General features: G+C 26.7%; 117 protein-coding genes, 1 tRNA gene and 1 other RNA gene. 64 read left to right on the top strand and 55 right to left on the bottom strand.

What is annotated here, in order from left to right; translation table 11 throughout:
- The 4 genes from dnaA to AMYT_RS15055 all read left to right on the top strand — a co-directional run bounded on the left by dnaA (position 1) and on the right by AMYT_RS15055 (position 5,484).
- Entirely contained in the window at positions 1–1,317 is a 1,317-nt protein-coding gene (gene dnaA / locus AMYT_RS00005; RefSeq protein WP_114840530.1) for a chromosomal replication initiator protein DnaA, read from the top strand.
- Positions 1,318–1,475: 158 nt separating this feature from the next.
- Positions 1,476–2,546: a DNA polymerase III subunit beta gene (dnaN, locus tag AMYT_RS00010; RefSeq protein ID WP_114840531.1), complete on the top strand. Its 1,071-nt coding sequence runs from the start codon at positions 1,476–1,478 to the stop codon at positions 2,544–2,546.
- A 32-nt stretch (positions 2,547–2,578) separates the two neighbouring features.
- On the top strand, positions 2,579–4,894 hold the full coding sequence (gene gyrB / locus AMYT_RS00015) for a DNA topoisomerase (ATP-hydrolyzing) subunit B (protein WP_114840532.1): 2,316 nt from the start codon (positions 2,579–2,581) through the stop codon (positions 4,892–4,894).
- Positions 4,895–4,965: 71 nt separating this feature from the next.
- On the top strand, positions 4,966–5,484 hold the full coding sequence (locus AMYT_RS15055) for a hypothetical protein (RefSeq protein ID WP_228197870.1): 519 nt from the start codon (positions 4,966–4,968) through the stop codon (positions 5,482–5,484).
- Between the two features lie 16 nt (positions 5,485–5,500).
- Here the strand turns inward: AMYT_RS15055 and AMYT_RS00025 are convergent, their stop codons facing one another.
- From AMYT_RS00025 to AMYT_RS00040, 4 genes are all read right to left on the bottom strand, one after another.
- Entirely contained in the window at positions 5,501–6,190 is a 690-nt protein-coding gene (locus tag AMYT_RS00025) for a nuclear transport factor 2 family protein (RefSeq protein WP_114840533.1), read from the bottom strand.
- Between the two features lie 91 nt (positions 6,191–6,281).
- The gene (locus AMYT_RS00030) at positions 6,282–7,130 is read right to left on the bottom strand and encodes a helix-turn-helix domain-containing protein (protein ID WP_114840534.1); all 849 of its coding nucleotides are present in this window, start codon (positions 7,128–7,130) and stop codon (positions 6,282–6,284) included.
- A gap of 7 nt (positions 7,131–7,137) precedes the next feature.
- Positions 7,138–7,767, bottom strand: a complete 630-nt coding sequence (locus AMYT_RS00035) for a LysE family translocator (protein ID WP_114840535.1) — start codon at positions 7,765–7,767, stop codon at positions 7,138–7,140.
- Between the two features lie 42 nt (positions 7,768–7,809).
- Entirely contained in the window at positions 7,810–8,616 is an 807-nt protein-coding gene (locus tag AMYT_RS00040; protein WP_114840536.1) for an AraC family transcriptional regulator, read from the bottom strand.
- A gap of 49 nt (positions 8,617–8,665) precedes the next feature.
- On the opposite strand from AMYT_RS00040, the gene AMYT_RS00045 reads away from it, so the two are divergent.
- From AMYT_RS00045 to AMYT_RS00055, 3 genes are all read left to right on the top strand, one after another.
- The gene (locus tag AMYT_RS00045; RefSeq protein ID WP_114840537.1) at positions 8,666–9,046 is read left to right on the top strand and encodes a VOC family protein; all 381 of its coding nucleotides are present in this window, start codon (positions 8,666–8,668) and stop codon (positions 9,044–9,046) included.
- Positions 9,047–9,148: 102 nt separating this feature from the next.
- Positions 9,149–9,463, top strand: a complete 315-nt coding sequence (locus AMYT_RS00050) for a hypothetical protein (RefSeq protein WP_114840538.1) — start codon at positions 9,149–9,151, stop codon at positions 9,461–9,463.
- Positions 9,464–9,537: 74 nt separating this feature from the next.
- Positions 9,538–9,837 (top strand): hypothetical protein, encoded by a 300-nt coding sequence (locus AMYT_RS00055; RefSeq protein ID WP_114840539.1) that lies wholly within the window; start codon positions 9,538–9,540, stop codon positions 9,835–9,837.
- Positions 9,838–9,849: 12 nt separating this feature from the next.
- Here AMYT_RS00055 and AMYT_RS00060 read toward each other — a convergent pair whose 3' ends face one another.
- A complete protein-coding gene (locus AMYT_RS00060) occupies positions 9,850–10,884 on the bottom strand; it encodes an NAD(P)-binding domain-containing protein (RefSeq protein ID WP_114840540.1) in 1,035 nt (344 codons plus the stop codon).
- A gap of 136 nt (positions 10,885–11,020) precedes the next feature.
- Between AMYT_RS00060 and queF the strand changes: the two genes are divergently transcribed.
- The 6 genes from queF to AMYT_RS00090 all read left to right on the top strand — a co-directional run bounded on the left by queF (position 11,021) and on the right by AMYT_RS00090 (position 14,678).
- The gene (gene queF / locus AMYT_RS00065) at positions 11,021–11,398 is read left to right on the top strand and encodes a preQ(1) synthase (RefSeq protein WP_162919515.1); all 378 of its coding nucleotides are present in this window, start codon (positions 11,021–11,023) and stop codon (positions 11,396–11,398) included.
- Positions 11,399–11,407: 9 nt separating this feature from the next.
- A complete protein-coding gene (locus AMYT_RS00070) occupies positions 11,408–12,007 on the top strand; it encodes a helix-turn-helix domain-containing protein (protein ID WP_114840542.1) in 600 nt (199 codons plus the stop codon).
- An 85-nt stretch (positions 12,008–12,092) separates the two neighbouring features.
- Positions 12,093–12,545 (top strand): MarR family winged helix-turn-helix transcriptional regulator, encoded by a 453-nt coding sequence (locus AMYT_RS00075; protein WP_114840543.1) that lies wholly within the window; start codon positions 12,093–12,095, stop codon positions 12,543–12,545.
- Between the two features lie 56 nt (positions 12,546–12,601).
- Positions 12,602–13,171, top strand: coding sequence for a YceI family protein (locus AMYT_RS00080; RefSeq protein WP_114840544.1), 570 nt, complete (start codon positions 12,602–12,604; stop codon positions 13,169–13,171).
- 37 nt (positions 13,172–13,208) lie between these two features.
- Entirely contained in the window at positions 13,209–13,970 is a 762-nt protein-coding gene (locus tag AMYT_RS00085; RefSeq protein WP_114840545.1) for a DODA-type extradiol aromatic ring-opening family dioxygenase, read from the top strand.
- Between the two features lie 3 nt (positions 13,971–13,973).
- Complete coding sequence (locus AMYT_RS00090) at positions 13,974–14,678, top strand: pirin family protein (RefSeq protein WP_114840546.1); 705 nt, start codon at positions 13,974–13,976, stop codon at positions 14,676–14,678.
- A 28-nt stretch (positions 14,679–14,706) separates the two neighbouring features.
- On the opposite strand, the gene ffs is transcribed toward AMYT_RS00090, so the two are convergent.
- An RNA gene (ffs, locus tag AMYT_RS00095) (signal recognition particle sRNA small type) lies at positions 14,707–14,803 on the bottom strand.
- Positions 14,804–14,949: 146 nt separating this feature from the next.
- Between ffs and AMYT_RS00100 the strand changes: the two genes are divergently transcribed.
- Both AMYT_RS00100 and AMYT_RS00105 read left to right on the top strand, forming a co-directional pair.
- Positions 14,950–15,867 carry a DMT family transporter gene (locus AMYT_RS00100; RefSeq protein ID WP_228197871.1) on the top strand — a complete coding sequence of 306 codons (918 nt, stop codon included), beginning with the start codon at positions 14,950–14,952 and terminating at the stop codon, positions 15,865–15,867.
- Entirely contained in the window at positions 15,867–16,286 is a 420-nt protein-coding gene (locus AMYT_RS00105; protein ID WP_114840547.1) for a YqaA family protein, read from the top strand. The genes AMYT_RS00100 and AMYT_RS00105 overlap by 1 nt, the downstream gene beginning before the upstream one ends.
- Here the strand turns inward: AMYT_RS00105 and AMYT_RS00110 are convergent.
- Together AMYT_RS00110 and AMYT_RS00115 are read right to left on the bottom strand one after the other, a co-directional pair.
- Positions 16,283–18,190 (bottom strand): sensor histidine kinase, encoded by a 1,908-nt coding sequence (locus AMYT_RS00110; protein ID WP_114840548.1) that lies wholly within the window; start codon positions 18,188–18,190, stop codon positions 16,283–16,285. The two genes, AMYT_RS00105 and AMYT_RS00110, sit on opposite strands and share 4 nt — an antisense overlap.
- Before the next feature lie 32 nt (positions 18,191–18,222).
- A complete protein-coding gene (locus AMYT_RS00115; protein ID WP_114840549.1) occupies positions 18,223–19,119 on the bottom strand; it encodes an RluA family pseudouridine synthase in 897 nt (298 codons plus the stop codon).
- A gap of 126 nt (positions 19,120–19,245) precedes the next feature.
- On the opposite strand from AMYT_RS00115, the gene purB reads away from it, so the two are divergent.
- The 5 genes from purB to AMYT_RS00140 all read left to right on the top strand — a co-directional run bounded on the left by purB (position 19,246) and on the right by AMYT_RS00140 (position 25,689).
- On the top strand, positions 19,246–20,577 hold the full coding sequence (gene purB, locus AMYT_RS00120; RefSeq protein WP_114840550.1) for an adenylosuccinate lyase: 1,332 nt from the start codon (positions 19,246–19,248) through the stop codon (positions 20,575–20,577).
- Positions 20,578–20,605: 28 nt separating this feature from the next.
- On the top strand, positions 20,606–22,990 hold the full coding sequence (locus AMYT_RS00125) for a ribonucleoside-diphosphate reductase subunit alpha (protein ID WP_114840551.1): 2,385 nt from the start codon (positions 20,606–20,608) through the stop codon (positions 22,988–22,990).
- Between the two features lie 75 nt (positions 22,991–23,065).
- Positions 23,066–24,100 carry a ribonucleotide-diphosphate reductase subunit beta gene (locus AMYT_RS00130; protein ID WP_114840552.1) on the top strand — a complete coding sequence of 345 codons (1,035 nt, stop codon included), beginning with the start codon at positions 23,066–23,068 and terminating at the stop codon, positions 24,098–24,100.
- A 250-nt stretch (positions 24,101–24,350) separates the two neighbouring features.
- The gene (locus AMYT_RS00135) at positions 24,351–25,340 is read left to right on the top strand and encodes a HEAT repeat domain-containing protein (protein ID WP_114840553.1); all 990 of its coding nucleotides are present in this window, start codon (positions 24,351–24,353) and stop codon (positions 25,338–25,340) included.
- Positions 25,341–25,437: 97 nt separating this feature from the next.
- Positions 25,438–25,689: a hypothetical protein gene (locus tag AMYT_RS00140; RefSeq protein WP_114840554.1), complete on the top strand. Its 252-nt coding sequence runs from the start codon at positions 25,438–25,440 to the stop codon at positions 25,687–25,689.
- Positions 25,690–25,706: 17 nt separating this feature from the next.
- Here the strand turns inward: AMYT_RS00140 and AMYT_RS00145 are convergent, their stop codons facing one another.
- Complete coding sequence (locus AMYT_RS00145) at positions 25,707–26,921, bottom strand: NAD(P)-dependent oxidoreductase (protein ID WP_114840555.1); 1,215 nt, start codon at positions 26,919–26,921, stop codon at positions 25,707–25,709.
- Positions 26,922–27,130: 209 nt separating this feature from the next.
- On the opposite strand from AMYT_RS00145, the gene AMYT_RS00150 reads away from it, so the two are divergent.
- Complete coding sequence (locus AMYT_RS00150) at positions 27,131–27,865, top strand: OmpA family protein (RefSeq protein ID WP_114840556.1); 735 nt, start codon at positions 27,131–27,133, stop codon at positions 27,863–27,865.
- 2 nt (positions 27,866–27,867) lie between these two features.
- A complete protein-coding gene (locus tag AMYT_RS00155; RefSeq protein WP_114840557.1) occupies positions 27,868–28,260 on the top strand; it encodes a hypothetical protein in 393 nt (130 codons plus the stop codon).
- Positions 28,261–28,421: 161 nt separating this feature from the next.
- Here AMYT_RS00155 and AMYT_RS00160 read toward each other — a convergent pair whose 3' ends face one another.
- From AMYT_RS00160 to AMYT_RS00170, 3 genes are read right to left on the bottom strand one after another with little or no spacing between them, the layout of a single operon-like run.
- Complete coding sequence (locus tag AMYT_RS00160; RefSeq protein WP_114840558.1) at positions 28,422–28,871, bottom strand: low molecular weight protein-tyrosine-phosphatase; 450 nt, start codon at positions 28,869–28,871, stop codon at positions 28,422–28,424.
- Complete coding sequence (locus AMYT_RS00165) at positions 28,864–29,589, bottom strand: carbon-nitrogen hydrolase family protein (RefSeq protein WP_114840559.1); 726 nt, start codon at positions 29,587–29,589, stop codon at positions 28,864–28,866. Before AMYT_RS00165 ends, AMYT_RS00160 begins: the two co-directional genes overlap by 8 nt.
- Positions 29,564–30,964 (bottom strand): phosphomannomutase/phosphoglucomutase, encoded by a 1,401-nt coding sequence (locus AMYT_RS00170; protein ID WP_114840560.1) that lies wholly within the window; start codon positions 30,962–30,964, stop codon positions 29,564–29,566. Before AMYT_RS00170 ends, AMYT_RS00165 begins: the two co-directional genes overlap by 26 nt.
- Positions 30,965–31,061: 97 nt before the next feature.
- On the opposite strand from AMYT_RS00170, the gene AMYT_RS00175 reads away from it, so the two are divergent.
- Genes AMYT_RS00175 through AMYT_RS00195 form a run of 5 tightly spaced genes read left to right on the top strand, consistent with a single transcriptional unit; the run spans position 31,062 to position 36,525 of the window.
- Complete coding sequence (locus AMYT_RS00175) at positions 31,062–31,691, top strand: LysE family translocator (protein ID WP_114840561.1); 630 nt, start codon at positions 31,062–31,064, stop codon at positions 31,689–31,691.
- Between the two features lie 48 nt (positions 31,692–31,739).
- Complete coding sequence (locus AMYT_RS00180; RefSeq protein WP_228197913.1) at positions 31,740–32,666, top strand: cytochrome-c peroxidase; 927 nt, start codon at positions 31,740–31,742, stop codon at positions 32,664–32,666.
- Complete coding sequence (locus AMYT_RS00185; protein ID WP_114840563.1) at positions 32,663–34,555, top strand: PAS domain-containing sensor histidine kinase; 1,893 nt, start codon at positions 32,663–32,665, stop codon at positions 34,553–34,555. Before AMYT_RS00180 ends, AMYT_RS00185 begins: the two co-directional genes overlap by 4 nt.
- Entirely contained in the window at positions 34,542–35,216 is a 675-nt protein-coding gene (locus AMYT_RS00190) for a response regulator (protein WP_114840564.1), read from the top strand. The genes AMYT_RS00185 and AMYT_RS00190 overlap by 14 nt, the downstream gene beginning before the upstream one ends.
- Positions 35,209–36,525 (top strand): sensor histidine kinase, encoded by a 1,317-nt coding sequence (locus AMYT_RS00195; protein WP_114840565.1) that lies wholly within the window; start codon positions 35,209–35,211, stop codon positions 36,523–36,525. The genes AMYT_RS00190 and AMYT_RS00195 overlap by 8 nt, the downstream gene beginning before the upstream one ends.
- A gap of 5 nt (positions 36,526–36,530) precedes the next feature.
- Here AMYT_RS00195 and AMYT_RS00200 read toward each other — a convergent pair whose 3' ends face one another.
- The 5 genes from AMYT_RS00200 to trxA all read right to left on the bottom strand — a co-directional run bounded on the left by AMYT_RS00200 (position 36,531) and on the right by trxA (position 41,917).
- Entirely contained in the window at positions 36,531–37,382 is an 852-nt protein-coding gene (locus tag AMYT_RS00200) for a bifunctional helix-turn-helix domain-containing protein/methylated-DNA--[protein]-cysteine S-methyltransferase (protein WP_114840566.1), read from the bottom strand.
- A gap of 74 nt (positions 37,383–37,456) precedes the next feature.
- Entirely contained in the window at positions 37,457–38,719 is a 1,263-nt protein-coding gene (locus AMYT_RS00205) for a serine hydroxymethyltransferase (RefSeq protein WP_114840567.1), read from the bottom strand.
- Between the two features lie 90 nt (positions 38,720–38,809).
- Positions 38,810–40,156, bottom strand: coding sequence for a cytochrome c oxidase accessory protein CcoG (ccoG, locus tag AMYT_RS00210; protein ID WP_114840568.1), 1,347 nt, complete (start codon positions 40,154–40,156; stop codon positions 38,810–38,812).
- Positions 40,157–40,255: 99 nt separating this feature from the next.
- The gene (locus tag AMYT_RS00215) at positions 40,256–41,488 is read right to left on the bottom strand and encodes a glutamate-5-semialdehyde dehydrogenase (protein WP_114840569.1); all 1,233 of its coding nucleotides are present in this window, start codon (positions 41,486–41,488) and stop codon (positions 40,256–40,258) included.
- Positions 41,489–41,596: 108 nt separating this feature from the next.
- The gene (trxA, locus tag AMYT_RS00220; protein WP_114840570.1) at positions 41,597–41,917 is read right to left on the bottom strand and encodes a thioredoxin; all 321 of its coding nucleotides are present in this window, start codon (positions 41,915–41,917) and stop codon (positions 41,597–41,599) included.
- Between the two features lie 144 nt (positions 41,918–42,061).
- Here trxA and AMYT_RS00225 point away from each other — a divergent pair, with 144 nt between their 5' ends.
- On the top strand, positions 42,062–42,424 hold the full coding sequence (locus tag AMYT_RS00225; protein WP_114840571.1) for a winged helix-turn-helix transcriptional regulator: 363 nt from the start codon (positions 42,062–42,064) through the stop codon (positions 42,422–42,424).
- A 24-nt stretch (positions 42,425–42,448) separates the two neighbouring features.
- Here the strand turns inward: AMYT_RS00225 and AMYT_RS00230 are convergent, their stop codons facing one another.
- Positions 42,449–43,423 carry a YhdH/YhfP family quinone oxidoreductase gene (locus tag AMYT_RS00230; RefSeq protein ID WP_114840572.1) on the bottom strand — a complete coding sequence of 325 codons (975 nt, stop codon included), beginning with the start codon at positions 43,421–43,423 and terminating at the stop codon, positions 42,449–42,451.
- Between the two features lie 111 nt (positions 43,424–43,534).
- On the opposite strand from AMYT_RS00230, the gene AMYT_RS00235 reads away from it, so the two are divergent.
- Positions 43,535–43,873 carry a winged helix-turn-helix transcriptional regulator gene (locus AMYT_RS00235; RefSeq protein ID WP_114840573.1) on the top strand — a complete coding sequence of 113 codons (339 nt, stop codon included), beginning with the start codon at positions 43,535–43,537 and terminating at the stop codon, positions 43,871–43,873.
- Positions 43,874–43,893: 20 nt separating this feature from the next.
- Here AMYT_RS00235 and gltX read toward each other — a convergent pair whose 3' ends face one another.
- The 5 genes from gltX to hisF all read right to left on the bottom strand — a co-directional run bounded on the left by gltX (position 43,894) and on the right by hisF (position 48,808).
- Positions 43,894–45,285 carry a glutamate--tRNA ligase gene (gene gltX / locus AMYT_RS00240; protein WP_114840574.1) on the bottom strand — a complete coding sequence of 464 codons (1,392 nt, stop codon included), beginning with the start codon at positions 45,283–45,285 and terminating at the stop codon, positions 43,894–43,896.
- Positions 45,286–45,372: 87 nt separating this feature from the next.
- Positions 45,373–46,440, bottom strand: a complete 1,068-nt coding sequence (gene rlmN, locus AMYT_RS00245) for a 23S rRNA (adenine(2503)-C(2))-methyltransferase RlmN (RefSeq protein ID WP_114840575.1) — start codon at positions 46,438–46,440, stop codon at positions 45,373–45,375.
- Positions 46,441–46,821: 381 nt separating this feature from the next.
- Complete coding sequence (locus AMYT_RS00250; RefSeq protein WP_114840576.1) at positions 46,822–47,358, bottom strand: phosphorylase family protein; 537 nt, start codon at positions 47,356–47,358, stop codon at positions 46,822–46,824.
- Positions 47,355–48,044, bottom strand: a complete 690-nt coding sequence (locus AMYT_RS00255; RefSeq protein ID WP_114840577.1) for an SIMPL domain-containing protein — start codon at positions 48,042–48,044, stop codon at positions 47,355–47,357. The genes AMYT_RS00250 and AMYT_RS00255 overlap by 4 nt, the downstream gene beginning before the upstream one ends.
- A 2-nt stretch (positions 48,045–48,046) precedes the next feature.
- Positions 48,047–48,808, bottom strand: a complete 762-nt coding sequence (gene hisF / locus AMYT_RS00260) for an imidazole glycerol phosphate synthase subunit HisF (RefSeq protein ID WP_114840578.1) — start codon at positions 48,806–48,808, stop codon at positions 48,047–48,049.
- 70 nt (positions 48,809–48,878) lie between these two features.
- Between hisF and rsmA the strand changes: the two genes are divergently transcribed.
- The 11 genes from rsmA to AMYT_RS00315 all read left to right on the top strand — a co-directional run bounded on the left by rsmA (position 48,879) and on the right by AMYT_RS00315 (position 60,329).
- Entirely contained in the window at positions 48,879–49,697 is an 819-nt protein-coding gene (gene rsmA, locus AMYT_RS00265; protein ID WP_114843117.1) for a 16S rRNA (adenine(1518)-N(6)/adenine(1519)-N(6))-dimethyltransferase RsmA, read from the top strand.
- Positions 49,660–51,633 carry a ribonuclease J gene (locus AMYT_RS00270; protein WP_114840579.1) on the top strand — a complete coding sequence of 658 codons (1,974 nt, stop codon included), beginning with the start codon at positions 49,660–49,662 and terminating at the stop codon, positions 51,631–51,633. The genes rsmA and AMYT_RS00270 overlap by 38 nt, the downstream gene beginning before the upstream one ends.
- A gap of 9 nt (positions 51,634–51,642) precedes the next feature.
- Complete coding sequence (locus AMYT_RS00275; protein ID WP_114840580.1) at positions 51,643–52,605, top strand: KpsF/GutQ family sugar-phosphate isomerase; 963 nt, start codon at positions 51,643–51,645, stop codon at positions 52,603–52,605.
- 9 nt (positions 52,606–52,614) lie between these two features.
- Positions 52,615–53,406: a pseudouridine synthase gene (locus AMYT_RS00280; protein WP_114840581.1), complete on the top strand. Its 792-nt coding sequence runs from the start codon at positions 52,615–52,617 to the stop codon at positions 53,404–53,406.
- A complete protein-coding gene (locus AMYT_RS00285; RefSeq protein ID WP_114840582.1) occupies positions 53,403–54,590 on the top strand; it encodes a replication-associated recombination protein A in 1,188 nt (395 codons plus the stop codon). Before AMYT_RS00280 ends, AMYT_RS00285 begins: the two co-directional genes overlap by 4 nt.
- Positions 54,590–55,105 carry a protoporphyrinogen oxidase HemJ gene (hemJ, locus tag AMYT_RS00290; protein WP_114840583.1) on the top strand — a complete coding sequence of 172 codons (516 nt, stop codon included), beginning with the start codon at positions 54,590–54,592 and terminating at the stop codon, positions 55,103–55,105. Before AMYT_RS00285 ends, hemJ begins: the two co-directional genes overlap by 1 nt.
- Positions 55,102–56,511, top strand: a complete 1,410-nt coding sequence (locus tag AMYT_RS00295) for a PhoH family protein (protein ID WP_114840584.1) — start codon at positions 55,102–55,104, stop codon at positions 56,509–56,511. The genes hemJ and AMYT_RS00295 overlap by 4 nt, the downstream gene beginning before the upstream one ends.
- A gap of 72 nt (positions 56,512–56,583) precedes the next feature.
- A complete protein-coding gene (locus AMYT_RS00300) occupies positions 56,584–57,510 on the top strand; it encodes a D-2-hydroxyacid dehydrogenase (protein ID WP_114840585.1) in 927 nt (308 codons plus the stop codon).
- A gap of 29 nt (positions 57,511–57,539) precedes the next feature.
- Complete coding sequence (locus AMYT_RS00305; protein ID WP_191287674.1) at positions 57,540–57,989, top strand: hypothetical protein; 450 nt, start codon at positions 57,540–57,542, stop codon at positions 57,987–57,989.
- Between the two features lies 1 nt (position 57,990).
- Positions 57,991–59,592: an FAD-dependent oxidoreductase gene (locus tag AMYT_RS00310; RefSeq protein ID WP_114840586.1), complete on the top strand. Its 1,602-nt coding sequence runs from the start codon at positions 57,991–57,993 to the stop codon at positions 59,590–59,592.
- Positions 59,589–60,329 (top strand): succinate dehydrogenase/fumarate reductase iron-sulfur subunit, encoded by a 741-nt coding sequence (locus tag AMYT_RS00315; protein ID WP_114840587.1) that lies wholly within the window; start codon positions 59,589–59,591, stop codon positions 60,327–60,329. The genes AMYT_RS00310 and AMYT_RS00315 overlap by 4 nt, the downstream gene beginning before the upstream one ends.
- 23 nt (positions 60,330–60,352) lie before the next feature.
- Here AMYT_RS00315 and AMYT_RS00320 read toward each other — a convergent pair whose 3' ends face one another.
- From AMYT_RS00320 to AMYT_RS00340, 5 genes are all read right to left on the bottom strand, one after another.
- Positions 60,353–61,420, bottom strand: a complete 1,068-nt coding sequence (locus AMYT_RS00320) for a TRAP transporter substrate-binding protein (RefSeq protein WP_114840588.1) — start codon at positions 61,418–61,420, stop codon at positions 60,353–60,355.
- A gap of 19 nt (positions 61,421–61,439) precedes the next feature.
- Positions 61,440–62,063 (bottom strand): 5,6-dimethylbenzimidazole synthase, encoded by a 624-nt coding sequence (bluB, locus tag AMYT_RS00325; RefSeq protein ID WP_114840589.1) that lies wholly within the window; start codon positions 62,061–62,063, stop codon positions 61,440–61,442.
- On the bottom strand, positions 62,063–62,365 hold the full coding sequence (locus AMYT_RS00330) for a hypothetical protein (RefSeq protein ID WP_114840590.1): 303 nt from the start codon (positions 62,363–62,365) through the stop codon (positions 62,063–62,065). The genes bluB and AMYT_RS00330 overlap by 1 nt, the downstream gene beginning before the upstream one ends.
- Positions 62,366–62,440: 75 nt before the next feature.
- Complete coding sequence (gene asnB / locus AMYT_RS00335) at positions 62,441–64,219, bottom strand: asparagine synthase (glutamine-hydrolyzing) (RefSeq protein ID WP_114840591.1); 1,779 nt, start codon at positions 64,217–64,219, stop codon at positions 62,441–62,443.
- A complete protein-coding gene (locus tag AMYT_RS00340) occupies positions 64,219–65,157 on the bottom strand; it encodes an AEC family transporter (protein WP_322934326.1) in 939 nt (312 codons plus the stop codon). Before AMYT_RS00340 ends, asnB begins: the two co-directional genes overlap by 1 nt.
- 53 nt (positions 65,158–65,210) lie before the next feature.
- Between AMYT_RS00340 and AMYT_RS00345 the strand changes: the two genes are divergently transcribed.
- A complete protein-coding gene (locus AMYT_RS00345) occupies positions 65,211–65,618 on the top strand; it encodes a response regulator (protein WP_114840593.1) in 408 nt (135 codons plus the stop codon).
- Position 65,619: 1 nt separating this feature from the next.
- On the opposite strand, the gene AMYT_RS00350 is transcribed toward AMYT_RS00345, so the two are convergent.
- Complete coding sequence (locus tag AMYT_RS00350) at positions 65,620–67,200, bottom strand: inorganic phosphate transporter (protein ID WP_228197872.1); 1,581 nt, start codon at positions 67,198–67,200, stop codon at positions 65,620–65,622.
- Between the two features lie 253 nt (positions 67,201–67,453).
- Between AMYT_RS00350 and AMYT_RS00355 the strand changes: the two genes are divergently transcribed.
- The gene (locus AMYT_RS00355) at positions 67,454–67,678 is read left to right on the top strand and encodes a hypothetical protein (RefSeq protein ID WP_114840594.1); all 225 of its coding nucleotides are present in this window, start codon (positions 67,454–67,456) and stop codon (positions 67,676–67,678) included.
- A 17-nt stretch (positions 67,679–67,695) separates the two neighbouring features.
- On the opposite strand, the gene AMYT_RS00360 is transcribed toward AMYT_RS00355, so the two are convergent.
- The 3 genes from AMYT_RS00360 to accB form a co-directional block, all read right to left on the bottom strand.
- Complete coding sequence (locus AMYT_RS00360) at positions 67,696–69,177, bottom strand: DEAD/DEAH box helicase (RefSeq protein ID WP_114840595.1); 1,482 nt, start codon at positions 69,175–69,177, stop codon at positions 67,696–67,698.
- A 219-nt stretch (positions 69,178–69,396) separates the two neighbouring features.
- Positions 69,397–70,737, bottom strand: coding sequence for an acetyl-CoA carboxylase biotin carboxylase subunit (locus AMYT_RS00365; protein ID WP_114840596.1), 1,341 nt, complete (start codon positions 70,735–70,737; stop codon positions 69,397–69,399).
- Between the two features lie 12 nt (positions 70,738–70,749).
- The gene (accB, locus tag AMYT_RS00370; RefSeq protein ID WP_114840597.1) at positions 70,750–71,226 is read right to left on the bottom strand and encodes an acetyl-CoA carboxylase biotin carboxyl carrier protein; all 477 of its coding nucleotides are present in this window, start codon (positions 71,224–71,226) and stop codon (positions 70,750–70,752) included.
- A gap of 78 nt (positions 71,227–71,304) precedes the next feature.
- On the opposite strand from accB, the gene AMYT_RS00375 reads away from it, so the two are divergent.
- The 15 genes from AMYT_RS00375 to AMYT_RS00445 all read left to right on the top strand — a co-directional run bounded on the left by AMYT_RS00375 (position 71,305) and on the right by AMYT_RS00445 (position 88,347).
- Complete coding sequence (locus AMYT_RS00375; RefSeq protein ID WP_114840598.1) at positions 71,305–71,754, top strand: deoxycytidylate deaminase; 450 nt, start codon at positions 71,305–71,307, stop codon at positions 71,752–71,754.
- Positions 71,741–72,304 carry a class I SAM-dependent methyltransferase gene (locus AMYT_RS00380; protein ID WP_114840599.1) on the top strand — a complete coding sequence of 188 codons (564 nt, stop codon included), beginning with the start codon at positions 71,741–71,743 and terminating at the stop codon, positions 72,302–72,304. Before AMYT_RS00375 ends, AMYT_RS00380 begins: the two co-directional genes overlap by 14 nt.
- A gap of 82 nt (positions 72,305–72,386) precedes the next feature.
- Entirely contained in the window at positions 72,387–73,133 is a 747-nt protein-coding gene (locus tag AMYT_RS00385; protein WP_114840600.1) for a (Fe-S)-binding protein, read from the top strand.
- Positions 73,126–74,502 (top strand): lactate utilization protein B, encoded by a 1,377-nt coding sequence (locus AMYT_RS00390; RefSeq protein ID WP_114840601.1) that lies wholly within the window; start codon positions 73,126–73,128, stop codon positions 74,500–74,502. The genes AMYT_RS00385 and AMYT_RS00390 overlap by 8 nt, the downstream gene beginning before the upstream one ends.
- Positions 74,492–75,076 carry a LutC/YkgG family protein gene (locus AMYT_RS00395; RefSeq protein ID WP_114840602.1) on the top strand — a complete coding sequence of 195 codons (585 nt, stop codon included), beginning with the start codon at positions 74,492–74,494 and terminating at the stop codon, positions 75,074–75,076. The genes AMYT_RS00390 and AMYT_RS00395 overlap by 11 nt, the downstream gene beginning before the upstream one ends.
- 28 nt (positions 75,077–75,104) lie before the next feature.
- Positions 75,105–77,297: an ABC transporter substrate binding protein gene (locus tag AMYT_RS00400; protein WP_114840603.1), complete on the top strand. Its 2,193-nt coding sequence runs from the start codon at positions 75,105–75,107 to the stop codon at positions 77,295–77,297.
- A 1-nt stretch (position 77,298) separates the two neighbouring features.
- Positions 77,299–77,943, top strand: a complete 645-nt coding sequence (locus AMYT_RS00405) for a response regulator transcription factor (protein ID WP_114840604.1) — start codon at positions 77,299–77,301, stop codon at positions 77,941–77,943.
- 88 nt (positions 77,944–78,031) lie between these two features.
- Positions 78,032–79,099 carry a TRAP transporter substrate-binding protein gene (locus tag AMYT_RS00410; protein WP_114843119.1) on the top strand — a complete coding sequence of 356 codons (1,068 nt, stop codon included), beginning with the start codon at positions 78,032–78,034 and terminating at the stop codon, positions 79,097–79,099.
- Between the two features lie 155 nt (positions 79,100–79,254).
- Positions 79,255–79,800 carry a TRAP transporter small permease subunit gene (locus tag AMYT_RS00415; RefSeq protein WP_114840605.1) on the top strand — a complete coding sequence of 182 codons (546 nt, stop codon included), beginning with the start codon at positions 79,255–79,257 and terminating at the stop codon, positions 79,798–79,800.
- Positions 79,800–81,164 (top strand): TRAP transporter large permease, encoded by a 1,365-nt coding sequence (locus AMYT_RS00420; RefSeq protein WP_114840606.1) that lies wholly within the window; start codon positions 79,800–79,802, stop codon positions 81,162–81,164. The genes AMYT_RS00415 and AMYT_RS00420 overlap by 1 nt, the downstream gene beginning before the upstream one ends.
- 208 nt (positions 81,165–81,372) lie before the next feature.
- The gene (locus AMYT_RS00425; protein WP_114840607.1) at positions 81,373–84,210 is read left to right on the top strand and encodes an FAD-binding and (Fe-S)-binding domain-containing protein; all 2,838 of its coding nucleotides are present in this window, start codon (positions 81,373–81,375) and stop codon (positions 84,208–84,210) included.
- A gap of 109 nt (positions 84,211–84,319) precedes the next feature.
- Positions 84,320–85,141, top strand: a complete 822-nt coding sequence (locus tag AMYT_RS00430) for a peptidylprolyl isomerase (RefSeq protein WP_114840608.1) — start codon at positions 84,320–84,322, stop codon at positions 85,139–85,141.
- Positions 85,142–85,151: 10 nt separating this feature from the next.
- A complete protein-coding gene (gene gatB, locus AMYT_RS00435; RefSeq protein ID WP_114840609.1) occupies positions 85,152–86,576 on the top strand; it encodes an Asp-tRNA(Asn)/Glu-tRNA(Gln) amidotransferase subunit GatB in 1,425 nt (474 codons plus the stop codon).
- A 171-nt stretch (positions 86,577–86,747) separates the two neighbouring features.
- On the top strand, positions 86,748–87,638 hold the full coding sequence (locus AMYT_RS00440) for an NAD(P)H-dependent glycerol-3-phosphate dehydrogenase (RefSeq protein WP_114840610.1): 891 nt from the start codon (positions 86,748–86,750) through the stop codon (positions 87,636–87,638).
- A gap of 1 nt (position 87,639) precedes the next feature.
- Positions 87,640–88,347 (top strand): ABC transporter permease, encoded by a 708-nt coding sequence (locus AMYT_RS00445; protein WP_114840611.1) that lies wholly within the window; start codon positions 87,640–87,642, stop codon positions 88,345–88,347.
- A gap of 18 nt (positions 88,348–88,365) precedes the next feature.
- On the opposite strand, the gene AMYT_RS00450 is transcribed toward AMYT_RS00445, so the two are convergent.
- The 7 genes from AMYT_RS00450 to AMYT_RS00480 all read right to left on the bottom strand — a co-directional run bounded on the left by AMYT_RS00450 (position 88,366) and on the right by AMYT_RS00480 (position 96,277).
- Positions 88,366–88,593 carry a hypothetical protein gene (locus AMYT_RS00450; protein ID WP_114840612.1) on the bottom strand — a complete coding sequence of 76 codons (228 nt, stop codon included), beginning with the start codon at positions 88,591–88,593 and terminating at the stop codon, positions 88,366–88,368.
- A 73-nt stretch (positions 88,594–88,666) separates the two neighbouring features.
- Entirely contained in the window at positions 88,667–89,362 is a 696-nt protein-coding gene (locus AMYT_RS00455) for a hypothetical protein (protein WP_114840613.1), read from the bottom strand.
- Positions 89,363–89,440: 78 nt separating this feature from the next.
- A complete protein-coding gene (locus AMYT_RS00460) occupies positions 89,441–92,557 on the bottom strand; it encodes an efflux RND transporter permease subunit (RefSeq protein ID WP_114840614.1) in 3,117 nt (1,038 codons plus the stop codon).
- 9 nt (positions 92,558–92,566) lie between these two features.
- A complete protein-coding gene (locus tag AMYT_RS00465; protein ID WP_114840615.1) occupies positions 92,567–93,568 on the bottom strand; it encodes an efflux RND transporter periplasmic adaptor subunit in 1,002 nt (333 codons plus the stop codon).
- Positions 93,565–94,755, bottom strand: a complete 1,191-nt coding sequence (locus AMYT_RS00470; RefSeq protein ID WP_114840616.1) for a TolC family protein — start codon at positions 94,753–94,755, stop codon at positions 93,565–93,567. Before AMYT_RS00470 ends, AMYT_RS00465 begins: the two co-directional genes overlap by 4 nt.
- The gene (locus AMYT_RS00475; RefSeq protein ID WP_114840617.1) at positions 94,755–95,135 is read right to left on the bottom strand and encodes a FixH family protein; all 381 of its coding nucleotides are present in this window, start codon (positions 95,133–95,135) and stop codon (positions 94,755–94,757) included. Before AMYT_RS00475 ends, AMYT_RS00470 begins: the two co-directional genes overlap by 1 nt.
- A gap of 68 nt (positions 95,136–95,203) precedes the next feature.
- Positions 95,204–96,277 (bottom strand): sensor histidine kinase, encoded by a 1,074-nt coding sequence (locus AMYT_RS00480; protein WP_114840618.1) that lies wholly within the window; start codon positions 96,275–96,277, stop codon positions 95,204–95,206.
- 223 nt (positions 96,278–96,500) lie between these two features.
- On the opposite strand from AMYT_RS00480, the gene AMYT_RS00485 reads away from it, so the two are divergent.
- Positions 96,501–97,160: a response regulator transcription factor gene (locus tag AMYT_RS00485; RefSeq protein ID WP_114840619.1), complete on the top strand. Its 660-nt coding sequence runs from the start codon at positions 96,501–96,503 to the stop codon at positions 97,158–97,160.
- Here AMYT_RS00485 and AMYT_RS00490 read toward each other — a convergent pair.
- The 3 genes from AMYT_RS00490 to AMYT_RS00500 form a co-directional block, all read right to left on the bottom strand.
- The gene (locus AMYT_RS00490; protein WP_114840620.1) at positions 97,150–98,310 is read right to left on the bottom strand and encodes a sensor histidine kinase; all 1,161 of its coding nucleotides are present in this window, start codon (positions 98,308–98,310) and stop codon (positions 97,150–97,152) included. The two genes, AMYT_RS00485 and AMYT_RS00490, sit on opposite strands and share 11 nt — an antisense overlap.
- Positions 98,285–98,944 (bottom strand): response regulator transcription factor, encoded by a 660-nt coding sequence (locus AMYT_RS00495; protein WP_114840621.1) that lies wholly within the window; start codon positions 98,942–98,944, stop codon positions 98,285–98,287. Before AMYT_RS00495 ends, AMYT_RS00490 begins: the two co-directional genes overlap by 26 nt.
- Positions 98,945–99,013: 69 nt before the next feature.
- A complete protein-coding gene (locus tag AMYT_RS00500; RefSeq protein ID WP_114840622.1) occupies positions 99,014–99,334 on the bottom strand; it encodes a DUF4377 domain-containing protein in 321 nt (106 codons plus the stop codon).
- Between the two features lie 137 nt (positions 99,335–99,471).
- Here AMYT_RS00500 and AMYT_RS00505 point away from each other — a divergent pair, with 137 nt between their 5' ends.
- Positions 99,472–100,053, top strand: coding sequence for a YceI family protein (locus AMYT_RS00505; RefSeq protein ID WP_114840623.1), 582 nt, complete (start codon positions 99,472–99,474; stop codon positions 100,051–100,053).
- Between the two features lie 44 nt (positions 100,054–100,097).
- Positions 100,098–100,409, top strand: coding sequence for an HvfA family oxazolone/thioamide-modified RiPP metallophore (locus AMYT_RS00510; protein WP_114840624.1), 312 nt, complete (start codon positions 100,098–100,100; stop codon positions 100,407–100,409).
- Between the two features lie 32 nt (positions 100,410–100,441).
- Here the strand turns inward: AMYT_RS00510 and AMYT_RS00515 are convergent, their stop codons facing one another.
- The 9 genes from AMYT_RS00515 to AMYT_RS00555 form a co-directional block, all read right to left on the bottom strand.
- Positions 100,442–101,797: an MATE family efflux transporter gene (locus AMYT_RS00515; protein WP_228197873.1), complete on the bottom strand. Its 1,356-nt coding sequence runs from the start codon at positions 101,795–101,797 to the stop codon at positions 100,442–100,444.
- Positions 101,798–101,873: 76 nt separating this feature from the next.
- Positions 101,874–103,136, bottom strand: coding sequence for a homoserine dehydrogenase (locus AMYT_RS00520; protein WP_114840625.1), 1,263 nt, complete (start codon positions 103,134–103,136; stop codon positions 101,874–101,876).
- Between the two features lie 8 nt (positions 103,137–103,144).
- Positions 103,145–104,353 (bottom strand): LL-diaminopimelate aminotransferase, encoded by a 1,209-nt coding sequence (locus AMYT_RS00525; protein ID WP_114840626.1) that lies wholly within the window; start codon positions 104,351–104,353, stop codon positions 103,145–103,147.
- A 4-nt stretch (positions 104,354–104,357) separates the two neighbouring features.
- Positions 104,358–105,176: a hypothetical protein gene (locus AMYT_RS00530; protein WP_114840627.1), complete on the bottom strand. Its 819-nt coding sequence runs from the start codon at positions 105,174–105,176 to the stop codon at positions 104,358–104,360.
- A 3-nt stretch (positions 105,177–105,179) separates the two neighbouring features.
- Positions 105,180–105,869, bottom strand: a complete 690-nt coding sequence (gene rlmB / locus AMYT_RS00535; protein ID WP_114840628.1) for a 23S rRNA (guanosine(2251)-2'-O)-methyltransferase RlmB — start codon at positions 105,867–105,869, stop codon at positions 105,180–105,182.
- A gap of 75 nt (positions 105,870–105,944) precedes the next feature.
- Positions 105,945–106,751 carry a 16S rRNA (cytidine(1402)-2'-O)-methyltransferase gene (gene rsmI / locus AMYT_RS00540; protein WP_114840629.1) on the bottom strand — a complete coding sequence of 269 codons (807 nt, stop codon included), beginning with the start codon at positions 106,749–106,751 and terminating at the stop codon, positions 105,945–105,947.
- Positions 106,752–106,760: 9 nt separating this feature from the next.
- Positions 106,761–106,964, bottom strand: coding sequence for a 50S ribosomal protein L31 (rpmE, locus tag AMYT_RS00545; RefSeq protein WP_114840630.1), 204 nt, complete (start codon positions 106,962–106,964; stop codon positions 106,761–106,763).
- An 82-nt stretch (positions 106,965–107,046) separates the two neighbouring features.
- On the bottom strand, positions 107,047–107,925 hold the full coding sequence (miaA, locus tag AMYT_RS00550; protein WP_114840631.1) for a tRNA (adenosine(37)-N6)-dimethylallyltransferase MiaA: 879 nt from the start codon (positions 107,923–107,925) through the stop codon (positions 107,047–107,049).
- Positions 107,925–108,119, bottom strand: coding sequence for a hypothetical protein (locus AMYT_RS00555; RefSeq protein ID WP_114840632.1), 195 nt, complete (start codon positions 108,117–108,119; stop codon positions 107,925–107,927). Before AMYT_RS00555 ends, miaA begins: the two co-directional genes overlap by 1 nt.
- A gap of 100 nt (positions 108,120–108,219) precedes the next feature.
- On the opposite strand from AMYT_RS00555, the gene mqnP reads away from it, so the two are divergent.
- From mqnP to AMYT_RS00570, 3 genes are all read left to right on the top strand, one after another.
- Complete coding sequence (gene mqnP / locus AMYT_RS00560; RefSeq protein WP_114840633.1) at positions 108,220–109,074, top strand: menaquinone biosynthesis prenyltransferase MqnP; 855 nt, start codon at positions 108,220–108,222, stop codon at positions 109,072–109,074.
- 9 nt (positions 109,075–109,083) lie between these two features.
- Complete coding sequence (locus AMYT_RS00565) at positions 109,084–109,893, top strand: GGDEF domain-containing protein (protein ID WP_114840634.1); 810 nt, start codon at positions 109,084–109,086, stop codon at positions 109,891–109,893.
- A 35-nt stretch (positions 109,894–109,928) separates the two neighbouring features.
- Positions 109,929–110,005 (top strand) — tRNA-Arg (locus AMYT_RS00570).
- A 66-nt stretch (positions 110,006–110,071) separates the two neighbouring features.
- Here AMYT_RS00570 and AMYT_RS00575 read toward each other — a convergent pair.
- From AMYT_RS00575 to AMYT_RS00590, 4 genes are all read right to left on the bottom strand, one after another.
- Positions 110,072–111,202, bottom strand: a complete 1,131-nt coding sequence (locus AMYT_RS00575) for a site-specific integrase (protein ID WP_114840635.1) — start codon at positions 111,200–111,202, stop codon at positions 110,072–110,074.
- 83 nt (positions 111,203–111,285) lie between these two features.
- Positions 111,286–111,618: a MerR family transcriptional regulator gene (locus AMYT_RS00580; RefSeq protein ID WP_114840636.1), complete on the bottom strand. Its 333-nt coding sequence runs from the start codon at positions 111,616–111,618 to the stop codon at positions 111,286–111,288.
- 49 nt (positions 111,619–111,667) lie between these two features.
- Positions 111,668–112,270 (bottom strand): hypothetical protein, encoded by a 603-nt coding sequence (locus AMYT_RS00585; protein ID WP_114840637.1) that lies wholly within the window; start codon positions 112,268–112,270, stop codon positions 111,668–111,670.
- A gap of 102 nt (positions 112,271–112,372) precedes the next feature.
- Positions 112,373–113,668 (bottom strand): DNA adenine methylase, encoded by a 1,296-nt coding sequence (locus AMYT_RS00590; protein ID WP_114840638.1) that lies wholly within the window; start codon positions 113,666–113,668, stop codon positions 112,373–112,375.
- 273 nt (positions 113,669–113,941) lie between these two features.
- Here AMYT_RS00590 and AMYT_RS00595 point away from each other — a divergent pair, with 273 nt between their 5' ends.
- On the top strand, positions 113,942–115,168 hold the full coding sequence (locus AMYT_RS00595) for a hypothetical protein (RefSeq protein WP_114840639.1): 1,227 nt from the start codon (positions 113,942–113,944) through the stop codon (positions 115,166–115,168).
- Positions 115,169–115,343 lie beyond the last annotated feature (175 nt).

The raw sequence follows: 115,343 nt of genomic DNA on the forward strand, positions 1-115,343 counted from the left end.
ATGACAAATAAAGAGTTTTTAGCAATTATCAAAGAAGAATCAACAGCATTAGATTATAACAGATACTTAAAACAACTAGTATATAAAAAAATTTCATCTGATGAAAATATAGCTATATTTGAAGTAAATAATAAATATATTGCTTCTTGGATAAAAAGTAAATATAAAAACCTTATTCAGCACTGTTTTGAAACTATTGATGGAACAAAACCAGAAATAGAGATAAAAGTTGCTGGTGAAAAAAAGAGTAAAAAAGAGATAATTACTGAAAAACTAAAAGGGGATAATGCTGAAAGTACTATTTTAAACCCTTCTTATACATTTGATTCATTTGTTGTTGGAACATCAAATCAAATGGCATATAATGCTTCACTTGCTGTATCAAAAAAGCCTGGTATTCAATATAACCCATTATTTATCTATGGAGGAACAGGATTAGGTAAAACTCACCTTTTACAAGCAATAGGTAATGATGCAATTCAGCAAGGTAAAACAGTTATTTATGTAACTATTGAACAGTTTATGAATGATTTTACTTTCTCTATTAAAAATAAAAATATGGAACATTTTAGAAATAAATATAGAAAATGTGATGTTTTATTAATAGATGATATTCAGTTTTTAAGTGGAAAAGAACAAACTCAAGAGGAGTTTTTTCATACATTTAATGAACTTCATAATGCAAAAAAACAAATAGTTATGACTTCAGATAGATTACCTTCTCAAATAGCTGGACTTGTGGATAGGTTAAAATCAAGATTTGAATGGGGTTTAACAGCCGATATTCAAATACCTGGACTTGAAACTAAAATTGCAATTATTGAAAAAAAATCTGAACTTAATGGAATTAATTTAAGTAGGGAAATTATTAACTTTATTGCTACTAATTTAGATAGTTCAATTAGGGAAATAGAAGGGGTTCTTATTAGAATTAATGCAAGTGCTTCTTTACTTAATCAAGAGATTAATTTAGAACTTGTACAAAGTTTATTAAAAGAGCAAATTAAAGAAAATAAAGAGAATATAAAACTTCCTGATATTATTAATATAGTAGCAAGAGAGTTAAATATTAAACCAAGTGATATTAAATCTAAAAAAAGAACTGCAACAGTTGCCAATGCAAGAAGAGTTGTAATATATCTTGCAAGGGAATTAACACATAACTCAATGCCAGATATTGCAAAGTTTTTAGGTATGAAAGATCACAGCTCTATTTCACATAATATTAAAAAAGCAAATGAGCTAATAGAAAAAGACGAAAACTTTAAATTAATCATTGAAAATCTTAAAAATAAGATAATAAATAAGGAGTGGTAAAAATAAGTTTTAGAGCCTTGTGTGAAAAGGTGTGAATATAAACATTTTTTTGTTCACTTTCATTTCGTCCGATGAAATGGAAGTTTCTAATGTATTTTCATCTTTTCACACATTCTACTGCTACCACTAAATTAAAGAAATAATAAGAGGAGTATAAAGTGAGATTTATCATCACAAAACAAATTATTGAAAATATTGTTTCATCAATGCAACCTTTCTTAGAAAAGAAAGATGCTAGTTCAATTACTTCACATATATATTTAGAAGTTAATAATGATAAATTAATATTAAAAGCTACAGATTATGAAATTGGATTAGAGTCTCAAATCGATGAACTAAATGAAAGTGTAAATGGAAAAGCAACAGTTAATGGTGCAAATTTATTAGGTATATTAAAAAGATTAAAAGCATCAGAAATTATTATTGAATCAAATGAGAATAATTTAGTAATAAAACAAAATAAATCTACATTTAAATTACCAATGTATGATCCTAATGAATTTCCATCATTAGCAAAACCAGATAATTTAAATAAATTAGATATTAGTATGTTAAATTTAATTAATTCAATTAGAAAGATAACACCTGCTATTGATAACAATAATCCTAAATTTGAATTAAATGGTGCTTTAGTTGATATAAAAAGTAATAGAATAAATTTTGTTGCTACAGATACTAGAAGATTAGCAGTATCTCATCTTCAAAATATCTCTAATAGTGAAAATCAATTTATAATTCCTAAAAAAGCAATTATTGAAATTCAAAAACTTTTCTTAGATGATGCAAATATTTCATATGATGATACAAACTTAATTATTTCAAATGATAAAATGAAGTTCTTTACAAAACTAATCAATGGAAAATTTCCTGATTATGATAGAATTATTCCAAAGAGTTTAAAACATAACTTCTCTTTACCAAAAGATATGTTAATTGAATCAATTAAATTAGTTACATCACTATTTTCAAATATTAAAATTACATTTAGTAGTAATTGTATTATCTTTGAAAGTTTAGATGAAGATAGTGAATCAAAAACACAAATTGATATTAATTTAAATATTGAAAACAACTTCTATTTAGCAGTAAATGCAAAATATTTATTAGACTTTTTAAGTTTAACAAAAAATGAAAATGTAGCTATTGGATTTAATGAATCTAATTTACCATTTTATTTAGAAGATGAAAAATTCTTTACAATTGTAATGCCAATAGTTTTAGAAAAATAAACATAGAATAGATTATAAAAGGAAATAGATATATGAGTCAAGAATACGGTGCTAGTAATATTAAAGTTTTAAAAGGTCTTGAAGCTGTTAGAAAAAGACCAGGTATGTATATCGGTGATACAAATCTTAATGGTCTTCATCATATGGTTTATGAAGTTGTTGATAACTCTATTGATGAAGCAATGGCTGGTTATTGTAGAAATATTAAAGTAACTATTACTAAAGATAATTGGATTAAAGTATCAGATGATGGTAGAGGTATTCCAACAGCTATTCACCCAACTGAAAAAATTAGTGCTGCAACAGTTGTTTTAACTGTTCTTCATGCAGGTGGAAAATTTGATAAAGATACATATAAAGTTTCAGGAGGTCTTCACGGAGTTGGGGTTTCTGTTGTAAATGCTTTATCAAAAGATTTAAGAATGACAATTTATAGAGAAGGACAAATTCATTATCAAGAGTTTTCTTGTGGTATTCCTAAATCTCCTCTTGAAGTTATTGGTGAAACTAAAAAAACTGGAACTACTATTGAATTTTTGGCTGATGATTCTATTTTTGAGGTATCTGAATATATTTTTGAAACTTTAGCTAAAAGATTTAAAGAAGTAGCATATTTAAATCCTATTATATCTATTACTTTAGAAGATGAAAGAACAAAAGTTAAAGAAGTATATCACTTTGAAGGTGGTATTGCTCAATTTGTTAATGATTTAAATAAAGATACTGCACTTTGTGAACCAATTGCATTTTCTGATAGAGTAGAAGATGTAGAGGTTGATATAGCACTTTTATATAACTCTTCATATACAGAAAAAACTATTTCTTTTGTAAATAATATTAGAACAATTGATGGTGGAACACATGAAGCTGGATTTAAAGCTGGACTTACAAGAAGTATTGTTAAATACTTAAATGCAAATGCAAATGCAAGAGAAAAAGATACTAAAATTACAGGTGATGATGTAAGAGAAGGTCTTATTGCTGTTGTATCTGTAAAAGTTCCTGAACCACAATTTGAAGGACAAACTAAAGGAAAACTTGGTTCTTCTTATGTTAAGCCAATTACACAAAAATTAGCTGGTGAACAATTAGATAAATATTTTGAAGAAAATCCAACAGCAGCAAAAGCTATTATGGAAAAAGCATTAATGGCTGCACGTGGAAGAGAAGCAGCTAAAAAAGCTAGAGATTTAACTAGAAAAAAAGATGCAATGACAGTTGGAACTTTACCTGGTAAATTAGCTGAATGTCAAAGTAAAGATCCTGCAATTAGAGAATTATATCTGGTGGAGGGAGATTCAGCTGGTGGTTCAGCAAAGCAAGGTAGAGATAGAGTTTACCAAGCAATTTTACCATTAAAAGGTAAGATTTTAAATGTTGAAAAATCTAGACTTGATAAAATTTTAAAATCTGATGAAATTAGAAATATTATTACTGCTCTTGGTTGTGGTATTGGTGAAGATTTTGATGAAGAAAAAATTAGATACCATAAAATCATTATTATGACGGATGCGGATGTAGATGGAAGCCATATTCAAACACTTCTTTTAACATTTTTCTTTAGATTTTTAAGACCAGTTGTTGAAAAAGGTTATTTATATATTGCACAACCACCTTTATATAGATATAAAAAAGGTAAAAATGAGACATATTTAAAAGATGATACAGCTTTATCTAATTTCTTAATTGAAAATGGTTTAGAATCATTTACATTTGAAGGTCTAGGTTATAATGACTTAGTTGATTTATTTAAAACAGTTTCAAGATATAGAGGTATGTTATTACAATTGGAAAAAAGATACTCTTTAGTTGAAGTATTAAAACACTTAATTGAAAATTCTGATTTAGTTAAATTAGATTTTAGTACTTTATATGAAGAAGTTAAAAACTTTTTAGAAACTAGAGGTTATAACATTTTATCTAAAACATTAACTAGTGAAAGAATTCAATTATTTGTTCAAACAAATGAAGGTTTAGAAGAATTAGTTATTGATGATGAGTTATTTGCATCACCATATTTTAGTGAAGCAACATATATTTACTCAAAACTTATTGAAAGAGATATTTCTATGTTTGAAGGTAGAGATTTAATTGATGTTTTAGTAGATATTGAAGATTTAGCTAAAAAAGGTGCTTATATTCAAAGATATAAAGGTCTTGGAGAGATGAACCCAGAGCAATTATGGGAAACTACAATGACTCCTGAAGATAGAAGACTTCTAAGAGTTAAGATTGAAGATGCTGAAATTGCAAGTGATACATTTACTTTATTTATGGGTGATGAAGTAGAACCAAGAAGAAACTACATAGAAGAACACGCAAAAGACGTAGAACACTTAGATGTGTAAAAAAGAGAAAATTCTCTTTTTTACAATTTTAATACTTTCAAAAACTGTTTTCATTAAAATTTGAGGATTATATGAGAAAAAAAAGATTATTATCTTATGAAGCTAAGATAATTATAGGATTTATTTTATTTTTATTACTTATATTTTTACCTATTCCATTATTGGATACAGTTGTTTTATTTAAAAATAAAATTGTAGATTTTTATAATAAATATATACAAAATTATCCTTTATGGGCTCAAATTTTTGTTTTATGCTTTCCAATTATAATTTTTATTACTATTAAATTAATTAGAAAAAATAGATGTAAATATACAGAAGATACTTTTTATGATGTTAAATGGAAATGGAGTTGGCATAAAGATAAAATAGTTAATTTACAATGCTTTTGTCCTACTTGCAATGAAGAACTTTATTATGATGATACTACTTCAAACTTTGTTTTAACTGTAAGTAAAGTGGATTTTATTTGCGAAAAATGCCATAAAGTAGTAGCTTCAATAGCAAATGAAAATAAAAATGTGCATTCTGCAATGATGATAAATAAAGAAATACAAAGAATTATAAATAGAAAAATAAAAGAAATTTAAGATGGCAAAAGCCATCTTAGAATTTTCCATTTTCATTTTGCCATTGGTTAAGTGGTAAAATTTCCTCTTTTATACTCCAAGAGTTATATATTTTTGAGTTTTTAATATTAAATAACTCATAAATAGAAAATCTTTTATTATTTATATAAGTTTCATTAACTGCTAAAATAAAATTACCCTGCCCTAAAATCATATGATTTTTTAAATAATCTGCACTTAAAATTTTAGTTTTAATAAAAGCTTGTACTAATTGTTTATTTTTTAAAGTTTTTTGTTTATCTATTACTTTTACTTCACCTTTTAATTCTTCTATATCTTCTACTAATTCAGTATTATCCCAATGTTCTACTATTAAATTATTTTCAAATCTAAAAATATCAATAACCTTATAGTTTTTATCTTCTTGAGTTACAAAAGAGTGAGCTACAACATAGTTTTTATCTTCAAAGGCTCTTATTACCTTATTTTGTATTTTTTGGCCTTTTAAGTAGTCTAAATAACCTTTTAAACCCTCAATACCATCTTGTGCATATAAATTATGCTGAATATACTTTTTAGTATTAATATATTTTAATACTGATCTATCTGGTTTTGTATTAAAAGCTTTTTGTAAAAGCTCAACTACTTTTTGCTGGTTTGAAAGCTCTTTTGCATAAATATTAATAGCAGAAAGAATAATAAAACTAATTAATATATATTTTTTCATTTATACTCCTATATAAAAAATTTTGAAAATTATAAATTTTTAAATGAAAAATATAAAGGTATAAATAGGATAAAAAATGGTAAATATGAAACTAAATAGTAAAATTTTGTTTAAATTTACTAGGAGAAATATTTGTATGTTTTTTAAAATATTTTATAAAGTTCGTTGTTTCATAAAAGCCTAAATTAAATGCTATTTCTTTTATAGGTTTATTTGTGCAGGCAAGTTGTCTTTTTGCTTCTAATATTAAATAACTATCAATTAGTTGTTTTGCAGTAAGCTTTACAAACTCTTTTGTTATTGTATTTAGGTGTTTTGAGCTAATTTTTAAGTACTTTGCATAAAAACTTACATTTTTATTTTCAAAGTAGTTTTTATAAATTAGTTCTTTAAACTCTTCAAAAATAAGTTTATGTTTTTGATTTATAGTCTTATCTTGCAAAGAGTTTTCATATTTTAAAATAAGATAATTTAGTAAAATGGCTAAGATTTTCTCTTTATATAGACTTTTTTCTTTTTTGTACTCACTATATAATTGTTTAAAAATAGTTTCAAATTCACTATTTAAATCTTCAAGAATAATAGGTTTTAAACAGATATTAAAAATAGACTTTTCTTTAGTTATAAAGTTTCTTTTTAAAAACTCTTCAGTAAAAAGAATAATAAAGCCTTTATGTTTTATGTTTTTACTAAAAGCATGAACTTGCTCTTTAGATATAAATATTAGCTGATTATTTTTAATTTTATACTCTACAAAATCAACAAAATGTTTATCTTGTGTTTTATTAAAGTATAAAATATTATAAAAATTTATTTTATGAGGCTTAGTCATAAAATGGGTATTTAAATCTATATTTTTAAAAAACTCTTCAAAGCTTAAAATTTCAAAACCAAGTTTTTCTAAATCTTTTAAAAAATCTATTTTAGGTAAATTTTGCATAAATAGATTATAAACTATTAAAAATTATAATACAAGCTAACATGGCTAAAATTATCCCTGATATTTTCTCAATTTTATTTGAGTATTTTTGAATAAATTCTCTATTTTGTTTTGCATTTATTAAAATTACTATAAAAATATCCCAAATTAATACAGCTAAAAACATCCAAATGGCATAAAGTATTTGATAATTAAAAGGTATATTATCATTTAATGAAATTGAAAACATAGTAAAATAAAAAATTGAATTTTTAGGATTTAAAATAGCACTTAAAAACCCTTTTATAAAACTTTTTAATAAATTTTTTTTTAAAGTTATTTTGTTTTTATTAAAAAGTTCTCTTTTTTTTGAAGTTATTAAATGATATGAAATATAAAGTAAATAAATAGCCCCTAAAATTTTAATAGAGATAAAAATTAGTGGATTATTTAAAATAAGCATTATTCCAAATAGTGCTAAAATTATATAAATAGCATTTGCAAATGCTATTCCACTAGCTGTTAGAATTCCTGAAGTTTTTCCTTCTTTTGAAGTTGTTGAAACAAGTATAAAAAAATCAGCTCCAGGACTTAATAGTGCAATAAAATGTGCAAGAGCAAGGGGTATAAAGCCTTGCATAAAAATTTCAAGATTCATATAAACTCCTTTTAATGAAGTTTATATGATTTTTTTTAAAAATTATTGTACAAAATTGTTCTTATACTCTTTTGGTGTAGTTGCTACTAATTTTACAAAGTTTCTATGAAAATGACTTTGATCATAAAAACCACATTCTAAAGCTGTTTCAACTATAGAAAAATCTTTTTTTAAAAGATTTTTTGCATATTCTATTTTAAGATTAATAAAATATGAATATACAGAAGTATTTAGCTGCTTTTTAAAAAGTTTAATTATATAAAATGTAGAAAGATTAAACTCTTTTGATAAATCTTCCAAGGAGATATTTTCTTTTATATTCTTTTTTAAATATTTAATAATATTTTCAACTTTATAATTTATTTCTTTTTCTTTTTCTTGTAAATCTGAATATTTTTTATAAAGTATTGTAATAAACTCTATTAGAAGAGATTCTTTTTTAATATAAAATTCATTTGATAAAAGTACTTTACAAAGTTTAATAAATTCATTGAATATTTCTTTATCCTCTAATATCTCTTTTTTAAAAGGTAAAAAGCTATTTAGTGTAGGATTTAGCTCTTTTTGTACCTTATATAACCAATTTGTGTCTATATAAAGCATATAATAATTGCTTTTTTCATTATCTATGCTATTACAACTATGAATTGTATTTGGATTTACTATTGCCAAATTTCCTTTTGAGATTATATAAGTATTGTTTTTATTTGAATATTGCCTTTTTCCATTGGTTATAGCCCCAATAGATAGAGTTTCATGTATATGTTCTTTATAACATAAGGAAGAATTTGAGTATCTAAGTTCTATAAAAGATAGCTCTTTATTTTTTAAAAATTTAGTTTTGTTCATATTTTTTCATTTTTTCTGTATTATATAAAAAAATCTTTTAGGAGTTATTATGAAAATTCATAGATTAGACCATTTGGTATTAACAGTTAAGAATATTGATAAAACAGTTGATTTTTATACTGAAATATTAGGTATGGAAAAAGAGATTTTTGCAGAAAATAGAGTTGCATTAAAATTTGGAAACCAAAAAATAAACCTACATGAAAAAGGAAAAGAGTTTGAACCAAAAGCTAAAAATGTACAAACAGGAAGTGCAGATTTATGTTTTATTGTTCATGGAAATTTATATGAAATTAAAAAAGAATTAGAAAACAAAGGTGTCATTTTAGAAAGTGATATTGTTCATAGAACTGGAGCTATTGGAAAAATAGTGTCAATTTACTTAAGAGATCCTGATTTTAATCTAATTGAGTTATCAAATTATAAATAATTTTGTAAAAAATTAAAAAATACATAAAAAAAATATTTTAAAATTTAAAATTTATGTTATAATTTTAAGATATTTTTAATTTTTAATTCAAAAGGATTATATATGAGCCTTTCATTAAATGAAATACTTGATATAGCAAAAAATAGTAAAGATTTATCTTCTTTAAAACCATTATTAAACACTAAATCTATGATTGTAAGAAGAGCTTTAGCTAGAAATGAACATATTGATGAAAGTATGGCAAATATTTTAGCTTTTGATCCAGTTTTAAATGTAAGTTATATGGCTACTAAAAATCCAAATTGTACAAAAATAAGAGATTTTTCACAATACAAACTTTCTAATTGTGTCCTTTGCGAAAAAGATGAAAGAGAATTAGATTGTACAAATTGTGAAAATAAAAAAATTTTTAGATAATTTTTAGAAATAATACTTTTGTATTACTTTGTTTTATTATAATTCCAAAAAAAATAAGGAAAAATAATAAAGACATGAGTATTACGTTTGATGTGGTAGAAAAATTAAATAAAGCTTTTAATAGTACTTGTATAAATGAATTAAAAATGTTAGCAAATAGTGAATCTATGATTGTAAGAAGAGCTGTTGCAAAAAATGTAAATATAGATACTGCTTTAGCTAATGAGTTATCTTTTGATCCAGTTTTAAATGTAAGCTATATGGCTTTAAATAATCCTAAAAGTACAGTAAAAAGAGAAATTCCTCCATCAAACTTAACTAAATGTGTAGTTTGTCAAAAGGATGAAAGATATATGGATTGTACTTTGTGTTAAGAAAAATTTTTCTTAACACTTTTCTTTAGGGTTATTTTTAAAATACTCTTCTACTTTATTAGTATAAGAGTATATTTTTCCTCTTCTTCTTAAAAATGAGTTTACTATATGATAGCCATGATTAAGTGCTGCAACTATTGAGCCTCCTGTATTAAAAGCTATATCACCTGCCACATACATACAAGGTAAGTTTGTTCTATAATGCTCATCATAAATTGGATTTCCTTCACTATTTACTTCAATACCACATTTTTTTAAAAAATCAACGGGTGAAGTTCCTCCTATGGCATAAATAATTCTATCATAGATAGTAAAATAGCCATCATTAAAATTAACTTTTATTCTTCCTTCAAAGTTTTCTAAACTTTCAATATCAGTATTTAATCTAAGTCTTAATAACTCTTGCCCATTAAACTCTCTTAAAATTTTTTCATTTTCAGGGTTTAGCCTTGTAAATTTATCTTTTCTATATACTAAAGTTACTTCATTATTAACTGCAAGGTCATAGGCGTATTCCGCAGCAGAGTTTCCTCCTCCAACTACTAAGATTTTTTCATTTTTAGTACATTTATCTAAATTAAAATTTATATAGTCTTTTAAAGAAGCTGGAATTTTATATAAAGGTTTATTTGGTTTGCCCATCTTTCCTATTGCTATTACAACAGATTTTGATTTAAAACTTTGAGTTGAAGTTGTTATTAAATAAATATCCTCACCCTCTTCTTGAGTTCTAATAATAGATTCAACTTCACTATTAAAAGCTGTATCAATTCTCTCTTCATCAAGTAAAGTATTAAAATAATCTAAAGTACTCTCTTTTGTACCTCCTACAAATTCCACATTTCCTTCAAGTTCAATAATTTGACCTTTCCAGTCCCTATCTACTCTTTTATTATCTTTATAATATTTTCTAATTGTATTTGAGTGATTATCACTTTTTTCAATTAATAAAATATTTTTTACCCCATGAATAACAGCTTCAATTGCTGTACCTATTCCTCCAGGTCCTCCACCTATAATGGCAATATCATAAATATTTGACTTCATTAAACTACTTCTTTATTTTAAGATTTAATTTTAAAATTATAGCTAAAATTAAGATAATCTTCAACCTACTATATTTGTAAGTATTTTTTTGATAAAATGGGCAAAATTTAATATTTAAAAGGTTATTTAAATGGAAATGAAATATGGTGAAAAAGAGATTGTTGAATTTGATATTAACAGTAAAGAACACTATTGGCCAAACAACAATGAAAAAAATTATATTATAGATATTGAATTACCAGAATTTATGGCAAAATGTCCAAGAAGTGGTTACCCTGATTTTGCAACAATTAAATTACAATATACACCAAATAAAAAACTTATTGAATTAAAAGCATTAAAATTATATATCAATACTTTTATGTTTAGAGAAGTTTCTCATGAAAATTCAGCAAATGAAATTTTTGATACTTTATATAAAAATTTAGAACCAAGATGGATGAAAGTTGTTGCTGATTTTAAACCAAGAGGAAATGTTCATACTGTTATAGAAATTGACAGCGCAAAAATGTAAGGATAATTCTTGGAGAGATTAGTAACTACATCTCAAGCAGCTCAAATTCTTGGGCTCTCTCTTCAAGGTGTTCACTATCGAATTAAAAATAATCAATTAAAATCAATTAAAAAATCAGGTAAAACCTATGTTTATATTAGTGAACATGTACAAGATAAATCAAATATTGATGAAAAACCTGTTGAAATTATTGAAATAAGAGAGATTATAAAAGTAAAAGATGAACAAATTTCACTTTTAAAAAAAAATATAAAATGGATGAAACATCAATATACTTCAGAAATAAAAAGATTGGAAAAAAATCAAAAAAGAATTATTGAAGTATTTAATAGAGAAATACAACTTTTACAAAGTGCTTTTAATGAAATGCGTTCAATATATAAACCTCAAATTCAAATAAGTTCTCAAGAGGAAACTGAACCTAAAAAACAGCCAAAATATTTAAGTTTATTAGAGTTTACTAAACTTATGAAAACTTATGGAAAATCTGATACTTATATAAAATCTATAATAATAAATGGAATTAAAAATCAAGATAGTAGATTTTATTATAATAAACAAACTAAAAAAATATTAATTAAAGATAGTGATTTTAAAGACTTTTTATAAAATATACTTTAATTTTTATAAAAAAAGTTTTTTTACTTGACAAATACTACTAATTAGTAGTATAATTTCAAAAGTGGAGGATGTTATGCAAAAAACAAGTTTAAAAAGTTATGGAACAAGAACAGATAAAGCTATGAAAACTGTTGTAAGACTTGATAGAGTAAGTTATAAAATCTATAACATAATGGTAAACTATTTAGCAGAACATAATCTAACTTTTAATCAATTTAAAGTTTTAGAAGTGCTTTATCATAGAGGTGATTTAAATGTAAGTGCAATTACAAAACTTACAATGAGTACACCAGGAAATATAACTGTAGTAATTAAAAATCTAAAAAGAGATGGTTGGATTACTTCAATTAAAGATCCAAATGATAATAGAGCTTCCATATTAACAATAACACAAAAAGGTGAAGAGATAATACAAAAGGTATTCCCTCAACACTCTATTAATCTAAAAAATTGTATGGAAGTTTTAAGTGATGAAGAACTAGAGACTTTATATGAATTATTGGATAAAGTTTATAAAACAAATTAAAAAAATTTGTTTAAATAATACTAATTAGTAATAAATAATAAAAAAAAGGATAAGAAATGACAAAATTTTTAAAATTAGGTTTAGCTTCTATTTTAGCTTCAGGTGCACTTTTTGCAGGAACATATAATATTGATACAAGTCATTCACATGTTGGATTTAAAGTAAAACATATGATGATTTCAAATGTAAAAGGTCAATTTGATAAATTTACAGGGGTTTTTGAATATGATGAAAAAACAAATACTTTGAAGAGTTTAAATGGGGATATTGAAGTTTCTTCAATAAATACAGCAAATGAAAAAAGAGATGGACATTTAAAATCAGCAGAGTTATTTAATGTTGAAAAATTTCCAAAAATAACTTTTAAATTAGAAAAAATTGATGGTGATAAAGCATTTGGTAAACTTACTATGCATGGTGTAACAAAGGATGTTGAACTTGATTTTGAAGATAATGGAATGGTGAAAGATCCTTGGGGGAATACAAGAGTTGGTATTGCTTTAAATGGTAAAATAAATAGAAAAGATTATGGAATTACTTGGAATAAAGTTTTAGAAGCTGGTGGAGTTGCAGTTGGTGAAACTGTTAAATTAGAAATAGAGCTAGAAGGTATTTTAGCTAAATAATTATTGGGAGTATAACTCCCAATATAAAGGAGTTTTTATGTTTCCTTCCCTATTTATTTCTCACGGTGCTCCAAATACTATTTTAAAAGATTCAAAAACAAAAATAAATTTACAAAATTTAGCAAAAAGTTTAGATAAACCAAAATATATTTTAATAATTTCTGCCCATTGGACTACAAAAAATTTGGAGATAATTAGTTCAAATGCAAATAAAATAATGTATGATTTTTATGGATTTGAAGAAGAGTTATATAACTATAAATATAAACTTTCAAGTAATAAAGAAATAACAAATGAAGTTTTAGAAAAATTAACAGATTTAAATATATATAAAAGTAGTAAAGATAGTTATGATCATGGTGTTTGGACTATATTGGCAATGATGTATAAAAAGCTTGATGTTCCTGTTATAAATCTTAGTTTACCTTTAAATTTTACTATACAAGAGCTTTTTAATTTAGGAAAGAAGTTAAGAGTTTTAAAAGATGAAGCTTTATTAATATTTAGTGGTTCAATTACTCATAATTTATTAGATATTTACCCTAAATATCATGTAAATGTTAAGCCATATGCTTATAATTTTGATAAAAAAATAGAAGAATTATTAAAAAATGGTCAAATACAAACTCTTTTAGAGTTTAAAAATATAGAAAATTTTAATATAAATCATCCAACAATTGAGCATTTTTTACCTTTGATTATAGCATTAGGTACAACAAATGATTATAAGGCACAAGCTTTTAATGAAGAGTTTATTTACTCAAATATTTCAATGAAAAGCTATATTTTTAAAGGATAAAATATGTTAAAAAAAATACCAAAAGATAGTATGTATTTATCAAATCATGGTTGGCTAAAAAGTAGATTTCATTTTTCTTTTGCTGAATATAGAAATATAAATAATGTTAATTTTGGAGTTTTAAGAGTTTTAAATGATGATATTATTGAGCCTGTAAGTGGCTTTGATTTTCATCCTCATAATAATATGGAAATTATAACTTATGTTATTGATGGAGAATTAACTCATAAAGATTCTATGGGAAATAGTGAAGTACTAAAAAGAGGTGAAGTTCAATATTTAAGCGCTGGAGATGGTATTTATCACAGTGAACATAATATGCATAAATCAAAAAATTTAAGGCTTTTACAAATTTGGATTATACCTCCACAGAACTCTTTACCTAGACTTTATGGTTCTTGTAAATATAAACAAGAAGAAAGAAAAGATAAATTTTTAAAAATAGTATCCTCTGAAAATGGCAATAGTAAAATTAAAATATATCAAGATATTAATATTTTTGTAAATGAAATGTCAAAGGGTACTAACTCTTTATTTAAACTTGACAATAATAGACAAATATATTTTGTTCAAATTGAAGGAAGTTCAAGTATTAATGAAATTCTTTTAGAAGAAGGAGATGCTTTAGAAATTTTAGATATTGAAAAAATTGATATAAAAGCTATTAGCAACTCGCATTTTTTATTTATAGAAATGGCTAAAAATTAAGCAAAAAAAAAGAGTGCTTTTAAAGCACTCTTCTCCAGATACCCAAGCACACCACTAAGTAAGGTGCCTTGCTATGTTCCCATCCTGGGGCGTTGTCTTAAATAACGATTGCAAGGGTCTAAAGAAGAGCATTCAAAGTACCACTATACTTTCAATGCTTCTCTTTTGAAAGCGTATTATATCTTAAAAATCTTAAAACATATTTTAAAAAAGAGGGAATTTAACAATTTTTGGATATAAATGCACTTTACTTTTACAAGAAGAGAATAATTTGGAAAAAAAATTTAGCTTATTAGGAATATTTTCATTGATTTTTGCAATGTTTATATGGGCAAGTACATTTATAGGATTAAAATCAGCTATGGAACACTATGGACCTTATACTGTAATATTTGGTAGAATGGTATTTGCTGCATTATGTTTTATATTTTTTATAAAACAGTTTTTAAAGTATGATTTTACAAAAAAAGATATTGGATATATTTTACTATTAGCTTTATTTGAGCCTTGTTTATATTTTATTTTTGAAGCAAAAGCTTTACAATTAACTACTGCTTCACAAGCGGGTATGATTACTTCTTTAATGCCTCTTCTCACTTCAATTGCAGCAATTTTTATTTTAAAAGAGTTAGTTTCAAAACAGTTTATTTTTGGGTCTTTTTTAGCAGTTTTTGGTGCAGTTTGGTTAAGTTTAGAAGCTACTTCTTCTCTTTCTGCTCCAAATCCTATGTTAGGAAATTTTTTAGAATTTCTTGCTATGTGTTGTGCGGCTGGATATACAATTGTAGCAAAACATTTAACATATAAATTTTCAGCTATATTTCTAACAGCAATTCAAGCTTTTGTGGGTGTGATTTTCTTTATTCCTTTTGCAGCTTATGAGTTAAGTGTTACACCTTTTGTTTTTAGTTTAGAAGGTCTTTTATGGACAATGTACCTTGGAGTTTTCGCAACATTGGGTGGATATGCTTTATATAACTTTGCTTTAACAAAAATTGATGCTTCAAAAGCTTCAATTTTTATAAACTTAATACCTGTATTTACTTTAATCTTGGCATATTTTATCTTAAATGAAAGATTAACTTATGTGGAGATATTTGCTTCATTTATTATACTTTTTGGAGTGTTTATTTCTCAAGTAAAAATAGTTATACCAAAAACAATATATAAAATTTTTAAAGCTATTTGATGGTTTTTTTAACTCTTTTTTTTGTAGCATTTATTTCAGCCACACTTTTTCCTATGGGAAGTGAGGCTTTATTAGTTTATAATATAAATCAAGGATTTAATCTTTTTTTATTACTTTTTTTTGCCACAATAGGAAATACTTTAGGCTCATTAGTTAATTATTTTTTGGGTTTAAAAGGTGAAGAGTATTTGGAAAATAAAAAGATTTTAAATAAAGAAAAAATAGAAAAATATAAAAGATTTTTTGATAAATATGGAAGTTTATCTTTATTCTTATCTTGGATGCCTATAATTGGTGATCCTCTTACTTTTATTGCAGGAGTTTTAAAATATAATATTAAAAAGTTTATATTTATAGTTTTAATAGCCAAATTTTTAAGATATTTATTTTTAGCTCTTACAACACTTGCCTTAATTTAAAAAGGTAAAGAAATTGTAAATTGTGCCCCTTTAAAGTGTTGTTTTTCATACATAAACTCTATATTTTCAACTTCAATATTTCCACTCATATGTTTTACAATAATTTCTTGACTCATATAAAGCCCTATTCCTGTTCCTTGAGTTTGATGTTTTGTAGTAAAATATGGTTCAAATATTTTATCTAGGAACTTTATAGGTACTCCACCAGCATTATCTTTTATTTTAATTTTTACTTGGTTATTTTCTTTTTTTATGCAAATAAAAATAAGTTTTGGTTCAAAATCATTTTTTATTAGTTCATCTCTTGCATTATTTAAAATATTGATTAATACTTGAATAAGTTCATTTTCTAAACCATAAATCTCAATATTTTCAATATCTTTTATTATATCAATATTTCTAGATTTAAACTGTGCACTAACTAAAGATAAACTTTTTTCTATAATGTTATAGGCTTTAAATCTCTCTTTATCTTTATTTGGTTTAAAAAAGTTTTTAAAATCATCTATAGTTTTTGAAAGATGTTGCGTAGTTTTTGTAATATTATTAATATTATTTTCAAACTCTTTATCATCTAATAATCCAAACTCTTTTTGCATTTTCATTCCACTTGCAATTGTGGAAATTAAAGATAAAGGTTGTCTCCATTGATGTGCAATATTTCCAATCATTTCTCCCATAGATGCCATTTTTGATTGTTGAGCTAATAGGGAATCTTTTTTTCTATTTTTATTTATCTCTTTATATATTTTTTCTTTGTATTTTGTAAATCTTTTTTCTATTTTTTTAGAAATATAAAAAGAGATAATTAATAAAACAATAGTTATTAAAAGACTAATAATTATAATATTTATAGCATAGGTTTTATTATCTATATAAAGTTGTTGTTTTCTTTTATTTATTAGCGGTTCTAACTCTTTTATATAAAATCCACTTCCAATAATCCATTCCCACTCTTTAAAGCTTTTTACATAAGAGGTTTTATAATTTATTAATGAAGTATTGTAAATTAGACTATCACTATATGTTATAAAACCTCCTTTTTTATTTTTCGCAATTTTTATAACTTCATTTAAAAGGTTTACTTTTTCAGTAGTTTTACTATTATCAACTTTTAGATGTGAATTAGTTGGTTTATGGATAATTATCTCACCTTTATGGGTAAAAATAAAAATATATCTTTTATTTTTTTCATTTATTTTATCAATATACTCTAAAATATTTTTCTTTAAATCTTTTTCAAAATCTTCTAAATATTCCCCTGTACTAATAGAGATATTTAAAGGTTCAAAATATTTATAAAAAGAGATTTTTTTATAAATCCTTTCTCCCTCATTTGTGGGTTTACTCCAATAATAAGTATCAAAAGTTTCTGTTTTATTTTTTATTACATCTACAATAGTTTTTACAAAATAGTATCCATTTGTATCTTTTAAATTTAAGTAGTTTTTATTTTCAAGTTTTATATCAAGTGGGTATAAAAGGTTGTTTCCCTTTATATCATGAATAAAATAGTACCCTCTTCCCTCATTGAACCTAATCTCTCTTAGGGCATCTTTTATCATCTTTAAAATTTCATTTTTAGTTTTAAATTTATTTTCTTTATATATATTTGTAGCAATATTATGTGCCTCATTAACTCGGCTTTTTAATTGTTTTTTTAGTCTTTCTTCACTTTTATTTTTTTCATAAACTATATATTCATATATTTTTGTAACTTCAGTTTTTATTTGCTCTTTTTGGTTATTAATAAACTCTTTTTCTATTTTTTTTATATCTTCTTCACATAAAGTTTGATTATTTAAAATAAGCAAATAGGTTGTAAGTGTAGATAGAAAAAGTATAAATACAATAGGAGCAAATTTTATAATTTGTAAAATCTTTTTTTCATTATTTTTTAACATAGCGGAAATTATAATATTTTAATTATTAATTTTTACATGTAAAATGCCCTTTTTATTTCATTATTTTTTGAATATAATTTATAAATAATATTTTTGTAGTTAAATTCCAAATATTGAGCATGCAACCAAAGTCTATAACTTCCTGTAATTTCTTCTCTTTTTTCATCTGCTAAAGTTTTATTTAAATAGCTCTCAGCTATTTCATCTTCTATTCCATATATTGGATCTCCTAAAATTTTATGTCCAATAGCATATAAATGAACTCTTATTTGATGTTGTCTTCCTGTAAGAGGTATTGCTTCAATTAGTGTTAGGTCTTTTTTTTCATTATATGAAATAGGATTTACAATTGTGCAAGATTCTTTACCTTTTTCTCCTGCTTGCATTCTAACTCCAATAGCTTTTCCTTCTTTTTGAAGTTTTAAATCAATAGTTAAACTTTTTTCAATTTTGCCTTGAACTATTGCTAAATAAGACTTTTTATATTTTTTTTCTAAAAACATCTCTTTTAGTTCAATTTCACTTTTTTTAGTTTTTCCTACTATTACAAGTCCTGAAGTCTCTGCATCTATTCTATGGGCTAGATTTGCATCTTCTCCAAAATGATAACGAATCTCATCAAGTAAAGAGTATGGTGTTTTTTTTGAAATTGGATGAACCATTAAATTTGTAGGTTTATCAAAAAGGGCAAAATCTTCAAATTCAATTAAGGGATTAAGTCCTCTTGTATGACCTTCAAACTGGGCAATATATATACAGTTTGTTTTAATTATATCACTGCTTTTAAAAGGGGCAAAATCTTCATCAAATACTCTTCCCTTTCCTATATACTTTTGCGATAATTTAGGGCCTAACTTTAAATCATGCAATAAGAATTGTTGTATTTTTTTGCCAATAATAGCATCATATTTTTTTAAAATAAAAGGCACAAACTTTTCCTAGAAATTAAGTTTAAATTAACCAAATTTTAATAAAAATTTTTGGCTAACTTAGTTAATATATCATACTAAAAAAAGCAATAAATTTCGATAAAAATGAAAACAAGGGACTAATAGATGGTTGAAAGATATTCAAGAGAAGAGATGAGTTCTAATTGGACAATGCAAGCAAAATATCAAGCTTGGTTAGATGTGGAAAAAGCAGTAGTTAAAGCTTGGAATAAGTTAGGTCTAATTCCTGATGAGGATGCAAAGAAAATCGTAGAAAATGCTGGATTTTCTGTTGAAAGAATCGATGAAATTGAAGCAGTAACTAGACATGACTTAATTGCTTTTACTACAAGTGTAGCTGAGACTTTAGGTGATGAGTCAAGATGGTTTCATTATGGTATGACTTCTTCAGATACGGTTGATACAGCAGTTGCTTTACAAATGAGAGACTCTTTAAAAATCATTATTGAAGATGTAAAAATGATGATGGAATCAATTAAAAAAAGAGCACAAGAGCACAAACTTACTTTAATGGTAGGAAGAAGCCACGGAATTCATGGAGAACCTATTACTTTTGGTCTTGTACTTGCAGTATGGTATGATGAAATGGCTAGACATTTAGAAAACTTAGAACAAACTATGAAAGTAATTTGTGTTGGACAAATCTCTGGAGCAATGGGTAACTTTGCTCATGCACCTTTAGAACTTGAAGAACTTGCTTGTGCTGAATTAGGTCTTGCACCTGCACCTGCTTCAAATCAAGTTATTCAAAGAGATAGATATGCAAGACTTGCTTCGGCTTTAGGATTACTTGCTAGTTCTATTGAAAAATTTGCTGTTCAAGTTAGACATTGGCAAAGAACAGAAGTTTATGAATGTGAAGAGTTTTTTGCTAAAGGTCAAAAAGGATCTTCAGCTATGCCACATAAAAGAAATCCAATTTTAACAGAAAATATTACAGGTCTTGCTAGAATTATTAGAGCTTACACTATCCCTGCTATGGAAAATGTTGCTTTATGGCATGAAAGAGATATTTCACACTCATCAACAGAAAGATTTTGGTTACCTGATGCATTTATTACTTGTGATTTTATGTTACATAGAATGAATAATGTAATTGCTAATTTAACAGTTATGCCTGAAAATATGATGAAAAATTTAAATTTAACTGGTGGATTAGTATTTTCTCAAAGAGTACTATTAGAACTACCAAAAGCTGGTGTTAGTAGAGAAGATGCATATAAAATTGTACAAAGAAATGCTATGAAAGTTTGGGAAGGATTACAAGAGGGGAAACCAACTACAAATGAAAAAGGTGAATCTTTATATTTACAATACCTTTTATCTGATGAAGAATTAAGAAATTCTTTAAGCGAAGAGCAAATAAGAGAATGTTTTAATTTTGACTATTATACTAAAAATGTAGATGCAATTTTTAATAGAGTATTTAACAAATAATAAATTTTAGACAAATAAAGGCAACAAAATGGCAATTATGATTCAAAAAAGAAATGGGAGAAAAGAGGTTTTAGATATTACTAAAATCCAAAAAATGACTATTGATGCAACTAAAGATTTAGATGGTGTAAGTCAGAGTGAATTGGAACTTGATGCGCAAATTAAATTTGTTGATGGAATGAGTTCTTCAGATATTCAAGATGCACTTATTAAAACTGCCGTTGAAAAAATTGATATTGATGTTCCTAACTGGACTTTTGTTGCTGCAAGACTCTTTTTATTTGATTTATATCATAGAGTAGGAAAAGCTACTCATGGTATAAAAGGTGAGCCATATTGTCATTTAAAAGATTATATAAAGTTTGGAATTGATGCAGGAAGATTACTTCCTGCTTTAGGTGCTGGATATGATTTAGATGATTTAAATAAATATATTGACCCAAGTAGGGATTATTTATTTAATTATCTAGGAATTAAAACTTTATATGATAGATATTTAATTAAAAATAGAAAAGCTGAGCCAATAGAACTTCCACAACATATGTTTATGGCTATTGCTATGTTCTTAGCTCAAGATGAAAAAGATAAACAAGAAAAAGCAAAAGAGTTTTATGATGTTATTTCAAAATTTGAAGTAATGTTAGCTACACCAACACTATCAAATGCAAGAACAAATAGACATCAACTTTCATCTTGTTATATCGGTTCGAGTCCTGATAATATTGAGGGAATTTTTGATGGATATAAAGAGATGGCACTATTATCTAAATATGGTGGTGGTATTGGTTGGGATTGGAACCAAATTAGAGCATTAGGTGGAGTTATTGATGACCATAAAAATGCTGCTGGAGGAACAATTCCATTTTTAAAAATTACAAATGACTTAGCAATTGCTGTTGATCAATTAGGTACTAGAAAAGGTGCAATTGCAGTATATGTTGAGCCTTGGCATATGGATATAGTTGATTTTATTGACTTAAAGAAAAATTCTGGTGAAGAAAGAAGAAGAGCACATGATTTATTCCCTGCTTTATGGATTTCAGATCTATTTATGGAAAGAATTTTAGAAGATTCTCATTGGACTTTATTTGATCCATATGAAGTAAAAGATTTATCAGAACTTCATGGAGAAGAGTTCAAAAAAAGATATATGGAATATGAGCAAGATGATAGTATTACAAAAGATACAATGAAAGCTAAAGATTTATGGAAAAAAGTTTTAACTTCATATTTTGAATCAGGAAGCCCTTTTTTGTGTTTTAAAGATAATGCAAATAAAGCAAATCCAAACGCACATGTGGGACATATTAGAAGTTCAAACTTATGTACAGAAATTTTCCAAAATACAAACCCTAATTATTATAAAATTAGATTAGAGTTTGAAGATGGTACTGTTGAAACATATGAAGAAAGTGATATTATCAAAGTTGATGCAGGACAAGAAAAAAGAGCTAATAAAGTTACGGCTTTAGATTCTATAAATGGTAAAAGAGTATTTATTGTAGAAAAAGAGAAAATTGATGGAGATACTGCTGTTTGTAATTTAGCTTCAATTAATTTATCTAAAATATATACTAATGAAGATATTCAAAGAGTTGTTCCAACTGCTATTAGAATGTTAGATAATGTAATTGATTTAAATTTTTATCCATTAAGAAAAGTAAAGGCAACTAACTTAAAATCAAGAAGTATTGGTCTTGGTGTTATGGGTGAAGCTCAAATGTTAGCTGAACAACAAATTATGTTTGGAAGTGAGCAACACTTTAAGAAAATTGATGCAATTATGGAAGCTATTTCATATAATGCAATTAAAAGTAGTAGCCAATTAGCAGTGGAAAAAGGAGTTTATCCTACTTTTGATGGTTCAAACTGGTCAAAAGGAATTATGCCTCATGACCATGCTCCACAGGCTGTAAATGCCCTAATAAATAAAGATTTATTTGATAGTGGATATGATTGGGAAGCATTAAGAGAGCAAGTTAAAAAAGATGGTATGAGAAATGGATACTTAATGGCGATTGCTCCAACTTCATCAATTTCTATTTTAGTGGGAACTACTCAAGCAATTGAGCCTGTATATAAAAGAAAATGGTATGAAGAGAACTTAAGCGGTCTTATCCCTGTAGTTGTTCCAAGATTAAGTCCTGAAACATGGCAGTATTATATTCCTGCTTATGATGTAGAGCAAACAGATATTATTAAAGCTGCTGCAATTAGACAAAAATGGATAGATCAAGGGCAAAGTACAAATATTTTTATGAGCTTAAATAAAGCAAGTGGAAAATATTTACATGAGATTTATACTTTAGCTTGGAAGTTAGGTTTAAAATCTACATATTACCTAAGAAGTCAATCTCCAGAAGCAAATAATGATGTTGAAGATAGAAGTATGGAGTGTGCAGGTTGTCAATAAGATGACCTTTCACTTCTACAAACTTTTAAAAAAACACAATAAAATAGATTTAAATTTAGTATAGAGGAAATCCTAATGGATAGAAAAACGATATATAATCCACAATCAAGAGAAAACTTAAATGATAGAAGAATCTTTGGAGGTAATCCAGATGGTATGATTAACTTTACAAGGTTAAAATATCAATGGGCTTTAAACCTTTGGGATATGATGGAAGCAAATACTTGGTTCCCTAAAGAAGTGCAAATGACTGGTGATGCTAAAGATTATAAATATTTAAGTCCAGCAGAGAAAAGAATGTATGATTTAGTTCTTTCTCAATTAATTTTTATGGATTCATTACAAACAAACAATCTTATGGATAATATCAATCCTTATATTACTGCACCAGAAGTAAATGCTTGTCTTTCAAGACAAAGTTATGAAGAAGCAAATCACTCTAAATCTTATGCAGTAATGGTAGAGTCTATTTCTGATAATACAGATGAAATTTATGATATGTGGAAAAATGATGCAAAATTAAGAGAAAAAAACAACTATATTGCAGAGGTTTATGATAACTTAACAGGTGGAGCTCATGCAGATGAAATTACTGATGAGAAAATAGTTCTTGCAATGTTTGCAAACCAAATTTTAGAGGGATTATATTTTTATGCTGGATTTGCAGCTATGTATGCTCTTGGAAAATCAGGTAAGATGTTAGGAAGTTCTCAAATGATTAGATTTATTCAAAGAGATGAAGTAACGCACCTTTTACTTTTTCAAAATATGATTAATTCTACTAGAAAAGAAAGACCAGATTTATTTACAGCTGAACTTGAAGAGACTGTAAGAGAGATGTTTAGAAAAGCTGTGGATTTAGAAGCTTCTTGGGGTGCATATATTACTCAAGGTCAAATTTTAGGATTTACAGATGCTATTATTAGACAATATATTGAGTATCTAGCAGATAAAAGACTTGAAGCAGTGGGATACAAACCTATGTACAATGTAAAACACCCTATTCCTTGGGTTGATGGTTATGCTTCATTTAATGACCAAAGAACTAACTTCTTTGAAGGAAATGTTGTTAACTACTCAAAAGGTTCTATTGACTTTGATGACTTCTAAAAAGAGTTTTTATATAACTCTTTTTTAGAAATTTCTGCAAAATGCAGAAGTTTCTTTAGTCATATACTTCTTATATATTCTTAAATTTATACTTTTCCCCTAGAGAAATTAAAAGCAATTATAACAACTTGGCTACTATTTAATATCTTTTTTTATAAAAATAATAAAAAATATGATTTATTTTAAAAATGTGACCAATATTTTGACAATATTATAGTAGAATGTAAATAAAAATTTATAGGAAAGTAAAATGAAGAAAGCAAAGGTTCTTTTTCAAATAGTCTCTATTTCTTTTATAGTGCTATTTTTTCAAGCTTGTTCAATTAAGATTAAGATGCCAGTTAGTGAAACAACACCCTCAACAAATAGTTTTAATGATACTGTTGATAGTTCAAAAGCAATTAAGTTAAAGTTTAAATCTACTTTAACAGATGATTATAAAGTCTCTGTTGGAACACAAACGGATATCTTTAAAGTTAAACATAAAGATAAAGATATAGATGCACAAACTTTTATTAAAGAGGGGTTACAAAAAGAGTTTAGTTCTAGAAAACTACCAATAGAATTTTCTCTTGATAGTTCAGATGAACTAACTTTAGAGCATTTTAATATTCTTTCTAGAAGAACAAGTGCCTATTCTCCAATGGTAACTTTATCAACATTAAAAATAAAAGTTAATTATAAGGGTGAAACAAAGACTTTTGCTTCTTTTATAAAAAGAGGTAAAGTTCCCCTTTGGAGTATGAGTGAATTATATGAGCCTTGTTATAATGAACCTACTTCTTTATTAATAAGAGAAGTTGTTGCAAAAATAAATAAAGAGTATTTTAATTATAAACTTTCAGATACTAAAGTATATGAAATAATTAGTAAAATAGAAAAAGATTTAGCAGAAAATAAAAAATTAATCTATTTAGATGTTTATGAATTAGCTTTCTCAAATAATCAAATAGCTTTAAATTTTTTAGAAAAATTAACTGCAAATATTGATGAATATGTAAGATTAAGTGCAATTAGTGGATTAGGTATTCTTGGATCAGAAGAACAGTTAGATTTACTAATAAATTTATATCAAAACTCTAAATTATGGCAAGATAGAGCAATGGCCCTTAAATCAATAGGAGATATTGGAACAACAAAAGCTTTAGAATTTTTAAGAACTGAAAAAAATCTTTTTTCTTTACATGATTCTTTAGAAGCAAATTGGAATAAAATCATCTTTAATTTATATTTACAATAAAGAGCAGTTCTCTTTATTGTATCTTATTAATTTACTAAAATAACCACTTTAAAAGCTTTTAAAACATAAAATACCATATATTTTATAAGGGATATAAATGTTAGAAGAAAGAACACTAGATTTTATAAAAAAGCAAATATTAGATTTAAATGATTTTTCTTATAAGCTAGAAGATGATGGAGAATATATCTATATTATTTTTAGTGAAGCTTTAGGTAAAGATATAGAAAAAGAGTTTACTTTTAAACTAATAGATGAAACACTTTTTATGCATACAACTTCATATGGTTGGAAGCCTGTGGAGAAAGGTGCTGCCAATAAATATTTTTGGATAGAATTATTAAAATAGAGAGAAAAATCTCTCTATTAACAGGCTTCTTGTTCTTTTAAAGTAGCAATATACTCTTCAATTGCAATAGCAACTTTTTTTGATAAAGCAACTGCTTCAACAACAGTTCTAGCACCTGTTACCACATCCCCTGATGCAAAAACACCCTCTCTTGTAGTCTCTCCTCTATCATTTGTAATAACTAAGCCATCTTGCCCAACATTAATACCTGTTGTATTAGATACTATCAAATCTCTTGGTTTTTGACTAATTGAAATTAAAATAGAATCGGCTTCTTCAAACCCTTCAATATTTTCTATTTCATTTGTAGTAAGATATTTTACTGCATTTGATGTGAACTCTAAAGGAGATTTATATAAATTAAATTTAACACCATCAATTTTTGCATATTCAATTTCTACTTTTTCAGCAGGCATATCTTCAAAGCCTTTTCTATACATAATTGATACTTCACTACTTCCATTTCTAATCGCAGTTCTAGCCACATCCATAGCCACATTTCCAGCACCAATAACTATAACTTTTTTTCCAAGATTGTAAGCTTTTGGACTTTTTAAATAATCAATTGCAAAGTGTACATTTCCTAAACTCTCCCCTTTTAGACCTAACTTTTTAGGTGTCCAAACCCCTGTTCCTATAAAAATAGCTTTATATCCATCTCTAAATAAATCATCAATCGTAATATTCTTCCCAACTAAAGTATTAGGTCTAATTTGTACCCCAACTGCTTTTAATTTTTCAAGTAACTCATCTAAAATAGATTTATCTAGCCTAAAATCAGGTATTCCATATCTTAAAACACCACCTATTTTATCATTTCCTTCATACATTGTAATTTGATAGCCTTTTAGTGCTAAAATCATAGCTAAACTAATACCCGCTGGTCCACTTCCTATAATTGCTATACTACTACCATTTGAAGGAACTTTTTCAAATTGTTTATAGTTCATATAATATGTGGAAATATAGTTTTCAATTGCTCCTACATTTACAGGAGTATATTTTTTATTTAAAATACAATGCCCCTCACAATGCTTTTCATGTGGACATACTAAGGAACAAATAATAGATAAAGGATTATTTTCAAATACTTTTTTCCCTGCTTCTTTTATTTCTCCTGCTAAAAATAGTCTTATCATTTCAGCAATTGGAGTATTTACAGGACAACCTTTTTGACATTTTGGCTTTTTACAATCTAAACAAGTTTGTGCAGAATTAATAATATGTTGCATAAAATCCCTTTTTTATTAAGTAACTTTAATATTTTATTAAAAATTTTATTTAAATAATATGATAAGCGTATGATAATATTAAGAGAATTTGCTTTAAAATATTTAGTTTTGATATATAGATAATAAAGTAATTTATTAATTTTAACCTTGTTTTATCTGTTCTTATAAAATTTAAGATATAATAACTAAAATTTTAAAAGAGTTTGTTAATGGAATTGGGAAAAAAAGTTTTTTTATTATCTCTATTATTGTTATTACTAATTGTATCTTGTGTGTATAAACATACAAAAGAATTAGTTGATATAACACCGATATTTATCGAAGAAAAGGTGATTGTAGATGAACCAAGTACTAATGAGCCAATTGTTGAAGAAGAAATAGAAGAAGAGCAAACAAATGAAGTTGTATCTTTACAAATAGAGCCAAATGATGAGATGGCAAAAGAAGTAAATGCTAGTGTAACTGAAAAAATAACTAAAATTGAAGAAGAAATAAAAGAACCAAAAGAGATAATTTTAAAAAGAATCGATGAAGGTTATAGAAGATCAAATGGTGAACTATTTTATATTGATTTATCTTCAAAAGCTAAAGAAATTCAAGATAGCTTGTATTTACTTATGAAAAATGAGCCTTTTGAATTTACAAAAAATGGAATAGATTATATCACTAAAAATGATGAGATGCTATCAAAAATTGTTAAGATAATGAATGAAAATAAGAACTTAAAGTTCGAAATTGCTGGTCATGTAAGTATTAAACCCGATGAAGAGAAGTACAATACTTATATTTCAGTAATGAGAGCTGCTAATATTAAGAAAAAACTTATTTCTTTAGGTATTTCTAAAAATAGAATGAAAGCAAGAGGGTATGGGGATAAAATACCATTATCTCAAGATGATATAAAACTATTTAATAGAATTGAATTTAATATTATAGGAGAATAGTTGTGATAGAAATAGCTTCAAAAATTGTATTATGTTTAGTAATAGCTGCAATTTTAGGGTTTATTATTGGATTTCTAATCGGGAAAGCTACTAGGAAGCAGCAGTATGCTTCTGTTCCAGAAAAATCTTCTAAAAATGTAGGAAATATTTATAATAAACCATTGATTTTTAGCTGTCCAAGACCAGCTGGTAAAGATGATTTAAAACAAATTGAAGGAATTGACTCAGTTATTGAAGCACAGCTAAATCACTTAGGGATTTTTCATTTTGATCAAATAGCAAATTGGTCTATTAAAAATTGTGAATGGATAGAAAATTATTTAGATATTAAAGAACGAATTTCTCAAGAAAATTGGGTTGAACAAGCAAAAGCTTTTACAAAACCAATTATTTAAATTGAAACCAATTTGAAATCAACTTCAGTTAATATTTTCTAACTAAACCATTTTAGGAGTTAGAAAATGTTAACGGAATACTCTTTTTTATATTTAGCAACTGCAAGTTTTCATTTATTTGGATTATCAACAATATTTTTTCTACAAAAATATAAAATTATTTAACATTTTTGTTTTATTAATTCTATAACACAAGTCTCTATCATACTATAGACTTTGTCAAAGCCCTCAAATCCGTCAAAAAAGTATGGGTCAGGGACATCTTCATTGTTATAACCAAAAAAACCAAGTTTTAAAGGATTGTTGCACCCTAATTTTTTTAGATTTGAAATATTGCTTTCATCAAGTCCTATAACTAAATCAAACTTTTTAAAGTCCTCTTTTTTTACTTGCCTTGCCACTTGTTTTGAAATATCAATATTATGTTGTTTACATACTTTTATAGAGTTTTCACAAGGGTTTTCTCCCACATGCCAGCTTCCTGTTCCTGCACTTTGTATTAAAATATCTAAGTTATTTTCTTTTATATACTTTTGAGCAACTCCTTGAGCTATGGGAGAACGGCAAATATTCCCTAAACATACAAAAATTATTGATTTTGCTTTATTCATTTTCTATTCCAACCTTTAGATATTTCCTCATTTTTTTAATTTGTTGTTTTTCAAAATTTAAAGAGATAAATTCTTTTCTATCATCTTTTATAACCTCTCCAAAGGGAGTAATTATTGCACTACTTTTACAACACTCTTTATAAGCACTATTTGAAGCTATCACATAACATTGGTTTGCAATTGCCAAAGCACGAGTTAAAGTCTCAAAATGCTCTTTTCTATTTTTCCCCCACATTGCAGGAATAAGTATAATATCTGCACCTTTTAATCTTTCCCAATATTGAGTAAATCTAAGTTCAAAGCAGATTAATGTAGCTATTTTTAAACCCTTTACACTAAAAATCTTAATTTTTTCATCACTATTTGGGGCTTTAAAATAGTTTGTTTCTTCCCCCAACTCAAAAAGCCTATATTTATCTTGAGTATGAACTATTTTATTATTTGAAAATAGAAAAAATCTATTAAAAAAGTTATTATTTTCTTCTATTATTAGTGTTAATGCAATAGTTTTATCTTTACTAAGTTCTAATAACTCTTTTTTTGCTTTTAAAGATATTTTTGAAGCTTTTTTCATATCTTTGTAAGAATAGCCACTAAGTGCCAATTCACTGGCAAGAATTAGACTATTTTTAGGGGCTTTATTAATAAGTTTTTTCAACTTTAGAAGATTTTGTTCAAAATCTTCTAAAATATTAGTTTGAAGTGTTATTAAGTTCATCTTTTGCTAATTGAATTAATTTATTTACTTCTTCTTCGTATTCTAAGGCGATTTTTTCATCTGTTGATTCAAATCTTGTTACTAATACAGGAGTTGTATTTGAAGCTCTAACTAATCCCCATCCATGTCTAAAGTTTATTCTAACTCCATCCACATCAATAATATCAAGAATTTTTGGGAAACTAGCAGGAGGATTTTTTAATAGTTCTTTAATTTTATCAATAAGTAAAAATTTTTCTTCTTCTGTTGTTTTTACTTTTATCTCTTCTGTTGAGTATGTTTTTGGTAAAGCTTCAATTTCTTTATCAATATTCATTCCATTTTTAATTAATTCTAAGATTCTAAAAGTTGCATAAATAGCATCATCAAAACCATAAAATTTATCATTAAAGAAAATATGCCCAGATACTTCTGCTGCCATATGAGCATTTACCTCTTTTAGTTTTACTTTTAAGTTACTATGCCCTGTTTTATACATAATAGCTTTTCCACCATTTTGATTTATTAAATCATACATTACTTGTGTACATTTAACTTCACCAACAATAACTGGTTCTTTCATTGTCTTTGCAAATAAAAGAGCTAGAATATCACCTTTTACATTATGTTTTTTAGTTAAAAAAGCAATTCTATCTGCATCTCCATCATAAGCAAAACCATATTTTGCTTTACCTTTTAAAAGTTCTTTTAAATCTTTTAAGTTTTTTTCTTCACTTGGGTCTGGATGATGATTTGGGAAAGTTCCATCTGGATTACAATATAATCCCTCATATTTTAGTTCTAATTTATCTAAAATTTCACATAAAACTGTGTTTGCAACGCCATTTCCACAGTCAATAGCAAATGGTGTTTTCATGCCTTTTAATTCTTGAAATTCATTTACCATATATTCAATATATCTAGCTTTTGCATTTATTAATTCATACTCTTTATTATCTTCAATAACCAGCTCTTGGTTTTTAATAATTTCATCTCCTAAAGTATAAATATCATCTGCAAAAAATGGTGCATTATTTATTGAGATTTTAAAACCATTATATTCACTTGGATTATGACTTCCTGTAATCATTACTGAAGCATTTGGTCTAATTGAATGAAATTCTTGATAAGAAGCAAAGTAGTTTACTCCTGTTGCTACCATACCCATACCAAAAACTTTTACACCTGCTTTATTAAAACCACTTGTTAAATATTCAAAAAGTCTTGGAGAGTGTGTTCTTGCATCATATCCAATTACAACATAAGGAGTTTTTATTGTTCTTTTTTTTACTTCTAAACCTAGAAAATAACCTATTAATTTAACGCTTTTTTCATTTAATTCTTCATCAATGATACCTCTAATATCATATTCTCTAAAAATGGATTTTTTTATCATAAAGACCTCAAGATAAATTTTTGCATAATTATATCGTTTGAAGCTTTAATAGTAATAACTTTAATTTTGGTATAATTTCAATTTTAAGGAGAAAAATATGATTGAATTAAGTAATTTATATATGTTCATTGTAGCCTCACTTTTATTATGTATTGCTCCAGGTCCTGATAATATTTATGTTTTAACACAAGGTATGACCAAATCAAAAAAAGCTGCAATTATTACAACTTTAGGACTTTGCACTGGATTGATTATTCACACAGGTGCGGCTGCTTTTGGTATTTCTATGATTTTTAAAACTTCACAACTAGCTTTTAATATTGTAAAATATATTGGAGCAGCATATCTTTTATATATTGCATATCAAGCTTTTAAATATAGAAATGAACCCCTTGATTTAACAGTAAAAGCTTCAAAAAAAGATTTAAAAGCCTTATATATTAAAGGATTTTTTATGAATGTTTTAAATCCTAAGGTATCTATTTTCTTTTTAGCTTTTCTTCCTCAATTTGTAAGTGTTGAAAATGGTAATATCCCAATGCAAATGATACTACTTGGAGTTATTTTTATGATATTAACAATAATTGTTTTTTCAATAATTGGAATTGCAGGTAATTTACTAAGTAGTAAACTATTACAAAAACCAAATATAATAAAATATATGAATATTATGACTTCTTTTGTTCTTGTAAGTCTTGGTCTAAAATTGGCTTTTTCTGAAAGATAGTGACAATATAGTGAGATTATTTTTTTATCATATTTATGATAAAATGATATTATGAAAGTAATCATTTTTTTATTATTATATTTTTTTAATTTAGTTGCAAAAGAATTGATTTTACCTATAAATGAACAGATAAACTATAATATAGAAAAAGCTTTATTGGGTAAAAAACTCTTCTTTGATAAAAGACTAAGTAAAGATAATACAATCTCTTGTTCTTCTTGTCATGATATAGAAAAAGGCGGAGATGATAATAGGGATTTTTCTGTTGGAGTTGAAAATAAAAAAGGTAAGGTAAACTCTCCTACAGTTCTTAACTCTAGGTATAACTTTACTCAATTTTGGAATGGGCGAGCAAGAGATTTAAAAGAACAAGTTAGTGGTCCAATTCATAATCCTGTTGAGATGGGTTCAGATTTAGAGGAAATTGTAGAAAAATTAAAAAAAGATGAGTATTATGTTAAACAATTTAAAAATATTTATAAAGAGGGCTTAACTAAACAAAATATTGTAGATTCAATTGCTGAATTTGAAAGCTCACTAATTACTCCTAACTCTAAATTTGATAGATATTTAAAAGGTGACAAAACAGCTTTAAACAAAGATGAAAAAGAAGGGTATGAACTTTTTAAACAAAATGGTTGCATCTCTTGCCATAATGGAATAAATATTGGTGGAAACTTATTTCAAAAAATGGGTATTTTAAAAGAATATGCTTCAAAATCAGAAAATCTAGGTAGATATGAAGTTACTAAAGATGAAGAAGATAAAAATTATTTTAAAGTTCCTACACTTAGAAATATAAATCAAACAGCACCCTATTTTCACGATGCCTCTGCTAAGACTTTAAAAGAGGCTGTTGAAATTATGATAGAGTATCAATTAGGAATGAAACCTTTAGAAAATGAAGTTGATAAAATTGTTAAATTTTTAAAAACATTGGATGGTCAAAAACCTAAAATAATGGAAATGAAATGAAAAAACCTTTATTTATTGTTTTAACTTTTATTTTTTTGATTGTTTCTTTGGTTTATACAACAGATCAATCTAATAAAAAGATTGATGAATTTTTTAAATTTCAAAAAAATATCTCTTATTTAATTTCAACTAATAAAAACTTTGATATTTTTATGTCTAGTAGTATTTCATATAATAATTTTGATGTTATTCAAAAAGATATTTTTAAAATCAAAGATATTTTAAAAAATATTCAATATGAAAACTATTTTGAAAAATTAAAGCTTGATGATTTAAAAGTAGAGTTTTCTTTAATAGAAAAGCTTTTAAAAGAAAAAATGAACTCTATTGAGAAACTTAAATCTACAAGTGCTGTTTTAAATAACTCATACCGATATATTCAAAAGCTATACGAAGAGTTGGATAATAAACGATTTATTAAAATTTATACAAGAATTATTGGTTTAGAATTTAATAGTGAAATAAATATTGATAAATTAAAACAAAGTTTAGCTGAACTTTCAAATTTAACACCTAAAGAAAAAATATTTGTAAGGCATGCTGAAAATATTTTAAACTATTATGAAAAGTTTCACCAACAAAAACAAAAAATAAGAAATTTAAGTTTAAATAATAAATTAGAAAGCTTTGAAATAAAATATAATAACTATTCAGATGTATTTATTAAAGATATAAAAAGTGTTTTATGGATAATTATAATTTTATTATCTATAAGTATAGTTTTATTTTTATTTTATTATTCAAAAATAGCCTATCAAACTATACAATTAAATAGATTTAAACAAGCCGTAGAAAATAGTGATAATATTATTATGACAACAGATTTTGAACAAAAAATCAAATATGTAAATGAAAATTTTATTAAACATACTGGATATACATATAGTGATGTTATTGGTAAAAGAGCTTCTATTTTAAAATCTGGATTAAATAGTAAACATTTTTATGAAAAACTAAATAAGACAATTTATAGTGGACAAAGATGGTATGGAGAGTTTATAAATAGAAGAAAAGATGGTGAATTAAGTTATGAAAAAACAACTATCTCTCCTATTTTTAATGAAAAAGGGAAAATAATAGAGTTTTTAGCTATTAAGCTAGATGTGACTAAAGAGAAAAAAATAGAAAAAGATTTAAAAGAAAAAGAGCATATGTTAGCACAACAATCAAAGATGGTTGCAATGCATGAAATGCTTGATAGTATTGCTCACCAATGGAGACAACCCCTTTCTACTATTTCAACAGCTGCTAGTGGAATGAAGCTAAATAAAGAGTATGATTCTTTAGATGATGATACTTTTAATGATTTAATAGATGTTATAGTAGATAATACTTTATATTTATCAAGAACTATTGATAGTTTTAAAACTTTTTTTAAAACAAACCATGAAAATACGTTATTTAATATAAAAAATACTATTAATAAAATAATAGATTTAATTGGTTATAAATTTAATGAAAATAAAATAGAGTTTATACCAAATATACAAGAAGTAAATATGGAAGGCTTAGAACATGAGCTTATCCAGTCTTTAGTAAATGTTATAAATAATGCACAAGATGCTTTAGTTAAAAATGTAAAAGAAGGAAAAAGATTAATCTTTTTGGATGTTAGTAGTAAAGATAAAAATAGTATTGTAATAAAAATAAAAGATAATGGTTTAGGAATAGATGAAAAAATTATAGAAAATATTTTTGAGCCATATTTTACTACAAAGCATAAAAGTCAAGGTACAGGAATAGGACTTTATATGACTTATGAAATTATCTCTAAACACTTTTATGGAACAATTGATGTAAAAAACTGTGAATATACTTATGAACAAAACAAGTATAAAGGTGCAGAATTTACAATTATAATCCCAAGTAAAAAAAATGATAGAAAATAATAAATTAAAACTTTTGTATGTTGAAGATGATGAAATTACAAGGGAAAATGCAGTAGAGTTCTTAGAAGATTATTTTGAGTTCATCTATGAGGCAAAAGATGGTTTAGAAGCATTAGCTTTATATAAACAATACTCTCCTGATATTATAATCACTGATATTCAAATGCCAAAAATAAATGGTCTAGAATTTGTAAAACAACTTAGACAAAATGATAAAAAAACACAAATAATAATTACAACAGCATATAGTACAAAAGAGTATTTATTAAAAGCTGTGGAATTACAGCTAATAAAGTATCTAATAAAGCCTATAAAGCAAGAAGAATTAGTTGAAGCAATAACTTTATGTATAGACTCTTTTAAACATAATAGCTCAAATATAGTTGATATTTGTGAAAATATTAGCTTTGATATTTTTAATAAAACTTTACAAAAAAATAATGAAATTGTAAAACTTAGAGCAAAAGAGATACTTCTTTTAGAACTTCTTATTAAAAATCAAAATAGATATGTAACTTATCAAGAAATAGAAAACTATGTTTGGGCAGAAGATATAATGAGCAAAGATGCCTTAAAGACTTTAGTAAAAAGATTAAAGTCTCATTTTTGCTGTAATTGTATCTCTAATCTTTCTGGTGTTGGTTATAAATTAGATGTATGATATAAATATAGTATTAGCTTATGGAGTAACTTTTGGAATACTTTTAATGAGTATTTTATATACGGCAATTAGATATATTTATATTAAAGAGTTATTTTATTTGGCATATTGTTTAATGCAGATTTTTTCTTTAGGGTATATAATAACATATAGCCAACTTTTTTTTATACCTGTAATTTTTGAAGATATTTTTTTAGTTTTTGCAACTATTTTTGCAATAGTTTTTGCTTTTGTTTTTTTTAAAGTTGAGTTTATTCCTACTTTTAAAAATACTAAACAACTACTATATTTTACTGCTTTTTTTATTTTTGCTCTGGCAACAGTATTTTATCACTATGTACTTTTTGAGTATTTGCCTTATAGTGTTATTTATTTCTTACTATTTATTTCTGTAATTTTTAATATAAATAAAGGATTAAAAGCCACTTTAATCTATGTTCTTGGTTGGTCTTTTGTTTGTTTATTTTTATATATAATGCAGATTAAAAGTTTATATATACAAAGTGGATATATTGATTTAGTTTTAATAGCTTTTGCAATTGAAGCAGTTTTATTTACTCTTAGTTTGGCAAATAAATATAAAGAATTAAAGCTTCAAAATCTTAATTATGAAAATATGCTTTTACATCAAAATAGGCTTGCAAAATCAGGTTCTATGATTGTAAATATTGCCCATCAATGGAGACAGCCTTTAAATAGCCTATCTTATATCTTAATTAATTTAAAATCTAAGTATGAAAGTGATAATTTAACAAAAGAGTATTTTTATAAAAAATTTAATCAAGCAAATGAGCAATTACAATTTATGTCAAAAACAATTGATGATTTTAAAGACTTTTATACTCCTTCTAAAAAGAAAGAGGAATTTTATATTAAAGATTCAATACAAAAAGCCTTTACTATTTTAAATGCAGATATAAAACAAAAAAGAGTAAATGTCTCTTTTGATTTTCATGCAAATGAGTTTTTAAAAGTTTATGGGATTTCAAATGAATTATCTCAAGTTATTTTAACTTTAATAAAAAATAGTATAGACGCTGTAAAAAATGAAAATGAACCTTTTATAAGAGTTGATGTTAGTAGTGATAGTACTTGGATAAAAATTGAGATTGAAGATAATGGGTGTGGAGTTAAAGCTAAAGATATTCCAAATCTTTTTAAAGCTTACTATACAACTAAAAAAGAGGGTTTTGGAATAGGTTTATATTTAGTAAAAACTATTATTGAAGATAGTTTTATGGGAAAAGTTGAAGTGAAAGCTTTAAAAAAAGGTATAAAGTTTATTATATTTTTGGAAAAAAGTTTTTAAAACTTCTATTTTTCCTCTTTTTTCTTTAAAGCTTCGTAAGCAACTAAGATTTTTTTTCTTTCAACTCCCCATCTATATCCAGTCATTGCCCCTGATTTTCCCAATACCCTATGACAAGGGATTAAGTATCCAATAGGATTTGAACCAATAGCATTTGCAACAGCCCTTACAGCTTTTGGATTATTTAGATATTTTGCCACATCTTGATAGGTTGTAATTGAGCCATCTGGGATATTTATCAAAGCTTTCCATACATTAATTTGAAAGTTTGTACCTTTTACATAAAGATTAAATTTTTTATCTTTTTTTATAAAAATACTATTTAACACTTCAGCGGCTTTTTCATCATCTTTTATAAGATTTGCATTTGCCCAAATCTCTTTAAATCTTTTTTGTACAGCTTGTTTACTTTTATCATAAAAGCCTAAAAAACAAATACCTCTTTTTGTTGTGGCTATTAATGCATTCCCAAAAGGAGTATATCCATATCCATAAGTTATCTCTACATTTTGTCCTAGTTCTTTATACTCTTTAGGAGTTACTCCAATAATATTTACAAATAAATCATGTAAACGACTTGGGCTTGAAAGTCCTAAATCAAGAGAGCTTTCTAATATAGAAGTGGATTCTTTTAAATGTTCTTTTGCATAGTTTAAAGTAATTGATTGTAAAAATTGTATAGGAGTTACTCCCACATACTCTTTAAATACCCTAATAAAGTGATATTTACTCATACCAATATGTTGAGCAATTGTATCAATACTTGGTTGGTCTTTGAAGTTTTCATCAATATATTGTATAGCTTCTACAATTTTGTTATAGTTTTCATTTTGTAAATATAGTTTATTTTCACCCATTGTATATCTTAAAAAAAAGGTTTAAGCAGCAAAGTATACCACTTAAACCTTTAATATATTTACAAGTAAATTAATTAGTAAGTTCCTTGAGTATAAATAACAAACTTAGAAGCAAGCTCTTCAAGTTCTTTATTTACTTTTTCTTGAAGTTGCGTATTTTCAATGTCATCTAATACATCACATATTTTATTTGCTATATATTCAAACTCTTCTTCTTTCATCCCTCTTGCTGTTAATGCTGGGCTTCCTATTCTTATACCACTTGTTACAAATGGACTTCTTGTCTCTCCTGGTACTGTATTTTTATTTACTGTTATCCCTGCTTTCCCTAATGCTGCATCTGCATCTTTCCCTGAAAATGGTTTATTTAAAAATGATACTAATACTAAGTGATTATCTGTTCCATTACTTACTAAATCATATCCTCTTTTTACTAGTACTTCTGCTAATACTTTTGCATTTGCTTTTACTTGTTTTGCATACTCTTTCCATTGTGGTTTTAAAACTTCTCCAAATGCTACTGCTTTTGCTGCTATTACATGTACTAATGGTCCACCTTGTAATCCTGGGAAAATTGCACTATTGATTTTTTTTGCTATTTCCTCATCATTTGTCATTATCATCCCACCTCTTGGACCTCTTAATGTCTTATGAGTTGTTGTTGTTACTATATCTGCGTATGGGAATGGGCTTTGGTGCTCTCCTGCTGCTACTAGTCCTGCTACATGTGCTATATCTGCAAATAAAATTGCTCCTACTTCATCTGCTATTTCTTTAAATCTTTTAAAATCTATCTCTCTTGCGTATGCACTTGCTCCACATACTATAATTTTTGGTTGAACTATTTTTGCTATATCTAATACTTTATCATAGTTAATTCTTCCATCAAGTTCTACTCCATAATAGAATGCTTGATAGTTCTTACCTGAAAAAGATGGTTTTGAACCATGTGTTAAGTGTCCTCCATGTGATAAATCCATTCCTAGGATTTTATCTCCTGCACTTAATAATGCTGCATATACTGCACCATTTGCTTGGCTTCCTGAATGTGGTTGTACATTTGCATATTTACATCCAAAGATTTCGCATGCTCTATTGATTGCTAATTGTTCTACTTCATCAGCAAATTCACATCCTCCATAATATCTTTTATATGGATAACCCTCTGCATATTTATTTGTAAAAATAGAACCCATTGCTTGCATTACTGCTGGGCTTGTAAAGTTTTCACTTGCTATCATCTCTAAATGATTTGTTTGTCTTTTTAATTCATTCTCTATGATGGAAAATACTTTTTCATCTGCTTGTGCTAAGTTCTCATTTGATAAAAAACTCATATTATTCTCCTTTAACTTATTTTATTAAACTTCTAAATCTTCGAAAGTATAACTAAATTAAAAATTATACACAATCCAGATATTGCTAATTTATTTAAAACTATCATTTCTTGGATATATAAATGATATAACCTGTTCTTTATAAACTTCATTTGGTTTTTCTTTTGCAAACATTATAATTTTAAGTTTAATTGGTGTTGATTTTGTATCAGATAAAAACAGCCTTTTTTTTGTTTCTATAATTAATACTTTTTTAACTCTTTTATCAATTTCAAGTTTAAAAGGTTTAAATCTTTTTATCTCAAAGTTTTCATTATCTTCAAGTTTTATATCAAAAGTATAAGCCTCTTTAGACCTATTTTGTATAGTTAATAAATAGTTATTTGAAACTTGAGCATTATTTTTTATTTCATATAGATTTGTTGTTTTATTTACATTTAGTAAAAAATACTCTTTTTTTGAAGCTGAAAAGATTAGTAAAACTACACATATTGCTATTGCTAAATAGTACATAATATTTCTAAGACTAAAAAATTGTGTTTTTGTATCTTTTAGTACTTCATTTGTACTTCCCCAATTTACAAGTGTTTTTTTACCAAGTTTTCCCATTACACTTGTACAAGCATCTACACATTCTAAACAGTTAATACATTCAACTTGTAAACCTTTTCTAATATCTATTCCTGTTGGACAAATTTTAACACAAGCTTCACAAGTAGTACACTCTTGAGCTGCATCCCACTGTTTTACATTAAAAATAGACTTTTGTCCTTTTTCATAGATATTCCCTCCTCTATTTGTATTATAAATAGCTTGGATTGTATTATCATCATATAAAACAGACTGTATTCTAGAGTAAGGACAAACATAAGTACAAAAATGTTCCTTTGTAAAAACAATATCATATACTAAAAACAGTGCTACTGTTACAATAAACATTACCATAAATACATGTTCTTGTGGGTTTTGCATATATATGAAGAAATCTTTAGGTGGAATAAAATACCACATAAAATTAGTTGAAATAATTAGTGCTAAAATTCCAAAAATACCAATTGCTAGTACTTTTTTTATTTTATTTTCTGTTTTTGAATAATCAATATTTTTTTGTTTATTTTTTATTCTTCTTAGATTAAAGATTTTTGATTCTAATAAATCTCTATAAATTACTCTAAAGATAGTTTGTGGACAGGCCCATCCACACCAAACTCTACCTCCAATAGCAGTCATTGCAAAAATACCAATAAAAAGAATCATAAGTAAAAATGGCATTATATAAAGTTCTTGCATTTCAAAGGCAAAACCTAAAAAATGAAATTCCATTCTATCAAATGATAATAATAACATATGATTCCCATTTACTGTTATAAAGGGTAATACTAATGTAAAAATAGTAATTGCAAAGAAGTTAAGATATCTTTTTTTTGCATACGTCATAAACGCCTCCTAAAATATTTAATAACACTTTAGTGACATTTGGTGGCAAAAAAGTAAGCTAGAAATAAAAAAGTAAAAATTTGTCAAATTAGATATATTTTATCTAATTTGACCATTTCCTAAGATTTTATATTTAAATGTTGTAAGATCATTTATTCCCATAGGTCCTCTTGAGTGAAGCTTATTTGTAGATATACCCACTTCAGCTCCAAGTCCAAATGCCCCTCCATCAGTAAATCTTGTACTAGCATTTGCATATACACAAGCAGCATCTACTTCATCTAAGAATTTATTAATAGTTGAGTAATTTTCACTAATAATACATTCAGAGTGTCCTGAACCATGTTTATTAATATGATAAATTGCTTCATTTACATCTTTTACTATTTTTATAGATAAGATATTTGCAAGATACTCAGTATCATAATCTTCTACTGTTGCACATTGAATATCTATAATCTTTCTTGTCTCTTCACAACCTCTAAGCTCTGTTTGTTGATATACAAAAGCTTCATGAAGTGCAGGTAAGATATAGTTTGCTACTTCTTTATGTACTAATAAAGTCTCCATAGAGTTACAAACTCCTGGTCTAGAGCATTTTGCATTTATTGCAATTTCTAAGGCTTTTTTGCCATCTGCATATTTATCAATATATGTATGACATAATCCTTTATCATGTTTTACCACAGGAACAGTAGCATTTTGACTTACAAATTTTATAAGTGCTTCTCCTCCTCTTGGTACAATTAAATCCACATATTTATCTTGTGTTATAAGTTTTGCAACACCCTCTCTACTTGAATCTGGAAGTAAAGAGATAGCCTGTTCGGGAAGTTTATTTTTGGCTAATACATTTCTTAAGATATTTGCGATGGCTTGATTACTATTATGGGCTTCTTTTCCACCTTTTAATACACAAACATTACCACTTTTAAAACAAAGTGCAGCAGTATCACTTGTAACATTTGGTCTACTTTCATAAATAATCCCAATTACTCCAATAGGAATAGATACTTTTTGAATATTTAATCCATTTTCTGTTACCCAGCCATCTAAAGTTTTACCCACTGGGTCTTTTAAAGCAGCAATTTCTCTTATTGCTTTTGCCATTGCTTTTACTCTATCCGCTGTTAGTAAAAGTCTATCTTTTAAATCAAGGCTTAAATTATTATTTTCAGCTTCTTTCATATCTTTTGAATTATTATGAACTATAAAGTCACAATGTTCAATTAAAGCATCTGCCATTTGATTTAATACTTTATTCTTAGTTTCTCCACTTAAAGTAGCAATTTCTCTACTTATTTTTTTTGATTCTTCCAAAAATTGTTGCATTTTCTTTCCCTAATTTTTTTACAAATGAAAGTTATTTTATCTAAAGTTTGTTTATATTTGAAGTATGAAGGAGTTTTGTAGTAAAAAGAGGGATTTAATCCCTCTTTTTTATGCAATAATTGAATTTAATTTATCAGTTAATGCTTGTTTAGAAGAAGCACCAACCATTTGATCTACAATCTCACCATCTTTCATAAAAATAATAGTAGGAATAGATCTAATTCCGTATTTAACAGCTAAGTCTTGTTGCTCATCTGTATTTACTTTACAAATATTTGCTTTACCTTCAAAATCAGCACCTAATTCTTCAATCACAGGAGCTAACATTCTACAAGGTCCACACCAAGGAGCCCAGAAATCTACTAAAGATACTCCATTTGCAACTGTACTATCAAAATTATCTTGTGTTAAATCAATATATTTTCCCATAAAATTTCCTTTATATTTTTTAATGGCTGAATTTTATCTATTTAGAAACTATTTGTCAAGTATGTACTTATTAGTTTTATAGTAACTATTAAGTAACTATTAAAAATAAAAGCTGTAAAATTATAAAAAATTAAAGGCTAACTTATGGAATCAAAAAAATATAATTGCTTTTTCCAACTTGCTACTGATATAATTGGTGGTAAATGGAAAGGTATGGTTCTTTGGGCTTTAAAAAAAGATGTAAGAAGAAATGGGGAGTTAAAAAGACTTATTCCTAATATTTCACAAAAAATGCTAACTCAACAATTAAGAGAGCTTGAAGAAGCTGGAATTGTAGAAAGAATAGTATATCCTGTAATTCCTCCTAAAGTGGAATATAAACTTACAAGTGCAGGAGAGAAACTAATTCCTATTTTATATGATTTACATGATTGGGGAAAAGAGTATGCAAAAAACAATGAAATAGGAATAAAGTTTAGTGAAGATGCTCATTGTGTTATCGATTAGAAAATAAAGGAATAAAAAATTCCTTTATATTTTTACTAAATATCTTCCTATTGCTTTTGAGTTTAGTATTTTATTATAAGCCTCTTTTATTTGCTCTAAAGAGATTTGTGTTACTAAAGAGTTAATATTCTCAACTTTATACTCTTTTGCAACTTTTTGCCAGATTTTTTCTTTTTTCTCTAAACTTATTTCCACTGAATCAATACCGATTAATCTTACACCTCTTAAAATAAATGGAAATACATTTGTATTTAATTCATATGAAGAAGTTAATCCACAACAAGTAGCAACACCATTATATTTTAGTTGTTTTAAACTATGAGCTAAATATTCTCCTCCTACTGTATCCACAACTCCATCATATTTTTCACTTAAAAGAGGTCTTTTATTTTCAATATCAAACTCTTGTCTTAAAATAACATCTTTTGCACCTAAAGATTTTAAAAACTCTATTTGTTCTTTTTTTCCTGTAATTGCACTAACTTCATATCCCAATTTTGATAAGATGCATACAGCAATACTTCCTACTCCTCCTGTTGCACCAGTAACTAAGATTTTACCTTTTGTTATATTATTTTGTTGCAGTTCATTAATACTTAGTGCAGCTGTTAATCCAGCAGTTCCATATATCATTATCTCTTTTTCATCAAGTTCTTTAGGAATTTTTATTGCCCAAGATGAAGGAACTTTTGCATACTCTTGATGTCCTCCATTTGTATTCATCCCAAAATCATAACCTGTTACTACTACTTTATCACCTTTTTTAAAGTTGCTACTTTTAGACTCTATAACCTCTCCTGATACATCAATCCCTGTTATATGAGGAAAAACTTTTGTAACTCCTGGATTTCCTATTGAACTTAGAGCATCTTTATAATTTAATGAAGAATATAAACACTTTATTAAAATTTCATCTTCTTTAATTGTTGGTATTTCTATATCTTTTATAGAAGCTTCATATTTTTTATCATCAATTTTTTCAACTACAAATGCTTTCATTTTTTCCCTTTAATTAAATATATTTAAAAAAGTTTAGCTAAAATAAATAAGAAGCGCAAGAACTTACACAAAAGATATTTAGTTTCAAAAAAGATACTAAAGAGAAAAAAAATGATAAAAGAAATAGAATATATAGATGATATAGAAAATGAAAAATGTCCAGTTGAAACAGCACTAGATGTTATAGATGGAAAATGGAAAATTTTAATACTTTGGTATTTAAGAAGAGATACAAAAAGATTTAATGAACTACAAAAACTTATGCCAAAAATCACACAAAAGATGTTATCAACAAAATTAAAAGAGTTAGAAGATGATGGTATTATTTTAAGAGTTGTATATCCAGTAGTTCCACCAAAGGTTGAATACTCTTTAACTTCTTATGGAATGAGTTTAAAACCTATTTTAAAGCAGTTATATTTATGGGGAGAGGAGCATAAAAAAAGATAAAGAGAATTTCTCTTTATCTTTTATTTAAAGTTTTTATCTAAAGCTGTTCTAATTCTAAGATTTACTTCTTCGTATCCTAAAATTGCCATAATATCATAAACTGATGGAGCTTGTGTTCCTCCTGTTAAAGCTATTCTTATTGGTTGGAATAGTTGTGGGAATTTTAACTCAAATTTTTCAATAAATGGTTTTGTAACTGTTTCATAATCACAAGCTAAATGTAAAGACTCTTTAGTCTCTTCTAAAGTTTTTAAATATGCATCTAAGAATTTTGCTGTATCTTCTTTTATAAATTTATTTACACCTTTTTCTTCATAGCTTTCTGGTCTATTTAAAATATTTGCAATTGCATCTTTTAATTCAACTAAAGTTTGAGCTCTCTCTTTTGTTAAATCTAAAATCATCTCTTTTTTATCATGACCTTCTAAATAACAATCAAAAAACTCTAATTCTTTAGATAATCTTTCATTTGAAATATTTTTAATATAGTGTGCATTTAACCAAAGTAATTTTTCTTGATTATAAGATGATGCTGATTTATTTATATTTTGAGGATCAAAAAGTTCTAACATTTCTTCCATAGAAAAAATTTCTTGATCTTTATTTGACCATCCTAATCTTACTAAAAAGTTTAAAAGAGCTTCTGGTAAATAACCTTGATTTTTATACTCCATTACATCCATTGCACCATCTCTTTTAGATAGCTTTTTACCTTGTGGATTATTTATCATTGGAACATGATAAAATTTTGGAATTTCAAATCCTAATGCTTCATAAACAATAATTTGTTTTGCTGTATTAGTTAAATGGTCATCTCCTCTAATTACATCAGTTATTCCCATTAATGCATCATCAATAGCAACAACAAAATTGTATGTTGGAAAACCATTGCTTCTAGCAATTACAAAATCATCCACTTCATCACAATTGATATTCATTATAGATTTTACACCATCAACAAAAGTGATTTTTCCTTCTTGTGGTGCTTTAATTCTTACCACTGGTTCTACACCTTGAGGAGGAGTTCCTGTAAAGTCTCTATATCTTCCATCATATCTTGGTGTTTGCTTATTTGCCATTTGCTCTTCTCTTAAAGCATCTAGCTCTTCTTTTGACATATAACAATAGTAAGCTTTGCCATCATCTAAAAGTTGTTGAATATATTTTTTATAAATATCCATTCTTTGTGATTGGTATTCTACTACACCATCATAATTTAACCCTACCCAATCAAAAGCATTGATAATTGCTTTCATTGCATCTTCATTATTTCTTTGTGTATCTGTATCTTCAATTCTTAATCTAAATACACCATTTGTTTTTCTTGCCCATAAATAGTTGTATAAAGCTGTTCTTAATCCACCAATATGTAAATATCCTGTTGGGCTTGGTGCAAATCTTGTAACTGCCATTATTCTTTATCCTTATTTTTATAACTTTTAAAAAATCCAATTGCTGAGACTATTGCTACACTGGCAATAAATACTATCATTACAATATCAAGTGCTTCCATTAGCTTCCTTTTCTTTTAATTGACCACATGCAGCTGAGATATCAAGACCTTTTGATTCTCTTATAGTGCAAAGCAATCCTTTGCTTAATAAATACTCTTGGAATTTTACCATATCTTTACTTTCTGGTCTTTGATATGTAGTACCTGGATATGGATTAAAATAGATTAAATTTACTTTTGCATTTATTCCATTTAAAAGTTTTACTAAATTATCTGCTGATTTTATATCATCATTTTTATCTTTAATAACTAGATATTCAAACATAACTTTTTTTCTAGTATCAATAGGAAATTTTCTAACAGCATCAATAATTGTTTTTATATTATAAGCTTTATTCATTGGAATTAATTCGCTTCTTAATTCATCATCAACAGCATGTAAAGAGATAGCTAATTGTATTCCTAAATCTTCTTTTCCAAGTTTCTCTATTTTTGTACTAATTCCTGAAGTTGAAACAGTTTGTCTTCTTCTACTAATTGCTAATCCATCAAGTTCACTAAATATCTTTACAGCTTTTACAAAGTTGTTGTAATTATCAAGTGGTTCACCCATACCCATATAAACTATATTTAAAGATTTATTTTCAGGTATTTCATTATCTCTTTTTATATTAACAATTTGAGCTATATACTCTCCTACTGTTAAATTTCTAACAAAACCACCTTTTGCTGTAAGGCAGAAACTACACCCTACTTTACATCCAACTTGAGATGAGATACATACAGTATATTTTTCACTTCTTTCTATTGTTCCATCTTCAGCAATTTTTTTCTTTTTCATCAATAATAAAACAGCTTCAACAGTTACCCCATCATGGAGCCTAAAAAGATATTTAATACTTCCATCTATACTTTTTTCTTTTTTTATAATTTGCATTACATCAATTGTATAGTTTTGTTTTAACTCTTCAATTAAGTCTTTTGGTAAATTTTTCATTTCTTCAAAAGAGCTAGCGTATTTTTTATATAGCCAGTTATATACTTGTTTTGCTCTAAATGAAGGTTTTAATTTTTCTTTTAATTCTTCTAAAGTGAAATCATAAATTGATTGCATTTCTACCTTTCTTTCACATAATATATAATTATTATATCTTTTTTTTACCCTATTTTTGCTTTGGTAACATATCTAATTTTTATTCTAAAAAAATTAGATATGTTATTAAATTTAATTAAATTGTTTCACGTGAAACAATGATATGAAAGAGTTAAATTTATAAATAAAGTATTTATATATAAAATAAATAAAGATAAAGAAGTATTTAAAATAAATCGTAAATATGGAAGTATTTAAAAATAAAGATATAAAAATATTTTTATATTAAAACTAGAAAAAGTAATTATAAATTAGATTAAATTTAAAAGATTAAGAAATAAAAATTCTTAATCTTTATAAAAAAAATTTTTTATGTTTCACGTGAAACAATGAAGTGAAATACTATTTTATTATATTTTTTTCAATTAAATAGTTTGTTAATTTTGACATTGCTTCTTTATGATTTTTTAAAAAATCTTCATGGGCATTTTCATTTGTATAGTTTGTTACTATAAAAATTCCACCAACTGGAATTTGAAACTCACGAGCTACTTGAAGTACAGAAAAATATTCCATATTTTCTATACCTATTCCATAGGCATTAAATTTTTTGCTTAAAGCAAAATTTGTAGAAATATAGTTTGAACTATTTACTATAGTATCATTTCTTACAAATTTATTTTCAGATTCTAAGACATTATCAAGAGGAGTATAAGAGTTGTTGTTTAAAAAAGACAATTCTATATTTGAAGCTCTTTTTGATTCTATAATATCAAAAATATTATGCTCTCCATATGAACCAGCACTTCCAACAAAAAGTAAAAAGTCAGGTTTATTGAAAAGACACAATCTTGTTAGATTAATTGCCATTTCTATTAAACCTACTCCCATAGGTTGTGCAAAATTAAAGACTTCATTTTTTCCTGCGCAGATTATCATTTACACTCCAATATATAATTAGCCGTAAGCTTTAAAGTTCTATCTTCTTGTTCTGGTAAAGGAAATGAATCATTTGCTGATTCTTTTGCAGCAGAAATCATTACTTCTCTTGAATTTCTATAAATTGGAGAGTGTATAGAATTGATATGAATATTTTTTATAGAACAACTTTTCTTTAAATCTTGAGATAAAATTTTTGTATAGTTTTCTATCCAAGCAATAGCTTCAAATCTCATAATATCTAAAGCAACAGTTGCACTACTTTCTTTAACTTCCCACATAAGATTAGAAATTACAATAGAGGTATCTCTATGTTCTTTTAAATTAATAAGGCCATTTAAAAATTTATTTATATTTTTTGGTTCAGGAGAACTAATAGTATAGTTTACTTCACCTAAATATCCATCAACTTTTGGAGTATTACTTATATATTTATAAGTAGGTTTAATATGAAATATACCTAGATTCTTATTTATATATTTTGCATTTTTTATATATTCATTAAATTTTTCTAGTTTTGTAGAAATTAATGATTCATTATCTGATTCAATTCTAATTTTTATATTAGAGCTTAAAATATCAGGTTGAAGTTTTTTATCAAATGTTTTATTAAAATTTATTTCATATGAAAATAAAGATAAAGGTAAAACAGTTAATAGTAAACTTTTTTTAAATAAATTCTTCATAATTAAATCCTTACTGGAATATTATTCTCTCTTAAATAGTGTTTTAATTCCATAATATCAATCTCTTTAAAGTGAAAGATTGATGCAGCTAAAGCTGCACTTGCGCCATGTAAAAAGGCATCTTTTATATGTTCCATAGTACCAGCACCACCACTTGCTATTACAGGAATATCAACAACAGAAGAGATTTGTTCTGTTATATTTAGTTCAAATCCAGTTTTTGCTCCATCTGTATCCATAGAAGTTAAAAGAATCTCTCCAGCCCCTCTATTATAGACCTCTTTAGCCCAAGTAATGGCATCAAGTCCTGTATCTTCTCTTCCGCCTTTTACAAAAACATGGTATGAACCATCGGCTACTTTTTTTACATCAATAGCAACAACTATACATTGACTTCCAAATCTTTTTGCACCTTCATCAATAAAATTTGGATTTACAACAGCTGATGAATTAATAGAAACTTTATCACAACCTACATTTAATAGTTTGTAAATATCTTCTAATTTTCTTATTCCTCCACCTACAGTTAAGGGAATAAAAACCTCTTTTGCTACATCTTTTACTATATCTACAATTGTATCTCTATTTTCATGACTTGCAGTAATATCTAAAAATGTAATTTCATCTGCACCTTCATTATTGTATCTTTTTGCTACTTCTACAGGATCCCCTGCATCTCTTAATCCGACAAAATTAACACCTTTTACTACTCTTCCATCTTTTACATCTAAACAAGGTATTATTCTTTTTGCAAAATTACTCAAACTTTTTCCTTCTTTTTAATCTAAAAAATCTTATCTAAATGTAAGTTAAAATCAGATATACTCTTTGCTTATGGAAAATATTAAAGCTAAAAAAAAATACGGACAAAATTTTTTAATTGATACAACTGTTCTAAATGGAATCATCCAAGCGATGCCCAACAACAATAATTATATTGTGGAAATTGGACCTGGCTTAGGTGATTTGACAGAGAAATTAGTCAAGTACAAAGATATGACTGCTTATGAAGTAGATACTGATTTAATTGGTATCTTAAGGTCTAAATTTCAAAAAGAGATAGAGTGTAACAGATTTAAATTAATACATACAGATGTATTAGAAGCTTGGGACAAGCAAAATACGTTACATACGGGTAAATATGACATGATTGCAAACTTACCCTACTATATCGCAACAAACATTATATTAAGAGCATTAGAGGATGCTAATTGTGAGCATATAATTGTTATGATACAAAAAGAAGTGGCACTTAAATTTACTGCAAAAGTAAATGATAAAGAGTTTTCTTCTTTAGCTATTATTGCACAATTATTAACAACCGATTCAAAGATATTATTTGATGTTCAACCTGAGTCATTTAATCCTGCTCCAAAGGTTGTTTCCTCTATTCTTTATCTAAAAAAAGATTTGAATAAGTCTGTATGTAATGATTTTAAAAAGTTTTTAAAAGTTTGTTTTTCACAACCTAGAAAAAAACTATCTAAAAATCTTGCTGCACAGATAGATAAAGAGTTGCTATCACAAATCTTTAAAGACCTTAATATAAATGATAACATTAGACCTCATGAAGTTAGCGCATCTTTGTATAGCCAAATGTATACAAAGGTAAAAAATGGAAGAAACGAAAGTACAGACGATACAAGAGGATAATGTAGAACAAAAGAAAAGTGCCAATAACAGGCAACCAAGAAGAAGTAGAAAACCTAAAAACAATAATACTTCAACTGCTCCCATAGCTACAAATGATAGTGAAGGGAATATAGATGAAAAAAAATCTATTCAAAGAAAAAGAAAACCAAAACCTAAAACGCAACCACAGCAAACAAAAGGTGAAGGTTGGATTAATGATTTAAAAAAAGCTCATCAAATAAATGAAAGAATTCATAAAGATAGATTAAATCCCCACTATAAATTAAATCTAAATACAAATGCAAAAGTTAGGATAACGCCACTTGGTGGTTTAGGTGAAATTGGTGGAAATATGATGGTTATGGAGACAGAAACATGTGCTTTAATCATTGATGTTGGTATGAGTTTCCCTGATGAAGATATGCATGGTGTAGATATTCTAATCCCTGATTTTACTTATATTAGAGAGATTAAAGATAAAATTGCAGGTATTATTATCACTCATGGACATGAAGACCATATTGGAGCTATGCCATATTTATTTAAAGAGATGCAATTCCCTGTTTATGGAACATCTTTACCTTTAGAAATGATTGGTTCAAAATTTGATGAACATAAAATGAGAGAGCATAGAAAATACTTTAGAGCTATTCAAAAAAGAGTTCCAATTAAAATTGGTGAATTTGAAGTTGAATGGATGCATATTACTCACTCAATTATTGATTCATCAGCAATTGCAGTAAAAACTGAAGCAGGGACAATTATTCATACAGGAGATTTTAAAATTGATCATACTCCAATTGATGGTTATCCAACAGATTTACATAGATTAGCACATTATGGAGAAGAAGGGGTATTACTTCTTACTAGTGATTCAACAAATTCACACTCTCCTGGATTTACAAAATCAGAAAAAACAGTAGGCCCTACTTTTGATAAAATTTTTGCAAATGCAAAAGGAAGAGTTATTATGTCTACATTCTCTTCAAATATCCATAGGGTTGCACAAGCAATTGAAAGAGGATTAAAATATAATAGAAAAATATGTATTATTGGTAGATCTATGGAGAAAAACTTAGAGATTGCTATGAGTTTAGGATATATTAAATTCCCTAGAGACCAATTTATTGATGCCCATGAAATTAATAAATATAATGATGGTGAAGTTTTAATTGTAACAACAGGAAGCCAAGGTGAATCTATGAGTGCACTTTATAGAATGGCTATTCATGAACATAGACATATTAAGATTAAACCAGAAGATCAAATTATTCTTTCAGCAAAAGCAATTCCAGGAAATGAAGGAAGTGTTTCTGGTATTATAAATCATTTATTAAAAGCTGGTGCAAAGGTTGCATACCAAGATTTTAGTGATATTCACGTATCAGGACATGCTGCACAAGAAGAGCAAAAACTAATGCTAAGATTAGTTAAGCCGAAATTCTTTATGCCAGTGCATGGAGAATATAACCATGCTATAAAACATGGACAAACTGGAATTGAGTGTGGAATTTTAGAAAGAAATTTATATATAATGAGTGATGGAGAGCAAATAGAAGTTTCTCCAAAATATCTTAAAAAAGTAAAAACAGTTAAAACTGGAAAAGTATATATAGATAATCAACTTAATCATAAAATTTCTGATGATATTGTTCTTGATAGACAAACAATGGCTAAAGAAGGAGTTATTGTTATTGTTGCTCAAGTAAATGAAAATGATAGAACACTTGCTCAAAAACCAAGAGTTACTTCATTTGGACTTGTTCCTAATAAACAAGATAGAGTATTTAGTAAAGAGATTGAAGAACTATTGGCAACTGCACTTAAAAATGCAAGACCTGGTATCTTTAAAAACAACAAAATTTTAGAAGATGAAATTAGAAAAGTTGTTAGAAAACATTGCATTAGAAAATATAAAAAATATCCAATGATTGTACCAACTTTATTTGTTCAATAAGGAAATAAAATGGATTTTAAAGCAGTTGCACAAGAGGTTTTAATAACTGAAGCAAAAGAGTTAGAGTTAGCTGCAAAAAATTTAGATGTTGATTTTGAAAAAATTGTTGAATTAATTGTTAATTCAAAGGGTAAACTTATTGTAACAGGAGTTGGAAAATCTGGACTTGTTGGAGCAAAAATAGCTGCAACATTAGCTAGTACAGGTACAAGCTCTTTTTTCTTGCATCCCACTGAGGCAATGCATGGAGATTTAGGTATGATAGGAAAAGAGGATATTGTACTTGGTATTTCTTATAGTGGAGAGAGTGAAGAATTAATACAAATTCTTCCTCATCTAAAAAGATTTGATATTCCTTTAATTGCTATGGCAAAATCAAAAACTTCTACGTTAGCAAAATATTCAGATTTTTTTATGGATATTAATGTATCAAAAGAGGCATGTCCTTTGGATACTGCCCCAACCTCTTCTACAACTTTAACTATGGCTATGGGTGATGCTTTAGCTGTATGTTTAATGAAAAAAAGAGAGTTTAAAAAAGAGGATTTTGCCTCTTTTCATCCAGGTGGAAGCTTAGGGAAAAAACTTTTTATTAAAGTGGATGATTTACTAAGAAAAGAGAATCTTCCTGTGGTTTCACGTGAAACAAAATTAAAAGATGCTATTGTAATTATGAGTCAAGGAAGACTAGGAAGTGTTATAATAATAGATGAAAATGAGAAAGTAATAGCACTTTTAAGTGATGGGGATTTAAGAAGAGCATTAATGCAAGATAATTTTACATTAGATTGTAATATTCTTGAAGTTGCTACTTTAAATCCAAAAGTTTTAAATGATAAAAATATATTAGCAAGTGATGCTTTACAAATTATCGAAGATTTTAAGATACAACTTTTAATAGTAGTTGATAACAATGAAAAACTAGTTGGGGTATTACATATTCATGATTTAATAGAAGCAGGAATAAAATAAGGAAAAATCATGGGAAATGAAAAAAATCAAAATATAGAATTAACAAGATTAAATAAATTTATCTCTCATAATAGTAATTATTCAAGAAGAGAAGCTGACAAGATTATTGAAAGTGGAAGAGTTACTATAGATGGAAAAGTTGTTACAGATTTAGCTACTAAAGTATCTGAAAATAATTTAGTAAAAATAGATAAAAAAGTAATAAAAGCTGATAAAGATAGAATGTATACAGTAATTGTATATAATAAACCAAAAGGTGAATTAGTTACTAAAAGTGATCCTCAAGGAAGAAGAACTATTTATGATTCATTAGATAAAAAATATAAGCATTTTTTACCTATTGGAAGATTAGATTATGCAAGTGAAGGTGTGATTTTATTATCAGATAGTGTAGAAGTAGTAAACTCTTTAATGCACTCAAGTTTAGAAAGAATTTATAAAATAAAAGTTGATGGAGAGATTACACATTTAGTAGAAGATGCTATGAGAGAAGGTATTGAGCTTGAAGATGCAACAGCTGGTGCCCATGAAAAATCAAAGATAAAATCAATGACTTTTGCACCTTTTTTAGCCTATCAAATATTAACAAATAACCATAATTTTTCAAAATTAAAAGTAGTAATTACAGAGGGTAAAAATAGAGAATTAAGAAGATTTTTCTCTCATTTTGGACTAAATGTTATGGATTTAAAAAGATTAGATTTTGGTGGAGTATCTTTAAATAATTTACCAACAGGTAAAAGTAGATACTTATCAAAAGATGAATATAAAAGTTTAAGAAACTATCTAACACAAAAATGATTGATTTATCAAATCAACTAAGACCAACAACTTTAGAAAGTTTTGTTGGTCAATCTCATATTATAGGTAAAGATAAGGCTTTATATAAACTACTAGTTAAAAAAGAGATCCCTCACCTATTCTTTTATGGAAAGCCAGGAACTGGAAAAACTACTTTAGCAAAGATTATTGCAAAATATATCAATAGTGATTACTACTATTTTAATGCCACTACTATAAAAGTTGAAGAGTTAAGAAAAGTTTTTGACAAATATAAAAACTCTTTAATTAAACCCATTGTTTTTATTGATGAAGTTCATAGATTATCAAAAAATCAGCAAGAAGTACTTCTTCCCATTATGGAAAATTATGATGCTATTATAATTGGAGCAAGTACAGAAAATCCATTTTTCACACTAACTTCTGCTATTAGGTCAAGGTCTTTTTTATATGAGTTTTTGCCACTTACAAAAGAAGAACTAAATATAATAATAAATAGTGCGATAAATAATAGTTCAATACAATTAGAACAAGAGGCAAGAGAGTATCTAATTGCTTCAAGTAGTGGTGATGCAAGGGCTATGCTAAATCTATTGAATTTTGCCTCTAAAATTGAAACTACAATAAGTTTTGAAACTTTAAAACAATTAAGAGTGAATATTATTGGAGATGGAGTAAGTTCTAGTGATACTCATTATGATTTAGCAAGTGCTATGATTAAATCTTTAAGAGGTTCTGATATTGATGCAGCTTTATACTATTTAGGAAGACTTATCAATGGAGGAGAAAGTGTAGATTTTATTACACGAAGATTGGTGATTTTTGCAAGTGAAGATATTGGTAATGCAAATCCAAATGCATTAAACTTAGCAGTTAGTACAATGCTTGCTTGCAATAAAATTGGCTATCCAGAAAGTAGAATAATGCTAGGACAATGTGTTATTTATCTAGCCTCTTCCCCAAAATCAAATAGCTCATATCTTGCTATTAATAAAGCATTAGCTGATATAAAAAATGGTAGAATTTTAGAGATACCAAAACATATAAATTCTTCACATTTAGGATACCTTTATCCTCACGATTTTGGAGGATGGATTAATCAAGAGTATTTAAAAGAGCCATTAAAGTATTATGAAACATCAAATATTGGTTTTGAGAAAACATTAAGTGAGTGGCTTTTAAAAATAAAAAATAAGGATAAATAGTGGAATATTATACTTGGATATTAACTTTTCATGTAATGGCTTTTATGTCTTGGATGGCAATGTTATTTTATCTTCCTAGACTTTTTGTATATCATGTGGAACATAAAGAGAAAAAAGAGTTTGTAGAAGTGGTAAAAATTCAAGAATATAAAATCTATAAATATATAGGTGCGCCAGCAATGTGGGCTACTATTGCAAGTGGAGCCTTGATGCTATTTTTAAATCCTGATATATTTAGAAGTGGTGTTTGGATGTATGCTAAATTAATTGTAATGATATTTTTAGTTGTTTATTCTTTTTCTTTAGAAAAATATAGAAAAGAGTTAGAAAATGATAATTATACAAAAACAGGTAAATTTTTTAGAATGTACAATGAAATTCCCACAATGTTATCTATTTTAATTGTAGGATATGTAATTACTAAAACATTTTCATTTTTATTTACAATAATTACAATTGCTTTATTTGCTTTTATAGGATATATGATAATGAAACCAAAAAAAGAAGTAAAATGAGTTTTGAAAAAGTTTATGTATTAGATACAAATATTTTACTTGAAGATGCAAAAAATATCTTTAAGTTAAGCGATGCAAATAAAAATCTTTTAGTTCTTCCTGAGACAGTTTTAGATGAAATTGATAGTAAAAAAAGTGGTTTTGATGAGATAAATTTTCAAGCAAGAGAGTTTGCAAGAATTTTAGAAAATTCAGAAATTATAAGTAATACAAAAGTTAATGATTTTAAAATTGTTCGATTAAATATTGTTGATAAATACTCTACTACAATAGATATAATTTCAAAAGAAGAGTATGTTATAAATAGTAAAAATGTTGCTTTAAATATAATTAATGATAGAAAAATATTAGAAGTGGCAAAATTTGCCCAAAGTCACTATGCTTTAGAAACAAATTTTTTATCTTTGGATATTATGGCTAGAACAAGAGCTATCTCTTTAGATATAAAAACAGACTCTTTATTAGGTTCAAATACTGATGAATTTAATTTTGAATTTATAAAAACTATTACTATTAAATTTGAACAGTTAGAAACGATAAATAATGCTTCAATTTTTGATTATGATAGTGAACATAAACCTTATAATTTTGCATATTGCTTTAAAGTAAAGGGTTCAGACCAAGTTTTATTAGCTTGTGTCCAAAATAAAAGAATCTCTATTTTAGATGAAGCTGAAATAAGAAATCAAACAATAACTCCTTTAAATAAAGAGCAGTTATTCTTCTCAAATGCCATTTTAAGTCACTATTTTAATGTTTTAATTATTGAAGCAAAAGCTGGAAGTGGTAAAACTCTTTTGGCTTTAAGTGGAGCTTTAAAACTAGTAAGACAAAAATTCTTTCAAAGAATTATATATATTAGAAACTCAATTGAATCACTTGATAAAGGTGAAGATATTGGTTATTTACCAGGTTATGAAGAGAAATTTAGGATTTATAACCACCCTTTAATGGATAGCTTAGATTATATTGTAAGAAGTGAACATAAAAGAAGAGCAAATAAAAAAGGTGGATTATATGAAGAGTTAGAAGATGCAGAAGTAACTTCTAGAGTAGATACTCTTATTCAAAATCATGGAATTGAAACTATGTGGGTTGGAGAAATGAGAGGAAGAACCCTTTCAAATGCCTTTGTAATAATAGATGAAGCTCAAAATATGTCAAATAAAACTATGCAAATGGTACTTTCAAGGATTGATAATAGCTGTAAGGTTGTTATTTTAGGAAGTAATAAACAAATAGATAATTTTTATGTTAATAAACATACAAATGCACTGACAACACTACTTAAATCAACTAAAGAAGCAAATGATTTAGTTAAACCATTTGCTATAAAATTAGAAAAAGTTTTAAGAGGTCCAATTACTGAATGGGCTGAGCAAATTTTTTCAAATGAAAAAAAGTAAATTCTACACTTTAAAATAAATTTAGCAATATTTAGATACCTTTACATAATATAATATGTAAAGGTATACACAATGAAAATAGTATTTTTAGATAGAGCAACACTTGGATTTGATATTAGTTTAGAGGGATTTAATAAATTTGGTGAAGTTGTAATATATGATGTTACAAAACCAAATGAAACACTAACTAGAGTACAAGATGCAGATATTGTTGTTACAAATAAAGTTGTAATCAATAAAGATATTATAGATAATTCTAAAATAAAACTTATTTGTATTGCTGCAACAGGAATGAATAATGTAGACCTAGAATACGCTAAAGTTAAAGGAATTGAAGTAAAAAATGTTGCAGGATATTCAACTGCTAGTGTAACACAACTTACATTTTCATATGTATTTTATTTTATTCAGAAATTAAACTACTATACTTCTTATGTAAATAAAGGCAATTGGCAAAAATCTGAAATTTTCACACATATTGACAAACCATTCTTTGAATTAGAAAACAAAAACTGGGGAATAATTGGTTTAGGAAATATTGGAGAGAATGTTGCAAAAATTGCAAAATCTTTTGGTTGTAATGTAAATTATTATTCAACTAGTGGTAATAATAAAAATACTAATTATAATCAAATGAGTTTAGAAGAATTACTTAAAACATCAGATATAGTTTCAGTTCATTGTCCTTTAAATAATCAAACACAAAATTTGTTAAATAAAACAAATTTAAATATGATGAAAAATGGTGCAATTTTAATGAATCTTGGAAGAGGTGGAATAATAAATGAAGAAGACCTTGCAACTATAATTGATAAAAAAGAGCTATATTGTGGTATTGATGTAGTATCAAAAGAACCTATTGAAGATAATTCACCATTATTAAAAGTAGAAAATAAAGACAGACTAGCATTAACACCACATATAGGTTGGGCATCGATAGAAGCAAGAAATAGACTAATAAATTCTATAATTAAAAACATAGAAAATTACATATTATAATATGTATTTAAATACAGATTGGAGTTAAAATGAATTATTTACAATATACTTCTAAAGAGATGTTCTCTTCAACAGAGTTAATTAGAAAAAGCAAAATGATTTTTGAACAATTAAATAATAAACACATAGAAAAAGCTATTATTTTAAGAGATGGAAAACCTAGTTTTATGCTTTTGGATTTTGAAATTTATGAAGAGATTATGGCTGATTATATGAAATTGAAAACACAACAAAAGCAACAATCTCAAAATAAAGTTAAAATTGATGAAATAAAGCAAGAAATAAAAGAAGAGGAAAAAGTTATACCAAAAGCTACAAATATTGAAGATATTGATGATAAACAGTTACAAAAGGCTTTAGAAGATATTGAAAATATCTCTTTTTCAACTGATTATAGTGATGAGGATTTTGATGAAGTTTATATTGAAGAAAAACCCATAGAAGAAGTAGAAAAACCTTTAAAAGAGTTTTGGGATTAAAATGACAGATATTCTTATTATTGGTTCAGGAGGAGCTGGTTTAACAGTAGCTTTAGAAGCGAAAAAACAAGGTTTAAAAGTAAAAGTTTTATCAAAAAACTACCCTACTTTCTCCCAAACTTGTCAAGCACAAGGTGGAATTAATGCAATTTTAAAAGAAGAAGAGTCTATAAAAGAGTTTATAGAAGATACTTATAGCTCTTCAAAAAAACTAGCTAATTTTGAGAATATAAAATATCTATGTGAAAACTCAAAAGAGAGTATTTTGTGGCTTAGTTCATTAGGAGTTCCTTTTTCCATAGATGAAGAAGGAAATATTGCCCAAAGAAAATTTGGAGGAACTACCAAAAAAAGAACTTGTTATAGTTCTGATTACACTGGCCTTAAAATTATTCATACTTTATATGATACTGCAATAAAAGAGAATATAGAGTTTTTAAATGAATATCTACTTTTAAATTTAATAGTTGAAAATAAAAAAGTAATAGGAATAACAGCTTTAAATATACAAACTTCAGAAGTTATACAAGAGTATGCAAAATGTGTTGTGTTAGCAACAGGAGGATATGCAGGACTTTATACTAACTTTACTACAAATTCTTACTCTTCTACAGGAGATGGTTTAAGTGCTGCTATTAGAGCTGGTGCTAAATTATCAAATATTGAGTTTGTACAATTTCACCCTACTGCTTTAAAAGGTGCAAATATACTAATTAGTGAAAGTGCAAGGGGTGAAGGTGGCTATTTAGTTGATAATGAAAATAAAAGATTTGTAGATGAATTAAAAACTAGAGATGAAGTAGCAAGGGCAATTTATGAAAAAGTTCAAAATGATGAAGAAGTTTTTTTAGATTTAAGACATTTAGATGAAAAAGTTTTAAATGAAGTAATTCCTCAAGAAAAAAGAGTTGCTAAAGAGTTTTTAAATATAGATATAAAAAAAGAACTTTTACCTATATCTCCTGCTGCTCATTATAGTATGGGAGGAATATTAACCAACAGTAAAGGAGAAACAACTTTAAGTAATCTTTTTGCTTGTGGAGAGTGTGCTCAAAGTGGAATACATGGTGCAAATAGATTAGGTGGTAACTCTTTATTAGAATTAATAACTTTTGGAAGAAAAGTTGCAAAAAATGCCATAGAAACAGCGTTAAAAGAAGAAACAAAAGAGTATAAAACTTCTAAACAATATCTAAATGATAAAGCTTTTATAAAAGAAGTGTATAACTTCCCAAATAGAATAAATTTTTATGATAGAAAAGAATTTATGGGTAAGATTCTTTTTAAAAATGTGGGGATATTTAGAACAGATTTAAATATGAAAGCAGTATTATCTAGCTTAAGACAATGGCAAAAAGAGTTCAATTTTATGGGAATTATGGATAAAAGTACATATTATAATAAAAACCTAGTAGAATTTATTGAATTTGGTAATATGCTTGAATTAGCAGAAGTTTTAGTTGTAAGTGCCATTAGTAGATGTGAAAGTAGAGGAAGTCATTATAGAATTGATTATCCAACGCAAAATAATTATTTTGAAAAAAACTCTATTGCTTATAAAATTGATGGAATTTTAGCTGTGGATTTTGAGGAAGTTAAATGAAGATAAGAATTGCAAGATATGATAAAAATAAAGAGCCAAAAGCTATAGTTTTTGAATATGAAGTATCTGAAGATAAAACTTTACTTGAAAATTTAAAAGAGATAAAAGAGAAAAAAGATGCTAGCTTAACTTTTAGATGTGGGTGTAGAAGTGGAGTTTGTGGCTCTTGTGCTATTAGAGTAAATGAAGTTGAAAGATTAGCTTGTAAAACAAAATTAAAGGAAAATGATTTAATACAACCTTTAAAAAATTATGAAGTAATAAGAGATTTAGTTGTTAATATTGATAAAAATAAACAGTTATTACAAAATTCAAATAGCTTTTTAGAAGAACTAAGTAGTCAAAAAGTTACTAAAGAAGATGAAAAACTAATACATAGACAAAGCAATTGTATTTTATGCCAAAGCTGTTATAGCTCTTGCCCTGTTTTAGAAGTAAATAAAGAGTTTAAAGGACCTTTTGTTTTAACAAGAGTTCTAAGATACCTAGATGATAAAAAAGAGGCTCAAAAGAGTAATAAAATAGCATTAATTCAAGAAAATGGAATTTGGGATTGTACATTATGTGGAAATTGCACTATGGTTTGTCCCGAGTTTATAGATTCAAAAAGTGATATTTTAAAACTTAGAATGATAGCTACACAAGCAGGTTATACAGATCCAAATTTTCAAAATTTTTCTATGGATTTTAATAGTGGATTTGACTCAAGTGGTGGTTTTAATCCAAATGGTTTCTAAGATTTCCCAAAGGAAATCTTAGATTATAAATTATCTTTAATATATTGATAATCTGAAATAATACTCCATTGTCTTATTTCTTTCATATACTCTTCTTGAGATTGAAAAATTTCTTTTAATAATGGTGATTTTGCTGCCATCTCATCTCTTAATTGTTTATTTGCTTTTTGAAGTATTTGTTTTACATCATCTGGAAAACTTTTAACTTTAATATCTGGAAACTCTTTTTTCATATTTTCCCAAGCTTTTGCATTCATATCATAATTTAAAATATACATATCATAAGCCGCAAGTCTAAAAGCCAATACCAATACTTCTTGAAGTCTTTTTGGAAGTTTCTCATATGCTCTTTTATTTACTATAAATTGTAACTCAGAAGCTGGCTCATGCCATCCTGTATAGTAATATTTAGCAATTTTATGAAATCCCATACTAATATCCATTGAGGGTCCTACCCATTCAAGTGCATCAATAGTATTTCTTTCAAAAGCAGTATAAAGCTCTCCTGGTGCAATATTTGTAACTAAAACACCAGCTTTTGCCATAACTTCACCTGCAAATCCTGGGATTCTCATCTTTAGACCTTCTAAATCTTTAGCTGATTTAATTTCACTTCTAAACCAACCACCCATTTGAACACCTGTATTTCCTCCAGGAAAAGATAGTACATTATGTTTTGCATAGGCTTTTTGCATAAGTTCTAATCCTCCACCATGATAAAACCACGCATATTGTTCAGGTGCAGTTAATCCAAAAGGCATTGAAGTAAAAGGTAAAAGTTCTATATCTTTACCTTTCCAATAATATGAAGCAGAGTGTCCTATATCATATTGCCCTGCTTTTACCATATCTAAAATACCAAGTGGTGATTTATGTTTTGTTGCATCATCAACTCTAATTTGAAGTTGTCCATTTGACATAACTTTTGCAAGTTCTGCCATTTTAATAGAAGTATCTATTAAAGGGCTTGCTGTTTTACCCCAAGTTGTACCCATTTTTAGTTTATACACTTTATCTTGTGCATAAACAGCCATACTCATAGCAATAATTAAAACAGAAATAACGCCTAATTTGCTAATTAAATTTTTCATTTTTCTCCCTTTTAAATGATTATTTTAAAATACACTCTTTTAAGCTTTTTTCTTTTTCCCAACCAAGTGTTTTTAGTTCAGGCTCTTCTAAAAACTCTTTTGTGTATCCAATACATAAGTAACCAATAAGCTTATATTCTTTTGGAACCTCTAAGATTTTTTTTATTTTCTTAGGTTTTATAATAGATACCCAACCAAGACCTATATTTAAAGCTCTTGCCGTTAGCCACATATTACAAATAGCACAAACCACTGAGTATTCACCACTTCTTTTCATATAGGTTTGTCCAAGTATCTCTTTTTTATCATTTTTATAAAAAACTGCTATATTTATATAAGATTCTTTTATGCCTTCAAGTTTTAAAGTTTTATATAAAGGTCTATCTTCAAACTTCTTTTTACTTTTTTCATAGCTTTTTTTAAAGTGGTTATATATCTCTTGTTTTTTGGTATCTTCTTTTATAAGTTTAAATCTCCAAGGCTGAGAATAGCCCACAGAAGGAGCTTTTAAAGCAGATTCTAAAATAATCTTTAGTTTTTTATTAGAAACCTTTTTATTTATAAAATTATTGCCCCTTACATCTCTTCTTGAGCCAATAATGCTACTTAAGGTTTCTAAATCTTTATTTGAAAAATTTTTCATTATACTTTTAGAGTTTTTAGTTTTCCAAGTAAAAAAGCCTCAACGATTTCATCAATACTTTTTTGTGTTGGCGCTTCTAAAACTGATATATTTTTTTGTTTAAAATCCCATAAATAGTCAGTTTCATTTATAATTACAGCATAATCAATCCAGCAGTTAGATTCTTTTTTGTCTTTAAAAAATTCACAATTTACTATTTGACCTTCATCTAGTTCTACATATGCCCAATATGAAAGATCTTCAATTGCACAAATAATTGCTTCATGTCTTTTATTACAATCAACAGGAATTAAGATATTCATTTTTCCCCTCGCTTTTTTAGCTTGTGAAATAATATCTAATATTGATTTAAACTATAAGTAATAGAAAAAATTTTTCTATAAGTATTCTTTATCAAACCATTTTGAAAAGATATAAATTGACCAAAGATGTTGTTTAAATTTTCTTGATTTTGCTAAATGATAAATCTCTTTTAAATAGTTTTCATTAAAAAGATTTGATTGCTTATTTACTCTTAAAATTAAAGCTAAGATTTCATCTTTATATTCAGCTTGAATCCACTCATTAAAAGGTGAATTAAAACCTTTTTTTGTTCTATTTATTATCTCTTTTGGAATATATTTTGAAGCTATTTTTTTTAATAAATATTTATTAGTATTTCCCACTTTTATATCTGATTGTACACTAAACATATAATTTACTAAATTATAGTCTAAAAAGGGTGTTCTAACCTCTAAAGAATTTGCCATAGAGATTCTATCAACTTTACTTAATAACCCCTCCCCTAACCAAATCTTTAGGTCAATATAACTCATCCAATCAACCGGGTCTTTTTTAGCAGTTTCACTTTTAAATGTGGGAACTTTTTTAAAGAGTTTTTTCTTTTGAATTGAAGTAAAAACTTCTGCAAAACTATTATATAAATTCTCTTTTTTTATAATTCTTCTTAAATATTCACTCTCTTTGGTATTATTTTGTAAAGCAATAATTATTGAATCTAAAAATTGTGTTTGCGAAGTTGATAAAGTTTTTTCAAACTCATAATATTTTAAAAATTTAGCATAATTATCATAACCTAAAAATATCTCATCACTGCCCTCTCCACTTAGTACAGTTTTTATTCCCATATCTTTTATTTTTTTTGTTAAAAGGTATAGAGGAATTGCTGCACTATCTGCATGGGGTTCTTCTAAAGCCTCTAAAGTGCTTTCAAAAGCATTAATAAAATCCTTTTGATTAATTACTAAGGGATGATGATTTGAGCCTATATGCTTTGCTGTAATTTCTGCATAGTTTAACTCACTATAATTTTCATACTCCTCATAACCTACACTAAAAGTATTAATCTTTTTACCTGAAATTTTAGTATAAAGTGCAGAAATAAGTGAACTATCTATTCCTCCACTTAATAAACTTGCAACTTCAACATCAGAAGTTAATCTTTTTTCTACACTATTAAAAAGTAGCTTTTCAATATCTTCTAATGCCCTACTTTCCTCTTTGATTTTTTTATAGGTATTAATTTTATAGTATTTTTTTATATGTATTTGATTTTTTTCTAAAGTTAAAAAAGAGGCTGCTTCAAGCTTTTTTATTCCATTATAAAAAGTATTTTCCCCTAAACTTACAAAGTATTGCATATATTGAGAAAGTGCAACTTTATTTAATGAAGGTTTTTTTTCTAATAATGCTAAAATTGATCTAAGAGAAGAAGAAAAAATAAACTTACTATTTTCATAATAGTAAAAAAATGGTTTTTTCCCATACCTATCCCTAGCACAAAAAAAACTATCTTTTTTTATATCATAAATACAAAAACTAAACATTCCATTTAAATAGTTTAAAAACTCCTTATCATACTTTTGATAAAGTCTTATAAGCACTTCAGTATCAGATTTTGTTTTACAGTGTAAATTATGCTCTTTAATTAACTCTTGATAATTATATATCTCTCCATTAAATACTATTAAAATCTCATCAAAAACCATAGGTTGATTTGCTTCATTATCTAAATCAATTATAGATAATCTAGTATGGCAAAAAGTATTTTTATTTATGGTTTTAATTTCTTGAAAATCAGGTCCCCTATTTTCAATATATTTTAAAGCATGGCTAAAATTATTATGTAAAAAATTGCCACCTAAAATACCACACATTAATACTCTCCTATAAAATATTTAATAAGTTCTAAATAAAAATAAAGTAGAAGCGTAAATTTTAAAGTAGAAATTAGTACTGATGCTGTTACATCATAAGGTTTGCAACTATATAAAGCTGCTAGATTTACATTATTTACTGCAAGTGGAACCATTAATTGCATTACTAAAATAGAACTAACATAAACATTTAAATCACTTAAAATTACAAAATAAATACCAACTATGGGAAGGATTATTTGCTTTACCGTTGAGATACTAAATGATAGCTTCCAATTCATTGTTCTTACTTTTACTTCACTTAAATACACACCAAAAATAATAAGTTGTAAAACCATAGCTGCATAAGCACCCATTTCTAAAACTCTTGTTATTTCTTTACTTAATTCAATAGAATTATAATTAATACAAATAGCAAAAGCTGCCACCCAAAGACCAGGAAGTTTAAAAATAGTAGTAATTGCCTCTTTTAAACTAAATTGCTCTTTAGCAAAGAAATATACACTAAAAATATAAATAAAAAACATATTGGCAATATTAATAATACTTGTATAAGGAACAGATTGCTCACCAAATAAGGCTATGCCTAAGGGTACACCAATATTCCCCGTATTTCCCACTAAAGAAACTGCTAAAAAGATAGTTCTATCTTTGCTATCACTAAAAATTTTTTTTGAAATAATAATTAAAATAAATAAAACAGTAAAAATTGCATAAAAATAAATTACAGGAGACATAATAAATCCATAATCTATTGGTGCTTTTGTTAATCCCCAAAATATTAAAATAGGTTGAAGAAAATAAAAAGATAAAATTACATAACTTTTTTCATCAATCTTTTCTTTAAAAATTTTTTTTACAATTAATCCTATAAGAATAAAGAAATAAACAGGAAGTACAGAAAATAATGTTTCGATTGAATAGCCTTTTTTAATTATTAATAGAAGAAAATTTTATCATAAAATAATATAATCTTCGTTATATTTTTAAAATGATAAATAATTTAAGAAAACTTAACATTTTGTATGTTGAAGATGATGATTTCATAAGAGAACATACTACCTTGCTATTAAAAACAATTTTTAAAGATGTATATACAGCTAAAGATGGTAAAGATGGAATTCTTGCATATAAGCAGCATTATAAAGAAGTAGATGCAATAATTACAGATATTAATATGCCATATTTATCTGGACTTGAAATGGCAAAAAAAATAAATGCCAATTGTAAATTAAAAAGACCTATTATTGCTGTTTCTGCTTATGATTGTGATGATTATGGAATTACAGAAATAAGTGAAAACTTTTCACATTATTTAAGAAAGCCTATACAAATTAAAGATTTAATAAAAAGTATTGATAAGGCAATAAAAGGCGAGGTCGGAGATTATTGTAAATAATCTACGACATAATACCTTTTATCATAAAGAAAATAGAAGCAGATAAAAATGCAGCTGCTGGAACAGTAATAATCCAAGCTGCAACTATTTTTTTAATTGCATCTCTTTTTACATATTTAACTCTTTTTTTAGCTTTAAAGTCTCTTTTATCTTTTTTAACTTGTTCAACTTTTTCATCAATTAACTTATAAAGTTCAACAATTCTTACATAATCAGATTTACTTTTATTATTGTCTTTTTCAATTTTATAAAGTTCATCTTCATATTTTTCTAAAATCTTTTTATCTCTTTTAAATTTTTTTCTAATATCACTTAAGATTTTAGACTCACTTGAATCAAGATATTCCCTTAAGAACCCTACTCCAAAAACTCCCCCAACTGCAATATGAGTTGAAGATACAGGCAGTCCTAATTGACTTGCAATTATAACAGTAACAGCAGCTGCCATTGCAATAGAATAAGCTCTTACTTGATCAAGTTCAGTAATTTCAGAACCAACAGTTTTAATTAATCTTGGTCCATATAAAGCAAGACCAATGGCAATACCAGCAGCACCAACTAGCATAACCCAAAGAGGAATACCAACTTTAGTTGCAATTTCATTATTCATAACAGCATCATTAATAGCAGCTAAAGGTCCAATTGCATTTGCAACATCATTTGCTCCATGTGCAAACGATAAAAGTGCAGCAGCAAAAATAAGTGGTATTGTAAATAGTGAGTTTATACCTGCTCTTGTATTTCCTATTTTTACAGAAGCTTTAATAATTAGGGGTTTTACAAAGAAAAATACTCCTATAGAGATAATTAAACCAATAATTAAAGCAGTAAAAAAATCCAATTTAATTAGATGCTTTACCCCTTTTAAAATAAGGTATGTAGAAAAGGCCCAAGACATAAAAGCAATTAAATATGGAACAAAGATTTTAGCGGCTTCTACCATATCTTTTTTAAACATTATATTTTTTTTAATAAAAAATAAAAATCCTGCTGCAATAACTCCCCCTAGAATTGGTGAGATTACCCAAGAAGCAGCAATTTTACCCATTGTTCCCCAAGATACAATTGAAAAACCTGCGGCTGCAATTCCAGCACCCATTACTCCACCTACAATTGAGTGAGTAGTTGAAACAGGAGCTCCAATAGAAGTAGCAAAGTTTAGCCATAATGCTGCTGATAAAAGTGCAGCTGTCATTGCCCAAATAAATATTTCAGGGTCAGAAATTAAAGCTGGATCAATAATTCCTTTTTTGATTGTTTTAACAACATCTCCACCTGCAATTAATGCCCCAGCTGCTTCAAATACTGCTGCAATTACTATTGCCCAAAACATTGTAATTGCTTTAGACCCAACAGCAGGTCCCACATTATTTGCAACATCATTAGCACCAATATTCATAGCCATATAAGCTCCAAATACTGCACCAATGATTAAAAATGAGTTGTTAGGAACATTACCATGAGAGGTGTAGCTCCATAAAAATACTAAAACTATAAATAAAAGTCCTAGTGAAAGTTTGGCAAAGCTTGGTAAGACTGAATCTACGGCTTTATCCATTTTTTTAATTGTTTCAAAGTCCAAAGTAACCCTTTTTTTGTAACCATTTTGTAATTTAAGTAAATTATTATTTTAGTGGATAATTGTTTATAGAAACTTTAATAAAGCTTAAACTTTATATTGATAAACTACTTAAAATATTTAATATCTCTATATAATGTTCTTAAAAAAATCTTCTTTTTTTTCAAAATTCTTTTAATTTAAAATAATTTTTTAATGACTTTATAAGATTTTATATGTACAATAGTTATAAAATATAGACAATGGGAGTAGAAATATGTTAAGCATAAGAATTTTAACAAAAAATGATATTCCAAAAATAGATAAAATGAAACAAGATTTCAATATCTTTAGAGTAGTTGATACAAAAAAAGGAAAACTTGAAATGGTTGAATTTTTTAATAAAGATGGAGTATTTAGAGGTTTTGGTAGAGATACTAAAGCTGCTTATAAAAAAGCAAAGAGAGCGGTTAAAAAATATTATAAAGAAGTAAGTGAATAAATTCACTTACTTATATATTATGAAGATCTTCTTCTTCTATTTGAAGAAGGTTTTCCAGATGAACTTTTTGAGTTTGAAGATGAATCTCTTCTTGAAGAGTTACTTCTTCTATTATTGAAGTTTCTAGAACCTCCTCTTCTTCCACCTCTTGATCTATCATCTCTATCACTTTTAGAAGAATTTTCAATAAGTTTTAAAATATCTTTTTCAGATTTTCCAATGTTATTGTTTCCTTTTACATAAGTAGAGCTTGATAAAATAGAAGCTAATTTAAAAGCAATTGTAGAAATATCATAACTCTCTTTTAAATCTTCTACGATTTTTAATGCAGCATCATGAACTTCTTGTTCTTTAATTTTTTCAATTAAAGAGTTAGTTTTTTTATCTTTAACTAACTTAATAGTAGGAATTGTTTTTGCTTCAAGTTTTCCACCTGTAGTTTTTTGAATTTTTTGTATCATTCTAAACTCATGTGGAGTAACAATTGAAACAGCAACACCTTCTTTACCTGCTCTTCCTGTTCTTCCAATTCTATGAACATAACTTTCAGAATCAAATGGTAAATGATAGTTAAATACGTGTGTTACATCATTAACATCTAATCCTCTTGCTGCAACATCTGTTGCAATAAGAATTTCTAATTTACCTTTTTTAAAGGCATTAATAGCCTCTTCTCTTTGTCTTTGCTCCATATCACCATGAAGACCTTTTGCACTAAAACCTTGAGATACTAAAAATGTAGAAAGTCTATCTACTTCTTTTTTTGTTCTACAAAAGATAATTGATTTTTCTGGGTTTTTAAAATCATATAATCTAATAAGAGCATCATCTCTTTCATACTCATCAACAACATAAAATGTTTGAGTAATTTTAGAATTTGTAATCTCACTTTGTGTAATTGTGATAAATTCTGGTTCATTTAAAATAGATTTCGCAAGTTGCTTAATAGCATTTGGCATTGTTGCAGAAAATAGTAAAGTTTGTCTTTTTTCTGGTAGAAATGTAAAGATTTCTTTAATATCATCTAAAAATCCCATATCAAGCATTTCATCAGCTTCATCTAATACTACGAAACTTGGGTTAATACTTATTTTTTTATCCCTTAAAAGATCTAAGAATCTTCCTGGTGTTGCTATTAAAATAGAAGCATTTTCAATATGCTTTAATTGTCTAGAATATGATTGTCCACCATATACTGTTGCAGTATTTATATTTAAATTTTTCCCAAATTTATATAATTCATCAGATACTTGCATTGCAAGCTCTCTTGTAGGAACAATAACAACTGCTTCTACTTCTTTGTTACACTTCATCATATTTAAAATTGGAAGACCAAATGCAGCAGTTTTTCCTGTACCTGTATGTGCTTGTCCTACAATATCTTTACCTTGTAAAATTACTGGAATTGCATCTTGTTGAATTGGACTTGGCTCTTTAAATCCCGCTTCGTCAATTGATTTTTGTAAATTTTGTTTGAAATCGAACTCTTTAAAAGTCACTTTTTACCTTCGTATATTTGAATTTAAAATACACTTTATATAACTTTTTTGTTCATCTTAGAAAATTTAATGATAAATAATTGAGCGCCAATAATTTAAAATCTTTGAGTTGAAATTCAAAGTAAAAATAGGTATATAACTGTGTATAATTGGGCGGAGTATATCTAAATTTAGATAAATTTAAGCTTTAGGGCTTGAATTGATTTTCAAGCCCAAGTTTTAACCTTTGTAGTTTTCTAAATATTTTGTATCGTATTTATTTTCTATAAAGTCTTTATTTTCCATCATTTTTTTATGAAAAGGAATAGTAGTTTTAATTCCTTCTACTTCAAACTCATTTAAAGCTCTTTTCATAATATTGATAGCTTTATTTCTATCTCTTCCCCAAACGATTAGTTTTCCAATCATTGAGTCATAATAAGGAGGTACAATATATCCTGCATAAACATGAGAATCAACTCTTACATTTCTTCCACCTGGAACCATCCATTGTTTAACTGCTCCTGGACAAGGTAAAAATGAAACTGGATCTTCAGCTGTAATTCTACACTCAATAGCATGCCCTCTAAATTTAATACTTTCTTGAGGAGGTAATTTTTCACCTTCTGCTACTTTTATCATAAGTTCAATAATATCAATTCCTGATACCATTTCTGATACTGGGTGTTCAACTTGAAGCCTTGTATTCATCTCCATAAAGTAGAAGTTCTGTTTATCATCTGCTAAGAACTCAAATGTTCCTGCACCTTCATAATTTAAGTATTTAGTTGCTTTAACTGCAACATCAAGAAGTTGTTGTCTTGTCTCTTCGTTTAATAAAATTGCAGGTGATTCTTCAATCACTTTTTGATGTCTTCTTTGTAAAGAACAGTCTCTTTCCCCAATATGAATAGCATTTCCATAAGAATCACCAACAACTTGAACTTCAATATGTCTAGGATTGTTGATAAATCTTTCTAAGTACATAGTACCATCACCAAATGCTGCTAAAGCTTCAGAAGATGCTGCCATAAATAATTGGTCAAACTCAGACTCATTTTTAATAAGTCTCATTCCTCTTCCACCACCACCAGCAGCAGCTTTAGCCATAATTGGATACCCAATTTCTTTAGCTGTTTTTTTTGCTTCTTCTAGTGAGTGAACAGCTCCTTCACTTCCTGGAACAACTGGAACACCAGCTTTTACCATTTCAGATTTTGCTTTAGATTTATCAGCCATTTTTTCCATTACTTCAACAGAAGGCCCAATAAATTTAATTCCATGTAATCTACAAATTTCTACAAAATCTTGATTCTCAGATAAAAATCCATATCCTGGAAAAATTGCATCACATCCTGTCATTTCAGCAGCAGTGATAATTGCTGGAATATTTAAATACGATTCAGATGATTTAGCACCACCAATACATACTGCTTCATCAGCATGTTTTAAATATGAAGCGTTTTTATCCCCAGCACTATATATAGCTACTGATTTTTTTCCCATTTCCCTAATTGTTCTAATAGCTCTTTGAACAATTTCGCCTCTATTAGCTATTAAAATTTTCTTGATTTCAGCCATACGAGCTCTTTCTTATAACTTTTCAATTACGAATAATGGCATATCATATTCAACTGGATCAGCATCTTTTACTAATACTTCTAAGATTTTGCAATCGCATTCTGCTTCAACTTCATTCATAATTTTCATTGCTTCTAAAATACATAAAGTTTGTCCTTTTCTTACTGTATCTCCAGCTTTTACGAATGCTGGTGAACCAGGAGATGGAGCAGCATAATATGTTCCCACCATTGGTGAATTAATTGTATCTGAACAAGTTTGAACTCCTTTTTCTGTTGAGCAAGAAGTCTCAACAGGAGCACTTATAGATGGTGTTGAAATAGCAACAGGGTGAGCAGCAGGTGCCATTGATGTAACAGGTGCCATTTCAATAGCCCCATCAAATCCTTTCCCCATAGATATTTCAAAGTCACCTTCTTTGATTTTTAATTTATTAAGTTCACTTTTGTCAAATACTCTTATTAGTTCTTTAATATCTTTAAAATCCATAGACGTACCTTTTTATTAAATTTCGCTATAATATATCAAAAAAATCATTATAATTTAATTTATTTATATGGAGTTTAAGTGTTAAGTGATATAAATTTTATAAATATAGCGCATGAAATAGCAAGTGCATCTAAATGTGTATCAAAACAAGTAGGTGCAGTTATAGTAAAAGATGGAAGAATTCTCTCAACGGGTTACAACGGTACCCCATCAGGGTATATAAATTGTAGTGAACATTGGAAAGATGAATATACTAAAGATCACCATGAATGGTCAAAAACTTATGAAATTCATGCAGAGATGAATGCAATAATTTGGGCTGCTAGAAAAGGAATTAGTATAGAAGGTGCCACTATTTATGTAACATTAGAACCTTGTGCAGATTGTTCAAAAAACTTAATTGCAAGTGGAATAAAAAGAATAGTGTATGATAGATCATATGAACATACAAACTCTGATATTGTTACAAAATTTATAAAAGATAATGGTGTAACAATAGAGCAAATTAAAGTTAATGAAAATAAATAATCATCTTTTTTATAAGAAATCTATTTTAAAATATGGACTTACAGCAAGGGGAGTTCATTGGGACTCTTCTTTTACTCAATATTTAAGATTTGAAGTTCTTTTTCAATTTATTGAAAATTTAAATAACTCTTCTATTGTTGATGTAGGTTGTGGATTTGCTGAGTTTGTTAATTTTCTAAACTATAAAAATATAAAACCAAAGGAGTATTTAGGTATTGATTGTGAAGAGCAAATGATAAAAATCTGTAAAAGTAGATTTAAAACAAATAATTTTTTAGTAAAGGATGTTTTAAAAGATACTTTAATAAAAAAAGATTATTATATTTGCAGTGGAGCTTTAAATCTTTTAGAATTCAATGAGTTTAAACTTTTTATAGAAAACTGTTTTAAAAATTCACAAAAAGCTTTTATTTTTAATTTTTTAATAAAAAATAGTTTTACTAATATAAATAAAGAAGAAGTACTCGCTTTTTGTAAAACACTTACCAATAAAATTTCCATTGAGTGTAACTATTTGGAAAATGATTGCACAATAAAACTAGAAAAATAGCATTAAAATAGCATTTTTGTAAAATATCATAAGTTTTTCATATTAGTTGTGTAGAATTTCTTATATAATAAAAGGAGTTTGCATGAAAATTGGATTATTTATACCTTGTTTTATGAATGAGTTATATCCTGATGTTTGTATGGCAACACTTAAAATTCTTAAGAAATTAAATTTAGAAATTGATTATCCTATGAGTCAGACTTGCTGTGGTCAGCCAATGGCAAATTCTGGTTGCTCAAAAGATATTGAAACTTTAGCTAAACAGTTTGTTGAGACTTTTAAAGATTATGATTATATTGTTGCTCCAAGTGGTTCTTGTGTTACTATGGTAAAAGAACACTATGCCCCATTTTTTAAAAATAATAGTGATTATAATAAAGTAAAAACTTCAATTTATGAAGTTTGCGAGTTTTTACACGATATTATTAAAATCGAATACTTAGATGTTAGTTTTCCTTATAAAGTTGGTATTCATAACTCATGCCATGGGCATAGAATGTTAAAACTAGGAACTCCAAGTGAATTAAATATTCCTTATAATTCTAAATTAAAAAATCTATTATCTTTAGTAAAAGATATAGAAATTGTTACTTTACAAAGAGAAGATGAATGCTGTGGATTTGGTGGAACATTTAGTGTAACAGAAGAAGATATTTCAGTTGCTATGGGTAAAGATAGAATAAAAGACCATATAGATTCACAAGCCCAAATAATAACAGGTGCAGATATGTCATGTTTAATGCATATGGATGGTATTATTAATAGAAATAAAGAAAATATCAAAGTTATGCATATAGTTGAAATTCTTGCAGGAGCTAAATATGAGTAATAATCATCCATTAAATGCAAAAGCTTTTGTTGCAAATGATGAAAGAATGCATTGGCATGATAAAGCTTTATGGTTTGTAAGAGAAAAAAGAGATAGGGCATCAAAATCTATTCCTGAGTGGGAACAATTAAGAGAGTATGCAAATATTATTAAAACTCATACTATGGCAAACTTAGATAAATATCTTTTAGAGTTTGAAAAAAATGCAAATGCAAAAGGAATTACTGTTCATTGGGCAAAAGATGCAAAAGAACATAATGAAATTGTATATAAGATTTTAAGTGAAAACAATGTAAAAAAAGTTGTTAAATCAAAATCAATGCTAACAGAAGAGTGCCATTTAAATCCTTTTTTAGAAAGTAAAGGTTTAGAAGTTGTGGATTCAGATTTAGGTGAGAGAATTGTTCAACTAAGAAAAGAGCCACCATCTCATATTGTTCTTCCTGCAATTCACTTAAAAAAAGAGGATGTTTCTGATACTTTCCATGAAAAAATGGGTACGGAAAAAGGAAACTATGATCCTACATATTTAACAAGGGCTGCAAGGGCTGATTTAAGAGATAAGTTTTTAAAAGCTGATGCAGGAATTACAGGAGTAAACTTTGCTATTGCAAATACAGGTGGAGTTGTAGTTTGTACAAATGAAGGAAATGCAGATATGGGTGCTAGTTTACCAAAACTGCATATTGCTTGTATGGGAATAGAAAAAATTATTCCAAGATTGGAAGATTTAGGAGTTTTTACAAGACTACTTGCAAGAAGTGCAACAGGGCAACCTATTACTTCATATACTTCACATTTTCATGGTCCTATTGAAGGTGGAGCTATGCATATTGTAATTGTAGATAATAAAAGAACACCATTTTTAGAATCTTCAAAATATCAAAAAGCTTTAAATTGTATTAGATGTGGAGCTTGTATGAATACTTGTCCTATTTATAGAAGAAGTGGAGGTCATTCGTATGAGTATGTAATTCCAGGTCCAATTGGTTCAACATTATCTACATTTAGAGACCCTAAAAAACATAAGACATTACCTTTTGCATGTACTTTGTGTGGTTCTTGTTCAAATGTTTGTCCAGTTAAAATTGATTTAGATGCTCAATTATACAATCATAGACAAGATTTAAGTGCAAAAGATATAATAGATCCAAAGAAAAAGTTTATGATGAAAGCTGCTTCTTGGCTAATGTCCCATCCAACACTATTTGATTTAGCAGGTAAAGTGGCTAGAAAAGTGGTACCATTATTGCCTAAAGCTTTAATTTATAATAAATCAAATGTTTGGGGAAGACAAAGAGACCTACCAAATATGCCTAAAAATAGTTTTAAAGAACTGTATAAAAAAGGATTGGAAGATGACAAGTAAAGAGATAATTTTAGCTTCAATAAAACAAAATAATAAGGTAAAAGAGACACCTCTTCCTTCTTATAATAATTTTGGAATAGTATATGAAGATAAGTTTGCAAAATTTTCTGAAATGCTTTCAAGTGTTGGTGGGAAAGCTTTAATTGTAAAAAAAGAAGACTTAGATAAAACTATTAAAGAGATTTATCCTGAAGAAAAAGTAATTACAACAAATGTACAAGGGTGTTCTTTAGGAAATTTTGATGCAAATGCCCAAGAGGATGCACATAAATTAGAAAATATAGATTTATGTATAGTAAAAGGTAATTTTGCTGTGGCTGAAAATGGTGCAGTATGGCTAAAAAATAGTGATAATAGACATAGAAGTTTATATTTTATTGCACAAAATATTGTAATAGTTGTACAAAAAGAAGATATTTTAAATAATATGCATGAAGCATATGAAAGAATCTCTTTTGAGCAGGCAGGTTATGGTGTATTTGTAAGTGGTCCATCTAAAACAGCAGATATAGAACAATCTTTAGTAATTGGAGCACATGGTCCAAAATCTGGATATATAATTTTTGTAGATTGATGATATAATACAGGCTTAAAGGATTAATTTGAAAAAGATATTAATACTAATAAGCCTTGTTATATCCCTTTTTGCTAAAGAAAGCTCCAAAGAGGTATTATTACTTCATTCTTATCATAAAGGATATAAATGGACAGATGATATTTCAAATGCAATAGAAAAAAATTTTAATAAATACAACAATATAAATCTAACTACAATTTATATGGATACAAAAAGAGTATCTAACCAAAACTACTATGTAAAACTAAAAGAACTATATAAAGAACAATTTTTAAATAGAAGATTTGATGTAATAATCGCAAGTGATAACTCTGCTTTAGAGTTTTTAATAGATTATCAAAATGAACTTTTCCCTAAAACTCCCATACTTTTTTGTGGGATTAACTATTTTGATGAAAAAATACTTGAAAAAAATGATATGAAAGATTATATTAGTGGGGTTATTGAACAAGTAGATTTAGAAAAAAACTTTGAACTTATTTCAAAACTTCATCCAAATTTAGAAAAATTAGTAATTATAAATGATAAGTCAAAAACTGGACTTATAATGAAAAATGATTTAAATAAACTTATACCAAAATATAAAAATAGATTTGAAATTGAATATATTGATGATATGCAAATGAATGAACTTAAAAAGCATGTGTCAAATAGCAGTAAAAATACTGCACTTTTATTTGTTCTTTTATTTAAAGATAAAACGGGGAAGTTTTTTACTTATAAAGAGAGTTTAGAACATATAAAAAGTTTTTCAAATGTACCAATATATGGTTTATGGGATTTTTATTTAAATTATGGGGTTATTGGGGGGCTATTAACTTCTGCAAAAGCACAAGGAGATGCAGCTTCAAAAATGGCCTTAGAGATTTTACTTGAAAATAAAAAAATCAAAGATATTCCAATTTTACGAAAATCTCCAAATCAATATATGTTTGATTTTAATGAACTAAAAAAATTTGATATTAATATTCAAAAGTATGTGGATAATTATATTATTGTAAATAGACCTTTTTCTTTTTATAGAAAATATAAGCTTTTAGTAAATATTACAATTGCAACAATGCTTGTTTTTATAATCTTAATTATTTTAATGAGAGCAAATATTAATAGAAGAAAAAAGCTTCAAAGGGATTTATCAAATAGATTGGAATTTGATAAAGTATTACTTGATACTATACCAAATGCAATATATTATAAAAATGTTGATGGAAAATTTATAGGTTGTAATTTAGCTTTTGCAAATCTAATGGGATTAAATAAAGAAGAAGTTGTGGGGAAAAATGCTTTTGATTTTTTTCCAAAAGATATAGCTGAAAAGAATACAAAAGTTGATGAAAAACTACTTAAAACACTAAAAACTGATACTTCTGAAATGGCATTGCATTTTAGTAATAAAGAGATTAAATATTTTATTTTAAATAAGGCTGTTTATAAAAATATAGATGGAAGAATTGGTGGGATAGTTTGTATTATGGATGATATTACAGAAAGGGTACAACAAAAACAGTTTTTAATTCAACAAAGTAAACTAGCAGAAATGGGAGATATGGTGGCTGCTATTGCTCATCAATGGAATGAGCCCTTAGTGGAACTTTCAGCACAAGTGCAAGATATACAAACTTCATATTTATTAAATGAACTAAAAGATACTCAAGTTGAAGAGTTTGTAAATGATTCTATGATACAAATTCAATATATGTCAAGAACTTTAAATGATTTTAGAAACTTTTTAAAACCTTCTACAAAAAAAGTAATTTTTCCAATAAAAAAAGCACTAGATGAGATAAATGAGATTATAGGAAAACAAGTTTTTTACTCAAATATTAATATGACATTTAATTATTTAGATGGAGAAAATTTAGTTGTTTATGGATATGAAAATGAATTTAAACAAGTTTTATTAAATTTAATAAATAATGCAAAAAATAAAATAATTGAAAATTTTGCTGAAAGTCAAATTAAAGGAAATATTATAATTAATATTTCAAAATTTCAAAATTATAATAAAATAGAGATTATAGATGATGGAGGAAAAATTGATGAAAAAATTATTTCTTCTATCTTTGAACCATATTTTACCACAAAAAAAGATGGTACAGGAATAGGGTTATATATGGCAAAAGTTATTGTAGAAGATAAAATGCAAGGATTTATTAAAGTTAATAATGTGGGAAATAATGTGGTTTTCACAATAATAGTACCTTATAAAAAGGATTAAAATGAATATATTACTTTTAGAGGATAATAAAAAATTAAATCAAACTATTACAAAAAGATTGAAATTAAAAGGTTATAAAATAGATGCTTATTTAGATGGAAATGAAGCATATAATAATATAACTGAAGGCTATAGTTGCTTTATTCTTGATATAAATGTTCCAAATGTTGATGGAATAAAGATTTTAAAAAAAATTAGAGAGTTTTATGAAGAGGTACCTGTAATTATTATTAGTGCTTCAACAGAACTTGAAGTAATAAAACAATCATATGATTTTGGTTGTAATGATTACTTAAAAAAACCATTTTTTATTGATGAATTGGAGATAAAAGTAGAAAAATTATGTAAAATTAAAAATGATTTTATCTTCTTTGATGATAATTCATATTTTGATTATAAATCCTCTATTGTGGTTTTAGAAGGAGTGGAACAAAGGCTAACTAAAAAAGAGAGATTACTAATGAATCTTTTTTTAACAAAAAGGAATCAAGTTTTATCATATGATACGATACAAAATTATGTATGGGAAGGTAGTTTTGCATCACTTGAATCTATAAGAAGTCTTATTAGACGCCTAAGAAAGGTACTTTCTAATAAATATATTGAGACAGTTGTAGATACAGGATACATCTTTAAAACTACATAAAAATTACATAATAGTTGTAAAATATCATATCATTATCATCTCAAATGGTTAAAATTTAAAACAACACATAAAAAAGGAGAATGTTATGATGTTTAAAAAGACAACTAAATTACTTGTTGCTTCTGCGCTAGTTACGACACTTAGCTCAGCAGCATTTGCAGCAGATAAAGTTTACAAGTGGAAATTGGCTACTACTTGGGGTTCAACTTTATCACCATTTATTGATGCACCAACAAATATGGCAAAACTTGCAGAAGAGATGTCAGATGGAAGACTACAAATTAGAGTTGATGCAGCAAATAAACATAAGGCACCTTTAGGTATTTTAGATATGGTAAAAGGTGGTCAATATGAAATGGGACACTCTGCTTCATATTATTGGAAAGGTAAAGATATTGAAACATTACCTTTTACTACAATGCCTTTTGGTATGACTGCACCTGAGCAATATGCATGGTTCTATTATGGTGGAGGACTAGAACTTATGCAAAAAGCATACTCAAAACATAAAGTATTATCTTTCCCTGGTGGAAACTCTGGAAACCAAATGGGCGGTTGGTTTAGAAAAGAGATTAATTCATTAGATGACTTAAAAGGTCTAAAAATGAGAATTCCAGGATTTGCAGGAGAGGTTTTAGCAAAACTTGGTGTAACAGTTACTAATATTGCTCCAGGTGAGCTTTATACTTCTTTAGAAAGAGGAACAATTGATGCATTAGAATGGGTAAGCCCATCAATGGATATTAAAATGGGATTCCATAAAATTGCTCCATACTACTATACAGGTTGGCATGAACCAGCAACAGAATTACAATTCTTAGTTAATGAAAGAAAATTTAGTAAATTACCAAAAGATTTACAAAAAATCTTAATTACAGCTATGAGAGTTGCAGCTTATGATATGTATGTAGAAAACTACCATATGAATGCAGAGGCTTGGGCTCAAATTGCAACAGACTATCCAAATGTAAAAATTAAAACACTTCCAGAAAATGTAATTAAAGCTATGAAAAAAGCAAATGATGAATTATTAGTTGATATGGCTAAAGAAAGTCCATTATTAAAAGAGGTTTTAGAATCTCAAAAAGCTTATATGAAAAAAGCAAGAGAGTGGACAAAAATGGCTGATTATAAATACTTAGAGGATAATTTATAATAGTTTTTTAACCTTCCTACTTTTTTTATATATTAAGAAGCCCCTTTTTAAGGGGCTTTTATTTTAAATAAAAAGTAATATAATAATGGCTTTGATAAGTGTAAACTTTATATTTATTAAACTCATTTGAGAGAGTAAACAAAAAGGATAAGCTAATGCTTTTAAAACTAGAACGGGGTTTTGAAAAATTTGCAAATATTATAGGTGGTATAACTGCTATTGTTATAGTCCTAATGATATTAAATGTATTTTATGATGTTGTTATGCGATATTTATTTAAAAGTGGAAATATTGCTATGCAAGAGATGGAGTGGCATCTATTTTCAATAGTTATTTTACTAGGAGTGTCTTATACTTTAAAAGAAGATGGACATGTAAGAGTAGATTTAATATATGATAGATTAACAGAAAAGAAAAAAGCTATAATAAATATGATAGGTGTTATTACATTTATCTTCCCTATTTCTTTATTAATTGTGTTTGGATCTTTAGATTTTGTTCATGAAGCTTATGCTTTTAATGAAGTATCAGGAGATCCAGGTGGCTTAACTCATAGATGGTTAATTAAATCTATGATTCCAATTTCATTTGTTTTATTAATGGTTACTTCTATTGGATATTTTATAAAAAATTTAAATATCTATTTAGGATTACATCATATACCAGAACATAAGTTTGAAGAGAAAAAGGCAGATAAGTAATGATTGGTATTATTATGTTTTTTACAGCATTATTTATGCTGTTAATTGGGTTCCCTGTTGCTTTTACTTTTGGAGCAGTTTCTGTTGTATTTGGAATTATTGCAGGAATTGTAGAAATAGGATTTGATGGGGGATTAGTTGCTGGTTTAATTGAAGGATTTGAAGAGGGTATGTATATGTTTGATTTTATGCCCCATAGAATCTGGTCTATTATGAATAATACGATTTTAATGGCAGTTCCAATGTTTATTTTTATGGGAATTGTATTACAAAAAACAGGTCTTGCTGAAAGATTACTTGAATCAATGGGATTCTTATTTGGTGAGATTAGAGGTGGAGTTGCTATTTCAACAGTATTAGTTGGAACTCTTCTTGCTGCATCTACGGGTGTTGTTGGAGCTTCAGTTGTTGCAATGGGAGTTATTTCTTTACCTGTAATGCTTAAATATAAATATAATACTGAATTAGCCACAGGTACAATCTGTGCTTCAGGAACACTTGGTCAAATTATTCCTCCTTCAATTGTTTTAATTATCTTGGGAGATGTTTTTCAAGTTCCAGTGGGAGATTTATTTCAAGCAGCTGTTTGGCCAGGATTATTTTTAGTATTGGCATATATTTTATTTATTTTTGTTGTGGCTTTAGTTAAAAAAGATATGGCACCTGCAATTCCTGCTGATCCAACTAGGGGAAGTAAATCAAAACAAGTTGTAAGAGCTTTAATTGATATTATTCCATCTTTAACTCTTATTATATTAGTTTTAGGTTCTATTTTTGCTGGTGTTGCAACTCCTACTGAATCAGCAGCTGTTGGTTGTTTAGGTGCAATGGCATTAAGTTTTATGTATAGAAGTTTTACCCTTGATATGGTAAAAGAAGCTGCATTTGAGTCTGTAAAAATTACTTCTATGGTATTTGCTATTTTAATTGGAGCAACAGCTTTTTCTATGGTATTTACTTATACAGGTGGAGATGAGTTAGTTGAACATTTTATGATGAATTTACCAGGAGATGAAAAACTTGGATTTATTATATTTACAATGTTAGCAATTTTTGTTTTAGGATTTTTTATTGATTTCGTTGAGATTTCATATATTATTGTTCCTATTTTAGTACCTATTGCTGTAAATTTAGATATAAATCCAGTATGGTTTGCTATACTTATAGCAATGAATTTACAAACATCATTTTTAACACCACCTTTTGGATTCTCCCTTTTCTATTTAAAAGGAGTAGTTCCTGCAACAGTTAGAACAATTCAAATTTATAAAGGTGTTTTACCTTTTATTTTAATACAAATAGGTGTATTAGCAATGTTAGCTTTATTCCCTGAGTTTTTTGGGATTAAGCCAACAATAGGATAAGAGTCTTTCTTATCCTAAAATCTTTAGGAAATGGTTATGAATAAAAAAAGCATATTAAAGCTAGTTTCAAATATTGTTTTTAAACAGTGTGATAGAATGTCATTTTTTATTGATGACCCCCAACAAAGAATCTACACAGTACCAAGGCTTGAGTGATAAGTTTATATTTTTTCAACATTTAAAAAATAAAAAAATATAAGGATTATCAATGTTAAGCAATGAATATAAAGAATTTTATAATCAAATAATTAAAAAAATACCAGAAAATATAATATTTACAGATGAGTTACATACTTTAGCCTATGGAACAGATGCTTCTTTTTATAGATTAATTCCTAAGATAGTTATTAGAGCTGAAAATAGTATTCAAGTTAAAGATATTTTACAGTTAGCTAGCTCAATGAATTTAAGTGTTACTTTTAGAGCTGCTGGAACTTCTTTATCAGGACAAGCAATAAGTGATTCAATTTTAGTTGTTACTTCTAGAAATTGGACAGATTTTAAAGTTGCAGAAGATAAAAGTTATATCTCATTAGCACCTTCTTTAACAGGAGCACAAGCAAATAATATTTTAGCTACTTATGGGAAAAAAATAGGTCCAGACCCAGCAAGTATCAATGCTGCTATGATTGGTGGAATTGCTGCAAATAATGCTTCCGGGATGTGTTGTGGAGTTTCTCAAAACTCATATAAAACCTTAAAATCGATGAAGTTAATTTTTAGTGATGGAACAGAACTTGATACTTCAAATGAAGTAAGTAAAAATGCATTTAGAAAAACGCATAAAGAGTTCTTATCTAACTTAAAAATGTATGCACAAAGTGTAAAAGAAGATGAGCAATTAAGTGCAAAAATTAGAAAAAAATTTAAGATGAAAAATACAACAGGGTATAGTTTAAATGCCTTAATTGATTTTGAAGATGAATTTGAGATTTTACAACACTTAATAATTGGAAGTGAAGGAACACTAGGTTTTATAAAAGAAGTAACTTATTATACAGTTGAAGATTATAAAGATAAAGCTAGTGCTTTAGTATATTTTACTGATGTAAATGAAGCCTGTAAAGCTGTTACAAAATTAAAACTTGCAAAAGAAGATAAAAAAATAGTTGTAGATGCAGTTGAACTTATGGATAGAGCAGGACTTGCAAGTATTGAAAATGATGAAACAATGCCTTCATATATTAAAGAGTTTGATGAAAATGTTACTGCACTTTTAATTGAAACAAGAGCAAAAACTCCTAAAGAATTAGATATTCAAATTAAACAAATTGAAGATAATTTAAAAGAGTTTTCTTTAGCAAAAGAGCTTTATTTTACAAAAGATATAGAAGAATATACTAAATATTGGAAGATAAGAAAAGGGCTTTTCCCAGCTGTTGGAGCAGTTAGAAGAATAGGAACAACTGTTATTATTGAAGATATTGCTTTTCCTATTGAATATATGGCAGAAGGAACTTTAAAGCTTCAGGCATTATTTAAAAAGCATAACTATACAGAAGCTTTAATTTTTGGACATGCTTTAGAAGGAAACTTACACTTTGTATTTACACAAGATTTCTCTACACAAGAAGAGATAAAAAGATATGATGAGTTTATGTATGATGTAACACAACTTGTTGCTGTTGAGTATGAGGGAAGTTTAAAAGCAGAACATGGAACAGGTAGAAATATGGCAGCCTTTGTTGAGTTAGAGTGGGGTGCCAAAGCCTATGAAATGATGAAAAAAATCAAAACTTTATTTGACCCTAAGGGCATTTTAAATCCAGGTGTTATTATAAATGAAGATAAAGAAGCACATATTAAAAACTTAAAACCGCTACCAGCTACAAATGAGTTAGTTGATAAATGTATCGAATGTGGTTTTTGTGAGCCTGTTTGTCCTTCAAATGTATTAACTTTAACTCCAAGGCAAAGAATTGTAATAAATAGAGAAATTTCAAGATTAGAAGACCAAGAACATAATTTTGAAAAAGCTAAAGAGTTAAAAGAGTTATATACTTATGATGGAATAGAAACTTGTGCCACATGTAGCTTATGTTCAACTGCCTGTCCTGTTGGTATTGATACAGGAAGTTTAACAAAATATTTAAGACATGAAAAGATTACTCCAACACAAGAAAAAATAGCAAATTTAATTACAAATAATTTTTCTACAACTTTAAGTGGTATGAAACTAGGTTTAGGTGTGGCAAATTTAACACACTCTTTAATAGGTACAAATGCTATGAAAGGTCTTACTTCAACTGTTAGAAAAATATCAGGAAATAAGATAGCAAAATGGAGCGAACATTTACCAAAAGCAATTAGTATTGATTTAAAAATCGAGCAAAAAGCAAGTGATTTAAAAGTGGTATATTTCCCTTCATGTATAAATAGAACTATGGGATTAAGTAGTGCGAGTAAAGAAGAAAAACAGTTATTTGATACTACTGTTGAGTTATTACATAAAGCAGGTTTTGAGATAATTTTTCCTAAAAAAATAGATAGTTTATGTTGTGGTATGCCTTTTTCTTCAAAAGGATATGATAAACAAGCAAAAATAAAATCACATGAATTAGAAGAGGCTTTAATTAAAGCTAGTAATAATGGAGAATTCCCTATTCTTTGTGATACAAGTCCTTGTACTAAAAAGATGATAGAAAGCTTTGAATTTAAATTAAAACTTTTTGAACCAATAGAGTTTGCTTTAGAGCATTTAATACCTAATTTGGAAATAAAAACAATTAATGAGCCAATTACAATACACACAACTTGTTCTTCAAGAAAAATGGGCTTACATGAAAAGTTTATAAAACTAGCAAAATTATGCTCAGCTGAAGTAATAGTTCCAAATGATGTAACTTGCTGTGGATTTGCAGGTGATAGAGGATTTAATTTCCCAGAATTAAATCAAAGTGCATTAAGAAACTTAAAAAGTGGGATAAAAAATGCAAAATATGCCTTCTCAACTTCTAAAACTTGTGAAATAGGTCTTAGTGAATATTCAGGACTTGATTACAACTCAATTTTCTATTTAATTAATAGTTGTTCAAAAGCAAAATAAAGAATAGTGTTTACACTATTCTTTATTAAATAACCTAAATCTTTTTTTATAAAACTGATATTTACTATTTTTTTGGTAAAATATCACTTTTACAAAAAGGGATTAGATTATGAAAAAGCTATTAGGTACACTTTTATTATCATCTACATTAAGTTTTGCAGCAATTATTGATGCTGTTGCGTTAATTGTAAATAATGAACCAATTACTTTATATGATATTGATAAAAGAATGGTTCAAGGCAATATGAATAAAAAAGAGGCAGTTAGTTCTTTAATTGATGAAGTTTTATATAAACAATTAATTGAAGAAAAAAATATTAAAGTTGATATTTTTGATATAAATAATTATTTAGAAAAAGTTGCTGCTCAAAATGGTATGGATTTATATACTTTTAAATCAGTTGTAAAACAAAAATATAAAGATTATGAAGCATATGAAGAAGAAACAAAAAGAAGAATTGAAAGAGAAAAACTTATTTCTACTCTTGTAAGGGGAAATTTAGCAATTGCAAATGAAGAAGATTTAAAAATCTATTATGAAAATAATCAAAATCAATTCTCTACTGCAAAAGAGATAGAAGTAGTACAATATGCATCTAAAGATAGAGGTGCATTAGTTTCTGTAATGAATAATCCAATGGCTACTAAAGATGTAGAACAATCTACAATCGTATTAGAACAAAATCAATTAAATTCACAATTAAGGTATCTTTTAAATGATACTAATATAAATCAGTTTACTCCAATATTTGCTGCAAATAGCAAGTATGTAACTTTATTGGTTAAAGAAAAAAAAGGAGTAGAAACAATTGCATTTGATGAGGTTAAAAATAAAATTTTTAGTGTAATAATGCAAAAAAGAGAAGCAGATTTTTTAAGAGAATATTTTGAAAAAATCAAATTAACTGCTGATATTAAAGTTGTAAGATAAAAGGAAATAGATGTTTGAAGTAATTATAGGATTAGAAGTTCACGCTCAGTTAAATACAAAAAGTAAATTATTTTGTTCTTGTGCAACAAGTTTTGGAGAAGACCCAAATACAAATGTTTGTCCAACTTGTTTAGGATTACCTGGTGCGCTTCCTGTATTAAATAAAGAAGCTGTTCATAAAGCTATTATGTTAGGAACTGCTTTAAAAGCACAAATTAATCAAAAATCAGTTTTTAATAGAAAGAACTATTTCTATCCAGATTTACCAAGTGGTTATCAAATTTCTCAATTTGAAGTACCTGTTGTTGGTCTTGGCGAATTAGTAATAGATTTTGAAGATGGAACATCAAAAAAAATTGGAGTTACAAGAGCACACTTAGAGAATGATGCAGGGAAAAATATCCATGCAGGAGATGTATCTCATGTGGATTTAAATAGAGCAGGGACTCCTTTACTTGAAATAGTTTCTGAACCAGATATGAGAAGTGCTGATGAAGCTATTTTATATCTTAAAAAGCTTCACTCTATTGTAAGATACCTAGGAATTAGTGATGCTAATATGCAAGAGGGGTCTTTTAGATGTGATGTTAATGTATCAATTAGACCAAAAGGTGATGATAAGTTATATACAAGATGTGAAATTAAAAATATGAACTCTTTTAAATTTATTGAAAAAGCAATAAAATATGAAGTTCAAAGACAAATTGAAGCATGGGAAGATGGTGTTTACGAAAGAGAAGTAGTTCAAGAAACTAGACTTTTTGATGTAAATACAGGAGAAACTAGATCTATGAGAGGTAAAGAAGATGCTGCTGATTATAGATATTTCCCAGACCCAGATTTATTACCATTAATTATCACTGATGAGATGATTAAAGAGTATTCAAAAATCCCTGAACTTCCAGATGAGAAAAAAGAGAGATTTGTAAAAGAGTATGGATTAAAAGAGTATGATGCTTCTGTTATTACAAGTTCACTTGAAATGGCACACTTCTTTGATGAGATGATGAAAGAAGAAATTAGCGCTAAAAATGCAGTAACTTGGCTAACTGTTGAATTACAAGGGAGATTAAAAGAGGGTGTTACTATTGAAAATTCACCAGTTTGTTCTAAAACTTTAGCAACAGTTGTAAAAAAAATTGAAGATGGAACAATCTCTGGAAAAGCTGCAAAAGATGTATTAGACTACTTAATGGAAAATAATGAAGAAGTTGATACTGTTATTGAAAAACTTGGATTAAAACAAGTTTCTGATGATAGTGCAATTTTAGAGATTATTGATAGAATACTAGCTTCTAATGAAGATAAAGTTGCAGAGTATAAAAGTGGGAAAGATAAACTATTTGGTTTCTTTGTAGGTCAAACTATGAAAGAATCAAAAGGTAGTGCAAACCCTGCAAAAGTAAATGAATTATTAAAACAACGATTATCATAAGCAAAGTAGATTTTCTACTTTGTTTTAAACTTACTTCTAATTAAATCCTTTATTCTCCTAACTTACGATAAAAAGATATACAACTATATAAAATATCTATTTTTAAAAATTGTATAAAAGCAAGATTTTGATAATATGATAAGATAAGTTTTATTTTAAAAAAGGTTTTTAATGGCAAATATTGCAGTTATTGGTGCAGGTAAATGGGGACAAGCACTTCATTATGCTTTAAGCCAAAAACAAGAGTGTCTTATCACTTCAAGAACAAAAAGAGATATAAAAAATTTTGTGGATTTAAATACTGCTATGCAGTGTGAGTATTTAGTAATTGCTATACCAGCACAGCAAATAAGACAGTGGCTAAAAGAAAATTTTAGTTTTAAAAATCAAAAAGTATTAGTTGCTTCAAAAGGAATAGAGGCTTCAAGTGGGAAGTTTTTAAATGAGATATATGAAGAGTTTATTCCAAGGGAAAATTTAGGATTTATTTCAGGTCCTTCTTTTGCAGCAGAAGTTATACAAGGTCTGCCTTGTGCTTTAGTTATAAATAGTTTAAATAAGTCTTTATTTGATGAATATGAAAAGTTTTTCCCAAATTTTATTAAGACTTATTATAGTGATGATGTAATTGGTGCAGAAATTTGTGGAGCTTATAAAAATGTTTTAGCCATTGCAAGTGGAATTTGTGAAGGTTTAAATTTAGGTAATAATGCAAGAGCTTCTTTAATCTCAAGAGGTCTTGTAGAAATGCAAAGATTTGGTAGCCACTTTGGTGCAAAAATGGAAACATTTATTGGTTTAAGTGGGGCAGGAGACTTATTTTTAACTGCAAGTAGTGAATTAAGTAGAAACTTTAGAGTAGGGCTTGGACTTGCAAAAAATAGAACTCTAGAAGAGATTTTAGAAGAGTTAGGAGAAGTGGCTGAAGGAGTTAAAACTTCATATGCTATAAACTCTTTAAGTCAAGAACATCAAATTTATACTCCAATTGCAAATGAAGTATTTTCAATTTTACAAGGTAAAAATCCAATAGATAGTTTAAAAGACCTATTAAGAAGTTAAAATGCAAACTATCTCTTTTTATAATCTTGCATATATGCTACTACCTTTAGCTATTGTAGTATATTTTTATTTTAAATATACACAAGATAAAAAAGAGATAGTTTATGCAACAGTTCGTATGGTTTTACAACTACTTTTAATAGGATACTTACTTATTTTTATTTTTAATACTAAAAATATTTTTTTAGGACTTTTTATTTTAACTTTTATGTTAGTTATTGCAACAATGATTGTTTTAAGAGTAACTACTAATAAGAGTTTAAAAAACTACTCTTTAATATTTTTTGCAAGCTTTATTTCAAGTTTTATTCATCTTTTTTTAATCTTAGAAGTTGTTTTAGATTTAGAAAGTTTTTATGAACCAAGGTATGCCATACCTCTTGCAGGAATGGTATTTGCAAATATTATGAATATTATTTCTTTATCAATTGAAAGATTTGAAAAAGAAATAAGTAGAAATGAAAGTTTTGAAGAAGCAAGAAAAATAAGTTTTAAAGCTTGTATGATTCCTCAAATTAATACTTTGCTTGCTGTGGGGTTAGTAGCTTTACCTGGAATGATGACAGGACAAATATTATCAGGAGTAGATCCTTTAATTGCAGTAAGATACCAAATTTTAATTATGATTATGTCTATTTCTAGTGGGGGATTGGCTGTTATTATATATTATAATTTTCTTGAAAAGTTTAAGCTTTATTCTAAAAAATAAAGATAGCAAGTGCTATCTTTATCCTTCTGTGATACTTTGAGTATTTAAATCTTCTAAAAGTTTATCATAATTTGTTTTTTTAATTGAAGATGAACTTTTCATCATCTCTTTATGCATTTTCATACACTCCTCTTTAGTCATACCTTCCATCATTCCTGCTTGCATATTATTATGATTCATTTGTGCTGCGAAAATAGTAGTTGCTAAAATACCTAGTCCTAAAATTGAAAGAAAAATCTTTTTCATTTTTTATCCTTTTTTGTTTTTTATTGAAGTAATTGTAGTGGTTTTATATGGAAGAAATATGGAAAAAATAAAATTATAAGTTTTTATCTTCTTTTTTTAGTTCATCTACTCTTTTATTATAAGAATGAAAAAAAGTTTCAAAGATTCTTTTATACATATGTAGAACTTTTTCATCTTCTTCATTTTGTGATAGGGTAACAAAGTCAGTAATTTGATTGTCTAAATAGTTTGTAAAAGTAGTTACTCTATTTTTAATAGTTTCAGATGAGGGTTCTATTTCATAATATTGCAATCCTATTGAAGTTGGAACAATCTCTTGCGTTGAAATTATAGTCATTGAAGCAAGCATAATATCTTTAAAAGCTAAGCTGTTAAAAGTATCTACTAAGGCTTGTTTTTCTATATTTGATAATTTTCTAGGAATATGTGGAACAACTTTATTTTCTCCAACTTCAATTAATCCATCATTATTAAAATCAAACTTTTCATAATGATGCATAAGTAAATTGTATGCCCCTTCACTACTAAGTTTATCTGGATTTATTTCATTGCTTAAGTTTGCAAATTTTTTTAATATATCTAATTCAAAAGAGGATAAAGTCTTGATAAACTCTTTTGCTGTTGAAACCTTTACTTCTTGATTATTTGCTTTTGTATAAATATCTTCAAAGGCCTGATTTTCTTCTTTTGTTCCTTTATATAAATCACCAGGTTCTTTTAAATTTTTAACAATATTTACATATTCTGTGTATTGTTTGAAGACTTCCATTATATCTCCTTTGAAGTATTATAAATAAACTGTATTAAATAATTATAATATAATTTAGCTAAAGCTTTAAGGCTTTAGCTAATGAGAAATAGAAACTTCAAGAATCTTTTCTTTTTTCTTTAAGGCCAAAATATAAAAGATAGAAGGAATAATAATAAGTGTTAAAAATGCAGAAGAAATCATCCCTCCAATCATAGGTGCAGCAATTCTTTGCATAACTTCACTTCCTACACCATTTATATACATAATAGGTATTAGTCCTCCTAAAATTGCAAATAAAGTCATAAGTTTTGGTCTAAGTCTTAAAACTGCCCCTTTAAAAACAGCATGATAAATATGCTCTTTTGTAAACTCTAAACCTTTTTGTTTTAATTCAAACATTGCTTCATGTAAATATACAAGCATTACTATTGAAGTTTCTGCTGCTACACCAAGTAAAGCTAAAAAACCTACAATAACAGCAATAGAAATATTAAAATTTAAATACTCTAAATAAAATATTCCACCTGTTAAAGCAAAAGGTAGTGTAAAGAAAATAATAAAAGTATATGTTACATTTTTTAGAGCAAAATAGATTAAAATAAAAATAATCATCAAAGTAAGAGGAATAATATATGCTAATCTTTGCATAGCTGATTCTAAATATTCACTTTGTCCTGCCCACTCAAAATAGTAACCAGCAGGAAGTTGAATCTCTTCTAAGGCAGCTTTTGCATTATCTTTATACTCTTTAGCACTTACTTCACTTTTTGGTGTAATATATATAAAGTTTACATTTAAAGCTTTCTCTGATTTTATAACAGAAGGACCTTCTTCATATTTTAAATCTGCAAATAGTTTTAAAGGTTGAAATCCTAGTTTTGTTTTTATTTGAAGATTTTCTAAAGCTAAGATATTTTCTCTTTGTGTTGTTTCATATCTTAAACTAATAGGGTATCTTTCTAATCCTTTATAAAAAGTTGAAACCTCTGCTCCTGATACACCCAAAGCAATAGTATTTAAAATATCATCTTTTGTAATTGAGTATCTTGATAACATTTCATCTTTTACATCAATATTTAAATAATATCCTGAGTTTATTTTATCAGAAGAAACAGCCAATGTTTTATCATACTTTTTTAGTTTTTGTTCAATTTTAAGGGCTAAAGCTTCTAGTGTTTCATGATCATTTCCATATAGTTTTATACCAAGAGGAGTTCTAATACCTGTTAAAAGCATATCTATTCTTCCTCTAATTGGATAAGTCCAAGAGTTTATAAGCCCAGCAACTCTTAGTTTTTCATCCATTTCTTGCATAAGTTTTTTATATGTCATCCCTTCTCGCCATTGATCTTCACTTTTTAAAGTAACAATAGTTTCAATCATAGCAAGAGGTGCAGGGTCAGTTGCACTATCTGCTCGTCCAGCTTTTCCAAATACAGTTTGTACTTCAGGAAATGATTTTAAAATTTTATCTGTTTTTTGAGTTAATTCTTTTGATAAATCAACCCCTAATCCATAAGGAGTTACAGGCATATACATAAAAGTTTGTTCATTCATCATAGGCATAAATTCCCAGTTTTGTTTTTTATAAACGGGAATTGCTAAAATAATTGTTCCTATAAAAATAGCTATTATTAAATATCTAAAATTTAAAGATAGTTTTAAAAGAGGAGAATATAGTTTTATAAAGAATTTATTTAAAATATTTTTATCTTCACTTATAATTTTACCTTTAATAAAAAATATCATTAAAATAGGAACGATAGTAATAGATAAAATAGCACCACTTATCATTGCAAAAGTTTTAGTAAAAGCAAGAGGTGTAAAAAGTCTTCCTTCTTGACCTGTTAGGGCAAATATAGGTAAAAATGATACCACAACTAAAATAAGAGCAAAAAAGATAGGACGACCAACTTGCTTTGCAGATTTGATAATAATTTCTACTCTTTGTTTATTTGAAATATCTTCTTTGCCTTGAAGGTGTTTATGGGCATTTTCAACCATTACAATAGTTGCATCAACCATAGCTCCAATTGCAATAGCAATTCCTCCTAAACTCATAATATTTGAACCTAAACCAAAAGCTTTCATTAGTAAAAAAGTTAAAAGTACAGTAATTGGAAGAGTAAGAATTATAATTAGTGCTGACCTTGCATGAAATAAAAATAAAGCAGTAACCACCATAACAATAATTGATTCTTCTATTAAAGTAGATTTTAAAGTATCAATAGCCTTATCTATTAATGAAGTTCTATCATAAGTTTCAACTATTTCAACTCCTTGAACCTTTAAAGTTTTTAGTTTCTCTTTTACAGCTTTTATTACTTTATATGGATTTTCATCATATCTAACTACTACAATTCCTCCAACAGTTTCCCCTTGACCATTTAAATCAGCCATACCTCTTCTTGATGCTGAAGTTACATTTACATTTGCAATATCTTTTATTTTTAGTGGAATATTATTTTCAGTTTTAATAGTAATATCTTCAATATCTTTTACGCTTTGTAAGTAACCTCTTGCAGTGATTAGGTGCTCATAACCATTTTCTAAAATAATTCTTCCACCTTTATCATTATTACTTTTTTCTAAAGCTTTTTTTATCTCTTCAATACTTACATTATATTGAACCATTTTATTTTGGTTTAAAGTAATTTCATAATTTCTAATAAATCCACCAATAGAAGCTATCTCACTAACACCATCAACTCCTAAAAGTGCAAATTTATAATAATAATCTTGTAGAGTTCTTAATTCATCTAAACTTTTTGTATCTGATTTTAATGCATACTCATATGCCCAACCAACCCCTGTTGCATCAGGACCAATAGAGATTTTTGCATCTTTTGGAAACTCATTTTGTAGTTGTGAAAGTTGTTCTAAAATTCTATTTCTTGAATCATAAAGGTCTGTTCCATCTTTAAAAATAATATAAATTAAAGCATTTGCAAAAGAACTCATAGCCCTTACTGTTTCAATATTTGGTAAACTCATTAAGTTTGAGATTAAAGGATATGAAACTTGTTCTTCAATAGTTTTTGGACTTTGTCCTGCCCATTTAACTTGCACAATTACTTGTGGGGGAGATAAATCAGGTAAGGCATCTAAACTTGTATTTTTAACTGCCCAAAAAGAACCAACAGTTAAAATAATAATTGAAAAAAGAATTAAAAATTTATTTTTTATACTATATGAGATTATATTTTCAACCATTTTTTTATCCTACCAGTTATCATTGTCTTCATCATAAAGACCATTTGTTACAGCATCACTATCAAGTAAGAATAAAGCATTGTCTATTACTTTTTGGTTTTCTTCTAACCCTTCAAGAATTTGATATTTATTTGAAGAGATTCTTCTTACTTCAACTTCTATTGGCTCAAACTCACTTTTTGAAATACTTTGAAATACATAGTATTTATTTGCTTTATTTAAAACGGCTGTTTTTGGTAGCGTTAGCATTGAACCATTTACAATTTCTACTTTTACTTTAGCAAACATATTTGGATAGATTTTTTTATCTTTATTCTCTACTACAATTCTAATATCTACTGTTTTACTTTTCTCATCCACATTTGGGTAAATAAAATCAATTTTTGATTCAATAGGAGAAGTTATCCCATCAAAATATACTTTTACTTTTTGTCCTGTTTTAATCTCTTTTAAATCAGCTTCATAAATCTTTGCAATTACCCAAAGTTTATCTATATTTGCAAGTTGTAAAAGAAGATTTCCCTTTTTAGCAAAAGATTTAAAGTTTATATTTTTTTGTAAAATTATTCCATCTATTGGAGAATAAAAAGTAACCTCTTCAAAATCTTTTTTTAGATTTTTGATTTTTTCTATATCTTTATTATTTACTGCTAAAACTTTTAATTTATCAAGACTACTTTTATATAAAGTTTTATCTAAATTCTTAGTGATTTTTAGTTCTTGAGAAATATTATAAATCTCATCTGAATAAATAGAAAATAAAGGTTGATTTTTTTTTACATCCATATATAACCTATTGGCATTTAATTTTGTAATATACCCATCAAATCTAGTAACTATATCTACAACTTTATCTTCGATAATTATGCTATTTGCATAAAACTCTTTTGTAATAGAAATATCTTCTTTTTTTACTTGTGTAATTTTTTTATTAAAAAGTTGTTGGGCTTCAATAATCTGGGCATTTACTAATGTAAAGCTAACTAATAAGAATGTTAAAAAAAATCTCATTGTATATTTCCTTCATAATATTTTGATTTTGCTAAAGTTGTAAAAAATTTACTTTTTTCATCTAAGGCATCAATTTGTAGTTTAAGTGTTTTATTAAGATTTTGTATTATTTGTGTACTATTATTTTTAAATTTATTATCGATTTTTAAACTTTTATCAATACTATTTTGTAAAGCTAACATCTCTTTTGAAAGTAATTGATAGTTTTCATAGCTTGTATTTAATTCATTTTGTAAAATTTGTTGTGTTGTAGTAAAGTTTCTTCTTAAACTTTCTAGATCATTTTTTGCTTTTAAATAACTATATTGAGCTTTTTTTACATTTATATTTTCTCTATTATAAATACTTAAAGGAATAGCAACAGAAACATTTACATAGTCTTGAAACTCAGTTCTATTAAAATAAGTTATATTAAAGTTTATATCTGAAGTTTTTAAAGCTTTTTCATAAGCTTCTTGTTGTTTAAAAGCCTTTAATTGTTCATTAAATGCTTGAACTTTAGGATGTTTTTCAATATTATTTTCTAAAGAAGCTTTAAAAACATCAAGATTTATATTTAAATTATCAATTTTTGTATAGGCTATTTCTTCAAGATTTAATTTTAAAGTTGTTATATTTGTTTGTAAATTATTTAATGTAATATCAAAGTTTTTATTTATTAATTTTGTATCAAATAGTGTTTTTACATCTGTTTTAGAAGTTTGATATAAATAATTTTGTAATTTTTCTAATTTTCCTATATTTCTTTTTTGTTCTAATATAAGTCTTTTTTTCTCTTCTAAAATAGCAATATTATATGCAAGTTCATAGATTTTTGCTTTTAAAAGTAGTTTTTTATCCTCTAAAGATAAAGCTAAGATATTTTTATTAGTAATTTGTATTGATTTATTTATTTCAAGTTTATTTGTTATAGGAATAGCTTGTGTTATTCCTATAAACTGTGCTTGCATTGCTTCTAAATCTCTTTTATCATAGTTTTCATTTGTATGAATATCATTGATTCCTAAAGATAAAATAGGATTTGAAAGCTTAGTTGCAAGAGTTATATTCTCATTTGCAATCAGTATTGATTTTTCAATACTTTTAAGTTCATTATTTTTATCTAAAGCATTAGTTACTAAACTTTCAAGAGAGTTCGCACTTAAATTTAATATTAAAAATGAGATTACAATGAGATACTTTTTCATTATAAGTTCACACTTCCTCTTAATTTATGAACTTTGCCATTTTCTTCTTTAAATTTGATTTGATATTGCCAAGTTCCACCCATAGAAAAGTTAATTAACATTTTATATTTTCCATTAACTAATTTTGCATTTTCTTCAAACTCCATATATGGCATCCCTGGCATCTCTGGCATATAAAATTTTGCTTTAACTTTTGCATTTGTAATAGCTTGCCCATCTTTTGCCAATTCTATAAAGAAAATATTATCTCCAACAACAAGTGATTTTTCAGATGTTAATTTAACATCAATTCCATCTTTATTACCCGATTGAGAAACAATTTCAGCATTTAAAAATGTGAATACTAAAGCTAAAATAGAAAATAGTTTTACAAATTTCATGTAAAGACTCCTTTTTTGATTTTATGAAGTCTATTAATTTTATGAGGAAGAAGTGTGGAAAAAAATATTTAAAAGTTAAAAGAAAAGGTAGTTCCTTTATTTAGTTGTGATTCTACATTAACTTTTATATTATATTTAAAGCAAATATTTTGAACAATATTAAGCCCAATACCAAATCCACCACTTTGAGTGGTTGCTCTATAATATCTATTAAAAATATCTTTTATTTTTTCTTGTGATATACCTATGCCATTATCTTGTATATTAAGAGTAAAGTCTTTTAAACTTATATGAATAGTACCTCTTTTTTTATTATATTTTATAGCATTTGATAAGATATTATTAAATAATCTAATAAAGTCATTTTCCTCTATTTCATAAAAAGTTTCTTCTAATTCATAAGTTATTTGAATTGATTTTTTTTCTGCTAAGGCTTCAAAGTATTTTAGTTGTTCATTTATGATTTTTTCTAAATTTAATTTTACAATATTTGTTTTTTGAGTATTCTCTTCTAAAAATACATAAGTTAAATCTTTGTAAATCTCAGAGATTTTTAAAGCTGCAAGTTTAATTCTTTGGATTTGTTTTTTAGTAAGGTCTTCATTTTCAGCAGACATTAAAATAGCACTAATTGGAGTATTTAATTCATGGGTTGTATCTTTTATAAAAGTATTTAATTTTTCTCTTTCATCTTTTATTGGTTTTAAAAAAAGTTTTGCAAGAAAAAAACCTATTAGGGAAATAATAAAATAAATTACTAAAAAAAGTAAAATGATATTTCTTTTTAAATCTTTCATAGCCAAATAAAAAGAGTTGTCTTTTATGGCAATATATGCTACTCCTAGATGGTTATAAGTGGAATTATCTAGCAAAATAAAATAAGTATCTTTTTCTATAAGTTTCTTAGAAAAATCTATTTCTTCATTTATATTTCCATAGATTTTTTCTTTTTTTTGATTATATAAGGAGAAGCTATATTTATCTTCAAATAGCATACCTTTTGTATCTTTTTTTTCTGCATTCATATGAGTTAAAATTATTTTGGAAGAGATTAATGAAGCAAAATTTTGAACTTTTGTTTTTGTATAATCAAAATATAATTTTTTTTCATTTTCATAGTAAAGTAGGGCAATAAGTATCATTAAAATAAAAGAACCCCCTAAATAAAGACCAAAAAATCTTATAAAAGTTCTTTTTTCACTATTGGTTAAATCTATAATAAAGAATCCTTACTTAAAATTAATGAAAAAGTATAACATATTAAAATTAAATCTTATAAGAAATAAAATTTCCACATAAACTCCATATCAAATAATATATAATTTAAAAATGATATACTAAATAAGCATAAAAAAAAGAGGTAAAATGAGAGTTCTTTTACTTGAAGATGATACTTTATTAAATGAAATTATTGAAGAGTTTTTAGAAGAGTTAGATTATGAAGTAGTCTCAACTCATGATGGGCAAGAAGCCTTAGAAACTATCTATGAAGATCATTTTGATTTGCTTATTTTAGATGTAAATGTTCCTTCTATAAATGGCTTTGATTTATTAAAAAGCTTAAAAGACAATAAAATTGATATTCCTACAATTTATATAACTTCTTTACATACTTCAAAAGATATTCAAGAAGGTTTTGAATCAGGTGCTGATGATTATATTAAAAAGCCATTTCATTTAAGTGAATTAAAACTAAGAATTAATAATATAAAAAGATTAAGACAGATTGATAATAGTGGTCAAGTAAAATTAAATAATGAAATTTCTTATAATTATGACACAAAATATATAACTGTAGAAAAACAGGAAACTCACCTTTCAAAAACTGAAGCAAAAGTTTTTGAGTATTTAATAAAAAATAAAAACAGAGCTGTTTCAATAGAAGAAATATCTTTAAACAATTGGCTTTATGATGAGGCTCCCACAGCTACAACCATAAGAACCTATATAAAAAATCTTCGAAAGATTTTAGGAAAAGATAAAATATTAAATTTAAAAGCAGTGGGGTATAAAATTACTCTTTAAAAGTTAATATAAAAGTTGTTCCCTCTTTTTCTTTTGAGTCCACATCTACTTTTATATCATATTCATTGCAAATAGTATATACAATATTTAAACCTATACCAAAGCCACCTTGTACATTGTTGGCTCTATAAAATCTTTTAAAAATATCTTTTAGATTTTGTTTATTTATCCCAATACCTGTATCTTTTACAATCATTTTATTATCTTTTAAAATTATGTCTATTTCTCCTCCAATTTTATTGTATTTAATAGCATTGGAAATTAAATTATTGCATAATCGAATAAAACTCTCTTTATCAATAAAAAAAGTAGTTTGTTTAATATCTGTTTTTATTTCAACTCTTTTTTTAGAAGCTAAAGTTTTAAAATACTCTATTTGTTCATTTAAAATCAAATCAATTCTAAGATTTGAAGGAGTTTCTTTTTTCTTTTCTTCTAAAAATAAATAGATTAAATCTTTATATATTTCAGAAATTCTTTTTGCACTTAGATTAATTCTTTGAATATTTTTTTCACTTAATGATGAACCATTACTTGTACACATTAAAATAGCAGTAATAGGAGTATTTAACTCATGAGTAGTATCTTTTATAAAGTTATTTAGCTTTAATCTTTCATTTGTAATAGGTTTTATAAACATTTTTGCAAGATAAAATCCTGTAATAAATAAAAAAGCAAAAATTAGTAAAAAAGAAATAAGTATTTTCTCTTTTAGTTGATATATTTTTTTATAAAAAATATTTTCTTTAATAACCACATAATTAACTCCCAAGTGACCAAGTGCAGAGTCATCAATTAAAATAAAACTATTATCATATTGTTTTATTTTTTTTGAAAAATCAATTTTTTCAGGAATATTTCCTACAAGTTTTTTATAGCTATGGTCATATAAAGCAAAATCAAATTCAATATTTTCTCTAATTTTTTCAGGACTAATTTTTTGATTAGTCATTTGAGCATAGATTATAGTTGAAGAGATTTTTGCTGCAACATTTTTCATATTTGAAGTAATTAAATCATAATATAAATTTGATTCAACTTTATAAAATAGCCATGCAATAATAGTAAGTAAAATAAATGAAGAGCCAAGATATAACCCTAGAAATCTAACTAATGCTGATTTCTCACTTCTTGTTAAAACTATAACCAACTCCTTTTTTTGTCTGTATATATTCATCTGCTAAGATTTTTCTAAGATTTTTTATATAGGTTCTTAGTGTGGAAGAACTAGGAGTCTCTTCATATGTCCAAATATTAGAGATAAGCTCTTCATGGCTGATGATTTTATTTGGATGATTTACTAAATATGCAAGTATCTTAGCCTCTTTTTGTGGTAGATGATGAATAATTCCATCATTTTTTAAAATTAAGTCTTGAGTATTAAATTCAATATTTTCATCAATTTTAATTATATTTGTATCTATATTAAATAGTTTTTTTATATTATCAATTCTAAGTCCAAGTTCTTCTAATTCAAAAGGTTTTTTTATATAATCATTGCATCCAATTTCAAACCCTTTTTTTAAATCATCTATTTGATTTAAAGAAGTTATAAAAATAGAAGGAGTAGTAATACCTTCTTGTCTTAATCTTTGTAAAATCTCAAATCCATTTATATTTGGAACATTTACATCTAAAAGTAATAAATCATAAATATTTGAAAAAAGATTTATTAAGGCATCTTCCCCATCATATGTTGAGGTTACAGTATAATCTTTTGATTCTAAATATTCAGTGATTATTTCATTTAAAATAAGGTCATCTTCTAATAATAGTATATTCATAATTTATCCTAAAAAAGGCAAGTATATCATATTTATAAAAAAAATTTCTACACAAAAAATCCACAAAGATTAATTATTTATCGGTTTTTTTTCGATTATTTCAACTAAATTATAAATAATTGAAGAGGCATCAGCTGGAACATTTTCTCTTTTTTCTTTTTTTACTTTTATAATATATTGGTTTCCTTCTTCAAACTTAAAACCTTTTATATTACTATAAAATAATTGCCATTTATCATCTTTTTGTTTTTTAACTTTTAAGCATTTCATTGGAGCTACACCAACGCACTTAGCTTTATAGGGAGCTATATATAAAGTAGAAGTATTATAAGAAGATACACATCCTACAAAAAATAGTATTGTTAAAAAAGATAAAATTAGAGTTTTCATATTATTGCCTATTTGTAAATTAATTTAAAAATTTAAGATTAGTATAACATAATAATAAATAATATTTCTACACAAAGAGTACACGAAAGTTTATTAAAATTCATAAATAGTAAAAATTACACTTAAAAGGAGAAATAATGATTACTTTAAAAAAAGTAGTAGCTAGTCTAGTATTTACCGCAGGATTACTAAATGCAACTCCCCATGCAATTGATAATTCTCATACACATGTGGGATTTTCAGTTAAGCATTTGATGATTGCAAATGTAAAAGGTGAATTTAAAGACTTTGGTGGGAAAATTGATTTTGATTATAAAACTAAAGAATTTAAAGCCTTAAGTGCAAATATTAAAACTGCTTCAGTTGATACAGGTATAGAAAAAAGAGATAACCATTTAAAAAGTGAAGACTTCTTTTTATCTTCAAAATATCCAGAGATGACTTTTGTAATGAAATCTTATATAAAAGAAGATGATGATGAAGGTAAAATGATAGGAGATTTAACAATTAGAGGTGTTACAAAAGAAGTAACATTGGATGTAGAAATTGGTGGTACAATTAAAGACTTCAATGGAAATAATAGAGTTGGTTTTACACTAGAGGGTAAAATCAATAGAATGGATTATGGATTAAAATGGAATAAAGCACTGGAACTTGGTGGGGTTGCAGTAGATGAAAAAGTAAAAATAATAGTTGAAGTTGAAGCTGTAGAGCTTTAATCTTAAATATAATATAATTTTTTTAAATCAAAAAAAGGAAACAAATGAAAACATTAAAACTAAAATTAGCTACTTTATTTTTAGGTGCAGCTTTAGCTACAACAGCAGCAGTAGCAGCAAACGCAGGTTCTTGTGGAGCTGGTAAATGCGGTGGGGATATGAAAAAAGAGATGAAAGGTTCTTGTGGAGCTGGTAAATGTGGTGGAGATATGAAAAAAGAGATGAAAGGTTCTTGTGGAACTGGTAAATGTGGTGGAGATATGAAAAAAGAGATGAAACACGACATGAAAAAAGAGATGAAACAAGATAAAAAAGTTACTGGTTCTTGTGGTGCTGGTAAGTGTGGAAGTAACTAATTTTTAGTTTTAGCCTCTCTTTTAAAGAGAGGTTAAACGACTTTAATATGTAATTGTTTTAAAACTTTTCTTGTATAAAAAAATGCAAATATAGCAGCACTATAAATCATTATTAAAATACCTATCCACAGGTATTGTATCTCTAAGTTTAAGTAAATAACTATAATAAAACCTACTAAATATTTAGCAACTATTTGTCTATATAGCCCTATATAAAATATCATCTTTGGTTTTTTTATTCCTTGTAGTGTTGAAACACAAACAAATAGAGTTAAAAAAGCGAAAAATATCCAAACTTCTATTGCTAGATAGCCTGTTGCATAAGCTATTACTTCTGTATCTTTATCAAATTGTGAAACAATAAGTTTTCCAAAAGTATATAAAAAAACTATTCCAAAACTACAAAGAAAAAATCCATATTTAAGTGCTGTATAAATAGTTTCTATTACCCTGTCATACTTCTTCGCTCCATAATTATTTGAAACTAAAGTTAATACAGCCGTACTTAATCCTAAAGCTGGTAAAAGCATAATTTGTTCTACTCTAAATCCTATTCCATATCCTGCAACGGCTTTATATCCATATGTGGCAACAAAATATGTAAGAATAAGTGATCCTATTCCCATTGTTAGCATATTTAAACTAGAAGGGAACCCTTGTATTAAAAAGTCTTTATATATTTTCTTTTGAGGTAAAAAATAATAGGGTTTTTCAAAGTGAACAATTTTTGTATTAAGAACTTTTTTAAAAATATATAACATATTAATAATTTGTATTAAAACAGTTGCAAAGGCAATTCCAGAAATACCCATAGAAGGAATAAATAAGAAACCATATATAAATAATGGATTTAAAACTAAATTTGCAAAGAAACCAAAAATAAGGGTGTTTCTATAGGTTTTTGTATCTCCTTTTGCAACTAATATTGCATTTAAAGAGAAATTTGCCATAAAAAAAGGAATTCCCGCAAGTAAAACATACATATAATCTAAACAAATTTGCAAATAGTTCTGTTTTGCTCCTAGTAATAAAAAAACCTCTTTAGAAGTTAGAAATCCTACAAGCATTAATAAAAGTCCAATTAAAGGAATAAAAAGTATTCCTTTATGGGCATAAATAGAAGCTAGAAGATGTTTATTTTTGCCTAAAGCATTTCCTATTAAAGCTGTAATTGCAGATGAAAATCCATATCCTAAAGCCACAATCATAAAAAATAGCATAAAACTAAGAGAGAGTGCTGCAACTGCTTGTGTTGAAATAAGCCCCGCATAAAAAGTATCAACAACGTTGTACATGGTATTAAAAAACATTCCTGTGCTTGCTGGTATGGCAAGTTGTTTTATTAAAGTTGGTATTTCTTTTGTTGTTAGTTCTTGAGTATTTTTCAAAATTTATCCAAAAGTATTTATTTAATTTATTAGAATAGTATAAAAAGATATAAAGTTTGATTTAAAATAGAAGCAATTATGCTTCTATTCTAATCATAGCAGGTTTTTGTGTTACTACTTTTGAGTTTTCTAACTCTGTAATTGCATTTATAATATCTTTTTCAACACAAGTATGTGTTGCTAAAAGAAGATTAGATTTTTCATTTTTTAGTGGTTTTTGTAGCATTTTTTCAATAGAAATTCCACAATCACCTAAGATTGTAGCAATTTTTGCTAATACGCCAGCTTTATCATTTACTTCTAATCTTAAATAGTATTTTGTTTTAATTGCATCTTTTGGTAAAAGTTTTAAATTTTTATTAAAACTTTTTTCATATCCAAGCATTGGAGAACCTTTCCCTCTTCTTGCAATATCCACAATATTTGCAATAACAGCACTTGCAGTTGCATCTCCACCAGCACCAGGTCCATAATACATCGTTTCTCCAACTTTATCTCCAATTACAGAGATACCATTCATAACACCATCAACTTTAGCAATCATTTGGTCATTTGGAACAAAAGCAGGATGAACTCTAAGTTCGATTTCATCTCCTACTCTTTTAGCAATTCCTAATAGTTTAATTGAGTAGTTAAACTCTTTTGCAAATTCAATATCAAAACTAGTGATATTTTGAATTCCTTCTATTAAAATTTCCTCAGGTTTAGCATCAATTCCATAAGCAATAGAACCTAAAATAAGAAGTTTATGTGCTGCATCAAATCCACCCACATCAAAAGTAGGATCAGCTTCTGCATATCCTAAATCTTGTGCTTCTTTTAAAATTTGATTATATTCAACACCTTCATTTATCATTTTTGTAAGCATATAATTACAAGTTCCATTCATAATACCTTTTATTGATATTATATTATTTGCTGTAAGTCCTTCTCTTAGAGCATTAATAATAGGAATTCCTCCTGCTACTGCTGCTTCATACTCAAAAGGAATATCTTGTGCAAACTCTTGTAATTCATATCTATGGTAAGCTAATAAAGCTTTATTTGCTGTAACAACTGCTTTACCTTTTTCTAAAGCTTTTTTTACTACTTCATACGCTTTATCCACTCCACCCATTAACTCTACAACGATATCTATTGAATCATCATCTAAAACTTTATTTATATCGTCAGTTAATTCAATAGAAACATCTCTTTTTTTATTTAGGTTATTAACAACTCCAATTGTTGGTATTAACTCTCGTCCAGCTCTTGCAGTAATAATTTCTTTATTGTCTTTTAATATATTTGCTACACTAGAACCTACAGTTCCTACACCAATAATTGCTATATTTAACATTTTTTATCCTATAAAGTTTTTAAATATTTTTTTATATTCTTTGCTGCTTGTCTAATTCTTTTTTCATTTTCAATTAAGGCAATTCTTACATACCCATCCCCATAGTTACCAAATCCAATACCTGGACTTACAGCAACTTTTGCTTCAGTTAGAAGTTGTTTAGAAAACTCCATACTTCCAAGATGTTTAGCTTTTTCAGGAATTTTTGCCCAAATAAACATAGAGGCATTTGGTACATTCATATCCCAACCTGCTTCTTTAAAAGTCTCAATTAAAATATCTCTTCTTTTATGGTATTTATCAATATGATCTTGAACACACTCTTGTGGACCATCTAAAGCAACAGTTGCTGCAACTTGAATTGGTGTAAACATACCATAGTCAAGCCAAGATTTAATTCTTTTTAATGCTCCAACAAGTTTTTCATTTCCAACAATAAATCCAACTCTCCATCCTGCCATATTGTATGATTTTGATAGAGTAAAGCTTTCAACTGCAACATCAAGTGCACCTTTTGCTTGGAAAATTGAAGGAGTTTTATATCCATCAAAAGTTAAATCAGCATATGCAATATCAGAGATAATATAAAATCTTTCTTTTTTTGCCATATCTACTAATCTTTGGTAAAACTCAGGTTTTACTGTTGCACAAGTTGGGTTATGTGGGAAGTTTACAACCACATATTTAACTTTTGGAATAGACTCATCAACTGTTTTTTGTAATCTTTCAAAAAATAAATCTTCATCAACTTTATATTCATCATCAAAAGTTAATTCAAATTTATGAATAGCTGCTCCACTTAGCATAAAAGCATATGAATGAATTGGATAAGTTGGATCTGGAACAACAGCAACATCTCCTACATTTACAATTGCTTGTACTAAATGAACATAACCTTCTTTACTTCCCATTGTTGCACAAGCATGTTTATTTGGGTCTAAGTAATCAACTCCAAACTTTCTTTTGTACCAATTACATATAGCAACTCTTAATTTATAAATACCAGCACTTGCACTATAACCGTGATTTTTTGGTTTATCTGCAGTCTCTTTTAATTTATCAATAATATGTTGAGGAGCAGGACCATCTGGATTTCCCATTGAAAAGTCTATAATATCTTCTCCCCTTCTTCTTGCTTCCATTTTGATGTTATTAACTTCTGCAAACACATAGTTTGGAAGTCTCTTCATTCTTTCAAATTCTATTTCTGGAAACACTTTTTTACTCCTTAGTTATAATACTCAAACCACGTTTTATATTTATTAACGTGTATAAATCATCAATTTTGATATATTTTGTATTAAGTGGTACTTCTAGTACTAACTTTTTATACACCTTATCTTCTTTTACAATTTTTAAAATATTTAGATGTTTATCATAGAAAACTACTTTTGGAAACCAGTTATTTAATACTTTTGAAACTATTGTAAATTTACTTATTTCTTCATCTAATTTTATTAGATATGGTTTCAAAGGTTTTCTTAGATATTTTTTTTCATTAGCTGTCATTGCTAATGAATTATTTAATGAAGAGAATGTAGTATCAATACTATATTCCCATTTATCATCCCCCTCTCTTTTTATATCAGCAACTCTACAGTTTTGTTTAAAAAGTTCAGTAGCCAATATGAGAGGGTCAATGGCGGCCTCAGTTTTTACTTTAATCTCCCAGTTTAAATTTTCTGTATCATATACTAGATTTTTAGTGAAATAGTAGTAAAACCCTAAAGACTTAAGAGTATCTTTTAAAATTTTTAATGATTTAATTGGATCGTGGTTTGTATTAAATTTGATAAATATCTCTTTAGGTTGAGATAAGCTTAAGTTTAATAAGCCATTTTCTTGAAGTTTTTTTATCACTTTAATATAGTCAATATTTTGACCAATATAATACTCTTCTTGATTTTTAAAAATATAGTTTATTAGGTTTTTATGCTTTATATAATCATAAGAACCGATTAAATTAGAAATTTTATCATCTAATAAACTTGCTTTTAAAGTAATTGCTAATATAGTCAAGAAAAGTATTTTTTTTATCATGGCCTATCTTTTTAAATTATATATTAAAATCCCTGCTGCAACTGAAACATTTAATGAATCAAATTCATGTTGCATAGCAATTGAAACTTTCAAATCAAGTTTTTTTATAACTTTTTTTGAAAGACCTTCTCCTTCACTTCCTAAAAATAGGGCTACTTTATCTGTGCTATCAATTTTTCCATATTTTTTTAAATCAGTGCCATCCATAGTTGCACCAATTAAAGCAAAACCTGCTTGTTTTAGTTCATTTGCTAAATCTAAACTATTTGGGTATAGCCCAAAAGGAATATCAAGCATAGCTCCTGCACTTGTCCTAATAACACCAGAGTTATTTAATGTCTTAACATTTGAAGCAACTATTGCATCCACTCCAAGGGAATAAGCAGACCTTGCAATAGCACCAATATTACCCACATCAGTAACACCATCAAGAACTAAAATAAAATTCATATCTTTAATATCTTTGATAGGAGCATATTCAAACTCTTTTAATTTTAAGAAAAATCCTTGATGATTTCCACCCTGAGCTAAGCTTTGTGCTTTTTTATTATCAAGTTTGATTATCTTCTTACCAAGTTTTAAAAATTTTGAGAAAATTTTTTTATCTATTTCTTTTGAAAATAGAACCTCTTCAATTAAGTGAGGATGTTTTTCTAGTACATAAAGTACAATTTGTTTTCCATATATTATCATAGGCAAGATTCTATCTAAAAATTCTTGATAAACCTCTTTAGAATTTATTACAATAATTTAAGAAAGTTGTAGATTTTATATAAGTTCTTGATAAATATCTTTAGTTTTTCTTCCAGTTAGTTTTGAAAGTAGTTTTGCTTTAGTTTTTGGTGCAATTTCTAAATCTTTAATATCATCAATATTTAAAGGTTCTCCTTCAAAAATAGTAGGCTCAATTAAAACTACCCATTCCCCTTTGATATTTTCATTTTTAAAAAGTTCAAAAATCTCTTTTGCACTGTTTTTATAAGAGTTTTGATGAAGTTTTGTAAGCTCTTTTACTAAAAAAATAGTTCTTTTTTCATCAATAGAAACTATCTCTTCTAAAAGCTTTAGTAGTCTATGGGGTGATTCGTATAAAATACCTAATTTATCACTTTGCATTATTATTTTTAGTTTTGATACTCTTTCATTTCCTTTATGGGGTAAAAAACCATGAAAAGTAAAAGTATTATAAGTAAAACCACTCATAGCATAAGCTGTTAATACAGCGTTTGCACCTGGAATTACATCATATAAAATATCATTTTCAATACAATATTGCACTAAAGAAGCACCTGGGTCACTAACACATGGCATCCCCGCATCACTTACATAAACAACATTTTTTAAAAAAGTCTCTTTTGATAAGTTTTTTAATACTTGTGTTTCATTATGCGAATGAAAAGATTTGTACTCTTTATTTTCAAATGATAGATTGTATTTTTCGGCAAATAAGCCAAGAAGTTTTTTAGTTACTCTTGTATCTTCACAAAAGATAAGTTCCGCCTCTTTTAAAGCATTTAATGCTCTAAAAGAGATATCCTCAAGATTTCCTATTGGAGTGGGAACTAAAATTAACAAGACAGGGTCTTATTTATTTAAGTTATATTTAGCTTTAAATTTCTCTACTCTTCCAGCAGCATCAACGATTTTTTGCTCACCAGTGAAGAATGGGTGACAAGCTGAACAAATGTCAATTCTTAATGACTCAACATTTGATTTAGTTTCGAATGTGTTTCCACAAGCGCAACTTACTGTACAAGTTTTGTAATCTGGGTGAATTTCTTTTTTCACTTTAATTTCCTTAAGATTTCTAATGTCTAATAAAAGGTCAAGTCTTAATGTTGCCCTTTATTAAACTCTTTTAAAAACGGGATTATAGCGAAAAATACTTAAGAATATCTGAATTTAAGTTTTCTATAATATTGGAAGTTTGTTCTTGATTAAATTGCGATTTATTAAAAGTATTTTGCCTTTTTGCAAGTTTTGTAGTGTTTAAAGCAATCTTCTGTTCTAATTGCTCTTTTGTAAGCTTTCCATCAAGATACTCTAAAGTCTCAATTATCCCAATAGAACTCATACAATTAGGCTCTCTTGAGTAATTTTTTTCTAAAAAAATTACTTCATCTATAATACCTTCTTTTATCATTTGTTTAGTTCGAAGTTCTATTCTTTTTCTTAAAACTTCTCTATCCCATAAAATTTCAAAAATTTTTAGATTTTTTAATATAGGTTCTTTTTTATTTTCACTAAAAAATTTAGAGGGAGTTTTTCCTGTTTGTTTATAAATAGCATAAGCTTTTTCTATTCTATATCTATCATTTGCTTCTATTTTTTGCATATACTCTTTATCTAAATTAAATAAAAATTCATAGGCTTCTTCTTGAGGAATATCTAGTTTTATTTTTGTATCAACTCCTAAAGAAAGCCCCTCGATTAGACTCTTTAAATAAAAGCCTGTTCCTCCCACAATAATAAGATTTTTATTATTGTTTAAAGCAAACTCTTTTGCTTTTTTATAACACTCAATAAATTGTATTACATCAAAAGTCTCATTTGGAAAAACTTCATCTATTCCAAAATGAATAATATCGGCTCTTTCTTTTATTGTTGGTTTTGCTGAAGCTATATCAATTTGTTTATAAACTGATAAAGAATCTAAAGATAAAATAATAGAGTTTGTTTTATTTGCTATATCAAGAGCAAGGGCAGTTTTACCTGAGGCTGTTGAGCCTATAATTGCGATTTCTTTCATTAGTTAAATCTTTTTTTATACTCTTCTAACTCTTTTTCAAGTCTTACTATTTCTAACTCTTTTTTATGTAATTCATCTAAAAGTTCTGAAATTTGAGCATTGCTTATTTGTTTAATATTTTTTTGATTATTTGTTGCACAGCCATTTAAAAAAATGATAAAAATTGCTAGTATTAAATATTTAAAGTAGTTCATAAAAATCCTTTAATAAATATTTTAATTAATTACTTATAAAAATTACTTGAAAATATAGTATATAACTCATTTTATATAAAAGATTAGATAAAATCACCAAATGGAAAAATTTACTAAACTTTTAAATGATTTTAATGAACTAGTTATGTTCAAACACTCAATCTTTTCTTTGCCATTTATTTTTATTGCAATGGTTGTTGCAGCTAATGGTTGGTTTGGATTTACTCTTTGTATTTTAGGTATCTTAGCAGCTCTTACTGCTAGAAATTTCGCTATGGGATTTAATAGGTATTTAGATAGGGATATTGATGCTTTAAATCCAAGAACAATTAATAGACCAAATGTAGATGGAAGAATTTCTGCTTCTCAAATGGCTATTTTTGTGGCTTTAAATGCAATAGGATTTGTAGTTGTTGCTTACTTTGTAAATGATTTGGCTTTTTATATGTCTATTCCAATATTAATTGTAATTGGGTCTTATTCATATTTTAAAAGATTTTCATTTTTAGCTCATATAATCTTAGGTATCTCTTTAGGTCTTGCTCCAATTGCTGGGGTAGTTGCAGTAAGTGAGAATATTCCTTTATGGTCAGTTTTATTAAGTATTGGTGTTATGTTTTGGGTTGCAGGATTTGATTTATTGTATTCACTGCAAGATATAGAAGTGGATAAAAAATTAGGTCTTCATTCTGTACCAAGTAAATTTGGTGCAAAAAATACAATGCTTATTTCAAAAGTATTTCATATTTTAACAGTGATTTTTTGGCTTTTATTTGTAATTACTTCAAATAGCTCTGCTTTTGCTTATATTGCAGTTGTTATTAGTGCTTTAATGTTAAGCTATGAGCACTACTTAGTAAATAAAGATTTTACAAAAATTGATAAGGCATTTTTTACTGTAAATGGATACTTAGGAATAGTATTTTTTATCTTAATTGTATTAGATAATATATAAGGATTTTAAATGAGTAATATGTTAAAAGAAGTTACATTTTTAACAGTAAAAGAGTTGCAAAATGAAGATATTATCTTACCTAGTAAATATTCTAAGATATTTGAAAATAATGCAAAAAAATTAGAAATAAATTTTGATGATGAAAATATAATTTTAAAAGATTTGTATGAGGATACTACAAATGTAAATAGTGTAGTAAAACAAACAAATGAAAATTTAAACTTTCTTCACCAATCAACAGATGATGCAAGAGTTGCTATTATAAATAAAGATGAAAAATCTTTACATAATATCTATAATGAACTTGCAAAAATGAAAGAGAAAATAGATTTCTTGCAAAAAGAACTTTTCTCTGATACTTTAACAAAAGCTTATAATAGAAAATGGTTTATGGATTACTATTTGGTAGATAGAAAATTTATTGAAAATGGAGCTTTGTCTTTTATTGATGTAAATAAATTTAAAGATATTAATAATACTTATGGTCATCTAATTGGTGACCAAGTTTTAAAATATCTTGTATCTTTTTTAAAGCAAGAACTAGATTTTAGTGGAGTTAATGTCTTAAGATATGCAGGTGATGTGTTTATGATAGTTTTCAATGAAGAAGCTACAAACTCACTTGATATTGAGCTTCTTTTATCACAAGCTCAAGAAAAACTTGCAAATCAAAAACTAAAAACTGCAAAAGTAAATAATATTTCATTTTCTTTTTCTTATGGATTAACAAATTTTGTAAAAGATGAAGAAGTAGAAATAGTCCTAAATAAAGCAGATGAACTAATGAGTAAGAATAAAGAAAGCAGTAGAGAATTTTAAGTTTTCTTTTGTTAAAATTCGCATCTACTACAAGCGCGTCTGTGGCTCAACTGGATAGAGCGCCGGGTTTCGGCCCCGGTGGTTGTGGGTTCGAATCCTACCAGGCGTGCCATTTGTCTTAAAAGCCCTAAAAATAGGACTTTCTTCTAACTTTAATTTTTCTGGTGTCAAATAGGTGTCATATAGTGCCAACACTATTTTGAAAACATTCTCCAAATTTATCATTTTTAACTGGGATATATTCTGAATATTTTTCAAGTGTCACTTTTACATTCTCATGTCCAGCAATTTTGGAAACATAAGTTATATCTTCTCCATTTGAAATTAGAGTTGAAATAAATGTTCCTCTTGTTTGATGTAGGTTTCTATAACTTACATTTGCTTTTTTTAGTGTTGGAACCCAAATTTGTTCTCTAATTTTTCCCGCACTGTGGAAATGTTTATTTGTTCTTTCTGTTAAGAATACATTAGAATCACTCTTTCCAGTAATCTTAAATTGATTTTCTAAAAAAGGAAGTAATGTTTTTACAATTGGAACAATTCTTCTACTTTTGGTAGTTTTCAAAATTGTTTTATGATTTCCATTTACAATTTGTTCTTTTATAGAAATAGTCATTTTTTCAAAATCTATTGATTCCCATTTTAAGCCAATTAGTTCTGATGCTCTAAGTCCTGTAAAGAAAAATGTGGCTATCATATTTCTATTTTGCCCTTCTGAAATACTTAAAATTTTATTTATTTCACTAGGCTTAAAAGGTGTAAGTTTAATTCTTTCAACTTTTGGTTTTTCAGTTTCATTTAACTTCTTAGCTTTTGAAACGGGATTATTATCTATAATTTGAGCTTCAATAGCATCTTCAAACATACTATTTATACAACTTCTTATTTTTAGAATTGTAGCTTTTGCTAAATGTTCTTTTTCTTGAAGATTATTTTGCCATATAGTAATATCTTGCCCACTAATTTCATTCAGAGTTTTTTCTCCAAAAGTGGGTTGAATATATTTAATATAATTCTTTCTATGAGCATAAATTGTTGAAGAACATCTATTCCCCTTTCTTAATTCAAATGATTTCTCAATAAATTCATCAACAGTAGGAATATTTTTCTTTTTGTTTTTAAAGAACTCCCCACTTGATATTTTATAGTTTAAAGTGGGTAGAAGTTTTTTTTCTGCAAACTTCCAATTAGATGGTGTATAATCAAGACGTAAAGGTTTTCTATATCTTTGTCCATTATGAGTAAAGTCAACCCATATAGTCTCTTTTACACCTTTTTTTGTTTTTGATTTTTTAACATATAGTTTCATTGTATTTTCCTTATAAGTGGCAACCACAAATCAACCATAAATACATATGGATTATAGTTGATTATATGCTAAGATAGACTTAATTAAGCAGCAAGTGAAGAAATAATTTCTTCAATAGTATTATCAATAAGTTGTTTATTATTAGTATCCTCTTGAGTAATTCCCTTTACCCAATTGTCTAATGCTTGTTTATCAAACATCCTTTTTCTTTGATTCTGGTAGTAGTGAATATTTTGAATAAATTCATTTTTTTTAACCATAGAATCAATGCTATCTTTTGAATAGCCTAAGTAATGAGCTGTTTCAAGTGTTGATAACCATTTCTTTTCAACTCTATTCTCAACTTTTTCATTTAGTTGATTTAGGAGTTGATAAATTTGAGGAATTTGTTCTAATGCTTCAAAATTTAATTTCATAGAATATCCTTACTTTTAAAATTTAACAAAATTCATAAGAGAAAAACTCTTATGAATTAAAAGTACTTTTATGAACTGAATATGCAACCGCATAAGACAAATATTTATATTCAACACCTCTTTTTCTTAAAGAACTTTTTATTCTTCTAAAGTATTTTAATAATCTACTCTGTAAGTCTACAAATCCTGAACTTTTATCAATAATAGTATGAATTATTTTCAACTCAGACTTATTAAAAAACTCTGAAAGAGAATATTCTTTACATTCAACATTTTTTAATGTTTCTTCAAAGGTATTTATTAAATTATCTTCAAGATTTGAAATTTCTTCTTCCAATCTTTTTTCATTACCTTCAATATTTTTTAGTAATTGAATTTTTAATGAAAGATCTAAAAAAGTAGTTTCTTCAACTTCTCCATTTTCATATATTAAGAAACATTCTTCATTTTCCAAACAATCTTTGTATGGGACAAGAGGCGAAGGATTTTTTATTTTAAATTCTTCATAAGTATGTTTAAATCTCTCAAATTGTTCAACTAATGTATTACTATAAAGAGTATAGGCATAGAAGTTATCCTCTTCCTTTATAGGTTTTTCCTTCCCAAACCAAAATCCTATTGTAAGCTGTGTATTTATTGTATTAGTATTCATTTTAAATCCTTAAGGGGTTAAGAGTTGAATAGACTCAATGTTTATTTAAACCAGATGACAACTTCATTTTGTTGTCAAGTTGTGCCATCTCAGGCAAATTTATTAAGAAGCTATTTTTATAGGTAAGTAGTTAGTTGTATTTAGACTTGAAAGTTTTAGTTCAGTATTTCTATTTTTATACATCAAGATTTCAATACTTTTTGTTGCAGTAGTTCCATTTTTATAAAGAACATCTTTTTTCAAATAATTGTAATTTTGCTTTTTTGAAAAATCTTCTAAATGTGGATTATGGTTGTTATAATAAATAAATGAATATTTTCCATTTTTGATTTTGTTTAATAATCCTCTATGGTTAAAATTATTTATTCCATAATTATATGAACAAGATAAAAAGTCTTTTGAAGTTGATTCTTCTTCATAATTTACATAAGGAGGGTCAAATAAAACTAATGCAGTATTATCTTTATTTACTTTTCTTAAAACAGTTTCATATTTTGAAATTGAGAATTTAATATTTACAAGATTAAAAATTTTGTTAAAAATTTCAACCTTATTTATCATTAAAGGAACTTGTCTCAATTTTTTTTCACAGAAACAGAAACTAAAAGAATTTAGTTTTGTTTTCATATTAAAATTTAACATTCCTCCCTGAACATTATGCATAAGATATAAGAATAAAGAAGCTCTTCTAGGGTTCATTTTTTTTGAAATTTCAAGTTCTGTAAATTCTTTATGAATTCTTTTAAACCACTCTTTTCCTTCTTCTTTTGTAGAAGGCTGGAATTTGTTAAAAAGTTTCATATATTCTAAATCAATTGATGCCAAATGTCTTTGAACTTGTTTAGGGTTTCTTTGAACTTGTCTAAATGTATTTATTAGAGATGGGTTTATATCACTTAAATATAAGTCTTTAATTCCATTCTCAATTAAAATTGGTAAAGAGTTATAAACAGAACCAAATCCACCTAGAAAACTTTCATAATATGATTTGAAAGAATTTGGATTGGTATTAAAAAAATCACTTAATATCATTTGTTGTGTTGACTTATGATTTTGTTTGCTTCCTCCATAAGGAACAAAAGCAATTTTTTTTGTATCACTATCATCAGAAAATGATTCAGTATTGCAAATATTGTTATCTTTATTTTTAAGAAATATAGATAGTTCAGACTCTGATAAAGAGTTCAAATGATTATGGAGTAAATTATCCTTTGAGTATTTAACAAGTGATTGATTTACATACATTAGTTGTGAAGTGCGTGTTTTATTTATATTTTTTATAATAATAGGATTTGTTTTTTCAACAAAATTTTTTTGAATAAGTTTAAACCCTTTTCTAATAACCTCTTTTGGTGAACAAAGTTTTTTTTCTACTAGTTTTAATAATGATTTAATCATTATGATTTCCTTTCTAAATTTATAATGTTTAGAACTAAGAGAAATTCATAGTTCCACCAATAACGTTAGAATCTATGTTTTTAACAATGAGTTTTAAAAGAACATAATGTGTCTCACATCTAAATCCAATGATTTACAACCTTAAGACAAGACTTACTCCTATTTTCTTGTTTAAATTTGTTTTGTTATATTGAAATTCTAGTGAATCAAGGAGGGATAACTCCCTCTAAGTAGTAGTTTGATAAAATATTAAAAAAAATTTAGGAAATTTGTATGAATGAGCAAGGAAAAGTTCTGACTAAAAAAGATTTATCATATAAACCAAAAATGAATTATTCTTATTTTATTGCTTCATCAATAATGGAAGCACTTTGTTATAAAAATGAAATAAATAAATTTTATAGTGCTGGAAAATATAAAGAAGATGATTTTTTCCTTGGCATTGAAAATGAAAGTGAAGTAAATGATATACTTAAAAAGAAGGATAATATTTTAAAAGAGGCTACAAGAATTTTTAGAGTTCTTGATATTTTAGAATATGAAAAGAAAAAATATAATCTTTCAACAAAAAAATGGTTTTTAGAAAGTCGTTTTTATATATATGATATTAAAGTTCTTAAAGAGTTATGCCCAATTCTTTTATATTATGTAGGAAATGATTCAGAATCTTCATATATTACTTTTTTTGATAGGTTAGATATATTGGTTGAATTTGTATTAAAACCATCATTAAATCATAATAATATTTCAGATATAGAAGGTTTTATTTTAGATAAAATTGATAATCTTGATGAAGTAGAGATAATAGATGAAGATGGCAATAAAATATTTGTAATTGCAAAACAAATAAAGTTTAATAGAAAATCTAAAAATGAAATTGAAAAAATTCTAGTATATGAAGATAATAATACCTCTGAGCATAATGAAATAACTATTGATAGAGTTGTATATCAAAAACAAGTATCTTTTCAACCTATTACTAAAATAGATTCAAAAAATTTTAGTATGTTTAATATTGATAATAAAAAAGAAAATGAGATTGAAGTAATTTTAGAATGTGATTCAATTGTATATGAATATTATAAACTTAAACCATTAAAGAGTATGAATATTTTTGAAACAGAAGACAGATTAAAAGAGTTATCATCTTCTATTGAGTTTATAAAGCTAAAACCAAATAAATTTTATATTACTGCTATTGATACAGAAGAGATGATTATTTCAACTTTATTACACACTTTGCCACATACAAAAGTGATTGAACCTTTTGAATTAAATGAAAAAATTATAAAAAAGTTTAAAAAGTTTTCTAATGATTTAGATATAGATTTATGTAGCGAAGACACACCACCAACATCACCTAAAAAGCCAAATAAAAATAGTTCTATAAAAGAAGAAAAAACAGATAAAAAAATCAATAATGAAAATAAAAAAATTGGTGGGGATGGTGCTATTGAAGAAATTAAAAAAGATAATGATAATTTGAATTTAGATTTTTGATTTAGGGGTTTTGAAAGGGGATTTTTAATCCCATTCACAAGAGAGTAAAAAACTTTTAAGTTTTATTTCCTATCTTGAAAAAGGGTGTGCATTTTAGTCCAATTTCCCATTTAAACAAAGTGAAAAATGATGCTATATAATTTTTGTAAAACAGCAAAGGTTATATATGAGAAAA

The organism is Malaciobacter mytili LMG 24559, from assembly GCF_003346775.1.
Taxonomy (GTDB): domain Bacteria; phylum Campylobacterota; class Campylobacteria; order Campylobacterales; family Arcobacteraceae; genus Malaciobacter; species Malaciobacter mytili.

Coding starts and splice junctions, on each gene's coding strand:
- dnaA (WP_114840530.1), top strand. CDS start 1: ATGACAAATAAAGAGTTTTTAGCAATTATCAAAGAAGAATCAACAGCA.
- gyrB (WP_114840532.1), top strand. CDS start 2,579: ATGAGTCAAGAATACGGTGCTAGTAATATTAAAGTTTTAAAAGGTCTT.
- AMYT_RS15055 (WP_228197870.1), top strand. CDS start 4,966: ATGAGAAAAAAAAGATTATTATCTTATGAAGCTAAGATAATTATAGGA.
- AMYT_RS00025 (WP_114840533.1), bottom strand. CDS start 6,190: ATGAAAAAATATATATTAATTAGTTTTATTATTCTTTCTGCTATTAAT.
- AMYT_RS00030 (WP_114840534.1), bottom strand. CDS start 7,130: ATGCAAAATTTACCTAAAATAGATTTTTTAAAAGATTTAGAAAAACTT.
- AMYT_RS00035 (WP_114840535.1), bottom strand. CDS start 7,767: ATGAATCTTGAAATTTTTATGCAAGGCTTTATACCCCTTGCTCTTGCA.
- AMYT_RS00040 (WP_114840536.1), bottom strand. CDS start 8,616: ATGAACAAAACTAAATTTTTAAAAAATAAAGAGCTATCTTTTATAGAA.
- AMYT_RS00045 (WP_114840537.1), top strand. CDS start 8,666: ATGAAAATTCATAGATTAGACCATTTGGTATTAACAGTTAAGAATATT.
- AMYT_RS00050 (WP_114840538.1), top strand. CDS start 9,149: ATGAGCCTTTCATTAAATGAAATACTTGATATAGCAAAAAATAGTAAA.
- AMYT_RS00055 (WP_114840539.1), top strand. CDS start 9,538: ATGAGTATTACGTTTGATGTGGTAGAAAAATTAAATAAAGCTTTTAAT.
- AMYT_RS00060 (WP_114840540.1), bottom strand. CDS start 10,884: ATGAAGTCAAATATTTATGATATTGCCATTATAGGTGGAGGACCTGGA.
- queF (WP_162919515.1), top strand. CDS start 11,021: ATGAAATATGGTGAAAAAGAGATTGTTGAATTTGATATTAACAGTAAA.
- AMYT_RS00075 (WP_114840543.1), top strand. CDS start 12,093: ATGCAAAAAACAAGTTTAAAAAGTTATGGAACAAGAACAGATAAAGCT.
- AMYT_RS00080 (WP_114840544.1), top strand. CDS start 12,602: ATGACAAAATTTTTAAAATTAGGTTTAGCTTCTATTTTAGCTTCAGGT.
- AMYT_RS00085 (WP_114840545.1), top strand. CDS start 13,209: ATGTTTCCTTCCCTATTTATTTCTCACGGTGCTCCAAATACTATTTTA.
- AMYT_RS00090 (WP_114840546.1), top strand. CDS start 13,974: ATGTTAAAAAAAATACCAAAAGATAGTATGTATTTATCAAATCATGGT.
- AMYT_RS00105 (WP_114840547.1), top strand. CDS start 15,867: ATGGTTTTTTTAACTCTTTTTTTTGTAGCATTTATTTCAGCCACACTT.
- AMYT_RS00110 (WP_114840548.1), bottom strand. CDS start 18,190: ATGTTAAAAAATAATGAAAAAAAGATTTTACAAATTATAAAATTTGCT.
- purB (WP_114840550.1), top strand. CDS start 19,246: ATGGTTGAAAGATATTCAAGAGAAGAGATGAGTTCTAATTGGACAATG.
- AMYT_RS00125 (WP_114840551.1), top strand. CDS start 20,606: ATGGCAATTATGATTCAAAAAAGAAATGGGAGAAAAGAGGTTTTAGAT.
- AMYT_RS00130 (WP_114840552.1), top strand. CDS start 23,066: ATGGATAGAAAAACGATATATAATCCACAATCAAGAGAAAACTTAAAT.
- AMYT_RS00135 (WP_114840553.1), top strand. CDS start 24,351: ATGAAGAAAGCAAAGGTTCTTTTTCAAATAGTCTCTATTTCTTTTATA.
- AMYT_RS00140 (WP_114840554.1), top strand. CDS start 25,438: ATGTTAGAAGAAAGAACACTAGATTTTATAAAAAAGCAAATATTAGAT.
- AMYT_RS00145 (WP_114840555.1), bottom strand. CDS start 26,921: ATGCAACATATTATTAATTCTGCACAAACTTGTTTAGATTGTAAAAAG.
- AMYT_RS00150 (WP_114840556.1), top strand. CDS start 27,131: ATGGAATTGGGAAAAAAAGTTTTTTTATTATCTCTATTATTGTTATTA.
- AMYT_RS00160 (WP_114840558.1), bottom strand. CDS start 28,871: ATGAATAAAGCAAAATCAATAATTTTTGTATGTTTAGGGAATATTTGC.
- AMYT_RS00165 (WP_114840559.1), bottom strand. CDS start 29,589: ATGAACTTAATAACACTTCAAACTAATATTTTAGAAGATTTTGAACAA.
- AMYT_RS00170 (WP_114840560.1), bottom strand. CDS start 30,964: ATGATAAAAAAATCCATTTTTAGAGAATATGATATTAGAGGTATCATT.
- AMYT_RS00175 (WP_114840561.1), top strand. CDS start 31,062: ATGATTGAATTAAGTAATTTATATATGTTCATTGTAGCCTCACTTTTA.
- AMYT_RS00185 (WP_114840563.1), top strand. CDS start 32,663: ATGAAAAAACCTTTATTTATTGTTTTAACTTTTATTTTTTTGATTGTT.
- AMYT_RS00190 (WP_114840564.1), top strand. CDS start 34,542: ATGATAGAAAATAATAAATTAAAACTTTTGTATGTTGAAGATGATGAA.
- AMYT_RS00195 (WP_114840565.1), top strand. CDS start 35,209: ATGTATGATATAAATATAGTATTAGCTTATGGAGTAACTTTTGGAATA.
- AMYT_RS00200 (WP_114840566.1), bottom strand. CDS start 37,382: ATGGGTGAAAATAAACTATATTTACAAAATGAAAACTATAACAAAATT.
- AMYT_RS00205 (WP_114840567.1), bottom strand. CDS start 38,719: ATGAGTTTTTTATCAAATGAGAACTTAGCACAAGCAGATGAAAAAGTA.
- ccoG (WP_114840568.1), bottom strand. CDS start 40,156: ATGACGTATGCAAAAAAAAGATATCTTAACTTCTTTGCAATTACTATT.
- AMYT_RS00215 (WP_114840569.1), bottom strand. CDS start 41,488: ATGCAACAATTTTTGGAAGAATCAAAAAAAATAAGTAGAGAAATTGCT.
- trxA (WP_114840570.1), bottom strand. CDS start 41,917: ATGGGAAAATATATTGATTTAACACAAGATAATTTTGATAGTACAGTT.
- AMYT_RS00225 (WP_114840571.1), top strand. CDS start 42,062: ATGGAATCAAAAAAATATAATTGCTTTTTCCAACTTGCTACTGATATA.
- AMYT_RS00230 (WP_114840572.1), bottom strand. CDS start 43,423: ATGAAAGCATTTGTAGTTGAAAAAATTGATGATAAAAAATATGAAGCT.
- AMYT_RS00235 (WP_114840573.1), top strand. CDS start 43,535: ATGATAAAAGAAATAGAATATATAGATGATATAGAAAATGAAAAATGT.
- gltX (WP_114840574.1), bottom strand. CDS start 45,285: ATGGCAGTTACAAGATTTGCACCAAGCCCAACAGGATATTTACATATT.
- rlmN (WP_114840575.1), bottom strand. CDS start 46,440: ATGCAATCAATTTATGATTTCACTTTAGAAGAATTAAAAGAAAAATTA.
- AMYT_RS00250 (WP_114840576.1), bottom strand. CDS start 47,358: ATGATAATCTGCGCAGGAAAAAATGAAGTCTTTAATTTTGCACAACCT.
- AMYT_RS00255 (WP_114840577.1), bottom strand. CDS start 48,044: ATGAAGAATTTATTTAAAAAAAGTTTACTATTAACTGTTTTACCTTTA.
- rsmA (WP_114843117.1), top strand. CDS start 48,879: ATGGAAAATATTAAAGCTAAAAAAAAATACGGACAAAATTTTTTAATT.
- AMYT_RS00270 (WP_114840579.1), top strand. CDS start 49,660: ATGGAAGAAACGAAAGTACAGACGATACAAGAGGATAATGTAGAACAA.
- AMYT_RS00275 (WP_114840580.1), top strand. CDS start 51,643: ATGGATTTTAAAGCAGTTGCACAAGAGGTTTTAATAACTGAAGCAAAA.
- AMYT_RS00280 (WP_114840581.1), top strand. CDS start 52,615: ATGGGAAATGAAAAAAATCAAAATATAGAATTAACAAGATTAAATAAA.
- AMYT_RS00285 (WP_114840582.1), top strand. CDS start 53,403: ATGATTGATTTATCAAATCAACTAAGACCAACAACTTTAGAAAGTTTT.
- AMYT_RS00295 (WP_114840584.1), top strand. CDS start 55,102: ATGAGTTTTGAAAAAGTTTATGTATTAGATACAAATATTTTACTTGAA.
- AMYT_RS00300 (WP_114840585.1), top strand. CDS start 56,584: ATGAAAATAGTATTTTTAGATAGAGCAACACTTGGATTTGATATTAGT.
- AMYT_RS00305 (WP_191287674.1), top strand. CDS start 57,540: ATGAATTATTTACAATATACTTCTAAAGAGATGTTCTCTTCAACAGAG.
- AMYT_RS00310 (WP_114840586.1), top strand. CDS start 57,991: ATGACAGATATTCTTATTATTGGTTCAGGAGGAGCTGGTTTAACAGTA.
- AMYT_RS00315 (WP_114840587.1), top strand. CDS start 59,589: ATGAAGATAAGAATTGCAAGATATGATAAAAATAAAGAGCCAAAAGCT.
- AMYT_RS00320 (WP_114840588.1), bottom strand. CDS start 61,420: ATGAAAAATTTAATTAGCAAATTAGGCGTTATTTCTGTTTTAATTATT.
- bluB (WP_114840589.1), bottom strand. CDS start 62,063: ATGAAAAATTTTTCAAATAAAGATTTAGAAACCTTAAGTAGCATTATT.
- AMYT_RS00330 (WP_114840590.1), bottom strand. CDS start 62,365: ATGAATATCTTAATTCCTGTTGATTGTAATAAAAGACATGAAGCAATT.
- asnB (WP_114840591.1), bottom strand. CDS start 64,219: ATGTGTGGTATTTTAGGTGGCAATTTTTTACATAATAATTTTAGCCAT.
- AMYT_RS00345 (WP_114840593.1), top strand. CDS start 65,211: ATGATAAATAATTTAAGAAAACTTAACATTTTGTATGTTGAAGATGAT.
- AMYT_RS00355 (WP_114840594.1), top strand. CDS start 67,454: ATGTTAAGCATAAGAATTTTAACAAAAAATGATATTCCAAAAATAGAT.
- AMYT_RS00365 (WP_114840596.1), bottom strand. CDS start 70,737: ATGGCTGAAATCAAGAAAATTTTAATAGCTAATAGAGGCGAAATTGTT.
- accB (WP_114840597.1), bottom strand. CDS start 71,226: ATGGATTTTAAAGATATTAAAGAACTAATAAGAGTATTTGACAAAAGT.
- AMYT_RS00380 (WP_114840599.1), top strand. CDS start 71,741: ATGAAAATAAATAATCATCTTTTTTATAAGAAATCTATTTTAAAATAT.
- AMYT_RS00385 (WP_114840600.1), top strand. CDS start 72,387: ATGAAAATTGGATTATTTATACCTTGTTTTATGAATGAGTTATATCCT.
- AMYT_RS00390 (WP_114840601.1), top strand. CDS start 73,126: ATGAGTAATAATCATCCATTAAATGCAAAAGCTTTTGTTGCAAATGAT.
- AMYT_RS00395 (WP_114840602.1), top strand. CDS start 74,492: ATGACAAGTAAAGAGATAATTTTAGCTTCAATAAAACAAAATAATAAG.
- AMYT_RS00405 (WP_114840604.1), top strand. CDS start 77,299: ATGAATATATTACTTTTAGAGGATAATAAAAAATTAAATCAAACTATT.
- AMYT_RS00410 (WP_114843119.1), top strand. CDS start 78,032: ATGTTTAAAAAGACAACTAAATTACTTGTTGCTTCTGCGCTAGTTACG.
- AMYT_RS00415 (WP_114840605.1), top strand. CDS start 79,255: ATGCTTTTAAAACTAGAACGGGGTTTTGAAAAATTTGCAAATATTATA.
- AMYT_RS00420 (WP_114840606.1), top strand. CDS start 79,800: ATGATTGGTATTATTATGTTTTTTACAGCATTATTTATGCTGTTAATT.
- AMYT_RS00425 (WP_114840607.1), top strand. CDS start 81,373: ATGTTAAGCAATGAATATAAAGAATTTTATAATCAAATAATTAAAAAA.
- AMYT_RS00430 (WP_114840608.1), top strand. CDS start 84,320: ATGAAAAAGCTATTAGGTACACTTTTATTATCATCTACATTAAGTTTT.
- gatB (WP_114840609.1), top strand. CDS start 85,152: ATGTTTGAAGTAATTATAGGATTAGAAGTTCACGCTCAGTTAAATACA.
- AMYT_RS00440 (WP_114840610.1), top strand. CDS start 86,748: ATGGCAAATATTGCAGTTATTGGTGCAGGTAAATGGGGACAAGCACTT.
- AMYT_RS00445 (WP_114840611.1), top strand. CDS start 87,640: ATGCAAACTATCTCTTTTTATAATCTTGCATATATGCTACTACCTTTA.
- AMYT_RS00450 (WP_114840612.1), bottom strand. CDS start 88,593: ATGAAAAAGATTTTTCTTTCAATTTTAGGACTAGGTATTTTAGCAACT.
- AMYT_RS00455 (WP_114840613.1), bottom strand. CDS start 89,362: ATGGAAGTCTTCAAACAATACACAGAATATGTAAATATTGTTAAAAAT.
- AMYT_RS00460 (WP_114840614.1), bottom strand. CDS start 92,557: ATGGTTGAAAATATAATCTCATATAGTATAAAAAATAAATTTTTAATT.
- AMYT_RS00465 (WP_114840615.1), bottom strand. CDS start 93,568: ATGAGATTTTTTTTAACATTCTTATTAGTTAGCTTTACATTAGTAAAT.
- AMYT_RS00470 (WP_114840616.1), bottom strand. CDS start 94,755: ATGAAAAAGTATCTCATTGTAATCTCATTTTTAATATTAAATTTAAGT.
- AMYT_RS00475 (WP_114840617.1), bottom strand. CDS start 95,135: ATGAAATTTGTAAAACTATTTTCTATTTTAGCTTTAGTATTCACATTT.
- AMYT_RS00480 (WP_114840618.1), bottom strand. CDS start 96,277: ATGATACTTATTGCCCTACTTTACTATGAAAATGAAAAAAAATTATAT.
- AMYT_RS00485 (WP_114840619.1), top strand. CDS start 96,501: ATGAGAGTTCTTTTACTTGAAGATGATACTTTATTAAATGAAATTATT.
- AMYT_RS00495 (WP_114840621.1), bottom strand. CDS start 98,944: ATGAATATACTATTATTAGAAGATGACCTTATTTTAAATGAAATAATC.
- AMYT_RS00500 (WP_114840622.1), bottom strand. CDS start 99,334: ATGAAAACTCTAATTTTATCTTTTTTAACAATACTATTTTTTGTAGGA.
- AMYT_RS00505 (WP_114840623.1), top strand. CDS start 99,472: ATGATTACTTTAAAAAAAGTAGTAGCTAGTCTAGTATTTACCGCAGGA.
- AMYT_RS00510 (WP_114840624.1), top strand. CDS start 100,098: ATGAAAACATTAAAACTAAAATTAGCTACTTTATTTTTAGGTGCAGCT.
- AMYT_RS00520 (WP_114840625.1), bottom strand. CDS start 103,136: ATGTTAAATATAGCAATTATTGGTGTAGGAACTGTAGGTTCTAGTGTA.
- AMYT_RS00530 (WP_114840627.1), bottom strand. CDS start 105,176: ATGATAAAAAAAATACTTTTCTTGACTATATTAGCAATTACTTTAAAA.
- rlmB (WP_114840628.1), bottom strand. CDS start 105,869: ATGATAATATATGGAAAACAAATTGTACTTTATGTACTAGAAAAACAT.
- miaA (WP_114840631.1), bottom strand. CDS start 107,925: ATGAAAGAAATCGCAATTATAGGCTCAACAGCCTCAGGTAAAACTGCC.
- AMYT_RS00555 (WP_114840632.1), bottom strand. CDS start 108,119: ATGAACTACTTTAAATATTTAATACTAGCAATTTTTATCATTTTTTTA.
- mqnP (WP_114840633.1), top strand. CDS start 108,220: ATGGAAAAATTTACTAAACTTTTAAATGATTTTAATGAACTAGTTATG.
- AMYT_RS00565 (WP_114840634.1), top strand. CDS start 109,084: ATGAGTAATATGTTAAAAGAAGTTACATTTTTAACAGTAAAAGAGTTG.
- AMYT_RS00575 (WP_114840635.1), bottom strand. CDS start 111,202: ATGAAACTATATGTTAAAAAATCAAAAACAAAAAAAGGTGTAAAAGAG.
- AMYT_RS00580 (WP_114840636.1), bottom strand. CDS start 111,618: ATGAAATTAAATTTTGAAGCATTAGAACAAATTCCTCAAATTTATCAA.
- AMYT_RS00585 (WP_114840637.1), bottom strand. CDS start 112,270: ATGAATACTAATACAATAAATACACAGCTTACAATAGGATTTTGGTTT.
- AMYT_RS00590 (WP_114840638.1), bottom strand. CDS start 113,668: ATGATTAAATCATTATTAAAACTAGTAGAAAAAAAACTTTGTTCACCA.
- AMYT_RS00595 (WP_114840639.1), top strand. CDS start 113,942: ATGAATGAGCAAGGAAAAGTTCTGACTAAAAAAGATTTATCATATAAA.